Raw genomic sequence first — 114,073 nt, forward strand, 5'->3', positions numbered from 1 at the left:
GCATCCCAGAGGTGCCCTTCCGGGTTGAGGTGTGTGGAACCGTCGCAAGTCCCAGACTCCCAGCCCGTAAGGGCATCCTCGCGTTACGCCACGCTCACCCCACCACTCTCATCGGTGGATCGAGGCTAAGCCGGAGGCCTCGGCGGTTGTCTGCTGGAACTCGGTGAACAGCACATTCGAGGCGGTTGCGGATCCGGTGACGAACGTCCCCAGCACTCCGACGGCGGGCGCCAGGAGCGGCCACCACGCACCCGTGCCGGCCGCCGCCTGCGCCAGTTCGCCCGTCATGCCGGATTGCGACATCGTGAACGCGATGGTGACCATGGCCACCAGAGCCACAACCACCCATTTCAACTGGGCCGTAGCGATGAGGAACGCGCGCCGGACCTCCGGAAGAGCAGTGCGCTGGGCAAGTGCGCCGACGACGAATGCCAGGGTAAGCAGCACGGCCGGGTGATAGAGCGGACGAACGCTCCCGGAGAAGTCTCCGAGCATCTGCCAGCGCAGTTCGACATCGAACAAGGCATCGCGCACCGGCGGCACCAAACGGGTGACCAGCACGAGGCCCACCAGCGCCAGATATGGCGCTCCCGCACGCAGCATGCTCATCGGAGCATCGTCGAGCCCCTGGGCGTGACTGCTTGATGTGCTGGGTGAGCCGACGGGGGTGCGACGGCGGATCGCGACGACCAAGACGACGAATCCGATCGCCCCGAGCAGCGCCCCACCCAGGGTGGGCAGCTCAGGGCCGACAAAGCGTGCGATCAGCCCGTACGGCACGAAGAACAGCACGGCCGCCGCGGCACCCCATAGCCATGGCGGCGACGCTGTGGGCACGGCGCGGTCGATGATCACCACGAGGACGGCGACGAGGACGGCTCCGAGGATCACGTGATACGGCGCGGTGGCCCGGGCAAGTTCCAGGCCGGTCAGATCGACGATGGCGACCTGGGCGAGCACAGGTGTCCCGACCGCCCCGAACGACACGCCTACGGCGTGCCCGACCATCGCGGCACACACAGCCGCGACCGGCCGGAATCCGGCGGCTACCAGGAACGGAGCGGCGAGCGCGACCGGCGTCCCGAAGCCGGCCGCGCCTTCGAGGAACAGGGTGAAGAACCAGGCGATCAGCAAGGCGGCGACGCGTGGATCGGGCGTGATCCGGGCGAGGCCGGAACGCAGCCGATCCGTGGCGCCCGTGCGTTGCTGCAGGTGATGAATGCCGAGTGCGGGCCCGATGATGGCGACGACCGTCAACGCGACGAACCCGGCCTCCGCCAGCACACCCATGATCCCTGCGGGAACCGTATAGGCGGTGTTGGATCCGCCGAAGCCGAACGCGGCCACGGCAAGAATCAGGGTGCCGATCGCGGCGACGACACCCGCGTGGGCCGCCGACCAGCCCAGTGCCAGCATCAGGACCAGCACGGCCAGAATCGGCAGCGCCGCGAGCAACGCCTGCACGGCTACCCGCGGGCGTCGGCGGTGACGTGATGAACCGCTTCTTCGCCACGCTCGAAACCGGTGAGATTGCCGATGGTGGTGGACGCGATGTTCCGGAGCGCTTCTTCGGTGAAAAAGGCCTGGTGGCCGGTGATCAACACGTTCGGGAACGTGAGTAGCCGGGAGAACACGTCGTCGTTGAGCAGCTTGTCGGACAGATCCTCGAAGAACAGGTCGGCTTCCTCTTCATACACGTCTAGGCCGAGGTAGCCGATCTTGCCGTTCTTGAGGCCGCCGATGACGGCGGTGGTGTCGACGAGTGCCCCGCGACTGGTATTGATCAGCATCACGCCGGTTCGCATCCGGGCGATGCGATCAGCGTCTATCAGATGATGCGTCTCCGGGGTGAGGGGGCAATGCAACGTGATGATGTGCGACTCGGCCAGCAGCACGTCGAGTGGGACGTATTCCGCCCCTGCCTGGCGGGCGTCGTCGCTGGGGTACGGGTCGGTGGCCAGGATCCGGCAGCCGAAGCCGGCCATGATCCGGGCGAAGCGCACCCCGATCTGGCCGGTGCCGATGATGCCGATCGTCTTGCCGTGCAGATCGAATCCCAGCAGGCCGGTGAGCGCGAAGTTGTTCTCGCGCACCCGGTTGTGTGCGCGGTGGATCTTCCGATTGAGGGCCAGGATCAGCCCCGCGCAGTGCTCGGCAACCGCGTGTGGAGAGTATCCGGGAACCCGTGCGACGGTGATGTCGAGGCGAGCCGCGGTGGCCAGGTCGACGTGGTTGAAGCCGGCGGAGCGAAGCGCCACCATCCGCACACCGCCCTTCGCGAGGACGGAGAGCACGTCGCCGCTGAGGTCGTCGTTGACGAATGCGCAGACCGCATCGCAGCCGGCTGCAAGCGAGGCTGTGTCGAAGGAGAGCCGTGGCTCCAGGAAGACCAGCTCATGACCTGCGGACTTGTTCGCTTCTCGAAGGAACTGCTCGTCATAGGGCTTCGTGCTGAATACGGCCACCCGCAACGACCTCACCTCCGTCTCCGAGATTACTGATCGCTCGCCGATCGACGACAGATGCGACTGGCCTGTCTCAAAGGACCAACGACTCTGGCCCGGACTGACTGCCCCGGTTCTCGTGGTGCGGGCAGGCAGCTCTCATCAACCTCGTACGTGGAGGCACCCAAAGGCCGGTGTGCTGGCAGAATCAAGACGGTGCAGATCTGGTTGCTGGGGCCGCTGGAGGTTCGTGCCGCCGATGGCGCGGAGCTTCCGGTACTTGGTACTCGCCTGCGTGCCCTCGTGATCACGTTGGCTCTAGAGCCTGGCCGTATCGTGTCCATGGAAACACTGGTGGACGCGATCTGGGGCGATGAACCGCCGGCCGGAGCCGTAAACGCGCTGCAAGCGCTGGTCTCGAGACTTCGGCGCGCGTTGCCGGGTATCGCGATCGAGGCGCATTCGGTCGGCTACCGGCTCGCAGTCGAACCAGACGCGGTGGACGTGACCAGTTTCGAGCGTCTAGTGCGGGCCGGGCGATCGGCCCTGCCCGATGACCCGGCGACCGCAGCACGGCTTTTTCGAGAAGCGCTCGGATTGTGGCGAGGCCCTGCCCTGCAGGATGTGGCGGGGACGGAGTACTTCCGCGCCCAAGTGGCGCACCTGTCCGAATTGCGGCTCACCGCGCTCGAGGCTCGGGCGGAAGCGGAGCTTCGCCTGGGTCTCGGGGCCGGGCTGACGAGCGAGCTGACCGCCTTGGTGGCCGAGTATCCGCTCCGGGAACGGCTGGTTGCGATGTTGATGCGGGCGCTGTGCGTGGCCGGCCGCTCCGCGGAGGCGCTGGCGGTATACGAGCGGGCCCGTGAGGCATTGGCGACCGAACTCGGAGCCGACCCGTCGCCGGAGCTGTCGGCACTGCACACCGCGGTGTTGCGAGGTGAGGTGGGCGGGACGGTTACGCCGGTGCCCGAGGACAGCGCAGTCGCCGCGACTGGGACGAAAGGTGTCGAGAGGGGGCCCGACGAGAAGGGTGCCGACCCGCCCGCGCGGACCAACCTGCGGGCCGGACTGACCAGCTTCGTCGGTCGTGACGGCGACGTCCTCGAGGTTCGCAAGCTGGTTGAGGACTACCGGCTCACGACACTCACCGGACCAGGTGGGTCGGGGAAAACTCGGATATCCATCGAGGTGGGACGTTCGTTGCTGGATCAGGTTCCGGACGGCGTCTGGATCGTGGAGCTGGCATCGATCACCGACGGTGCTGATGTGCCGCAGGCGGTTCTGACCGCGATGGGGTTGCGAGAGCAGGCGCTGATCGGCTGGACACAGACAGACAACCCGAAAGAGCGGCTGGCGGCCGCATTGAGTACTCGCGGTTCGCTGCTGATCCTGGACAACTGCGAGCACCTCATCGGCGAGGTCACGGACCTGACCGAGCAGTTGCTGGGCGAATGCCCGCAGCTGCGGATCCTGGCCACGAGTCGCGAGCCGCTAGGGATCATCGGTGAGGCCATCTGGCCGGTGGAACCGCTGGCGTTGCCCCCAGACGGGGCTGACTTCGCGGAAGCGACCTCGTATGACGCGGTTCGGTTGCTGACCGATCGTGCTCGCGCGGCCCGGCCCGGGTTCACCGTAGACGAGCGTACGGGGCCGGCACTGGTGCGGTTGTGCCGCGCGCTGGACGGCATGCCGCTGGCCATCGAACTGGCCGCGGCGCGGCTGCGCACCATGACCGCCGAGCAGCTGGCGGCGCGGCTCGACGATCGGTTCCGGCTGCTCACAGGCGGCGGCCGAAGGGCAATGCCCCGGCAGCAGACCCTGCGCGGTGTGGTCGACTGGAGCTGGGAGCTGCTCGACCAACGGGAGCGGGCGTTGTTGCGGCGCCTGTCCGTGTTCTCTGGAGGGGCGACCGCCGAATCCGCCGAGGGAGTGTGCGCTGACAGCCTGGTTCCTGCAGCGCAGGTCTTCGATTTGCTCAGCGCCTTGGCCGACAAATCCTTGCTGGTGTATGAGGAGGAGGAACCGCCACGTTTCCGGATGCTGGAAACCATCAAGGCGTACGGCATGCAGCGCCTTGAGGAGGCAGGGGAGCGAGAACGGTACCGCCAAGCTCACGCCGGCTACTTCGCGGAGCTGGTCGAGACCGCCGACCCGCATTTGCGCCGGGCCGACCAGCTTCGCTGGCTCGCCCGGCTGCGTAGCGAACACGACAACATCACGGCAGCCTTGAGGGGTGCGATATCTGCCGGCGACGCGCAGACAGCGGTACGGCTGGCGGCGGGCAGCGCCTGGTATTGGTGGCTGACGGGTAACCGTGCGACCAGCTCTGAGCTGACCGTGGGAGCCTTGGCGACACCGGGTCCGGTCGACGACGAGTCACTGGTGACGGCATACGCGGCGGCAGCGCTCAACGCGATGGCCGGGCTCGGCGACCAGCATCAGGCGACCGAGTGGCTCGAACGGATCGGGCAGCTCACCCGCCAGCACGGCGCTCATCACCCGCTCGTGCGGTTTGTCCAACTGATGAGCTTGCGCGGGGATGACCAAGCGTCAGACACGGACGCCGAGGGTACGCCGGAGCTTCGCGCCGACGACGATCCCTGGGTCCAGGCCATGGTTCAGCTCAGCGTTGAGAAGATGGTTCTCGCTGGTCACCGGCATGCCGAGGCGGAGGCGGCGGTGTCGTCGGCCCTCGGGGCATTACGTGAGCTCGGTGAGCGCTGGGGTATCTCGTTCGCGCTGACCGCATTGGCCGATCTGATCGTCCGGCGCGACCTGGCCGCGGCACATGGATGCTACGAGGAGGCGATCGCCGTGCTCACCGAGGTCGGCGTGGTCGAGGACATACCGTATCTTCGCAGCAAGCTGGCCCAATTGCGGTGGCTGCTGGGTGACCCGGCGGGCTGCGCCGCGGCGATGGCCGATGCCGAGCGAGATGCGCAGAATGTGGGGTCTCCCGACTCTCGCGCGATGGTGGCCTACTACAAGGCCGAGCTCGCCCGCTGGTCGGGCGATGCGAGTGAGGCTCGCATCCATCTGGCTCGGTACCAGGAGATCGCACGACACCTCAGTGTCGCGTCGGCGATTCAGGCCATGGTGTTCTCCACCCGAGGCTACGTTGACACGATGGACAACCACCTGGACGGCGCTCGCGCGCATCATGCAGAGGCACTCGCTTCAGCAATGGATTCGGGCGATGTGTACGTGGTTGGTCAGATACTCGTCGGGGTTGCGGACCTGGCGTTACACCAGGAGCGCCCGCGCGAGGCGGCTCGGTTGCTCGCGGCGAGTGACGCGATCCGTGGGATGCCTGACGTCTCGCTGCCGGACGTGGCGCGGGTAGAGGGTGCGGCCCGAGCAGCCCTAGGAGACGACGAGTTCGCCGATGCGAGCCGGCGCGGCCGGAACGCCACCGTGGCGACGGCACCAGAGGTCGCCGCCGCCACGCTGAACACTGGACGCTAGGAGCGGTTCCGGGCGTCCTTCTTACCGATTGGTCTCACCTCGACGGGTCGCGGTTGAACAGGCGCCGGGCCCACAGGAAGCACACCGCGGTGATTCCGACGCACCAGACGACCGAAATCCAGGCGTTGTTGCCGATCGGCATGTCGAAGAACAGCCCTCGCAGCGTCTCGATGACGGGAGTGAACGGCTGGTGCTCGGCGAACCATTCGAGCCACGCCGGCATCGAATCCGTCGGGACGAAGCCGCTGCCCAGGAACGGCAGCAGGAGGAGTGGCATCGGGAGGTTGCTGGCGGATTCGACGTTCTGGGCCGCCAGACCGAGCCCTACGGACAGCCAGGTGACAGCCAGGACCAGCAGCGTGAGCAGGCCGGCGATGGCGAGCCACTCAGGCAGGCCGGCGGTGGGCCGGAAGCCCACGAGCAGGGCGATGCCGATGACGACGGCCATACCCAGCAGCGTCTGGATCGCGCTGCCGACGACGTGTCCGGTCAGCATCGACGGCCGGAAGATCGACATGGTGCGGAACCGGGCGATGATGCCTTCATTCATATCCGTGGCTACGGACACCGCCGTTGCCGTGGCCGAGCCGACGACGGCGAGCAGGATGATGCCAGGAGTGACGTAGTTGACGTAGGCATCGCGGCCGCCGGACGGACCGCCGAGCCCGTCGCCGAGGGTGCCACCGAAGACGTAGACGAACAGCAGAAGAAAGACCACCGGTAGGCCGATGAGGATGAGTGTCATCGACGGATAACGCAGCATGTGCTTGAGCTTGCGGCGCAGCATGGTCGCGGTGTCGCCGACGGCGTGAGTGGTGGTGCTCATCGTCCGGTCTCCTTCTCTGCGCGCGGCTGACCGGTGAGGGCCAGGAACACGTCGTCGAGGTCGGGTGTGTGAATCGACAGCGAATCGACCTCCAGTGATTCGCGGTCGAGCCAGTCGAGCAGCTTCTTCAGTGACTCGATATCGCCGTCGCTGGGGATCTGCAGTTCGAGGGTGTCGTCGTCGCGGACGACGTCGCCGAAGACACGGGCGGCCGTCTCCAGCTGGTCGGGGTCGTTGAACCGCAGGCTGATGTGACCGCCGGCGACGAGGCGCTTCAGTTCCTCGGCGGTTCCCTCGGCCACCAGCTTGCCGTGGTCGAGCACCGCGATCCGGTCGGCCAGCTGGTCGGCTTCCTCGAGATACTGCGTGGTCAGGAAGATCGTGACGCCGTCGGCGACGAGGCCGCGGATGATCTGCCACATGGCACGGCGGCTGCGCGGGTCGAGGCCGGTGGTGGGTTCGTCGAGGAAGATGACGCGTGGATCGCCGACCAGCGTCATCGCCAGGTCCAAACGACGGCGCATGCCGCCGGAGTAGGTGCCCGCCGGCTTCTTGGCCGCTTCGACCAGGTCGAACTGTTCGAGCAGTTCTGCCGTGCGCCGTCGCCCCTCCTTCCGGCCGAGGTGGTGCAGGTCAGCCATCAGCAGGAGGTTTTCCTCGCCGGTGAACAGGTGGTCCACGGCGGAAAACTGCCCGGTGACGCCGATGACGGCGCGCACGGCGTCGGGATCCGAGGTCAGGTCGTGCCCGGCCACGCGGACGTCGCCGGCATCCGTGTTGATCAACGTGGACAGGATCTGCACCGTGGTGGTCTTGCCGGCGCCATTGGGGCCGAGGAGCGAGAAGATCGTTCCTTGGGCGACGTGCAGGTCGATGCCGTCGAGCACCGTCTTGTCTCCGAACGACTTTCGCAGCCCGGTCGCGGCTATTGCGTAGGCCATCGTGATGGCTCCCTTCGTGTGTCTGTCACGAAGACCATCTCGGCCGGTGCTGACGCCGGATTGAGGGCGCGCTGATATGGCACTGATACGCGAATCGGCACCCCGGTCGAGGGGAGACATCGAACGCCGCGTCAACAAGGAACCTTGTCAACGCGGCGTGAGAAACGGTCAGGTCAGCGGAACAGGTGTACGTGATCGTTTGCCCATTGGGCGAATGAAGTCGCCGGCCGGGCCATGACATCTTCGAATGTCGGTGAAACCGGTTGTGGTGTCTTCGCCAGGTCGGCGTAGCCGTCCACATACCACTGGGCGTACTCACCCATGGCGGGCGTGAGCTCTTCGACAGCTTCTTCGTGGCTGATCTCGACGAAGGGGATTTCGCGACCGAGGGCCTGGCCGATGCGGTGGACCTTCTGCCGGAGGGTCAGGGTCTCGGGACCGGTGAGCAGGTAGGACTGGCCGGCGTGGCCGTCTCCGAGCAGGGATTCCGCGGCGATTGCGGCCACGTCGGACATGGCGATCATCGCGTTGGCTGCCTCACCGTAGGCATCGCGGACTACGCCGGTGTTGCGGATCTGATCGGCCCAGATCTCGCTGTTCTCCATGAACTCGCCGGGCCACAGGTGAGTCCATTCGGCCCCGGACTCCTCGACACCCGATGCCACCGAATGCCACCAGCTCTCCTCGGGGCCGGAGAGGTCGACGATGTGCCGTACTCCGCTTTGCGCGGCGAGTGTGGCGGCTTCCTTGGCGGTTTCCGGGACCGGCGCCAGGTACATGCGGTCGACGTCCTTCAGCGCTTCGGGCAATGTCTGAGGGTCCCCGACATAACCCACAGCCACCTCGACACTGGGCGGGAGTGCCGCCTTGGACGGGTTGGTGGTGAGGGCGCGGACATCATCCGCCCCCGCGGCCAGGAGGTGGTCTACGACGAGCCGGCCGATGCTGCCTGTTGCTCCAGTGACAAGAATCTTCATCTATTCAGCGTACAATGTACGCGTCGATGCGTACAAGGTACGCATCGACGTGGCTGCGGAGTCGTCGAGGTGGAGGGGCCGGCTGGCCCGGGAGTGTTCCACGTGGAACCTTCACGACGTTTGCGCCGGTGACAGCCGCGGTTCGCGGACCCTGTCGGTGTCGGGAGATAACCTCGGCACGTGACGGAGGATGTGGCTACTCAGCGGATGCATGCGGTGGGATTGGCAGGGGGCCCCTGGGAGAGTGCCGAAGATGTCGTTCGCAGGCTCAGTGTCGTTCAATCCCAGGATCTCGGGCCGGCGATGTGGTCGGTCGGGCAGCGATTGGCTGACGCCTCCGAGGACGCCATCGCGGCCGCGCTGGCCGACGGGTCCATCGTGCGTACACACGTTCTCCGGCCCACCTGGCATTTTGTCCTGCCGGAAGATATTCGCTGGCTGCTCGACCTCACCGCACCCCGGGTCCACGCCTTCAACGCGTACTACTACCGCACCCACGAGCTCGACCGTCCCTTACTGGACCGGTGCGCGGACCTCATCGGCACCCACCTGAGCGGCGGCAATGCCTTGACTCGAAGAGAAGTGGCGACCGTCCTCGAACATGCGGGGGTGCCAGCCAGCAGCCTCCGCCTGGGGCTGATTCTCATGTATGCCGAACTGCAACAGATCATCTGCAACGGCCCTCGCCGGGGCAAACAGTCCACATACGCGCTGTTCGACGAGCGCGTGCCAGCTGCCCGTAGGCTCGACCACGACGAAGCACTCGCCGAACTAACCCGGCGCTACTTCACCAGCCACGGACCGGCTACTGCGAAGGATTTCCAGTGGTGGTCGAGTCTCACCATGGCCGACATCAGCAAGGGCCTCGACGTCGTCGCCGGTGGTCTCGAGAGCCGCCACATCGGCGGTCGCACCTACTACTGGGCTCCGTCCGCCCAACCGGTCCCCGGCCCGGCTCCGCACGTTGCCCAGCTGCTGCAGCCTTACGACGAGTATGTCGTCGCCTACACCGAGAGCAAGGTCGTTCTCGATCGCGCCGGACTCGACGCCAGCAAGCGTCCGGAGCGGGGCGCGTACAACGGCATCATCCTGCTCGGAACGCAGATGGTCGGCAACTGGAAACGGGCCGTCAAACGTCACGAAATCACGGTCGACGTGCAGCTCTACCGTCCGTTGGACGCCACGGAGACGGAGTCGTTGCATGTTGCTGCCCACGCTCATGCTGCCTTCCTCGGCAAGGCTGCCGCCAGCGTGAATCCGCCCCAGCAGCTCTGACTCTGCCGGGGCGGATCCGCCGCGCGTGCTTGTCCGCCGCGGACACTCGGACCTGGACGAAGGTCGTGGCCGGGGTCAGTACCATTCGTCGTCGATGGGCAGCCAGCTCTGGAAGTCGAGGTCATCCAGGGTGTTGACCTGGAGCCCGTCGTTCCAGAGCGTGTAGAGCGAGTCGCCGATCACCAGCGAACGCGTGATGGTCGTCCAGTGATACTCGGGGTTCAACTCCGGTCCGCCATGGGTGATGATTCCCTGTTCGGTGAGGGAATCCTCGTCGACGACGAGTACCAGCGCGCCCGATTCCGGCGCGGCGTCGAACGCGTCGTCGCTGTCGGCTTCCACGATTCCCATCCCGGCCACCGGAACCACCAGCTGACCGGTCTCCGGCCAGAACAGGAAGGCGTGCGGGTTGGTCTCTGCGTCGCTCCACGCGCCCTCGAGCACATGCCCGTCGAGTTTCCGCGGACTGGTGCGCTGGCTCACGTCGAAGAGAGAGACCTGCGACCCGATCATGTTGCCGGTCTCGGTTGCCTCCTGACCAACACCCACCAGCCGGCCGTCGCCCACGCCATGCAGGTAGGACGAGTACCCGGTGATCTTCAGTTCGCCGTCGACGGACGGTGCCGCGGGGTCGGACAGGTCGAGCACGTACAGAGGGTCGACTTCGCGGAAGGTCACCACATACCCCATGTCGCCGAAGTAGCGCACGGCGTAGATACGTTCACCCTTGCCGAGCCCGCCCACGTGTCCGAGCTGTTTCAGCTCGCCGTCGCGCAAGGCAAGGGTGATCAGGTGGCTTTCGCTGGAGCTGGCGTCGTTGGCCTCGGTGGTCGTGGCCACCCGAAGCACGCCGTCGTACTCGGACATCGCGTAGCGGCCGATGATCTGACCGTCCACCTCTCCCGAGGCGAGGTACTCGGCGGCGGCGTCGCCGCGGATGTCGAACGCGTGGATCCCGGTGCTGCGCACCCCGTGCGACGGAGCGAATGCCATGTCGACAGCGGCATCCGCCGTGTCCGTGGCCGGCGTGTCGTTGTACTCACCCCAGACGGGCGTGGCCACATAGAGCTGGTCGGTGCTGGCGTAAACGGTGTCGCCGTCGGTCAGCACCCCGACCGCGTCCCCGGCTGACAACCCGTCCATGTCGAGCGTCAGGACACTGATCGTGGACAGTCCCCCGAACTCGGTCGGCCGGTTGAGCCGGTCGCAGTCCACCAGTTGTCCGCTCGTTTCCGGGCCGTCCGCCGTGACGAGGTTGTACGCCGGCAGCCAGTCCTCGATGCTCGACTCGTCGACTGCCTTGCGCATGTGTTCGAGGAGCTCATCGGGGCTCTCGGCGTTGTCGATCACCGGGAAACGCAGCGTCGGCGGGGAGCTGACGACCACCCGGACCGTGTCTCCGATGAGCCGGGCGTCCAGATAGTCGCCGTCTACACGAAGCGACGACTCGATGACCGGATTCGACGGATCGCGCAGGTCGATGAGATGCATCGTCGTCGTCATCGAATCCCACCACGACGGGTAAGAGTCGAAGGTTTCGTAGTGGACCGTGGAGTGCTCGCGAACGAAGACCAGCGCGCGATCTCCGGAGAGGAACAGCGACGACTCTGCCCAGCCCTTGCTCAGGCTCAGTTCACCCACCTCGGACGGCTCCGAGCCCGTGACGTCCACGATCCGAAGTGTGGGGCCAGTAGCAGTCACGATGAGCCGGCCGTCGGTTTTCACGATGTCTGGCTCATCCACCCCCGCCTCCTGCACGTTGGTGGTGGAGTACGAGCTCGCGCCGTCGCTCGTCCCGGCAGACGTGTCGTCTGCCGCCGAGGCCTCCTCGGCGAACTCGAGGATGTCGCCTGGATATCCGACGTTGAGCCCCCACGGGCTGACCCGCTCCCGAGCCTCTTCTTTGAGATGGCTGAGCACCTCGGAACAGCTGCCGAACGAGACGAGGCCGGTGGCCGCGGCCTCATTGGCGGGAAGGACGCTGACGACGCCCAACGTACCTACGGCGATCCCACACCCGAGAACAAAACCCAATCGCTTCTGCATGCAACTTCGACGCCGCCGGGTGCCGGCCGGTTCCCACGGCAGGGCCGTGCCCTGCGAATTCGCGGCTCAGTGTGGCAGCGTGGGACTGGGCCGCATGGCAACGGTGTAGCGGACCGGGATGACCATATGCAGTGTTCCGTCAGCGGTGCGCATACTTTCGAGCACTGCTGTTGCCTCGTTTCGCGCGGTCTCGAGCTCGTCAGCCGGGATGGCGTCCCAGAATGCGATGGCGCCGTGTGAACGACTCCATCGCAGCCACTGCTCGGGGTCGTCGTAGACGATGTCGTAGGTGATGGTCTCGTGCTCGATGCTGGCGAAACCGGCGGACTCGAGCAGCTCGGAGATCGTGTCGTCGGACTTGAACGTTCCTCCCGACGGCGTGAGCTTGGGCATACTCCCTTCTGGGATGTGGCTGAACAGTGCTCGGTGGACGGGCGCCCAGTCTGGGTTGTCCGGACCCCAGGACGAGAAAGCGAGAACTCCGCCGGGCTTCAGACGCCGGTGATACTGGGTCACGGCCTGTGCTGGGTCGGGCAGGAAGAACAGAACCTGAGCTGCCAGAATGCGATCCCACCCGGCAGGATCAGCGGGCGGGTCCTCGGCATCACCCTGTTTGGCCTCGGCATGCGTCCAACCTCGCTCGGCAATGGCTTGTTCAACGCGTTCCACCATGCCGGCTGCCAGATCGATGCCCAGGACTCTGCCAGTGTTGCCAACGGCCTCAGCCGCGGGCAGCAGGGCCGCGCCGGTCCCACACCCGACGTCCAAGACGCGCATGCCGGGCTCGACCATCGCCTTTTCCACGAGCGTGCGTCCGAACAGGGCGAAGAACTCGGGCCCGACCTGTTCGTATTCGGCCGACGCGGCGTGGAAAGCGTCCGCTACGACGGTCTTGGTGTCCGGCTCGGACATGGGGCAACCTCTCGATAGTGCTGTTCGCTTGGAGATCGGCCTCGGCCAGGCCACTCGTAACAGTTGAGCTGGCAACGATACGGCCGTTCACGATAATGATAACCGCTACTGTCGCGTCGCCCGTCCGGCGCCGACCGTGGGGTGCCGTACGGCGTGAGCGTCAGTGAACCGCTGTGATCACCAGTTTCGGGACGGGCGGAGACCGCTGTTGATTCAACTCGTTCGCAATGGGTAATGCCATCTCGTGACCGTTTTGTTTGGATTGCCGGAACACACAGTGGAGGCGGCATCATGATCGTGCTAGGCGTAATACTGCTGGTCATAGGATTGGTGGCGAATATCGGCCTGCTCGTCACCATTGGCGTGATCCTCGCCGCGATCGGAGCCCTGCTCTTTGTCCTCGGAGCAGTCGGCCGCCCGGTGGGTGGTCGGAAGTTCTATTGGTAGCTGGCTGAGCACAGGTTGAATCCATCAGTAGATGGATCCTCTCTCATCAGTGCGGGATCGGTGTGGCCCTGGCTGCGCCGATCCCGCGCCCTTGGCGCGCATGATCAGGTTGCAAGATGGGGTCATGAATGTCGGAGACGAAGTACCGGATTTCGAACTTCCCGACCAGAAGGGTGAGACGCGGCGACTGAGCACCATGCTGGAGACGGGGCCAGTGGTGCTGTTCTTCTACCCAGCCGCAATGACCAAGGGATGCACCGCCGAGGTGCGTCACTTCCGTGATCTCATGGGTGAGTTCCGCGAGGTAGGTGCCCAGCCTGTTGGTGTGAGTGCCGACGAGGTGGACCGCCAGGCTGAGTTCGCGGCGCAGAACGACGTTCCGTACCCGCTGTTGAGCGACCCTGAGCGCATACTGGCGAAACAGTTCAGCGTGCAGCGACGACTGGGAATGGCGCCGCTCAAGCGGCACACCTTCGTCATCGGGACCAACCGCCGGGTCCTCGAGGTCATCCGCAGCGAGCTGAACATGGAAGCTCACGCCGACCGCGCTCTCGAAGTGCTGCGCACCACGTAACCGCCGACGATCACCGGGAAAGGCGGGGCACGATACGGCCGGCGACGACGATTCCCGCCGCGGCGAGACTGCTGGACAGAGCGAAGCCGGCCAGGTACGGCCAGGTGTTCGAGTAGGTCAGCAGCGCAGCGAACACCGTGCCGCTCAGGGCCAGGGCGAGAGTGGTGAACAGGGCGTCGGCAATCTGCATGGACGAGGAGTTGCGGCCTTGCTCCTCCGGCGTGGAAAGGGAGAGAACCAGCACGGACAGCGTCGGATACACCAACCCCATGCCGAGTCCGCCGAAGGCCCACAGGGCGATGCCCAGTGGGATGGGCACGGCGGCCACCACCAGCAGACCTGTACCGAATATTCCTACGGTCAGCAGCGTCATACCGATCCGGAGCCGCTGCCGCCGGTCGGGCAAGAAGCCGCGTCCTTGCAGCCACGAGGCGAACGACCACGTCACCGCGCTGATGGTGAGAACCAAACCGGCCAGCGCCGGGGAAAGTCCATGCTCCCGGACCAGGAGCAGCGGAATGAACACCTCGGCGCCGAGAAAGGCAGCTGCTGCCAGGCCTCGGAGCATCACGAGCGCGGGCAGGCCATGGGCGGCGCGGAAGGTGCCCGAAGGCAGTAGCCGGGCCACTGACATCGCGACCCCGATGCCGCCGATCCCGAGCAGAAGTGCGGCGACGACGATGGACGACTGGCCGGCCATGTGCAGGGTGCATGCGCTGAGGCCGGCCACTGTGGCCCAGGCCAGGCGCCCTGTAAGCAGGGCCGAGCGCAAGCTGCCTGATCCTCCTCCATCGAGCTGCCGGAGGCCGGGCCGCAACGACATTGTCGCCAGGGGCACGAGTCCGGCCACGCTGAGAAAGACCCACCGCCAGCCGATGTGTTCAACGATGAGCCCGCTGATCGTCGGCCCGATGAGCGCGGGAAGCACCCAGGCGGCGGCGAACGCGGCGAAGATCCGCGGGCGCAGGTGCTCCGGATACACACGCGCGACGAGCACGTAGAGGGCCACGAGCATCTGGCCGGAGCCGAGACCTTGGATGCCGCGTCCCACGGCGACCATGGCCATGGACGGTGCCAGCCCGGCGATCACGATCCCAGCGGCGAACAACGCCGAGCCTGCCAGGAGCGGTCGAGCCGGTCCGCGAGCATCTGTCCAGCCACCGGAGAAGGCCATCCCGATCAAGGAGGTGGCCAGTGGTGCTCCGAACGCAAGGCCATACAGGTTGAGACCACCGATCGCTTCCGCGACGGCCGGCATCGCCGTGGTGACCGCGAGCGACTGGTACGCCATCAGGGTGACCAGCGACACCGCTCCGACAGTGACCGCGGCATGCGCGCGATCGAAGATGCGTTCCGGTCCCGATGCGGGTTGTGCGGGTTCTACGACCGTTCGCGCGGGCCGGTCCGTCGTCGTCATCGGCCAGACACTAGGACCTCAACTTAACTTGAGGTCAAGGGGTGTGCTCAGGCGAGCAGCGCGGCGATGATCAGGATCGAGATGCCGGAGAGGAGAGTGGTGACGAAGATCGCGTCGCGCGCCAGGGCTACTCCGGTCTGGTAACGGACCGCGTACACGTACACGTTCTGGGCGCTGGGCAGCGCTGCGGCTATGGTCACGGCCAGCAGCCAGATGTCGTCGAGCCCGAGCAGGAACCGACCGACCAAGAACGCGACCACCGGCTGGACCACCAGCTTGAGAACGCTGATGAGCGCGACGTCCCGTGCCGAGCCGCCTGCCCCCGGCCGGGGAGCGCCGTGCAGTGAAGCGCCATACACGATCAGCGCCGCCGGAATTGCCAACCCGGCGACCAGTTCGGTGGGACGTTCGATGACGACCGGCAGCTCAGCGCCGACGGCCGACACCGCGATGCCCAGGAACGACGCGATGGTCACCGGATTGCGAAAGGGCAATGCCAGCACCGATCTCCACGTGGGCCGGCGTCCGGATTGGACGGTGTCGAGTACTGCGAACGAGATCGGCGCCATGACGACGAGCTGGAGCAGCATCACCGGTGCCACATACGAGCCGTCACCGAGCACATAGACCGCGATCGGGATGCCCAGATTGCCGGCGTTCACGTACGAGCTGGCCAGCGCTCCAACAGCGAGGGGCCCGGTAGGCCTGCGCCACAGAAACCGGGCGAGGAGAACGTACCCCGACGCCGCGATCACCACGCCAGATCCGATCGCCAGCAGAGCCGACGAGAAGAGCGTCGTCACATCGGCGGTCGAGAGGGTGACGAACAACAGCGCCGGGATGCCGACGGTGAAGACCACCCGGGACAGGACCACCTGGGCTTCCGTGTCGAGGACGCGCACACGCCCGAGGACGTAACCCAGAGCGATGACGATGGCGATGACGCCGAAACCCTCGAAGACGCCCTGCACCGTGTCCTTCTCTGCGTTTGCCTGCGGCCGCCCTGCTGGCGGCTGGCCATGTCACCAGCGTCAGCAGTCTATGGCGGCCGCGGGTCAGAAGGGTCAGCTGGGGCCGGGCCACCGCCAATCGCGCACCTCGGGGATGTCGGTGCCGTGTTCACGGGTGTAGTCACGGGCCCGCAACCGGGCGTCGACCATCTGCTGCCGTACTCCCGCGGCATTTCGGCCGAGCCGGGGCACCCGGTCGATGACATCGATCACCAGGTGATAGCGGTCCAGATCGTTCAGCATCACCATGTCGAACGGGGTGGTGGTTGTGCCCTCTTCCTTGTAGCCGCGGACATGCAGGTTGCCGTGGTTCGTGCGGCGATATGTCAGCCGGTGGATGAGCCACGGATAGCCGTGATACGCGAAGATGATCGGCCGGTCAGGGGTAAACAGGGCGTCGAACTCGGCGTCGGGCAGTCCGTGCGGGTGTTCACGGGCATCCTGCAGCCGCATCAGGTCGACGACGTTCACTACGCGGATCTTCAAGTCCGGGAAGTGTTCGCGGAGCAAGTCCACGGCGGCGAGAGTCTCGATGGTGGGCACGTCGCCCGCGCTGGCGAGAACGACGTCAGGATCAACGTTGCCTCCGCCGGTGCTGGCCCATTCCCAGATGCCGATGCCGCGTGTGCAATGGGCGACCGCCTCATCCATGGTCAACCATTGGGCCTGCTCTTGTTTGCCGGCGACGACGACGTTGACCAGATCATGACTACGCAGGCATTGGTCGTAGGTCGCCAGCAGGGTGTTCGCGTCCGGTGGCAGATAGACCCGGATGACGTCGGCCTTCTTGTTGACGACGTGGTCGATGAAACCGGGATCCTGGTGCGTGAAGCCGTTGTGATCCTGCCGCCACACGTGGGACGAAAGCAGGTAGTTGAGCGAAGGGATCGGCGCTCGCCATGGCAGTTGCCGGGTGACCTTCAGCCACTTGGCGTGCTGATTGAACATGGCATCGACGATGTGGATGAACGCCTCGTAGCTGTTGAAGATGCCGTGCCGGCCCGTCAGCACGTACCCCTCGAGCCAGCCCTGACACTGATGCTCCGACAGCATCTCGGTGACCCGGCCGGTGCGGGACAGATGCTGATCGGTGGGGAGTATCTCGGCGTTCCACGTCTTCCCGCCGGTCTCGACCGCACCGTTGAGCCGGTTGGAGAGCGTCTCGTCGGGTCCGAAGACGCGGAAGTTGTCCGGGTTCGCTTCGACGACCGCGCCGAGCCAGTCGCCGAGCACTCGGGTTGCCTCGGCATTGACGGCGCCAGGAGCGGGTACGTCGACCGCGTGGTGGCGGAAGTCGCCGAGTCTCAGGTCCCGGCTGAGCAGTCCGCCGTTGGCGTGCGGGTTGGCACTCATGCGCCGCTGCCCCGCGGGATTGAGCTGCGCCACGTCGGCACTGAGCATGCCCTGCTCGTCGAACAGCTCTTCCGGCCGGTAGGACCGCATCCATGCCTCGAGCATGTGCCGGTACTCTTCGTTGTCCCGGACACCGGACATCGGCACCTGATGGGAGCGCCAGCTATTGGCTACCGGCTGGCCGTCGACCTCTTGTGGCCCGGTCCACCCTTTTGGTGTCCGGAAGACGATGGCGGGCCACTGCACGGCGGTTGTGCTGCCCTTGCGGGCGTCTTCCTGAATCCCGGCGATCTCGTCCAGCACGGTGTCGAGCATTGTGGCGAAGCGCCGGTGGATGTCGGCCGGCTTCTCGTCATCGAATCCGGCTTCGAACCAGTACGGCTTGTGACCGTAGCCCTTGAGCAGCGACTTCAGCTCGTCCTGCGGAATGCGGTCGAAAAGCGTCGGGTTGGCGATCTTGTAGCCGTTGAGGTGCAGGATCGGTAGGACGGCACCGTCCTGAGCGGGATTGATGAACTTGTTGCTGTGCCACGACGTCGCCAGCGGCCCGGTCTCGGCTTCGCCGTCGCCGATGACGGCCGCGACGACCAGTCCAGGATTGTCGAAGGCGGCGCCGTAGGCGTGGGACAGCGCGTACCCGAGCTCGCCTCCTTCATGGATGGAGCCCGGTGTCTCAGGTGCAACGTGGCTGGGCACGCCGCCGGGGTAGGAGAACTGGTGGAACAGCGCGCGCAGCCCGTCCGCGTCGGGACCCACGTGAGAGTAGACCTCGCTATAGGTGCCCTCCAGCCACGACGCCGCGACGAGCGCGGGCCCGCCGTGACCGGGCCCACAGATGTAGATCATGTCGGCGTCGCGTTCGATGATGGTCCGGTTCAGGTGGGCGTAGAGAAAACTCAGCCCTGGGCAGGTGCCCCAATGGCCAAGGAGCCGCGGCTTGATGTGTTCGACCTCGAGGGGCTCCCGGAGCAGCGGATTGTCCAGCAGATAGATCTGCCCGACCGACAGATAGTTGGCCGCCCGCCACCAGGCGTCGATCCGTGCCAATGTGTCGTCATCGGGGGACCGGTTCTTGGATGCGTTCTTCCTCAGCATCGATCGAGGCTCCTTAGCGCTGTTGTGTGATCTCTACACAGCCTTGTATCGCCGCTTCCCACCGTCTACCCCCAAAGGTCCCTTCTTAGTCGGGTACCTTGGCGTGCCGATTCGGTCCTTAACGGACATATGTTTGTGTGTGCGCGTGCTTGTTAGGCAACCGATGCGGTTCCGGCATGGTGAGAACCCGGGCCGTATGACAAGCTGCGCTCATGAAGCGAACACGGACGCTGCGAGCGATCGGTGCGGCAGGCCTGGTGCTGGCGCTGACCGGTTGTATCAAGATGGATATGGACCTGACAGTCAACGCTGACGACACCGTCGACGGCACGATGATCTTCGGGTTCAACAAAGAGATGTCCGACATGATGGGCGAAGAAGCCGACATGTTCGACGGCATGATGGACGAGCTTCTCGATATGGATCTCGGGGAGGACGCACCCGACGACGTCACTGTCGAGCCCTATGACGATGGCACCTTCATCGGCCAGGAGATGACCTTCCAGGGAGTGGCGCTCGACGAGTTCGGCGGCGACGACGCCACGTCCGAGTTGCGTCTGACCCGCGAGGGCGACGAGTTCGTCTTCGAGGGCGACATGGATATGTCGGACACCGGAGAGATGGGTGACATTCCGCCGGGCATGCTCGAAGGCATGATGGAGTTCGACATGCGCGTGAGCATCACGTTCCCGGGTGAGGTGCTCGAGCACAACGGCGACTTGAGTGGCACCACCGTCACGTGGGTGCCCGAGATGGGTGAGACCAACGACATGTACGCCCGGGCCAGCGAGTCTGGTGGTGGCGGCGGCATGCCGGTCTGGTTGTGGATCGTGATCGGCGTAGTTGTGGTGGCCGGGCTGGTGGCCTTGCTCTTCCTGTTCTCGCGCGGCAAAACTGAGCCGGCGGTAGCGGGTGACGCGCCGGCACCGCCCCCGTCGCCGGAGGGTGCTGGTCCGGTACCGCCCGCCCCCGGTGGAGCGGGTGCCGCGGCGGCCGCCGCTCCACCGGCCGCGCCGGTCGGGGAGCCAGCGGTCGACGAAGCGCCGGCTCCGCAGGCAGCCGAGCCCGTGGACGAGCCTCCGGCCCCAGCCGACGACGTGCCGTTGGCCGCGCCCGGGCCCGACCCGTCGGCGGCGCGGGAACCTGAGGCCGCACCGGCGCCGGATGCTGAGCCGGAGGGCTCGGCCGAACCGGCCCCGGACGCAGACGAGGCCGCCGGCACCGGCGAGCAGGAGGAAGATCGCTAGGGACGCGGACCGGAAGTCCATACGGGCTCTCCGTGGCCCCTGCTGAGGATCGATGGACTCTCCAGTCAGATCGCCGCAGCCGTAGGTCCTGATCGGGTGTCGTTCGCCCACCTTGCCGGTGGGTGAGCGGCACCCGATTCTTTTGTTGAGCGGCGGTGCTGTTCGGCGGTCCTCTGTCGCTGCCGACGCCTGGCACCGGTGGGGTCACACGACGATCTTCACGGCAGATGTGTCACGCGTCGTGTGAGTCCCAGGCGGATCTGAGCGGCGCTCCTTGCCACGACCGCTCGCACAACCTGCCGAACCGTCCTCTGGGCCGGAGTCAATCACACGGCTGTTCACACACGTAGGCGCGCGATGCCGCCGTACCGGAGGTATGCCGACTTTGAGGTCAGCACGAACTCGAAGTCTGTCGGCCGCACGACGGACGTCCAGTGTCGAGCACCAGCCCGAGTCCGCATCGCCTACCAGGGAATCCAGGATCTGTAACGTCCAAGGCAGCAAGGTGGCCCGGCAGGCCGCAAATGCAGCCCCGTCGGTTATCCACAAGCGTGGCCTAGGACAGCGCCAAGTTGTCCACATCGCGCGGCAGTAGTCTGGCGGTTTGGTACGCAGTGTGACGTGATGAGGGTATGGATGTATCGACCGGAGCTGAGACATACCCGGATTGCTCCCACACCGGGACCCCTGATCTTGCTCTGGTAGAAACCGCCCGCGATCAGTTCGGGACGTTCAGCCGACACCAGGCGTTGGAATGCGGATTCACCCGGCACCAGATCGAGTCGCGCCTGGCGAAGGGCTATTGGGTGGTTGTCCATCCGAAGGTATACCGAGTCGCCGCAGCTCCACCGACGCGAGCGTCCCTGGCTGTCGCAGCGCTTCTGTACGCCGGCGATCAAGCATGGTTCAGCCATGCCACAGCAGCCCGGCTGCAGAATGTCGATCCACTGATCCCTTTGGATCGGACGTGGCTCACGGTTCCGGCGCGTGTGCAGCGCACGCCCCGACCAGGACTTGTCATCATCAGGTCCCGGCGAATCGACGGTTTCACCGGTGTGGCACATGGCCAACCGGTGCTCAAGATTCCGCGCACCGTCGTCGACCTTGCGGGCATTCTCGACGACACGGCATTTCGGCGTCTCCTATATGACGTGCTGAACAGGGACGTTGCCAGTATTGACGAACTGCTGGCGGCTGCCGAGGATTTCGGCGGCAAGTCAGGGATAGCTCTTGTCCGCCGTACCGTTGACGAGTTCGATCCCGCCTTCGAATCCGGTGCTGAGTATGAAGCGGACGAGTTGTTCAGCGGCGCCGGGTTGAGTTTCGAGCGGCAGTACGAAGTTCACGACAACGGGATTTTGCTGGCCCGCCTGGACTTTGCTGATGCTGTGATCAAGCTTGGCGTCGAGATCGACGGTGCCCGGTTCCACTCCTCACCGGGAGCGCGCTTCTACGATCGGGAACGCGATCGGATGCTGGCGCGCCTGGGGTGGCACATCGAGCGCTTTAGCGTGGACGACATCCGCCGGCGCCCGCAGTCCAGTCTTGGACACCTGCGAGCGATCTACCAGCACAGACTGAGCTCCGTCCAAGCAGCTGCTTGACAGGCATCCGCAAACGGCTCCGTGCAATGAGGCGCATCGTCGGTCCGTGGGGCCGGCGACAACAACATGCCCGCCCCCGTCCGGTCGTGTGATCGGTCGTGTGACGTATCGCCCCTGGACGGCCGCCTCGCTCGGTCGTGTTGCCGGTCGTGGGCCATGTTGCCGCTCGGAGCGGTCGGAACTCACACGACTTGTCGCACACCGGTCGTGAAGATCGTTGTGTGACCAGGCAAGGGCGGTTAGCTGGTCCGGGCCGGTTGTGAAGGCTGCCCTGTTGAGGCGCCCGGGATCAGTCGCGCGTCAGCGTGAGGAGGAACTCGACGAGGCCCTCGTCCTCCACCCGGACGAACGCAAGATTTGGCGGGTCCACCTCGAACTCGGCGAATGTGATGGGGACTGAGCCGGCTACCTGTACGGCATCACCGGATTGTTGCAGGTCGAGCCGGGCCTCCACCTCCCGGGTGACATCCCTGATGGTCAGCTCGCCGCTGGCGGTCAACGTGATTGGCTCGGCAGCGCCTGCGAGATCGCCGACGGGAACCGGCTCGGTCAGCGTGAACGTCGAGGTGGGGTACTCGTCTGTGTTCATGATCGACCCTTGGAACTGGCCGTCGCGGCTGTTGCTGTCCGTGGTGACCGTCGTCATGTCCACGACGACCTCTCCGGACGTGGCGGCGCCGTCGGCCACGACTATCTCGCCCGTCACGTCGGGGGTGCGGCCGACGACGGTGTTGTCGAGGCCGTTGAGGACTTCGTCGACGCGGTAGCCGGCCTCCGATCCGTCGGCGACAGCCCACGTGCCGTCCAGGATCAGCTCACCGTTGCCGGAGTCATCGTTGGCCTCGCCCGGCGTCGCCGAGTCCAGCACGAACGGGTCGGGTGCGTCCGCACTGAAGACGTTGACATAGAGCCAGGTGCCCCCAAGGACGAGCGCCGCGGCACCAGCCAAGCCGGCAAGAGCGATGAGCAGCCTACGTCGGGTCTTCGTGGGCAAAGCCATGGAAACGCTCCCTGGTCTGTGTGGATGTCCTGGCTGTTCTACGGTGAGTCTGGCTCACGGGATTGCGTGCCGGGTGACCGGTGCCGTCGACGCTGCTGCTTCCGATCAAGGCGGCGGTCCGGAGATTCGGGAAGAAATCCCGCCAGTCTGATGCGCGGCGAAACTCTCGCTCCCTTCATCCCGCCAAGTCGTGAAAATTTTCTGCACGGAGACCGCGACAAGACGTCAATCTCCTGTCATGCTGTCGCCAGATTCACCCGGGCATTCCAACCCCCTGGAGGCCCCAGCCTTATCGGAGGTGCAGTGATGTGTGAACCAACAGACGGCCGCTCGATCACCCGGCGCGGAGCCATCGGCGGCGTAGCGGCCGCCATCGGAGCCGTAGCTGTCGGCTCGGTAGTGACAGCCGCGCCCGCTCACGCCTACAACTGGACGCGCACCATGCGCCGGGGCGACAGCGGCAACGACGTCCGTGAGCTCCAGATCAGGGTCGCCGGCTGGGCGGCAGCCAGCGCTTCGCGCACGTTCATCGCCATCGACGGGCAGTTCGGCCCGGCCACTGAGGGCGCCGTGCGCCGGTTCCAGTCCGCCTACGGGCTGACTTCCGACGGGATCGCCGGTCCGCAAACACATACCCAACTGAATTGGCTCGAGTCCTCTGACGGCTCCACCCGGCACTTCGCCTGGAGCGAGTTCCATTCCCGCGACGGTAGCGGCTTCGGCGGAGGCAGGGTTGGCACGTCAACCGTGCGGGAGAACGTCCGGCGTCTCATGTACAAGCTCGAGGCGGTTCGCCGCAAGGGCGGAAACAACGCCTGCATCATCAACTCCGGGTTCCGCAGCGTCTCACACAACAGCAATGTCGGCGGGAGCTCGAACAGCCAGCACATGTACGGCATAGCCGCGGACTTCCGCATCAGCAACAGGTCCGTTTCGCAAGCTATCTCCTACTGCCAGACCAGCGGCTTCAGCGGAATTATCCGCTACAGCAGCCACACCCATGCCGACAGCCGGGTCGAGTACGCCTACGGCGCGCAGTCCTGGTACTGGGCCACCTGACCAGAGGTTCTAGGCTCGCAGGAGGAGCAATCCGGCTAGCACGGTGAGGTAGCCCACGACCAGTGCCGCGAGTGCGACGACATGCGCCGTCTCGCGCTTCTGCGGTGGGTGCTTGAACATGGGCTCACCTCCGTGCTCAGGTGAGTTCGGAAGGCCGAACTTTTCTCTTTAGGCCTCCATAATGGCACACGTTTGCCGTCAACACACGGGGCGCGCCTCCCGGAAATGATCCGGGAGGCGCGCCCCGTGAGCTGTCGCGCCTGACCTTGTCGAGTTCAGGCAGGTGTGATGAGGCCGTTGGTCTTGCTCTTGGCCGTGGTGAACCTGTCGGTGACGTCGGCCCAGTTGATGATGTTCCAGAAAGCCGCGACGTAGTCCGGCTTGACGTTCTTGTACTGCAGGTAGAACGCGTGCTCCCACATGTCGAGCATGAGCAACGGCACGGTGCCTACGGCGAGGTTGCCCTGGTGATCGTAGAGCTGCTCGATCACGAGGCGCTCCCCGATGCTCTCCCACGCCAGGATGGACCAGCCCGAACCCTGGATACCGAGTGCTGCAGCGGTGAAGTGGGCGCGGAAACCGTCGAACGAGCCGAAGAACTCGTCGATGGCCGCACCGAGCTCCCCGTCGGGCTTGTCGCCACCTTCGGGAGACATGTTGTTCCAGAACACGGTGTGATTGACGTGCCCCGCGAGGTTGAACGCGAGGTTCTTCTGAAGCTGGTTGACGGTGTCGAGCTTGTTGTTGGCCCGAGCCTCTTCCATCTGCTCCAGAGCGGTGTTGGTGCCGTTCACGTACGTCTGATGATGCTTGGAGTGATGAAGCTCCATGATCTGGCCGGCGATATGCGGCTCGAGCGCACCATAGTCGTACGGAAGGTCGGGCAGCGAGTAGGTAGCCATGCGTCAAGTCCTCTCATCGATGAGCTGCACGTACAACATGCTCATTGCCAAACCTACGCCTGACTATTCCCGTTCGATGAGGGTGGGCGTCACATGTGTACAGGATCACTAGTCTTCCGCTGCCGGCACGGGGGTGTCCCCAACCGGGTCCGCCTCAGTGAGCGTGATCTGGATCGCGCGGAATGTGTCCGGGGTTTTGCGCAACACCATCAGCTTGGGAACCGGCACGGGAAGATGTGGGGGAACGACCAGGTTGCGCACTGGCTGCAGGCGGGAATCGGCCAGCACCTGGCTGACCGCGGCGCGGTCACCGCCGCACACCACGGCGTCCAGTGAAGCGAGGTGCGGAAGCAGAATCCGGGCGGCGACGTCGGCGGCCGCACCGAACGCCTCGCGGGCCTGCTTGTCCCTGCGCCGAGCGAAACGTTGCTGGGACTGCCCGCCGGCAGCTGTTCTGCCTTGGACATGCCGAGACCCCACCTTGGAATCGAGCAAGGTCCGGCCGTCGAAGACACCGGCCGCGTAACCGCCACGCCGGACGAGCACTACACCCACGGTGCGATCACGGCACGCGTGTTCGATCAACCCGGCGTACGGCACGCCCTCATGGCGCGCGAGCGGGGCGAACGGCACCCGGCAGCGCGCCTGTGAGCCGTCTGCGGCGCGTACTGTCACGGTGTCCGGCGTGACACTGTGGTCAGCTGGGCCGTGCCTGTCGATGAAGCCGGCCAGCCAGCGTTCCAGCCGTTCCGGCGGCACCGAGATGTGTTTCGTCGGCATCCCATGAGCATGCCTGATTCCGCACGTCCGGCACGACACCTGGAGCGGCGAATGCCAGCAGTCGGCCAGGATTCACCCTGCGGGACGTTGCGGACAGCTGGCGTTCGGCGGAATCTGGGAACGACAGCCGGGCAGCTGGCGAGGATGCCTCAGAGACGGGTCACTTTGGCGTTCGGCAAAGTGATGGTTTGAATACCTGCGCCGAAGTCGACATGAACCTTGTTGTGCGTGCCGAGTCCGATCACCCGTCCGACACCGTGGCGGTCGTGGGTAAGGAGATCGTTGACACTGAACTGCTCCACGGGCTCTGGAGCGACCGGTTGGAAGGGACTCGAAGGCAAGACTCGTCGATTGGTCGTGCTAGAGGTCATTCTCATAGTGTGCGCCACGACACACCCGTATGTGTAGCCCTCACCGGTAAGAATCTTGATGAGCTGGGCTTTTGCCCCCCAACCTGTCCGGACCAGGTCGCGTTGCGAACTGATGCATGACAAGTATCAATGCGAAGAGAACTGCCGTCGTGGCCACGACGCCGAACGCGCCGCCGGTGTAGGCGCGGATCAGATCACCGCGGTCGGGTGATCCTCCTCCAGCCAGAACGTCCCCGGTGCTCGACAGCGCCGAGGCGGCCAAGAGGCCGGTCACGAAAGCGACGATCAGCATCAGTCCGCTGACGATGGTCGTGGGGACAATCGCGGAGTCCGGCGGGCGTACCCGCTCGGAGCTGCCGATCGCGGTGATAATGATGGTCAGGCCCGCCCAGGCCATCACGACGGTCATGGCGGCCACCACGTCGGACGGCCGGTGCCACTGGCCGATCATGGTCGCTACGCCGGTGGTGGCGGCGTAGGTCGCGGCCAGAATCGCGACCAGTGGCCGCGCCGGCCGTGGAACCACGAGCACAAGAGCGGCTGCCACACTGGCGGCCACGGTGGTGTGCCCGCTCGGCAGGGAGTTGCTGACGGCCCCTGCGGTATCGGCGAGATCGGGGCGGTCCAGGATCACATGCTTCAGCGCCTGGGTGGTGACGTTGGCGCCCCCGACCAGAACCGCCACCTCGAGAGCTAGCAGCCAGCGGCGCCGGATGACGGCGATCAGCGCGGCCGCGCCGAGGACGACGACGATGAAAGGCACGGAGACCACGTCGAGCACCGGTTCGGCGGCATTCCACAGAGTGCTCTGGCCGATCTCCGCGCCGCGGAAGGCGACGTTGTCCAATCGCTGCCCGGTGCGCGTATTGACGAAATACTGCCAGGTCAGAACGGTTCCGGCGACACCGGCGGCGAACATGAAGAAACCAAGGACGGCGGTGCCGACACGTGGGGAGAATCCGTGCACGTCAGCGGCCCCGTGTGGAGACTGTCACCGTCAACTCGCGGAGCTGGTTGGTGATGAGGCGTGGTGTGGTGAATGCTCTGTGGCCTCGCATCGACTTCCTCCCCGTGCGTGCGTCGGGAGCTACCGACGCGTTGTCCCGATGGCGGGACCACTCACGAGAGTATGTAACTACGCCCGAAATACCAGCCGACGCGCGGCTTTGATGTATCGGCGGATGGCGGCGAGCTGGACCGCCCGGTTGAGCGGCCCCGCGAGCTTGGTGTACCACTGCGCCGGCCGGCTGAACGCGGTGACGGTGAACCAGACGGCTTCCGCGTCGTCGATCTCGACGATGAACGACTCTTCTCCACTCTCGGGATGCCCCGGCAGTGTGCCGTAGGCGAATCCGATCCGGTTGTCCTCCTCCACTGTCCAGACGACGCGGCAGGGGAAGCGCAGCCGTACCGGGCCGACACCTACACCGCAGATCACCTCGACGCCGCTGGCAGCGCGGTCGGCCGTCGCGTCGACACTCAAGCCGGAGCCGCGGTGTACACCCCATGTCATGGCTCCATCGGCGGCTGCGTGGAAGGCGGGCCGGCCGTGCCCGATCCGCTCCCGGAGGCGGACATGGTGGTAGCCGCCGGGAAGGGTGTCGTCGTCGGTGGAGCCGACCTCGGGATAGGTGAATTCGCGCGTCACAGCACCCCACGCTACCCGGTGCTCGTCAGTGGGTTGTGGTCGTTGATGCGCGACCACAACGCCCTGACGATCACCAAAATACAGCCACATCGCACTGACGATCACCGGGCTGCAGGGTTATGGAGAAGGGGTGTACGACGAGGGCTTGGAGGTTGAGGAAGGGGTGGGCGATGAGGGGTTGGAGGGGGAGGAAGCCGGGGTGGAGCTGGGGTTGGAAGCGGGGGCGGAGCTGGCGGTGGAGCTGGGGGGAGATCGGCGGAGGAGTGGGCTGGCTGTGACCGCCAGGCCGGCCAGCGCGACGACCGTCACCAGGACCAGGCCCGGGCGGAACTGGCTGAGCGACTGTTCCATGGACTCGTTCACGCCGTGTGCGTCAACGGACATCAGCGCTGTGCTCAGGGCCAGGACGAGCGCCGCACCGACTTGTCCGGAGGTCTGGACCAGTCCGGCCGCGAGTCCTTGCTCGGAGTCTTTGACCCCGGCTGTGGCCTGAACGTTGATGGACGGGAATCCGAGCGCGAAACCCACCCCGAGCAGCACGACGCTGGGCAGGATCACGGTGAGGTAGTTCGGGTCGGTGTCGATCCGGAAGAAGAACAGCACGTACCCGACGCTGAGCGCGCTGAGCCCGGCAATGATCAGCTTGGGTGTCCCCACCCGGTCGATCATCCGGCCCGCATACGGCGCGGTCAGAACAACGAGCACACCAGCGGGCAGCAGCGCGAGCGCCATCTGAATCGGTGACCACCCGAGCACGTTCTGCAGGTACAGCGTCATGATGAATTGGAAGCTCAGGAACGAACCGAACAGGGCGACCAACCCCACATTGGCGCGTACGATCGAGCCGACGCGTAGGATGCCGAGCCGCACTAGAGGGTGCGCCACCCGCCGCTCGATCATGAAGAACGCTGTCAGCAGCGCAATCGCCAGGATGAACGACGCGATGATGCCGGGGTGGGTGAACCCGGTTTCCGGCGCGGACACCACGGTGTAGACGAGCAGCAACATGCCACCGGTCAGAGTGGTGGCGCCGCCGACATCGTAGCCGCCGGTGGCGGCCGGGCGGTCGCGCGGGATGAGCATCAGACCGGCGATCAGCGCGGCGGTGGCGATCGGCACTGGGAAGAGGAAGGTCCACCGCCAGCCGATACCCGTCATCAAACCGCCGACGATCAAGCCTGAGGAGAAGCCGCTGGCGCCGAACAGCGTGTAGATCGACAACGCCTTGTTGCGGTCCCGGCCTTCGGCGAATGTCGTGGTGATGATCGATAGGCCGGTGGGGGCGGTGAACGCGGCGGCGACGCCCTTGATCAGTCGCGTCGCGATGAGCAGGCCGCCGTCGTCGACGATCCCGCCGAGCAGCGACGCGACCGCGAAAACGCCCAGGGCGATCAGGAAGACCTTGCGCCGGCCGAGCAGGTCGGCGGTGCGCCCGCCGAGAAGCAGGAGGCCGCCGAAGCCTAGTACGTAGCCGCTGACGATCCATTGCAGGGCGGTGGTCGACAACCCGAGTTCGGCGCCGATGGACGGCAGCGCCACTCCCACCATGGATACGTCGAGGCCGTCCAGGAAGAGAGCGAGGCAGAGGACGGCGAGTATCCCCCACAGACGCGGGGTCCATTGCTGTTGTTGAGGGCTCGATGGAGCCGTGCGGATAGCCGTGTCAGTCACGAGGAGGAACATTACATGCACGTGCATTGAATGCACAAGCATTAAATGTATGTGCAACGAGTCGTCATCCGGTGTTAGAATCCTCGCTGTGGTCCAGACGCGGGAGCACCAATTGGTGGAGCAGTGGCGTGAGCTGCTGGCCTCCTATAACGAGATTGCCATTGCCTTGGATCGCGACCTTCAGGATCGGCATGGCATCGGGCTGAGTGAATTCGAAGCGCTGGACCGGCTGGTGGATTCCGGCGACGAAAAGCTGCGCATGCTGGACCTGGCGTCGGGCATGTATCTGAGTCAGAGCGCGCTGTCGCGGGCCGTTGCCCGCCTGGAGCGGGCCGGCCTCGTGGAGCGAGCGATGTGCGCGGACGACCGTCGCGGCATTTTCGTCAAGCTCACCGTCGCGGGCCGGGCGAAGCACGCTGAGGCATCGGCTACGCATCGTCAGGTACTCGCCGCACACCTTCGCTGAAGGCCACGGCTCACCCCGGGTGTACCGACCACGCTGGGACCCGGGCCGGGCGGCCGCCTCCCAACCCTCGCCGGTGATCGTCAGGGCGTTGGGGTCGAATTTGGGGGATGGTCAGTGGGTTGTGGTCGCGATGGCGCGACCACAACCCACTGACGATCACCGAACGGGGGACCCGAGGGTTCAAGGCCCGGAGTGCCAGGCGGGGGCGGTGCTGGATTCGCGGAACATGGCGTTGCAGGAGGTCTGCAGCTGCTCGTCGGCCCACATCAGATGGTGCGGGGCGGCGTTCGAGCACACCACCGTGCCCCAGGCGCCGACCCGGGCGGCGGTATGCACCGCCAGCCGGCACATCTGCGCGCCTACCGGGCCTTCCTCGAAGGAGCCGTGAGCAGGTGTGTAGCCGATCCAGCCCTCGCCCAGCACCAGGGGAATGCCGCGGGACAGCGCGAAGTCGGCGCCGGCCTCGATCCACTCCACGAGCTTGTCTTCCATGCCCACTTTGTGTGTGGCGTAGCGCTCGTAGAGCCAGCGGTCGTAGGCCTCGACGTCACACCAGTCGTGCAGGTAGATCTCGGGCTTGCCGACAATGGTCGCCCGTAGCTTCCAACGTTTGTCCGCCGGCGGCAGCCAGTCGGCCAGGTCCGGCGCACCGTCGCGCAGGAACGTCGTGCGCACGTCGTCCTGGGGGAAGTCCGCGCCGTCGCCGCGCAACCGGTAACGCTCGACCATCTCTCCGAGCACCCCGTAGATGTACGGGTGGAAGACGGCGACGTCAACGTTGCGGGCAACTCCGCGCAGTTCGGTCAGGGGCACGCGGGCGTAGTTGACCGTGACCGGGACGGTCGGGTGCCGGGTTTTGAACGTATCGAGCCCCCGCTCGAGCCGGTCGCGCAGGGCGACGACGGCCGACTGCTCGCTGGGCAAGCCATCGGTGAGGTATCCGGCCTGGACCTCGTTGTGGAGCTCGACGAAGGCGACCCGGTCGGCGAGCTCATGACTGTTGAGCAGGTCCATCAGGTCGGCGTGCGCCTCGGCGAGGACGGCCGCCCGGGCGTCGGGCTCGACCGCCATCAACGCGTCGAACCAGGCTGGGTCGGCCGCGAAGGAGGAGCTCTGCTGGTACTCCCAGCTCGAGACGATCACATAGCAGTTGTGCCGTTTGGCGGCGCGGAAGAACTCCAGCAGGTGCTCACGGGCGTCAATGGTGGTGGTCGCCTTGACGTCGTACCAGCGGGTGCGCTGCGCGTAATCGCCGCCCAGCGGTTCCAGCGTCAACGCCGACGTGTCCACGCCGGAGCGGAAGAGCAGGAACGGCATCGCGCAGATCCGCACGGTGTTGTAGCCGAGCTCCACGGCCCGGGCGAAGGCCGCGTCGAGATCCTCGAACGGCTCACCCGGGCCGGTGCGTGTGTACCAGGTGAAATCCCATAGCGAGACGGTCAGGCGCTCGGGGAGGTGCGGGGGCAGTGGAACGGGGGTGTACACGGCGTGAGCTCCTTGACGACGGTGGGCCGCGACTCGGTGGTGGCGTGGCCGTTCATTTGTTGGCCCCGACCAGGAGGCCGGAGACGAAGTGTTTCTGGAACATGAAGAAGACGATGGCTGTCGGCACGGCCGCGAGCACGGCACCCGAGGCGACGACATTCCAGTTGCTGACGAACCCGCCCTGAAGGTTGAGCAGGGCGGCGGTCACCGGGAACTTCGCCTCGCTGCGCAGCACCGTGATTGCCCAGATGAGATCGTTGAAGATCCACGTTGTCGCGAGCGCGGCCAGCGCGGCCAGCGCCGGGCGGCACAACGGCACCATGATGCGTGCGTAGATGCGACCCGCGCCCGCGCCGTCGACCCGGGCCGCTTCGAGTATCTCGCCGGGGATGCCGCGCATGAACCCGTAGAGCACGAACGTGTAGAAGCCGAGCCCGAAGCCCACCTGGACGACGATCAGCGCCAGCAGCGAGTCGTAGATCCCCATCGACTCGGTGATCCGGGCGACCGGGATCAGCAGCACCTGCGGCGGCAGCAGGTTGCCCGCCAGCATCGCCAGCAGGATGGTGCGGCGGAACGGGATGGCGAACCGGCTCAGCGCGAAGGCGGCGAGCGAGGCGAGGAACAGTGAGGCGACGACGGCGACCACGGTGACCACGGCACTGTTGACCAGGGCCCGGCCGATCCCGCTCTGCAGCGCCGTGGTGAATCCGTCGAAAGAGAACGACGCCGGCAACGAGCCCAGCCCGCGCCGTGTGATGTCGTCGAATGAGCGGAACGCGACGGTCAGAACGAACACCAGTGGTGCGATCCACAGCAGGGTGAACGGCGCCATCACCGCGTGGAAGACCCATCCGCGACGGCGCGAAGGGGCTGCTTCCGGCCGCGCGACGCCGGGCGAGGCGGTGGAGGTCTGTACGGCCATTGCTCAGTCCTCCCTGGTCGCACGGACGAGATAGGTGATGATGAACCCAATGGCCAGCAGGAAGATGGTGACCGCGATCGCCGAGCCGTAGCCGAGGTTCACCAGGGTGAAGCCCTGCTGGAACATGTAGGTGCTCAGCAGTTGCGAGCTGTCGTAGGGGCCACCGCGGGTCATCGCCCAGACGATGTCGAACGTACGCAGCGAGTCGATCACCGTTACGGCGAAGATCACGGTGTTCACGCCGCGCAGCTGGGGGAAGACGACGTAGCGAAAGCGTTGCCAGCGGTTCGCGCCGTCGACGGCGGCCGCTTCCTCGAGGCTGGGGTCCACACCTTTCAGCCCGGCCAGGTACAACACCATGATGTAGCCGACCTGCCGCCATACGGCGGCGATGAGCACCGCGTACAGGGCGGTGTCGGGATCGGCGAGCCACTGCCGGGCCACCCCGTCCAGGCCGATGAGCTCGAAGGTCGAGTTGATGGCGCCGTCCGGTTGGTACAACACCCGCCAGAACAGGCCGGTGACCACCAGGGAGAAGACCATCGGCAGGTAGATGGCGCTGCGATACAGCCCGACGCCGCGCCGCGGGCGGTTGAGCACCACGGCCAGGGTCAGCCCCATGATCACCGAAAGGCCACCGAAGCCGATGGTCCAGATCACGGTGTTGCTGGCGGCTGTGCGGAAGACGGGGTCATCGAGGAGGTTGGCGTAGTTGTCGAACCCGACGAACTCCGCCGCCCCGACCCCGCTCCACCGGGTGAGTGACAGCCAGAAGCTGTTCATCGCCGGCCAGAAGACCCACGCCAGTTCCACGGCGAGCGGGATCAGCAGGAACAGCCAGACGATCCGCGGTACCCGTCCGCTGGAAGCCCGCCGGCGACGGCTCACCGGCGGGGCTTGCTGGTCAGGCGTGGTGGCCAGGTCAGGCTGACTCACGCGTCGAACACCCGCTCTGCTGCTGCCTGCCAGTCGGCGAGGATGGCGTCCACGTCGTCGGGGTCGTCGAGGAAGCGGGTGAGTGCGGTGTCGGCGGTGGCCTGCAGCTCGTCGCTGGAGTCGCGGTTGAAGAACTGGGTGATCTCGTCGGTCTCTTCCAGGTGTGTGATGCCCTTCTGCACCAGCGGGGAGAAGCCCGAAGTGTCGACGTCGGGCGACGTGGGCAGGTTGGACGAACCAGCTAGCTCGATGAACTGCTGCTGGTACTCCGGGGCGGCCAGGTGTGAGAGCAGCGCCTTGGCGCCGTCCGGGTTCTGCGAGCCGGACGCCGCGAAGTAGCCGTCCGTCGGCGCTTCCTCGCCGACCGGCAGCGACGGGTCGATGATCGGTACCCGGAAGAAGTCGACGTCGTCGACGTCCTCCTCGGGGAAGGCCTGCGTGATGAACGCGCCGATCAGGTACATCGCGGCGCGCTTCTGAACCAGCGGGGTGACGGCGTCCTGCCACGAGTAGGAGCGGCCGTTCGGATCGATGAACGGCAGGAGCTTGGCGTACTCATCCATGACGGCGCGCACTTCGGCGCTGTCGAAGGAATGTTGTCCGGCCAGCAGTTCGCGGTGGTATTCCGGGCCGTTGACCCGCAGATTGAGGTAGTCGAACCAGCCGGCGGCGACCCACGGCGTGCCGCCGGTGCCCATGGTGAGCGGGGAGACGCCCTGTGCGTTGAGCGTCTCACAGAGCGCGAGGAAGTCGTCCCAGGTCTCGGCCGGTTCGACACCCCATTCCTCGAACGCCGACGGGCGGTAGAAGACGCCCCACCAGTAGTAGTTGGTCGGCACGAAGATGGGGGTTCCGTCCTCGGTGCTGGACAGGCTGCGCAACGCATCCGAGAAGCCGGCACACGCGCCGTCGCCGGTCCAGAGATCCGACAGGTCCAGCAGCAGACCGCGGGCGGCATAGTCACGCGCGACCGAACCCGCGTACCAGGTCAGTACGTCCGGCGGGTTCGAGGACGAGAGGTACGTCGGCAGCTGCGCCCGGTAGTTCTCGATGGCGACGGTGTTGAGGGTGACATCGCCGTCGTAGGCGTCGATCAGGGATTCGAGCGCGGCCCTGGGCTGGGGGTCGGAGAGGCTCGACTGCAGTGTGACCGGCCCGGTGCTCTCGGGCGTGCCGTTGCCCTCAGGGCTGCTAGCGGCATCGCCTTCGTCGTCGGAACCGCCAGCGCCGACGCAGCCGGTGAGCAGACCGGAGACCCCCAGCGCCGCCGAACCGGCTAGGAAGCCGCGCCGAGACATACGAGACGTGGTCATCGTGCCCTCCTCATGCGCCGGCTTGGCGCGTCCTGGTTACGTTGCGGACATCTTGGTGTCACTCAGCCCGCGCTGTCAAGAAATAGTCATACAAAATGCTTAATGCTAGATTCCTCCTATGCTCCGAACAACGCAGCGTTCCGTGTACCGCGGAATCCACGGATCTGTCGTCGCTCATATCGGCGAGCAGATCATCCGGGGCGACATCTCCCCAGGTGATTCGCTTGATCCAGCACAGATTGAGCAGGACCTCGGCGTGAGTCGCACCGTTGTGCGCGAAGCCCTCCGGGTGCTGACCGCCAAGGGGATGGTTGAGGCCCGGCCCAAGAGAGGCACCCACGTTCTGCCCCGCGATCACTGGTCCCTGCTCGACGGCGATGTCCTGCAGTGGCAGCTGGCGAACCGGAACGACGAGACGTTCATGCAGAACCTGTCCGAGGTCCGCGCCATGGTCGAGCCGGCGGGAGCGCGGCTGGCCGCCGAGCGTCGTACGGACGCCGACCTGCAAGCCCTGAGGGACGCCTTCGACGCGCTCGCCGACCCGCATGCCGGTGGCGACGAAGTGGTCGAGGCTGACCTCGCCTTTCACCGGCTGCTGCTTTTCGCCGCACACAATGAGCTGCTACAGCGTATGGAGATCGTCATCGAAGCCGGTCTTCGGGTGAGGGACCTCCTGGTACACGGTCACGGGACGTGGGCGGACAGTGTCCCCGCCCACGCGGCGGTGCTCGAGGCGGTGGCCGCCCAGGACGGCCCGGCGGCGGAGCGTGCCGTGCACCACCTGCTCGACCAGGCGGACCGTGACGTCCGGGCGTTGCTCGACGACCCGGCCGACGGCGGCCCGGATCAGCCCGGTAATGGCGAGAAGGCGACCATGAAGGAGCCCGATGAAGATCACCGACATTGAAACGTTCGCCGTCGCCCCACGCTGGCTGTTCTGCCGCATCGCGACCGACGAGGGCATCGTGGGCTGGGGCGAGCCGATCGTGGAAGGACGTGCCGAGACCGTCCGGGCCGCCGTACACGAGCTGGCGGACTATTTGATCGGGCAGGATCCGCTGCGGATCGAGGATCACTGGCAAGTGCTGTCAAAGGGCGGCTTCTATCGCGGTGGGCCCGTCCTCTCCAGCGCGCTGGCCGGACTCGATCAGGCGCTCTGGGACATCGCCGGGCAGGCATATGACGCGCCGGTGCACGCGCTGCTGGGCGGTCCGGTGCGGGACCGGGTGCGGATGTACACGTGGATCGGCGGGGACGAGCCGGCGGAGATCGGCGAGGCTGTGGCCGAGAAAATCTCGCAAGGATTCACCGCGGTCAAGATGAACGGCTGTGCGGTGATGTCCAGGCTGGCCACGGTCCGAGAGACCGACGCCATGCTGGCCCGGTTGCAGGCCGCGCGGGAAGCGCTGGGGCCCGACCGCGACGTCGCCGTCGACTTCCACGGCCGGGTCAGCACGGCCAATGCCCGGCGGGTGCTGCCACTGCTCGAGCCGTTCCACCCGCTGTTCATCGAGGAACCCGTGTTGCCCGAACACGCTGGCAAGCTCGCGGCGATCGTCGCCGCCAGTTCCACACCTATCGCGATGGGTGAGCGCTGTTACCACCGCAGTGAGTTCGCCGGTCCGCTCCAGGCCGGCGTGAGCGTGGTGCAGCCGGACATCTCGCACGCGGGCGGGATCTCGGAGGTACGACGGGTCGCGGCGCTGGCCGAGATCTACGACGCCGTGCTCGCGCCGCATTGCCCACTCGGGCCGATCGCACTGGCGGCCAGCCTGCAGGTGGCCTTCGCCACGCCGAACTTCCTCATCCAGGAGCAAAGCCTCGGCATCCACTACAACGTGGGCAACGATCTGCTGGATTACCTCATCGATCCGTCGGTGTTCCAGTTCTTCGACGGGTATGTGCAGCGGCCCATGGCGCCCGGGCTGGGCATCCAGGTGGACGAGGCCGCGGTGCGACGGGCCGACGAGACCGGGCATCAGTGGCGCTCGCCGGTGTGGCGGCACTCTGACGGCAGCTTTGCCGAGTGGTGAGCCATGCGGCCGTATGAGGGCAAACTGGCGGTCGTGACCGGCGCCGCGGCCGGCATCGGAGCGGCCACGGCAGAGTTGCTGGTTGCTCAGGGTGCGCACGTCATCGCCGTCGACGTGGACGCGGCCGGTCTGAATCGCATCACCGGCGATGGGTACACACCCGTGCGCGCGGACGTTGCCACCGAGGACGGCTGGGCCCGGATCGTCGCTGCCGTACACAGCGCCGGTGAACGCGTCGATCTGCTGGTCAGCAACGCGGTCCGGCAGCTTCCGGCTCCGGTGCAAGACACGAGCCTGCGGCAATGGTCGGCACAACTCGATGTCAACCTCACCGGTGCGTTTCTGGGCGTGCGTGAGCTGCGTGCAGCGTTGATCGAGACCGGGGGAAGCGTCGTTCTCATCTCGTCGGTGCATGCCGTGGTGGGTCTGCCGAATCATGCGGCGTACGCGGCATCCAAGGCGGGCCTCGCCGGATTGACCCGGCAGCTGGCTGCGGAGCTCGGACCCGATGTGCGGGTCAACTGCGTCCTGCCCGGCCCGATCCTCACCCAGGCGTGGGACCACATCGACGACGCGGCCCGCGAAGCCAGCGTCCGTGAGACCATCGCCGACCGGTTCGGACGGCCCGACGAAGTAGCCTCGGTGATCGCCTTTCTCGGCTCGTCCGGGGCCAGCTACGTCACCGGCGCCAGTATCGTCGTCGATGGGGGATGGAGCGTGTTTAAACGCTCGTCATGACGCCGGGCCGCGAGTAGCGTGATCGATGTGACACGTATCCTCGTTCCGTACCACCTCGACGAGCACCTGCCCGACCTCGACGTGCCGTTCCGGCCGGACGCCACCATCACCGCTGAGCTGCCCGCCGGAGACACCTGGGAGCGGATGGCCGAGCTGTACCGGCACGTAGCGGAGGCGGTCGCCACCGACGTCCGCACCGGGACCGCCCCCGTCGTCCAGTCCGGAGACTGCATGGTCTCGCTCGGCACCGTCGCCGGTGTGCAGCAAGCCGGCGTTTCGCCGAGTGTCGTCTGGTTCGACGCACACGGCGACGTGCAGACCCTGGAGACGACCACATCCGGCTACCTCGGCGGCATGCCGATCAGGGTCCTCACCGGGTACCGGCCCGAGCTGATCGCCGAGCCCCTGGGTTTGCAGGCGTTAGCCGAGGAGCAAGTGCTGCTGGTCGACGCCCGCGACCTCGACCCGCCGGAAGCCGAGTTCCTGGCGTCGTCACCGATGACCCGGTGCCCGGTGGACGACGTGTCGGAAGCGGTGATTCCGGCCGGGCCGCTGGTGCTTCATGTCGACTTCGACGTCGTCAATCCGGACCAGTTGCCCGGAACCCTGTTCCCCACGCCCGGCGGGCCGGGGATCGATGCCGTCATGGCCGCGGTCGCCAGAGTGCTGGATACCGGCCGGGTCGTCGCGCTCAGTCTCGGCTGCACGTGGCACCCTGGCCAGGGTACTGCCGACCAGATAAGTCCACATCTCGAATCAGCTCTCGCTCCGGGGCGCTGAGCCCTTGCGGCGTGGGTGCCCGGCGCCCGCCGGAGCAACCACGCCGAGGCCGAACTCGGCGGCGATCCGGCGCAGTTTGTTCGGATTCATGATGCCGTAGATGGCCTGCACATGTCGTCCGTCGTCGTCGATCTCTACCATCCCCACCGCATACAGATGATTGGCGTCGTCGTACAGCAGTGCGGCCGGATCCCCGTTGACGGTGACATAGCGCGCTCGGAGGGTGAGCAGATCACGCTGGATCGTGTCTGAGGTCAACAGCCTGGTGACCTTGTCACGGCCGGTGATCACCCTCCGCGCGGCCGGCACCTGGCCACCGGCATCCGTCCACATCTCGACGTCGGGTGCGAGCACCTCCATCAACGCATTCAGGTCGCCCCCGACCGCGGCGGCGAGGAAACGTTCCGTGACGGCCTTGCGGACCTCCTGCTCGACGGCGACCCGAGGCCGGCGCGCCTGCACGTGTTCTCTAGCCCGGTGCGCGAGCTGGCGGACGGCCGACGGGGTGCGGCCCAGGATGGTGCCGATCTCACCATGGCTGTAGCCAAAGGCCTCCCGCAGGACGAAGACGGCTCGCTCCAGGGGCGTGAGTGTCTCCAGCACCACCATCAGCCCGAGCGACACCGATTCCGCCTGCAGCGCGCTGTCTTCGGCATCGGACTCGGTGACCAGCGGTTCGGGCAGCCATGGGCCGACGTAGGACTCACGGCTGCGCTGCAGGCGCCGGAGCCTGGACAGCGACTCGTTGACCGCGATGCGCACCAGGTAGGCGCGCGGGTTGTCGATCAGCTCGGATTCAGCACGTGTCCAGGAGAGCCAGGCCTCTTGCAGCACATCCTCGGTGTCAGCTACATCGCCCAGGATGTTGTAGGCGATGGAGAACAGCAGTTCCCGGTGTTCGGAGAAGATTGCCGTCGCCTGCTCCATGGCCGTGCGGTCCATCGTCGTCCCCTATGCAGCTCGTCGTGTCAATCTCATCACAAGGACGCTTGCCGGGCGGGAAATGTGACATCGACCGCACGGCAGGCAGCCGATGTCACATCCCGGCCGCCTGATGCATCTCGGATGCATGGTGACGATGCTGCACAACAAGGAACGGACTACACCTGGGCCACAGGGCAGGGGCATGCTCGCCCGGCTGGCGGCCCTGGTGATGCGGCGCCGCAGGGCGGTGCTGGTCACGGTGGTGATGCTGGCGTTGATCGGCGGAGCGTCAGGGTCGACGCTGTTCGACCGGCTGTCCGCCGGAGGCTGGAACGATCCCAACGCCGAATCCGGCCAGGCCGCGGACATCCTCGAAGACGTCTTCGGGCAAGGCCAGCCGAATCTGGTGCTGCTGGTCAGCTCCCCGGACGGCGTGGACGAACCGGCCGCCGCCTCAGCCGGTACCCGGCTGAGCGAGCGGCTGGCCGCCGAGCCGGGCGTCGGGGATGTCGCGTCGTACTGGTTGTCCGGTCAGGCACCCCAGATGCGCAACGCCGACGGCGACAAGGCGCTGATCCTGGCGAATATCGAGGGTGATGCGACAACGGTCGACAATCGGCTCGTGGATCTGATCGCTGACTACGGGGGCGACTGGGACGGGCTGCACATCCAGATCGGCGGCTACGCGATGTTCGAACACGAGCTGACCGAGCAGAGCGAACGCGACATCATCAAGGCGGAACTGTTGGTGTTCCCGGTGACGATGCTGGCCCTGGTGCTGATCTTCGGAAGTGTTGTCGCGGCTACCCTGCCACTGGCCGTGGCCATGGTGACGGTCCTGCTCGGCATGGGTGTGATGTGGGTACTAGCGGATGTCACCAGCCTGTCCGTGCTGGCGGTCAACGTCGTCACCCTGCTCGGACTGGGTCTTGCCATCGACTACAGCCTGCTGATGGTCAACCGCTACCGCGAAGAGCTGCGCGGTGGGCGCGGAGTCGCCGAGGCGATCAGCATGACGATGCGCACCGCCGGGCGCACCGTCGTCTTCTCGGCGGTCACGGTCGCGATCGCGCTGTCGGTGCTGGCGTGGTTCCCGCTGGCGGCGCTGCGGTCGGTCAGCTACGCCGGCATCGCCACCGCCTTGCTCGCCGGCTTCGCTTCGTTGACGGTCCTGCCGGCGCTGTTCGCGGTGCTCGGTCACCGGGTGGATCGCGGCCGGGTATTCCGGCGCCGGGCGCGTCGTCGTGGCGAGCCGGACGGTGAGCAGGCTGTCGAGAACGGCTTCTGGCACCGGCTGGCGACCGTCGTGATGCGCCGGCCGCTACCGATCGCCAGCATCGTCGCGGTCTTCCTGCTCCTGCTCGGCGCGCCGTTCCTCAACCTGAAGTTGGGCGAGGTCGACGAGCGCACCATGCCCGAGTCGGCGGAGTCCCGACAGGTGGCCACGGCCATCCGTACCGAGTTCGGCTCCGGGGAGCAGAACGCGCTGCAGGTGGTGATGCCGGAGGCGACCTCGGATGCCGGCGTCATCGCCGGCTATGGCGCGGAGTTGTCGGGCTTCGACGGCGTCGCCCGTGTCGATACGGCCACCGGCAGCTACGTGGGCGGAGGCGAGGCAGTTCCAGCCGGCCCTATGCACGAACAGTTCGCTCGAGGCGACGCGGTCTACTTCTCGGTGGTGCCGGCAGCCGGTGAGCCAGAAGACGCCCAGCGCCTCGTCGACGAGATCCGGGCCGCCCCTGCGCCGTTCCAGACGTTGGTCGGTGGTCAGCCAGCGATCACCGTCGACGGCAACGACGCATTGACCACCTGGTTGCCGTACAGCCTGGCCACACTGGCCGTGGTGATGGTGATCCTGTTGTTCTTGCTGACCGGCAGCGTGGTGTTGCCGTTCCTCGCGATGGCGCTCAGCCTGCTGAGCCTGACCGCCACGTTCGGCGCGCTCGTATGGATCTTCCAGGAGGGCAACCTGTCCGGGCTCCTCGGCTTCACCGTGACCGGCAGCCTGCCCGGGACGGTACCCGTCATGCTGTTCGCCGTGGCGTTCGGCCTGGCTATGGACTACCAGGTGTTCATGCTGTCGCGTATCCGCGAGGAGTATGAGCGAACCGGGGAGAACACGCGCGCGGTTGCGCTGGGGCTGGAACGGATCGGCCGGATCGTCACGGCGGCGGCGGTGCTGATCTCGATTGTGTTCCTCGCCTTCCTGATCTCCGACATCACCTTGATGAAGGCCTTCGGGCTCGGACTGCCGCTGGCAGTGCTGCTCGACGCCACCCTGGTGCGCGGTGCGTTGCTGCCTGCGTCGATGAAGTTGCTGGGGCGAGCGACGTGGTGGGCGCCGGCGCCGCTGCGGCGGTTCCACGCGCGGTTCGGTCTCCGTGAAGGCGACCCAGTGACGTCGTCGCCGCTGCGCCGAACAGGGTGAGCTCGCTCAAACGCCACCGCGGATTACTCTGCGTGCCGCGGATACCAGCTTCTCGGCCGCCCGCATGACCCGTGTGACCTGCTCTGCGGTGAGCATCCGCGTTCCGTAGTGAGACTCGTCCTTGATGTCGAGCGCAGTCGCCAGCGCTTGACTGAGTTCGCGGGTTCGTCGTTGCTGCGCGGCCGGGTTTCCTTCGCCATAGCGGATCTCCTCGAGCACCTCGATAGCTTGGCGGTGGTCCTGGCCGCGGGCCCGTTCGCCCAAGAGCTTGCAGCACAGGGCATCACTCGCGGCAATGGCGGCGAGGACTGCGACACCTGCTGCTACGTGGTTGTAGTCATAGTCAGTCGGCTTGCCTTCCTCTGAGGCCACCAATTGCGCCGTCGCGAAGAAGGCTTCGGCATGTCTCAAGCGCGTGCTCGCCTCTGCCGGGGTGCACGCGCGACGGCGCCCTCTCGCGTTCATCCGAGCTCCATAAGTAGGTCCCGTAGGTCTCGGCCATGAACCGTTACGGCGTCGCGCTGCCATTCGGCAACGATCTTCTCGTCGGCATGTACGAGGTCGACCAGCCCGCTCCAGCTCCGGTCAAGTACCTGCAAATGGTTGCCAGTCCATCGATGGATCTGCCCACGCACGTCGTGGAGCTGTTGCATCCACTCCGGCTCGTCGCCGGCCAGGCCGGTAGGCCGGATGACCAGGAGGTCGATGTCGCTATGCAGGCCGCCGTCCCGTCGGGCGGCCGAGCCGAACAGCGAGGCGTTCACTGGTATTAAACGCCACTGGCTGATCGATTCGCCGAGAAGCCGGGGAAGTGCTTCGCGCGCGGCGAGCAATGCCTGCACCGCCGGGTAAAGTACGTGGTCGCGGTTCAGTTCGTACAGCGCCGGCCGGGTTGCCGGCCCGGTATCGGTCACCAAGCCATGCTCGATCAGTTTTTCGAGTACACGACGCACCCCTGCCGCGGTGCCGATGCCGGCGGTTCGACGTACCTGCTCGGTCGTTGCGCTACCGCGCCGCGAAGCAAGTGAACGCAAGACGGCAATGGTCAGTCGCGACGTGAGGGCGGTGGGAGGTTCAGTGAGATCCACGTCGACTCCAATGATACGGATGTATCTTTACAGATACTCTAGTATCTCTATTGATACTCGAGTATCTCAACCATGAAGTTGTGATACCCCCGTGAACCCGCTCACGTGACACTAGAGACGCGAGACGTGGTCAACGAAGCGGCGCATGGTGGACTCGTCGCGCACGGCGATCCGGATCCAGCCGGGACTCAAACCGGGAAACGTGTCGCCGCGGCGCACAGCCCAGCCGGCGTCCCGCAGCCGCATCCGCAACTCCTCGCCCTCCGGGAATCTCACCAGCAGGAACGGTGCCCGCGGGGAGGGGACGACGTCGCCGCCGAGCCGCCGCAGCTCATCGGCCAGCCATTGCCGCACCGGCTCGTCGGCGCGCGCCAGCCGGTCCGCTTCATCGAGGGCGGAAGGATGCACACAAGCGCGCATCGCCTCGGCGGCCGGGCTCGAGACCGACCACGGCGGCTGGACATCGCGCAGCCGGTCGATGATGTCCGCTGGTCCGAGTACGTAACCGGCGCGGATACCGGCCAGCCCCCAGGTCTTGGTAAGGCTGCGGAGCACGAGGAGGCCAGGTAGGTCGGTGCGCTCGGCCAGCGACTCCGGCTCGCCGGGTACGGCGTCCATGAACGCCTCGTCAATGACGACGATCCGCCCCGGCCGGGTGAGCCGCTCGATAGCCGCGGCGGGATGCAGCACGGAGGTGGGATTGGTGGGGTTCCCGACGACGACCAGATCGGCGTCGTCGGGAATCCTGTCCGGATCAAGGACGAACCCGTCCGTCGGGCTGAGCAGGACTCGATCCACCACGTGCCCGGCAGCGGCGAGCGCCACCTCTGGTTCGGTGAATTGCGGATGTACGACGACGGCGTGCCGCACGTCGATCCCCGGCCGCAACGCACGCGCGATCAGCGTGAACGCCTCGGCGCCGCCTGCTGTCGGGAGCACGTCGGCGACCCGCCGGCCATGCCGGGCAGCGATCGCGTCTCTGGCCGGGCCGGCATCGGGGTAGGCGGCAATGTCGTCCAGGGTGGCGATCAGCCGCTCGCGCAACCAGGGCGGTGGCATACCAGCACGAACGTTGACGGCGAGGTCGATCAGGCCGGGGCCGACCTCGGCATCGCCGTGGTGGGTCAGGTCGGGAACCGGTGCCGGGCTTGCGTCCTGCACACCGTGCGTCATGGCGCTCGCCGCGCAGGACGCAACGGGGCCAGGGGTGCGGGTCGCCTCACCACTCGATCCCCCGTTGCCCTTTCTGGCCGGCATCCATCGGGTGCTTGACCTTCGAGGTCTCCATGACCAGGTCAGCGGCCTCGATCAGGCGGGGGTGCGCGTATCGCCCGGTGATGATCACATGCTGCTGGCCCGGGCGGTTGGTGAGGACGTCGACCACTTCCTCGACGTCGACCCAGCCCCAGTGGATCGGGTAGGTGAACTCATCGAGCACGTAGAGCGTGTGCCGCTCCGCCGCGATGCGGGCCGCGATCTCCCGCCAGCCCTCAGCCGCCGCGGCCGCGTGGTCCTCCTCGGAGCCCTTCTTCCGCGACCACGACCATCCCTCGCCCATCTTGTGCCACTCGACCGGACCGCCCTCACCGGTCTCGTCGTGCAGTCGGCCCAGGACTCGGAAGGCGCCCTCCTCGCCGACCCGCCACTTGGCGGACTTGACGAACTGGAACACACCGATGTCCCATCCCTGGTTCCATCCGCGCAGCGCCAGCCCGAAAGCAGCCGTCGACTTCCCCTTCATCTCACCCGTATGCAGGATGACCAGCGGACGGTTGCGGCGCTGCCGAGTGGTGAGCCCGTCAGCGGGAACAGTGGTGGGTTGACCTTGAGGCATGTCTAAGCCGCCTTCCGTTGGACCGAATGTGCACGAACGGCCGAGGTGAGAGTGGACGCAGTACTGCCGGCCGCGACACCGTCGAGGACCAGATGCTCGGCACCGAGATGCGTCGCCAGCGTCGCCGCCAGCCCCAGCCGCACCACACCGGTTTCGCAATCGACGACGACGGCGCCGCCGCGGGCCCGATGCAGCTCGCGCGCCAGCATGCCCGCCGCGGCCCGAGATCGCTGGACCGCGTCCTCTCCCGACGTGGCGCGCCCGTCGGTGACGACGACCACGAGTGGGCGCCGACGGGGATCGCGTACGCCTTCGAGGCTGACCACCCGCGCTGCCTCGGTCAGCCCTTCGGCCAGGGGCGTGCGCCCGCCCGTCGGCAGGGACTCCAAGCGGGATGCGGCGGCTTCCACACTGGTGGTGGGTGGGAGGGCCAGGGTGGCTTCGCCGGCGCGGAAGAGCACCAGCCCTACTTTGTCCCGGCGCTGGTAGGCGTCGAGCAGCAGGGAAATCACTGCGGTTTTGACCTCGCGCATCCGCTGCCTCGCGCCCATCGAGCCGGAGGCGTCGACGCAGAAGAGCACCAGATTTCCTTCGCGGCCCTCCCGGACGGCCAGGCGCAGGTCTTCACGGCGCAGCTGCACGATGGTGCTCGAAGGCCTCTGCCGGGAATCGGCGCGTTCGTCGCTCGCCGCCAGGGCCTTGCGGGCTGGTTGGTGAGCAGCGGCTGCGCTCAGCGTCGCGAACAGGTGGATCCCGCCGGTTTCCTGCTCGACCGGACGTCTGGAACCGACTGTGCGGCCGTTGGGTGTGATCGCTCGGGAACGGCGTCCCTCGGCGCCGGAGCCATGTCCGGGAACGGTCAGCAGGCGCGCGCGAAAGGGCTTCTCGGCCGCCTGGACGTCACCGCCGGGAATGCTCCCCGGGATGCCGGAGCGTTGCGGTTCGGCATCCGCTGTGGCCTCGGACTGGGGCGAGGTTTCGCCGGGTCGGCCCGGATGACCAGGCTGGTCGCCGTGCTCCTGGCGGTCAGGGCCATCTCCAAGGTCGCTGTTCTCGCGGCCAGGGCCACCGGGATCGTCCGGCCCTGGATCGTCCGGCCCTGGATCGTCCGGGTTCGAGTCGTCTGGGCCGGGATCATCCGGATCGTCCGGTGCGGCATCGCGTAGAGCCTGGTCGAGTTGCTCGTCATCGATGCCGGGAGCATCGAAGGGGTTACGCCGGCGCCGGTGTGGCAGCGCGAGGCGCGCCGCGGCTCGCACATCCTCGGTCTCGACGACGGTCCGGCCGGACCATGCCGCATGTGCGATCGCCGTCTGCGCCGTGACCAGGTCGGCCCGCAGCCCGTCGACCTCGAAGGCGGCACACACCTCGGTGATCTGGCGCAGGGCGGCATCGGTCAGCACAACATCGGGGAGCCGTTGCTGGGCGGCGGCGATGCGCTGAGACAGCCGGCGCTCGTCGTCGGCGTACCTGGCGGCGAAGCCGTCGGGGTCAGCTTCGTAGGCCAGCCGCGCACGGACCACATCCGCCCGTAACGCAGGGTCGCGGGTCGCGGCTACCTCCACGGTCAGGCCGAACCGGTCCAGCAACTGCGGCCGAAGTTCGCCTTCCTCCGGGTTCATCGTGCCGACCATCACGAACCGGGCGGCGTGCGAAACCGATACGTTCTCCCGCTCTACTTTGGCGCGGCCCATAGCCGCGGCATCCAGAAGGACGTCGACCAGGTGATCGTGCAGCAGGTTGACCTCGTCCACATAGAGCACGCCCCGGTTGGCGCCGGCGAGTAGACCGGGCTCGTAGGCGGTCACCCCCTCGGTCAGGGCACGTTCCAGGTGGATGGAACCGAGCACCCGGTCTTCCGAGGCCCCTACTGGCAGTTCGACCAACCGTGCGGGCCGGTTGAGCGTGTCCGCGGCGTCGGTGTGCGGGCCGTCCGGGCAGTCCGGGTCCGGGTCTTTCGGAGCGCACGAGAACCGGCACCCAGCCACGGCATCGACCGGTGGCAACAGGCTCGCGAGCGCGCGCACCATGGTGGACTTCGCGGTGCCTTTCTCACCGCGGACGAGCACGCCGCCGGTGGCCGGCGACACCGCCGACAGCACGAGCGCGAGTCGCAGATCGTCCATGCCGACGATCGCGGTGAACGGGTAGCCGGAACTCATATGCCCTCCGGGGTAGAAGCCGTAGGTGGTGTTTCTGATGGACCGTTGTTCCCGTGGCGCAACGGGCGCGCTGTGCGCAACTCGTCGACGACCTGTCCTTCACACAGATGGTCGTCCACGATTCGCTGAACCGCATCCGGGTCGAGATTGGTGTACCAGACGTCCTCGGGATGGACGACGACGATCGGACCGAGATTGCACGGCACCAGGCAACTCGTCTGAGTCACCAACACCGCGTCGTCGTCCTGCTCGCGGGAACGCAACGCCGTGGCCAATGCCTTCGCGACTCCGGCACTGCCGTGGGCCGAACACCGAGGACCTCGGCACACAAGAACATGCCGGCGATGCGCGGTGATCTCGGACCAGTTCGGGCTGCGGAAGGCGTCCGGCGACTCCGTCACCGGACGCGATGGCCCCGAGGCCGCCGCGGCCAGGGCCGCCACCATCTCGGCAGCCTCACTCACTCCGGCGCCGAACCGCACCCGCATCTGCTCGCCCGGATCCTGCGCACCCGGCTCCATGTCTGTGGTCGCGCTCGGCTCCATCCAATGGGCGACCGCCTTCCGTGCCCACGTCTCGAGATAACGGTCCCGGGGAACTTGGGCCGGCAGCACCACGACATCGCTCGCGCCGTCGGCCCGGCACTCGTCGAGGGCGCTGTGGATCGAACGTTCGCCATGGTCGAGCAGCGCTGGTCGCACCGACATGTCCAGATGGTGACTCAGGCGGGTGGCCAGATCGGCGAGTGTCTGTTCAGCCGTCGGAGCGCCTAGCGCCCGCCCGACCAGGACGATCTGGCGGCTCACGCGATCACCCCCTGACGGGCTGCTTGTCGTGCTCTGCGTGCCGCGCTGTCCGCGGGTTCGGGTGGGTGGAACGTCAGCAGCGGACGGCCGGTTCGCGGGTGTGTGCCGATGTCGGCCTCGACGTCGTAGACCTCGCGCAGGAGTTGCGGCGTAAGTACGTCATGTGGAGCGCCGCTGGCGACGACGCGGCCCCGTTGCAGGACCACGAGGTGGTCGCAGAACATCGCCGCCAGGTTGAGGTCGTGTAAGGCAGCGATCGTGGTCAGCCCGGCATGGCGCACGAGCGCCAGCAGCGAGAGAGCGTGGGCGATGTCGAGGTGGTTCGTCGGTTCGTCCAGCACCAGGAGCTCGGGTTGCTGGGTGAGTGCGCGGGCCAGATGGACACGCTGCTGCTCGCCCCCGGACAAAGTAGCCCATTTGCGGGTCGCGAACTCCACCATGTCGACTTGCTGAAGCGCATCGAGTGCCAGCGCCCGGTCCTGCTCGGAGTCGCCCTGCAACGCGGAGCGGTAGGGAGTGCGCCCGAGCAGTACGACGTCCAGGACCGTCACGTCGAGATCGGTGCCGGCGTGCTGCTGAACAACGGCCAATTGCCGGGCCAGGTCACGGCGGCGGAGGGTCGCAAGGTCAGTGCCGCCGAGGTGGACAACGCCCCGGTCCGGTTTCGACAGCCGGGCGATGGCACGCAGCAAGGTGGTTTTCCCGGATCCGTTGGGTCCGAGCAAACCGGTGATCTCGCCCCGGCCGCCGTGCATGTGGATGCCGTCGACGATGACGGTTCCTTTGACGGACCAGCTCAGGTCGCGAGCGGTCAGCCCATCGGCAGCTGCTGCGGTCACGGTTGTGTCGCTCATCCCCGCACCTGCCTCTTGCGCAGAACCCAGATGAAGGCGGGCACCCCGATGATGGCGGTGACGACACCGACGGGGAGTTCGCGTGGGTCGAAGATTGTGCGAGCCATGGTGTCGACCCAGAGCAGGAACACACCACCGAGCAAGGCGGAGAGTGGGAGAACCAGGCGGTGATCCGGACCCACGAGGAATCGGACGGCATGCGGCAGGAGTAGGCCGACGAAGCCGATCGAGCCGCTGACAGAGACCAGCACGCCGGTCAGCAGTGCGCAGGCGACGAGCAGTGTCCAGCGGATCCGGTTGACGTCGATACCCAGGGACGCCGCCGCGTCGTCGCCGAAGGCGAACGCATTCAGGGTACGGGCATGCCACAAGCAGAGCATGAGTGCCGCAACGAACACCACGGAAGCGATCTGCAGCGACGACCACCGGGAAGCGGCCAGCGAGCCGGAAAGCCAGAACTGGACATCCTGAGTTGCGTGCGGATCAGCCACCCAGAGGATGACGAACGAGGTGAGCGCGCTGCACAGGGCACCGATGGCGACCCCAGCCAGGATCATCCGGACTGGGGTGAGCACGCCTGAACTCTGTCCGATCAGCAGAACCAGCACGAATGCGCCCAACGCGCCGCCGAACGCGCCGAGCGACACTCCGAACAACCCACTGCCGAAGCCGGCCACGATGACGAGGACAGCGCCGAACGACGCGCCGGATGAGATCCCGAGCAGGTACGGGTCGGCCATGGGGTTGCGGGTGAGGGTCTGCATGATCGCACCGACAACGGCGAGCCCGGCGCCGATCAGAGCCGCGCTCAAAGTCCTCGGCAACCGCATGTTCCAGATGACGTCGGCGCGGATGTCGGACGGATGCTGAGCGCCGAGCCCGAAAGCCTCCACCTGCAGGAACGACACGCCGAGCCGATCGGTGAGTACGGTCCATACCTCACGGACCGAGATGCCGGCCTGGCCGAGCGTCACGGCGACCAGAACCGAGCCGACCAGCGCTGCCACCGACACCGCGACGATCACACCGTTCCCGACGCTGCGGCCCCGGGATGCGGCCGGCTGTTGTGACGGTCGTCCCTTGATGGATGGCTCAGCGCCGCGGCCTTCCGTGGCTTCCGGCGCCGGAGCCGCGCTCATCGTCCGGCGGCCGATTCCCGGGCGGCGTCGGCCAGCGTCCCCACCGTGGTCACGGTCTGGATACCGGGGGTGGTGGCGGCAAACGGCAGCGTCACTATCGCCTCGTCTTGCACGGCGCGGAGCTGGCTCAGCGTCGGGTCCGAATGCAGGAAGTCGAGTTTGGTGTCGATGTCGCCGTCACCGAAGTCGGCGATGACGATCAGGTCCGGATCGCGCTCGATGACCTGTTCCCAGCTGGTGTCCGCCCAGTGGCCGCCCAGATCGTCGAAGATGTTCTCGAATCCGAGTGTCTCGATGATCATGGCTGGTGCGCCGCAGCATGCACCGGCGAACGGTGCGTCGGTGTTCATGTCCCACCAGAACACCGACTGCCGGGGGAGTTCCCCGATCGATTCGAGGGTGTCTTCCAGCTGTTGCCGCTGCTCGGTGACCAAGTCCGCGGCCGCGTCTTCGACGCCGAAGACGGCACCTATCTGCTCGATCTCGAACCAGATGTCCTCGATGTCCATCGCTTCGTCGTCTGGTTCGTTCTCGCAGCGCCCCACCGAGAGGTACGTCGGGATGCCGAGCTCGGTGAAGTTGTCCCGGCTGCCCAGGGCATCGTCCCGGTATGCGCTGGGGTAGGACGCGTAGACGAAGTCCGGTTCGAGGTCGAGCAAGGCCTCGAGACTCGGGTAGTCGCGGTCTACGAGAATCTCTACGGCGGCGAAATCGTCAGCTACCTGCGGCGCGACGTACTCGTCGGGCTCGCCGGCCACGGCCGCGATCCGGTCCTTGAGGCCCAGCGCCAGCAGGATCTCGGTGACCGGTTTGTTCAAGGTCACTGCTCGTTCCGGCGGGTTGTCGACCGTGACGTCGATGCCGCAGTTCTCGATGGTGAGGGGACCGTCGTCCGCGGCGGCCGGGGGATTCTCCGCGGTGGCGGTGGGCGCGGCGCCGTCGTCGCCGCCGCACGCGGCGAGGAGCAGAAGACTGATGGCGCCACCGGTCGCGATACCGAGCTTGCTGGACCGCCTCATCGGATGGCCTCCAATCCGTCAACGAGATCCAGAACCGCGCTGACGTTTCGAATCCCGGGTGTTGTCGCGGAGAAGGGGATCACGACGAACCGCTCCTCCTGGACGGCGGGCAGTGCTTCTACCGCCGGCGTCGACTCGATCGCGGCACGTTTGTCGTCGGCTGTGCTCCAGTCCGCGTCCACCAGGACGATCACGTCCGGCTCCCGTTCGACGACTTGCTCCCAGCTGACCTCGGCCCAGGACCCGGACTCGTCGGGGAAAGCGTTCTCGACCCCGGCCGCATCCATGATCATGCCGGGAGCCCCGCAGCACACCCCGACGCTGGGCGCGTCGAAGCCGTTGTCCCACCACATGACCGTGATGTCCGACACGTCGCCTACTGCGCCGAGCGCGGCTTCCAGGTCTGCACGCTGGGCCTCGACCAGCTCCTGGGCGGCTTGGCCGGCACCGAACAATGCTCCGACGTCGTGGATCTCCTGCCAGACCGTCTCGATACTCAAGGGCTCGTCGCCCGGCCGGTCGGGACAGGCGCTGGGCGAGAGATAGCTGGTGACGCCGAGCTGGGCCAGCTCCGATCGCTCACCCCCGTTCTCCGGCTGAAAAGTGCTGGGATAGGACGCGTACACGATGTCCGGCTCCGCATCGAGCAGCCGCTCGGCTGACGGATAGGAGTCCGCCAGCACCGGGATCTCGCCGTACGCGGCGGCGAGCTCAGGAAGGATCTCGTCGTCCATGTATGCCGTACCGGCCATCCGGTCCTGTAGTCCGAGGGCGAGCATCACCTCGGTGGCGGCCTGGTTCATGGTGACCGCCCGCTCGGGCGGATCTTGGACGGCTACGCTGAGGCCGCAATTCTCGAGGGCCGACGGCGATTCGCCGGCTGCGTCGTTGATGTCGGCGGGCTCGGCGGCATCCTCGGTGCCGTTGGTGCCGGGTGCGGACCCGTCCGCCGAATCATCATCACTGCCGCAGGCGGTCAGTAGCAGTGCGCTGAGAGCGACGCCGGAGAGTATTGAGGCCGGGGATCGACGCCTAGCGCGTCGGGTTGATGCGGACAGGTACGTGCTTACGGCCATGGGGACCGCCTTCCATCACCTCGTGGAATCTGGCTTCCTATGCCGTGGCCGGTCTCCTGGCTGACGGGATGACGCCGTCCGGCCTACCTTCCCAGGCAGCAAGCTGCCCAGTGGCTCCCCACGAGGGGACGGCCGGGGACTACCCGATCACAGTGGCGAGGGCCGCGCCGGTACTTCACCGGCTTCCCGAACACCACGGCGGGTCTACCCTACCGCGCGCCAGTGGGATGGAAGATGCCGTCCCCGCCCGCGAAGGGCTCCTTCGTCGCCCTTCGATGCCCGTCCGCACCCTGGACGGCATCTTCCATCCCACCGGCGCGCTCCGCCGGTACCTCCGTGCCAGGCGGTCGTCCGGTGGTGCACCGGAGCTAGGACGCAGGATCGCTTTTGCGGGTCGCGGCGGCGAAGCTCAGAGCCAGGTGCGGATGCCCGGCCCAGTGCACATGCAGGTACGACGCGTGCAGCAGCGGCCCGGCGAACCCGTCGCTGGACGACGCCCATTGCCACGCCGGCTGTGGGCCATGGCCAGGCGTCACCTGGGTCCGGTGGAATTCGTGCGCGGTGACCTGTTCGCCATCGCGGGCGAGCAGATTGTCGCCGACCGCCGTCGCCGTCCGGTAGCCGAGCGTACGGCGTCCGGTCATCCGCGCCGTGGCGTCCAGAACCCCGGTCATCGGCAAATCGTCCAGCTCACGGCACAGGTACGTCAGACCAGCGCACTCGGCGACGATCGGCACCGCCCCGGCGAGTTCAGCCACCGCATTGCGCAGCGGCGCGTTCGCACTCAACGCTTCGGCATGCACTTCGGGAAACCCGCCACCGAAGTACAAGCCGGCACAGCCGTCGGGCAGGGCCTCGTCGGTCAGCGGGTCGATATCGACGACGTCCACGCCGGCGGCTTCGAGCAGTTCGACGTTCTCCCGGTACCGGAACGTGAACGCCCGCCCACCCGCCGCGGCGACGACAGGCCGTGCCGAGTCCTGAGTCGTGAGGTGGGGGGGCTTGATGCCATCCTCGCCCGCGAAAGGCTCGTCCCTCGCCTTTCGATGCCCATCCGCACCATGGATGGCATCAAGTCCCCCCACCTCACGGCCGGTGCCGATGGCGAGTCGCAGGGCGTCAGCCGGGTTCCAGGCCGCAGCGGTGAGGTCTGGTGCGGCGCGAGCCACCCGCACGACGGCATCGAGGTCGAGGCCGGTGGTGATCCACGAGCGCAGCGCGTCCAGGACGGCGGCGGACTCCGCGTGGCGCTCATCAGCGGGCACGAGGCCGAGGTGCCGGCTCGGCACCTCGACGTGCTCGGAACGGTGCAGGGCACCCAGGACCGGCACGCCGATGCCGTCCAGGGCGGAGCGCAGTTCAGCCTCATGTCGCGGTGACCCGATCTTGTTCAGGATCACTCCGGCGAGTGTGACCTGGGGGTCGTATGTGGCGAACCCGTGCACCATCGCGGCGACGCTGCGGCCGGCCGCACTGGCATCGACCACCAGGATCACCGGCGTAGCCGTCAGCCTGGCGACGTGCGCGGTCGAGGCGAAACCGGCTGTGCCCAGCGCGCCGTCGAACAGTCCCATGACACCTTCGATGACCGCGATGTCGGCGTTGCGTGCGCCGGTCGTGGCGCCGTGGCGCAGCAGCGGGACGATCCGGTGCTCACCCTGCAGGTGCGGGTCGAGGTTACGACCTGGCCGGCCGGTGGCCAGCGCGTGATAGCTCGGATCTATGTAGTCAGGGCCGACTTTGTGGCCGGACACCGTGTGACCACGTCCGGCGAGCGCCGCCATGAGGCCGGTGGCGACCGTCGTCTTCCCGTGGCCGGACGCGGGCGCGGCGATGACCATCCGGGGAAGGGCGAGCGTGCCGGACGGCGTGGGGTCATCAACCTTTTGCATGGTCTCCTCCTTCCGCTCGGTTGGCCGGCGGCATCGTCTCACGCTCGGCTGGGCTACGGTGAAAAGCGTGAACCAACCGCCTGCCGCCGCCTCACCTGCCATGATCACCGTTGTCGGCATCGGTGCGGACGGGCTGAGCGGGCTGAGCGAGCAGGCGAGAGAGGCCGTAGCCGAGGCCGACGTGTTGATCGGGGGACAACGCCACCTGGATCTGGTGCCCCTCGACGGTGTGACAAAACTCTCCTGGCCGTCGCCGTTCCGTCCCGGCCTGCAGCGGCTGTTCGACGAACATCGCGGACGCAAGATCACGGTGCTCGCGAGTGGCGACCCGATGGTCAGTGGCGTCGGGAGCATCCTGGCGAAACTCTTCGGGATGGACGCGGTGCGCATCTTGCCGACGGTGTCGTCGGTGTCGCTGGCCCGGGCCCGGCTCGGGTGGTCCAGCCACGGCGTCGACGTGGTCAGGCTGGTTGACGAAAACGCCGATCGGGTCGCCCGGTTCTTGACCCCGCGGCGGCGGTTGCTGGTGCTCAGCGCGGACGCGTCCACGCCGGGTGTGGTGGCCGAAGCGCTCACGGAACGAGGCTACGGCCCGAGCCGGATGATCGTGCTGGAGAACCTCGGCGGTCCCGGCGAGCGACGCTTCGACGGCGTGGCCCGCGAGTGGAACCACCCACCTGGCGCAGCGCTGAACGTGGTCGCCGTCGAGTGTGAATCCGATCACGGCACCGTGCCGTTGCCCACCGTGCCCGGGCTGCCCGACGAGGCTTTCGAGCACGACAGGCAGCTGACCAAACGCGACCTACGCGCCAGCTGTCTGGCCAGGCTGATGCCGGTTCCGGGACACCATCTGTGGGATGTCGGAGCGGGCTCGGGCAGCGTGGCGATCGAATGGATGCGGGCACATCCGGACAACTCCGCCGCCGCCATTGAAGCCGACCCGGAACGAGCCGAGCGGATCGGCCGGAACGCGCGCCGCCTGGGTGTTCCGGACCTCTTCGTTGTTCAAGGACGAGCACCGAAGGCTTTACGAGATCTCCAGCCGCCGGATGCCGTGTTCCTCGGCGGAGGCGTCAGCACACCCGGGTTGATCGAGACGTGTGTGAAGGCGCTGCGTCCCGGCGGGCGGCTGGTGGCGCACGCGGTGACGCTGGAAGCTGAGGCCGTGCTCGGCACCGCCTACGCAGCTCACGGCGGTGAGCTGAACCGGCACTCGGTCGAGCATGCGGCCCCTCTCGGTCGGTATACCGGCTGGCAGCCGGCCCGGACGCTGACCCAGTGGCATTTCATCAAGGAGGAATAGTTGACCGTCTACTTCATTGGTGCCGGCCCCGGAGCGGCTGACCTGATCACCGTTCGTGGCCAGGGGTTGCTCGCTCGCTGCCAGGTGTGCCTGTACCCGGGGAGCCTCACGCCCACCGAGCTGCTCGCGCATTGTCCCGACGACGCTCTGCTGGTGGACACGGCCGACCGCACCCTCGATCAGATCATCGACGAGATGGTCGCCGCGCACGGCCGAGGCCATGACGTGGCCCGCCTCTGCTCCGGCGACCCGTCGATCTACAGCGCTGTTGCCGAACAGATGCGCCGTCTTGATGCCGCTGGGGTCCCCTATGAGGTGGTACCAGGGGTGCCGGCGTTCGCCGCAGCCGCTGCGGTGCTGGGCCGCGAGCTCACGGTTCCGACGGTGGGCCAGAGCGTCGTCCTCACCCGCACCCAGGCCAGGTCCACGTCCATGCCCGACGGCGAAAGTCTGGCCACGTTCGGCGCCAGCGGCGCGACCCTCGCTCTGCATCTGGCCGCGAACCGGATCGAGCAGGTGGTCGACGAGCTTCTGCCCCACTACGGTGCCGAGTGCCCCGCGGCGGCCGTGGCTCATGCGAGTCAGCCGGGCGAGCAGGTGGTGCGCGGCACTCTCGGCACCATCGCTGGTCAAGTGCGTGATGCCGGTATCAACCGGGCGGCGATGATCTTCGTCGGCCGGGTGCTGGCGGCAGAGAATTTCCCGGACAGTTTTCTCTACTCGGCGGGCCGGGACCGATCGAAGCAGCCCGCATCGCTGTGAGCCCGGTGGACGTCCGTTATGAGAGGTTCGGCGGGGAGACTCTTCCTCCGCGGAACCTCTCAGCTGCGGCCGACGATGGTGCCGGAGCGGTTCACGACCACGACGTCCGTGCTCACGGGGGCACCGCGCAGCACGTCGTCGGCGGCCTGCCTAGCCCGCTCCGCAACCATCGCCCCCAGGTCCAGGCCGGTGTCCTGCGCCATCTCGAGGGCGTGGATCGCGGTGTTCGCCTCGACGATCCGGCCGGCCAGCTCCGGGTGACCGGCGTCGGCCGCCATCCGCGCGAGCAGCCCGAAGTCCACCTGCGAGCGCTTGGAATGCAGGTCGAGGAAGCCCGCGGCCAGCTTCGACATCTTGGCGAAACCGCCGGCGATGGTGAGTCGCGCAACCGGGTGCCGGCGCAGGTACTTCAGCACCGCACCGGCGAAGTCACCCATGTCCAGCAGCGCGCTGTCCGGCAGGTTGTACATCTGCTGCACGACCCGCTCAGAGGTGCTGCCGACGGCGGCCGCGACGTGCTGATGCCCCATGGCGCGCGCGACGTCCACGCCACGCCGGATGCTGTCGATCCACGCCGAACAGGAGTACGGCACCACGACTCCGGTGGTGCCGAGCACGGAAAGCCCGCCGACAATTCCGAGCCGGGGATTCCATGTGTGCCGGGCCATCTCCTCGCCACCCGGAATCGATATCTCGACGGCCACGTCACTGCTGCCGCCGTGGGTACGCGCGACCCGCTCGACCGCCTCCGTCATCATCTGGCGGGGGATCGGATTGATAGCCGGCTCGCCGATCGGCAGCGGAAGCCCGGGCCGGGTGATGGTCCCGACGCCGTGACCGGCCCGGAAGGTCACGCCGCTGCCGGGTTCGCCGGCTCGCACCGTGGACACGATCAGCGCGCCGTGGGTGACATCGGGATCGTCGCCGGCGTCTTTGACCACGCCCGCGCTGGCGCCGTCGTCGTTGAGATTCTCCGTGGCCAGCGCGAAACTCGGCCGCTTGCCTTTGGGCAGCGGCACCTCGACCGGATCGGGAAACTCGCCGGTCAGCAGCGCGGTGTAGGCAGCCGTGGTGGCCGCGGTGGCGCAGGCTCCGGTGGTCCAGCCATAGCGCAGCCCTTCGCTGGTCCGTTCCGTCGTCATCGTGCCCCCGTCAATGCCGTCAGGCAGCTTCTCCAAGCCCACCACACGATGGAGTGGTTCCATGTGCCGGAGCTTCTGAGGAGTATGCCGTGAACGGGGTGGGTGGCGCGTCCGGTGGTCCGGTTCTGGTGCTCGGTGGCACCACTGAGGGCCGGGAAGTAGCGGCCGAACTAGTGGTCCTGGGCATCCGGGTCGTTTCTTCATTGGCCGGCCGGGTGTCCAAGCCGCGGATGCCGGAGGGTGAGGTCCGGGTGGGCGGGTTCGGTGGTGTCGACGGCCTGGCCGAATGGCTGCGTGCCGAACGTGCCGTCGGCCTCATCGATGCGACTCATCCGTTCGCCGAGCGGATCAGCGCATCGGCCGTGGCGGCAGCTAAGCAGGTTGGGGTGCCTCACCTGCGGCTGGAACGGCCCGGCTGGAAGGAAGGACCGGGGGATATCTGGCGCTGGGCCGATTCGGTCGAACACGCCGCGCAGATCGTGTCCGGGCTGGGCGAGCGTGTTTTCCTGACGACGGGCCGGCAAGGGCTGGCGGCCTTCGCCGATCTCACCGAGCAGTGGTTTCTCATCCGCTGCGTGGACATGCCGGCGCCGCCGATGCCCCCACACGCCGTGGTGCTCCTCGACCGGGGGCCTTACACGGTCGACGGAGAGCTGACACTGATGCGCCGCAATCGCATCGATGTGCTGGTCACGAAGGACAGCGGCGGGACGATGACCACGGCGAAGCTGACGGCCGCCCGCCACCTCGGGCGCCCGGTTGTCGTCGTGCGACGTCCTCCGCGCCCCGACGTCCACACGGTGACGACGCCGGCCGAGGCCGTGCGTTGGGCCCTCGCCCTCTTCCCCCGTTGATCATGGGCAGATGGCACCTTTTGGGCCTCGAAAACACGGCAGCCGCCCATGATCAACGGGGGTATGGCCACAAATGATCAACGCTGGTACCGACAGAAATAGATGAACGAGGAGACGACACGTGACAACACCCGGGATCGAGCCGGACCTGGAAGCGTTCTACACCGTGATCCAGCGCCGACGCGACGTGCGGGGCGAGTTCAACGGCGAACCCATCCCAGCCGACGTGCTGGAACGTGTTCTCGGTGCGGCGCACTCCGCCCCCAGCGTCGGGCTCAGCCAGCCGTGGGATTTCGTGCTCGTCGAAGACGAGACCACCCGCAAGACGTTCCGCGAGCATGTGTTGACCGAACGCGAGGTGTTCGCGGAGACGTTGAACTCGGAACAGGGCGGCGCATTCAGCAAGATCAAGATCGAGGGCATCATGGAGTCCAGCCTGGGCGTCGTGGTCACCTACGATCCAGGCCGCGGCTCCCCTGCAGTGCTGGGCCGGCATGCCATCGCCGACGCCGGGCTGTACTCGGTGTGCCTCGCCATTCAGAATCTGTGGCTGGCGGCAACCGCTGAAGACCTGGGTGTGGGATGGGTCAGTTTCTACCGCGAGCCGTTCCTCGCCTCGCTGATCGGTCTGCCGGAAGGCATCCGCCCGGTGGCCTGGCTCTGCGTGGGGCCGGTGACCGAACTCGCCACTGTCCCCGACCTCGAACGACACGGCTGGCGCAAGCGGCGCCCACTCGCCGAGGCGGTTCACCGGGAGCGTTACGGAACGACGCCCTGACCCACTTCAATACCGCGCGGTGGTGTTATCGGCCGTCGAGTGGCCGTTTCGCGCCCTGGCGGTATTGAAGTCGGGTTTGGTTCCTGACGGCGCCTACCCAGGGATGGCGGCGACCAGGCCGCCATCGATGATCAGGTCCTGTCCGTTGATATACGACGCTTCGTCGGAGGCGAGGAACGCCACGGCGTCGGCCACGTCGTCGGAGGTGCCGAACCGGCCGGCGGCCACCTGGGCGATCACGGACGCATGTTCTTCGGGCGGGATCGCGTCGTGGAACATCGGGGTCTCGATGTAGCCGGGGCTCACGGAGTTGACGCGTATGCCCTTGGGGCCGAGCTCGGCCGCGAGGGTATGCGCGAGATTGTGCACCGCTGCTTTGGTTGCCGCGTAAAGGGAAGCCCCGGGTAGCCCTCGGTGCAGGGTCCACGAGGCGTTGATCACAATCGCGGCGTGTGGGGATAGGAGCGGCAGTGTCTTCTGGATGGTGAAGAACGCACCCTTGAAGTTGATGTCTACGACGCGGTCGAACTCAGCCTCGGTGACGGCGCCGTTGGGCTGGAAGGAAGCGACGCCGGCATTGGCGAAGACCACGTCCAGCCGCCCGAATCGACGCCGGATCGTCTCCGTCAGCGAATCGAGATCGGCGAGGCTCACTACGTCGCCGCGTATCGCGAGGACGTGGTCCCCGGAGTCCAGCTCCTCGACCGCGGCGTCGAGGCGAGTTTTGTCTCGGCCGGTGATGACCACCTGTGCGCCCTCCGCCAGGAGCCGTCGCGCGGTCGCGAGACCCATGCCGCTCGTGCCGCCGGTGATGAGCGCGATCTTGTCGTCGAATCTGTAGTCACGTGGTGTCATAGCGCCCAGCGTGTCAGCGGGTGCGGGACACAAACAGTGCGTGTTTATCCTGGTGGTTATACCACCACGCTCGGCGGATGATCAGGCCGGAGTGGCGAACCGGGCCCGCACCAGGCGGTCGAGCCGATCCCCAGTACCGGTGCCGGGTTGCGGGTTGTACAGCACCAGGTGCCAGTCCGGGTGATCGGCCACCGTGAGGGTGGTGGTGTCGAAGAGGAGGTCGCCGGCTTCGGGATGGTGCACGGCTTTCACGGCCTGGGCAGGAACACCGACGTCATGGCGGGCCCAGAGCTCGGTGAACTCGGGGCTGATGGCGCTGAGATCCTCGATGACCCGGGTGAGTTCGGGATCGTCGGGTGCGTGCGCCGCGTCGGCCCGGAAGGCCGCGACGACGGCCGGCGCGACGGTCGTCCACTGGACATGCATGCCGCGATAGCGGGCATTCGTGAAGAACGCGATCAAGCAGTTGTGGTCCGTGTCGCCGAAACCGAACACTGTCCGCGCGGCATCATTGACCGCGAGCAGGTTCCAATACCGGTCCCGCAGCACCGCGGGCCGCGGCGTCCACGCGTCGAGCAGATTCCGCAGCTGCTGGCTCACAGCTGCCTCACGTGATCCGGCTGCCTGCGGACGGTTGTGACCGGCGAGCAGGTACAGGTGTGCACGCTCTGGTTCGCTCAGGCGCAGTACTCTGCTGATGGCGTCGAGCACGTCGGCCGACACGGTGATGTCGCGGCCCTGCTCGAGCCAGGTGTACCAGGACACGCCCACGCCGGCGAGCACCGCGACCTCTTCGCGCCGCAGGCCTGGTGTCCGCCGCCTGCCCACTGCCGCCATTCCGACGTCGCCGGGGGTCAGCCGTGCCCGGCGATTGCGCAGAAAGTCACTGAGCTGCTCGCGCCGCGTCACGGCAGAGGCTTCGCTGGTCATAGTTCACGGTAACAACGACGCGTCGGCATCAATCGGTCGTCTTGCCGAGTCCCGCCAGAGAGGTCGGCCGGACGGCTTGGTTACGAGCGGGCTGGGACGGTGGGAACTTCGTCATCAGGACCTGTCTCGCTCATATCGGTCGACAGGGCGTCGACCAGCGCATCGGAGTCGGCATCGTGCCACGGCTTGAGCACGCCAATCAGGACGTAGACGATGATCGACACGACGACGGGTCCGCCCACTTGCGCCGCCGTCATCTGGTCCGGTGCCAACCGCTCGATCTGACCGTCGAAGATGTACCGGGTGAGGACGAAGACCACCAGGCCGGCAGCCCAGGAGCTGATCGCGGCGACCGGACCACACCGCTTGAAGGTGGGAAGCAGGCCCAGGAGCATCGGAATGGCGATCGGGCCCACCAGCCCGCCGAACCAGAGGATGATCAGGCCGATGACGCCGCCGAAGTTCTCCGCGGTCAAGGCGATCACCAGGCTGACGGAGATGAATGTGAAGACGGTGATGCGTCCTACCGTCAACTCGGTCCTCACGTCTATGCCTCGCATCCGCCGCCAGACCGTCGGCAGAATGTCGCGGGTGACTACGGCGGATACGGCGTTGGCGTCCGAGCCGCTCATCGCCATCGTGTGCGCGAAGAGCCCAGCGAGCACCAGCCCGACCAGGCCGGCTGGGAGCAGCTCCTGGGTGAGCAGCGCGTAGGACTGCTCGGTGTTCTCGAGGTTCGGAAGGATCAGCGGGGCAGCCCACATGGGGAAGAACATGACCAGCGGCCACACCATGTACAGCAGGGCGGAAAGCCCTGCCGCACGGCGGGCGGCGCTGCCGTTGGGCGCGGCGACGAACCGCTGAGCCAGATTCCATGTGCCGCCGTTGTACGAGACGGTGTAGATGAGGAAATACACCATGACGAACAGAAGGGTGTACTGGCCGGAGAATAGCGAGGAGTTGCCCGCGGGAAGGTCGTCCCACATCGTCCAAATGGATTCGACGCCATTGAGGGTTGCGAGCACAGTGACGAACATGACGATGCCGGCGACGAACTGGATGAGGAATTGCCCCAGGTCGGTGAGGGCGTCGGCCCAAAGTCCACCGATCGTCGAGTAGACGAGGGTGACGCCGCCGGTGAGAAGGATGCCGATCGGGAGGGGCACGCCGGCGAAGACCTCGAGCAGCACGGCGGTAGCAACCCACTTTGCGCCGACGTCGAAGACCTTGAGCGCGGTGCCGCTCCAGGCGAGGAGTTGCTGGGTCGCAACCCCGTAGCGCACCCGCAGGTATTCCAGTGGTGAGATGATGCCGAGCTGCTGGCGCAGCCGTGGCCACCGTGGCGCGAAGATGAACATGCCGACCGTCATCGCGAAGGTGATCCCGAGCGCCCACCACACATACAGCACCAGCCCTTCGTCATAGGCGATGGCGGCATAACCGACGAAGACCGCGGCGCTGTAACCGGACATGTGGTGCGAGATGCCGGAGAGCCACCACGGCATTTTGCCGCCAGCGGTGAAGAAGTCCTCCGACGTCCGGTTGCGGGACTTCGCCCACAGGCCGATCGCCACCATGACGACGAAATATCCGCCGACCACCAACCAGTCGAGCGCGCTCATCGAGTTCCTCCACATCATGGGAAGGCGCTTGTCCTCGTTGGCAAGAGAGCTTGGCCTGCAACCGCTTGCATGTCAATACCTGCAACCGGTTGTTCTGGCCCCGTGGTGGTGCGGCCGGCCAGTTCGTCTGGCTATGAATGAGAGCGACGCGTGTCCTAGTGCAACAGCGTCAGGGCGCGCTCCAGTCGACCATGGTCAGGTGGCCGACGCGATCGAACTCGCGACCGTTGGCGGTAACGAGCGTGTATTTGTTTCTGACAGCATGGGCCGCGATGAGCAGATCGTAGGGCCCAATCGGCGTCCCTTGAGCGCTGAGCTCTGCCCGGATGTGTCCAGCTCGCGCGGCTTCGAGTTCGCCGAACTCCGCGATGTGGATCGGGCCGCTCAGGAAATCGAGGAGTCGTTCGGTATTGGTATGGACGCGGCGGCTGTTCGATACGCCGTACCAGAGTTCGAAAAGGCTGACCGACGAGAGGAAGATCTCTTCGCCGGCCTTGACGGCTGCTTGGAAGTGCTGCCGGACCGAGGCGGGCTCACCACGAATCAGCGCGATGGCCGCGTTCGTATCGATCAGTATGGTCATTCCGGCAGATCCCACGACGGTGGATCCGCGGGTGGCGCGGGCTGTTCGCGGCCGCGCGCCATGAACTCGGTGTCCAGGTGCCGATCCATAGCCGCGAACCATTGGTCGACATCGGTGACCATCGGCTCCAGGAGAACCCCACGACCCACCCGGCGCACACGTACTTCGGTGGTGTCGAAGCGAAATGCCTTTGGCAGCCGTACCGCCTGGCTGCGGCCATGCATAAAAACCTTGGCGACGGCGGAGTTCGAGCCAGCGGGCGTCTGGCGAGCCATGAGTCACCGCTCCCCTCGTGATAGATACCAAGAGTGTATACCAAGTGCCGGGAGTTGACCGGTGCTGCTGCTCATCCGGCTCGTCGGCTGAAGGCGGGATGCGATGATCGAGTGAGGAGGGTGATCCGGCCAGTTGGGCTACGTCGCGTAGGTTCGTGGGGTCCACACCGTGGCCGAGCCGTCCGGCCGGGTGCTGATCCGGGTCTGCGAAGAACCGATGAGCAGCAGACACCGCATGTCGACATCGTCGGCCTCGAATCCGGCCAGAGTGGTCACCGTGATCGACTCATCCGGCCCGCCGACGTCGCGAGCGATGACCAGGGGCGTCTCGGGTGTACGGTGACGCAGCAGCACAGCCCGGACCTGTTCGAGGTGGTCGCGGCGGCTGCGCGACGCCGGGTTGTAGAGCGCTAGTGCGAGGTCGGCCGCTCCGGCCGCGTCGAGGCGTCGTTCGATGATCTCCCACGGCTTGAGCCGGTCGGACAGCGAGAGTACGCAGTAGTCATGGCCGAGCGGGGCACCGACCCGGGACGCCGCGGCCTGGGCGGCGGTGAGGCCGGGCACCACCCGGACCGCGACATCGGCCCAGCGTGAGTCCTCCGCTTGTTCCAGCACCGCCGAAGCCATCGCGAAGACGCCCGGGTCGCCGGACGACACCACGGCGACCCGGCCGCCAGCCGACGCCAGCTCCAGCGCCTGGACGGCTCGGTCAGCCTCCACCCGGTTGCCTGAGCTGTGCCGCTGCTGACCAGGCCGGACCGGGACCCGGGAAACGTATGGACCATAGCCGACAACATGATCCGCGGCGGCGAGTTCCACGCTGGCCTCGGGTGTCAGCCAATCCGGGCCGGCCGGCCCGAGTCCGACAACCACGACCTCGCCGCCGTGTGGCCCACTGCTATGGGTGGTACCGGTGCGCGCGTCATCATCGGACACCGTCCGCGCGCCTGACGTCCGTGACGTGTACGCGGGGCTCGGCACCACGGCAAGGGAGAAATAGGGGACGCTGTCCGGATCGACCTCGGCCAGCGGCTGAACACGCTGCTCGCCCCAGGTGGCCCGCTCGATGTAGTACGCCTCGTCCAGCCGGCCGGCCTCTTCCAGAGCGTCCCGCACGGACGGGAAGGTGCGGCCGAGCTTGAGGATCGCGGCCGCGTCCGTCTCTGCTAGGCGCATCGCGAGCTGGGGGGCGGGCATGGTGCCGGGCAGGACGGTGAGTGCTTCCTCGTGCTGGACGAGCGGACGCCCGAGCTCGGCAGCGGCCGCCGTCATTGACGTGACACCGGGTACCGCGTGCGCCTCGTACCGGTGGCAGAGCCGCTCATGCATGTGCATGTAAGAGCCATAGAAGAACGGATCGCCGGCACACAGCACGGCGACGTCGCGCCCCGCGTCGAGGTGTTCGGCGAGCCGCTTCGCGGCGTGCTCATAGAACTCCGCCATCGCGCCGTCGTAGCCGCCAGGATGCTGGGTGCCCTCGGTGGTGACCGGATAGACCAGCGCTTCCTCGATCTGGTCGGCACGCAGATACGGTTCGGCGATCGAGCGCGCGATGCTGCGGCCGTGCCGGGCGCTGTGATAGGCGACGACGTCGGCCGCACCGATGAGCCGGGCAGCCTTGACGGTCACCAGTTCAGGATCGCCTGGACCGAGGCCGATGCCCCAGAGCGTTCCGGGCTTAGACCCCGTTCCTAAACCCCGGCTGGGCTCGCCGGCCCCCGCATCCCGACCGGCGGCGTTCTCGTCAGTCATCGCACAACCCCAGTGCGATTCCTTCCTCGGCCTTGCCGGATCGCGCGCGGATGACCCGCTCGCTCATCCAGCCGGGGTTTAGGAACAGGGTCTTAGGTTCGGCTGGGTCGGTCATTCCGCCTCCTGGGCGATGGCATTGACGGCGGCGGTGGCGATCGCGCTGCCACCCCGCCTCCCGTGCACGGTCAAGTAGGGCGCCGGGGCACGCTTGGCCAGTTCTTCCTTGGACTCGACCGCGCCGACGAAACCGACCGGTACACCGATGATGGCAGCCGGGGCGCCGACGCCCTCATCCAGCAACTCGAAGAGCCGGAACAGCGCGGTGGGGGCGTTGCCGATCGCGACGACGGAGCCGGGCAGCCGATCTCGCCACAGGTCCAGAGCCGCGGCGCTGCGGGTGGTGCCCAGCTCAGCCGCCAGGCTCGGCACCTGCGGGTCGTCGAGCGTGCAGATCACTTCGTTGCCGGCTGGCAACCGGGAACGGGTCACCCCGCTGGCGATCATTTTGGCGTCGGTGAGGATCGGAGCGCCGTCGCGCAACGCGGCCCGGCCGGCGGAGACGACGTCGTCGGTGAAGGCCAGATCGTCGACGAGATCGACCATGCCGCAGGCGTGAATCATGCGCACCGCGACCGTTGACATCTCTGGCGGGAGATCTGTCAGGCGGGCCTCGGCGCGAATAGTCGCGAAGGACCGGCGATAGATCTCCGCGCCGTCGCGGATGTAGTCGTGCATGTTATTCCCTTCTTGCCCTGGTGCCCGGCCCCGGAGGCTCCGGAGTGGTCCACGCCGCTTTGGCGACAGTGGAGGCCAGCGCGTCGAGCGGAACCGGGTCGCCGTCCACGGTGTAGCCGCTACCGGTGGCCACGGCATCGACATGGTCGGATCGTGGCCGCCCGCATCGCCGTTCACATCCGGAGACGTGCACCGCGCTACCGGGCGGAAGCACCGGTAGGAACCGCCGGACGTCAGCCCGCACATCCGCGGCCGACGCGGCGCACCCAGGACTTCCGATGCAGGCCGTGACCCCGAGCGACGCATCGGTGGGATCGAGCAGGAAACCGGCCGCTGTCAGTTCTTCGGCAGCTTTGTCCGCGAGCGTCGCGGACAGCCCTGGCAGGACCGCTGACCGCCACGGCGTGAAGACGACGATGTGCGGCGCGATCTCGGCCAGCAGTTCGACCTGTGCGGCATCCAATGTGCCGAGACTCACGCCGGCGACGATCGCGCGGGCATGACCGGTGTCGTGGGGATGCACGCCCACCGGAGCTGGTTCGGACGAGCCGAAGCGTTTCGGATCGATCCATCCGACGTCGTCGGCGAGCGTCTCGGTCACGGCAGCGGCAAGATGGGTGGTGCCGCCGAGTTCGCGGACGTGCCACGCGCCACTGCCGGCGTCGGCCCGTTGGTCGAGGAACGTGAGCGCGGCGGTCACCATCGCCGGCACAGCGCGGTGCGGAGGCACCCGCAACCCGGTATCGGAACCCGCGAGCAACAACGCGCCGGCCTGATCGTCGAGTGCGCGCCAGCCGACGTCGAGCGCATCTCCGGGCAGGTCGCCACGGCCGTCGTCGAGCCCGAACTGGAAACGGCCGGGCAACTCCGCGAGTCTCGGCTCGGCACGGATCGCCTCGTCGAGGGTGTTCACCATCAACCGGACATCCACGAAACCGCCGCTGATGCCACTCAGCGGCGATGCCAGGATGTTGCGGACTCGTTCATGCGACGACGACGGCAGCAGCCCGACGTCGGCGAGGCGCCGGGCGAGTTCATCCGGGTCGGACAGGCCACGAAGCTGGATGTTGGCGCGTGATGTCAGGTGGAGACGACCGTCTCCCAGCTCGGCGGCGCACTGGCCGAGCGCACGTACCTGGGGAGTGGTCAGCCGGCCACCGGGAACCCGGATCCGGGCCAGCGGGCCGTCCGCGGCAGCATGGGTGGCGAGAGTCCCAGGACAGGCGTCCGCGCGGTTGCGCACCGTCCGGGTCATCACCGACCGCCTTCCATCACCTCGTGGAGTGGTCTTTCCTGTGCCGTGGCCGGTCTCCTGGCTAACGGGGTCTGGCGCCGTCCGGCCTGCCTTCCCAGGCAAACGTGCTGCCCAGTGGCTCCCTCCGCTGAGGGTACGGCCGGGGACTTCCCCGATCACAGTGGCGAGGGCCGCTCCGGTTTAGTACCGGATTCCCGTACACCACGGCAGGCACCACTGTACGGTACGCCCGGTTACCTACCGCCGGAGTGGGCGTGGCGCCGGGGTGGGGCAGGCACACCTATACGAACTGAATGACGCAAATGCCAAGTGTTGGCATCTTCGTCAACCACTTTAGCCAGGTGTGGATCAGGGCGTGCCGGTTGGCGGTGATGCGCCCCCGAGAGCCGGGCGGGGTGATCCTCTCCATGGTGTGGGCAATCCCTCGGCAGGGTTCGGCCCGTACAACGTCTGTCCGAACGATTCCCGGGCGGACGTCACGCTGCGGCCGGCCCGGGCGACCCATGGAGGAACCATGAACAGCCACTTGCGGCGTTCCTTTGCGCTGGCGGGCGTGGCGGCGTTGTTGTCGCTGAGCGCCTGCGGCACCGACGACGATGCGGCGGACACCGAGGCCAACGATGACGTCGCGGCTGAAGGCAACGGCGATGTCGTCGCTGTGACCGAGTCCTCGCTGGGAGAGATTCTCGTTGACGGCGACGGGATGACTTTGTACCTGTTCACCGTCGACGAGCCGGGGGTGAGCAACTGCGACGAGGACTGCCTCGAGGTGTGGCCGCCGATGGAAGGTGAGCCGGAGGCCGGGTCCGGTGTGAACGCGGATCTGCTCGGCAGCACCGAGCACGACGACGGCACCGTCCAGGCCACCTACGGCGACTGGCCGCTGTACTACTACGCGGGCGATGCCGCTCCTGGCGATCTAGATGGTCAAGGGCTGAACGACGTCTGGTTCGTGCTCGACGCGGACGGCAACGCGGTGGAAGGCACCCCGGCCGACGACGCGGAAGACGCGGACGACGATGACGACGACGGCGGCTCTGTCTACTGACTCCTGTGCCGGACGTAACCTAGCGTCCTGCGACTTGAGCCCAATAGCGCTCGCCCTGCAGGACGCAACGTAGCGTCCTGCAGGGAATCGGCTTCAGCGGACGGCGAGGTTCAGAGCGAGCCAGTATGCGTCGAAGTTGCGTAGCCGGTGCCCGTGATGGCCTGCACGCCGCCCTCGTCCCGGATCCGCATGGTCCCGTAGCGGTTGTTGCCCGGGGTGCCGGGGCCGGTGTCGTACCCGGTGTGCGGCTTGTCGGTCCAGCGCGAGTCCAGCGAAGCGAACTGGAACACCGGGAAGCCGCCGCATTCGTTGCCGCCACCGGTGTCGATGTTGAGTTCGTGCCGGTCGCCGGAGATGATGCACATCCGGTCCAGCCAGCCGAGGTCGCCGAACATCTGGACCAGCTCGTCACGTTCGTGAGTGAACCTGGACCACGAGTCGTTCGAGATGCCCATCCACTGCGACGGGTTGAGCCAGATCATGAACTCCGCCTCGGATGTGGCCAGCTCTTCCTCCATCCAGGCCTTCTGTGCGCTGCCGAGCATGGTCTTGGATGGGGTAGTGGAGATCACCGAGATGGGCGAAGAACAGCGGATCGAGCTGTCGGATGGTGTCGAATACCTCGTGGTTCGAGACGCGGCTGGCGTCGAGATTTCCTGCGCAGCTGGCCGCGGCGAACATGTACGACGCCGGCTCGCCCACAGCCGGATGTGTGTGGAAGCGGCCGGTCACGCTGGTGTCGATGGAACCGTCCGTCTCGAGCGCGAACCAGTACTGCGTGTTCGGAGCAAGACCGGTTGCTTCGATCGAGGCGACCTGCTGGGGAGTGGGCGAGACCGGACCGTAGAACTCGGGCCCGGCGAGGCCGGGGTTGTCCGCTACCGCCAGCCGGACACTCGACGCCGCCACCTTGCTGCGCACCCATGCCGTGGCTGGTGTTACCGCCCCCACCCACGTATTGATCACCGACATCGGCTGCTCCTCCGGGATTCGTTGGCGTACTTCAGGCATCGGTGATGGTGGTGAACTCCGTGGGGTGGGTGGTCCACGGCGCGCCACCAGGGGTGATCACCTCGAAGGTCGACTGACTCGAATCGATCGGGTCGGCGAGTACGGTCTCGGTGGTCGCCAGCTTCGCCTGCGGCGGGTGATCGAGGACGATCGCGGTAGACGTGGAACCGGGGGCGGGAAATTCTCCGGCCGAAGAATTCTGCAGGGCCGGCGAAACGGTCGAGCCGGCCACCTGCTTGCCAACAAATACCGCGCCCGCCGCGGCACCAGTACTACTCAGAAAGACTCGTCGGGTCACGGTCTTGCGGTGATTCAATGCGGCCTCCTCGTTCAACCGTGTACCCACGAAAAGCAGCATCAACCCAGGTCAAACTTGCAAACGGTGGGTCCTCGCGGTGCCCGAAGTGACCCTCGCGCTGCCGCTTTCCGCCCTTGAGCGCGACGCTAAATGGCTGAGAAGAACCGGTCAATGCGCGATCGCTAATGCGCGGATAACTGTTCGTTGATAACTCTTTGTTGGCTCCCGCGTACACGAATTCTCCCGGCCTCGGCGGACGGACGCGCAGAAATATGGGAGTCGGTGGGTGGCAGGTCGGCTCGGGCCGGCGAGGGACGCTGGGGCAGTATGGGTGAGTGATCGATGTATCCGATGTGAAAGCCGCTCGCGCCCGGCTCCGTGGCCACATCCGCACCACGCCGGTGTTCGAGATCGACCCGGCGCATGTCGCGCCCGCCGCGCGTGTGTGGTTCAAGCTAGAGCAGCTGCAGCACACCGGGTCGTTCAAGGTCCGGGGCGCGTTCAACCGGATCCGGACGGCTATCGAAGAAGGACAGCTCGTCGTCGGCGGGACCGGTGTCATCGCGGCTTCTGGAGGCAATGCGGGTTTGGCCGTGGCTTATGCCGCCGCCGAGCACGGCGTGACGGCGCAGGTCTACGTGCCGGAGACCGCGCCGCCGGTGAAGGTGAAGAAGCTGCGAGCACTGGGTGCGGATGTACGGCAGGTGGGCACTAAGTACGCCGACGCGTACGAGACCGCTATCCAGCGCGCCGAAGAAACGGATGCGCTGTTCTGCCATGCCTACGACCAGCCCGAAATCTGCGCCGGTCAGGGCACTATCGGCCTCGAGATTGCCGAGCAGACCGGCGGCGCTGCCGACACCGTCCTGGTCGCCGTGGGAGGGGGCGGTCTGCTGGCCGGCATCGCCGCGGCACTCGAAGGCCAGGCCCGCGTCGTTGGTGTCGAGCCTTCCACCGCTCCCACACTGAACACCGCACTCGCCTCCGGAGGTCCGGTGGACGTCGGCGTCTCCGGCGTTGCCGCCGACTCGCTCGGCGCGTCGCGGCTCGGCGGCATCGCGTACGACGTCGCGGTGCGAACCGGGGTGGGTTCGGTGCTCGTGGACGACGCCCACATCGTCGAGGCGCGGCGCCGCCTCTGGACCGACTACCGTATCGTCGTCGAGCACGGTCCGGCGACGGCGGCGGCCGCGTTGTTCAGCGGCGCTTATCAGCCCACAGAGGGCGAGCGGATCGTCGTCGTGCTCTCCGGCGCCAACACTGACCCGTCGGATCTGGTCTGACGCCCGTCGGCCACCGCCGATAGGGCATTCGAGAAGCTGGAGGAACACCAATGTCGGCAAGCCACCAATACGAACTCGTCGTCGAATGGACCGGCAACCGAGGAATCGGGACGTCGGACTACCGCGCGTACGGGCGAGAGCACGACGTGCGCGCCGAAGGAAACGCGACGACGATCTCCGGTTCGGCGGACCCTGCGTTCCGGGGCGACCCGGAACGGTGGAACCCGGAAGAGCTGCTGGTGGCTTCGCTTTCGCAGTGCCACATGTTGTGGTTCCTGCACCTGGCCGCGGTAGCCGGCGTCGTCGTGACGGAGTATGTCGACTCGCCGGTCGGCACCCTGGAAATGGACAAGAAAGGGGGCGGCTCCGGCCAGTTCACCGAGGTGATCCTGAGGCCGTCGGTGACCGTGGCCGACGGATCAATGATCGAGAAGGTCGCCGGCGCGCACGAGAAGGCCGCCGAGAAGTGTTTCATCGCCCGCTCGGTGAACTTCCCGGTCAAGCACGAACCCTCCACCCGTCCCGCCCCATGATCATTGGCTTCTGACCACCTGAAAGCGGGGGAAAGCGCCAATGATCACCGGGAGGGCGCGGGTTACTCCTCCAGGTCGCCCTCGGTTTCGAGTACAGCCTGCTGGAGGGCCTCGAGTGCGTCGGGCGACGGCTCGGCCCACAGGCCACGCTGGGCGGCTTCGAGCAGCCGTTCGGCCATACCCTTGCGCGCCCACGGGTTGGACTGCCGGAAGAAGTCGGCGACCTCGGGGTTGTTGATGTACTCCTTGGTCAGGGTCTCGTACATCCAGTCTTCGACGACGCCGGCCGTGGCGTCGTATCCGAAGAGGTAGTCAACCGTCGCCGCCATCTCGAAGGCGCCCTTGTAGCCATGCCGCTGCATGGCGGCGATCCATTTCGGGTTCACTACCCGGGCCCGGAAGACGCGGGCGGTCTCCTCGGACAGCGACCTGGTGCGCACGTGTTCGGTGACCGCGGAGTCGCCGACGTAGGCCGCCGGCGCGTCGCCGGTGAGATGCCGGACCATGGCGACCATGCCGCCGTGGTACTGGTAGTAGTCGTCCGAGTCGACGATGTCGTGCTCGCGGGTGTCCTGGTTCTTCACCGCGACCTGGATGCGCGAGTACGCCTTCTCCATGTCCTGCCGGGCCTCCACGCCGTCCAGTCCGCGGCCGTAGGCGTAGCCGCCCCAGACGGCGTACACCTCGGCGAGGTCAGCGTTGGTGCGCCAGTTCCGCGCGTCCACCAGCGGCAGCAGACCGGCGCCGTAGGCTCCCGGCTTGGAGCCGAAGATGCGTGCGGTGGCCCGGCGTGGATCGGTTCCAGCCGCGACGTCTTCGGCGACGTGCGTCCGCAGGTGGTTCGCGTCGGGTTCCTCATCCAGTTCGGCCACGGTCCGGATCGCGTCGTCGATCAACCCGACGACGTGCGGGAACGCGTCCCGGAAGAAGCCGGAGATCCGGATCGTGACATCCACGCGCGGCCGCGGCTCGCCGTCGAGCAGCAGTTCGTCGGCCGGGATGACCTCGAACCCGGTCACTCGGCGCGACGCCTCGTCCCACACCGGGCGCACGCCGATCAGCCAGAGCACTTCTGCGAGGTCGTCGCCCTGGGTGCGCATCGCGGCCGTGCCCCAGATGGTGAGCCCCACCGACGTGGGCACAGCCCCGGTATCGGCTTTGTGCCGGCGCAGCAGCGAGTCGCCGAGCGCGACGCCGACGTCCCACGCGTTGCGCGACGGGATCGCCTTGGGGTCGACGGAGTACATGTTGCGACCGGTGGGCAACACATTGACCAGGCCGCGCGTCGGTGAACCGGAGGGGCCCGGCGGGACGTAGCGGTTGTCCAGCGCCCCGATGGTGTTGGTGATCTCGTCCGTGGTGCGGGCCAGCCGTGGGACCAACTGCTCGGCGCCGAAGCGCAGCACCTCGGCAACATTGTCCACGTCGGCGCCGAGTACATCGGCGACGACACTCTTGGCTTCCTGTGGTTGCCAGTCGCGGCGGGCCAGCTCCTCGACCAGCGCCCGAGCGGTGGTTTCGAGCAGGTCGACGACGTCCGACCCGGTCCGCGACGCCAGCGCGGGCGCGGTGGGGGCGTCGTCATTGTTGTGTCCTGCAGAGTGAGGGTCCTGGCGCTCGCTCTGCAGGACGCTGGCGATGCCGAACAGGGACCGGACACCGACGCTCTGCTCCACGGCAGCGCCCGGTTCGGCCAGGAGCACCTGCTCGTCCAGCCCGGCCCAGTCGGCGATGGCGCCACGCAGCCCACGATGCGCCGTCTCGCCGCCGAACACCTGTCGCGCCCGCAACACCGCGAGCACGTCGTTGACCAGTTCGTCGCCTTCCGGCGCGCGGCCGAGCACGTGCAAGCCGTCGCGGATCTGCACGTCCTTGATCTCGCATAGGTACCCGTCGATGTGCAGAACGAAATCGTCGAAGTCGTCCTCGCCGGGCATGTGTTCGGTGTGGAGGTCCCGGTGCAATTCGGCCTGGGTGACCAGCTCCCAGATCTGGTTCCGGACGGTGGGCGCCTTCGCCGGGTCCAGCTCGGCAACCGTCGCATACTCATCCAGGAGCTGCTCCAGCTTCGCCAGGTCGCCGTAGGTGTCGGCGCGGGCCATCGGCGGGATCATGTGGTCGATCAGGACGGCATGGGCTCGCCGCTTGGCCTGGGTGCCCTCGCCGGGATCGTTGACGATGAACGGGTAGATCAGCGGCAGATCGCCCAGGACGGCGTCCGGCGCGGAATCGTCGGACAGGCCGAGCCCCTTGCCGGGCAGCCACTCCAGTGTGCCGTGTTTGCCGAGGTGGACAACCGCGTGCGCGCCGAACCCGCCGTCGGTCACCGATTCCTGTAGCCACCGGTACGCGGCGACGTAGTGGTGGGAAGGCGCGAGGTTGGGGTCGTGGTAGATCGCCACCGGGTTCTCGCCGAAGCCGCGTGGCGGCTGGATCATCAGAACGACGTTGCCGAAGATCAGGCCCGCCAGCGCGATGGACGGCTCGTCGCCGCTGGTGTCGACGTAGAGCTCGCCGGGCGCCTCCCCCCAGGCCGCCACGATGTCCTCGCGCAGTGCCTCCGGGAGGGTCGCGAACCACTGTCGGTACTGCGAGGCGGGGATGCTGGCGGCCGCGCTGGCCAGCTGCTCTTCGGTCAGCCACTCGACGTCGTGCCCGCCCGCCGCGATCAGCTGATGGACCAGTGCGTCGCCTGGCGGAAGGTCCGCGCCGTCCTCACCCGCGCCGCGCCCGAGCGCGTCGAGGTCCAGATCTCCGATGTCGTAGCCGGCCGCGCGCAGGCTGCGTAGCACTTCGACGGCGCTGGCCGGTGTGTCGAGCCCAACGGCGTTTCCGACGCGGGCGTGTTTGGTTGGATAGCTGGACAGCACCAGCGCGATCCGCTTCTGTGCATTGGGGGTGTGCCGGAGCCGGGCGGTGCGCACCGCGATGCCGGCCAGGCGCCGGGCGCGTTCGGGATCGGCGACGTAGTGCGGGACGCCGTCCGCGCCGACCTCCTTGAAAGAGAACGGGACGCCGATGATCCGGCCGTCGAACTCCGGGAGCGCGACCTGAGTGGCCGCATCCATCGGGTTCATGGCGCCGTCGCTTTCGCTCCAGGCTTCCCGGGTGCTGGTCAGGGTGAGGCCCTGCAGCACCGTGACGCCGAGCTCGGTGAAGATGGCCGTGCTCCAGGCGTCGTCGTCCTCACCCGCCGCGGCCTTGCCGGCGACGAGCCCCCCGCTTGCCAGCACCGTGGTGATGACGACGTCGGCGCGGCCGAGCTGTTCGCGAAGACCCGCGTACTCTTCGCGGTCGGCGCCGCGCAGGGTGTCGGTGAAGATCGGTAGCGGGATGCCGCCGACGGCTTCGATCTGTTCGCACAGCGCGTCGATGAAGGCGGTGTTCCCGGAGAGTTCGTGTGAGCGGTAGAACACCACGCCGATCACTGGCTTGCCCGGCTGGACGGGTTCACTGTCCAGGTCAGCGGCCTGTGCGCCGGGTGGCACGTGAATGCCGAAGCGCGGCTGCTCGGCGGGCGGCTCGAAGCCTTCACCGTTGAGCAGGATGGTGTCGCACAGGAACGCCGCCAGCTGCGCGAGGTTGACCGGCCCGCCCGCCACGAGGTAGCGCTGGGTCTCCGTCGCGACGCCGGACGGCACGGTGGACAACGCGTGCAACTGGGCGTCGGGGCTGGATTCGCCGCTGACGACGACGGTGGGGATGCCGGAGGCCCGGACCGCGTCGAGTCCTTCGGGCCAGGCCTCGCGTCCGCCCAGAAGCCGGACCACGGCGACATCGACGTCCTCGAGCAGCGTGGAGACCTGCCCGGCAGGTGTACGCGCTGGGTTGGCGACCATCCAGCGATCGTCCGCGCGGATCGCGGTCAGCAGATCTGTGTCGGCGGTGGACAGCAGCAGAAGGCGGGGCTGGCTCATAGCGTCCTCTCTCGGGCGTTTCCCGCACCCGGATCGGTGGCGACGTCGGGCAGTGTCCTGGCTCCCGGATCGGCGCCGGTTCTTCGGCCTTCCCAGGCGCCCTGTCTTGGACGGAGCACCCAGTGGCCTCATGGTGAGAGCCGACTCCCCGGTCACAGTGGCGGGACCGCCCCGGATTCAGGCGCGAGCGCCCTCACCGGTGTTCCTGCCGTGACGTCGGATGGTCGGTGCCGATCCTATCTGCCGGACGTCGCGGTGCGTCCTGCAGGTTGAGGCCTGGGGCGCTCGGGGCGCAGGACGTTGCGCGGGAGTCGCGGGACGAGTGCTTCTTGCGTCCTGCCGGCTGATGCCCAGGGCACTCGGTCTGCAGGACGCCACACCGCGGGGGAGCTGGGGCGCAGGACGTTGGGCGCGGGTTGTCCACAGATGGGTCGCCGCATCTTGAACGGGCTTGGGCCTGCGGGAAGGGTCACACCCATGCGCTATCCAGACGTTGAACGGCTCGCCGCCGACCAGAGCGGTGTCATCTCCCGACGCCAGCTCTACTCGCTTGGCCTGACGCGGTGGCAGGTCAAGGCCCAGCTGCGGGCTGGCAGGTGGCGCTCACACGGCCGGCAGACCATCGCCGTGCACACCGGAACCCTTGATCAGTCCGCATTGTGGTGGCGTGCCGTCTGGGAGGTTGGCGCCGATGCGGCGCTAGATGGAGTGAGCGCCCTGCAAGCAGCCGGGCTGCGCGGATTCGAGGCACCGGTCCTGCAGGTGTCGGTATCTCGTGGCAGCCGGTACCGCAAGCTGCCGGGCGTGCGGGTCTACGAGACGCGGCGCAGGAAGCCGGACGATGTGCTCGGCCACGGCCTGCCGCGTGTCCGCCCGGAGATCGCTGCCGTGCGAGCGGCACTCTGGGCGGTGACGAACCGCCAGGCTGCTTTGTTGTGGCTGATGCCGATCCAGCAGCGGATCTTTGGTGCAGAAGCGTTGAGTGAAGCGTTCTCGTCGGTCAAACGGCACCGCCGCCGTGCCTTCCTCCGTACGGTCCTGGCTGATCTCGTGAATGGCGTCCAGTCCATGGGCGAGCTGGACTTCGCCCGCATGTGCCGTGCCCGCGGCTTGCCCGAACCGACCCGTCAGGTAGTCCGGCGTGGCCCGAATGGGCGGATCTACCTGGACGTCTACTGGGATCAATGGGGGATTGTCGTGGAGATAGAGGGAGCACAGCACCTGGATCCGGGCATGGCGATCAGCGATGCGCTACGGCAGAACCATCTCTTCGTCCATGGTGACGGGGTGCTGCGCATCCCGGTGATTGGGCTTCGGCTGGAGCCAGACGCGTTCATGAATCAGGTTGCGCGACTGCTGGCTCGCTGCCGGCGTGCCGCTGCCGCCTGAACCCCGCGGGACGCGACTCAACGTCCTGCAGGAGGAGGCCTGGGGTGCACCCTCTGCAGGACGCAACCTGACGTTCTGCAACGCGAGTCAATCGGACAGACGCGAAGTCGGCTCCGGTCGACGCTCCGCGCGCTCCATGTACCTGTTGTGCTCGGGTGCGGTGAAGCCGAACTTGGCGTAGAGATCGTGCCCGTCGGCGGTGTGCAGCATCCATCGCAAGTCGGCGCCGGCACCGTCCTCGATCATCGCCGCCACCAGCGATGCCCCCACGCCCCTGCCGCGGTGGGCGAAGTCGACGAATACGTCGGCCAGGTAGGCGATGGACACGCCGTCGGACAGCGCGCGCGCAAAGCCGACCATTTCCCCGGCTTCCGCGCCGTCCCCGGCCGGCTCGTACGCACCTACGACGCGCCACGCACCATCGATCTGTGCATCGACGATCTCGCGACTGCGCCAACGCCCCCAATACGCGTGTTCGGAGAGGAAACTCCAGACCACCTCGCGGTCGACTCGCGAGGCGTCATCGTCGAACTCGTACCCGGCAAACTTCCGCGTGACTGTCACGACCTGATTTTCTCATTCGCCACCTGCAGGACGTCACGGTAAGTCCTGCACGGCGAGGTCTGGAGCGCACGCCCCGCAGGACGCAAGATAACGTCCTGCAGCGCCGTCAACGCTGGCCGCCGCCGGATGGCTTCAGGCAGCCTGTAGCCGCGCGAACGCCTCCAGGCTGTCCGGCGTCCACGGCCAGACATCGAGTTTTGCCTGGATTTCGCCGACGGTCAGGAACGAGTACCAGTCAACCTCTTCGGCCTGCGGATTGACCAGGGCGTCGCAGCGCACCTCGTAGACCGCGGCCCACCAGGTGAAGTCCGCATCCTCATACAGGAATCGGAGCAGCGGGGTGGGTGCGGGCAGTCCCGAGACCCCGAGTTCCTCCTCGGCTTCGCGATGCGCCGCATCGTCATACGTCTCTCCCGCACGCACAACGCCGCCGACGAACATGTCATACCGTGACGGGAAGATCAGCTTGGACGCGGTCCGGCGGTGCACGAAGATCGCGCCGCCGGCGTTGCGTACCAGGACGAATGTCGACCGATGCCGCAGCCGGTGTGCGTAGGCGTCGGCCCGCCGTGCCTGGCTGACGACGCGGTCGGACTTGTCGACGATGTCGAGTAGCTCGTCCTCGGGGCGTTCTTGCACCACATCGTCATCCAACCAGAGCTACGCCCAGCGGTGCTTCCGTAGGTTCACGTGCAGGACAAGCCCGCCGTCGAACAGGATCGTTGTCGGATCCCGGCATCTTTGGGAGCCCGGGGCGTCGGCTGCCGCGGCCGATGGAGATAGCCTGTGCGGCGTGAAACCGATGATCGTGTGGCTGAACGGAACGTTCGGCGCGGGAAAGACCACGGCAGCCGAGGAGCTCGTCGAGGTGATGCCTGATGCCAGGACGTTCGATCCGGAGTGTGTCGGCTTCATGCTCCGGCGGTTCATCACCGAGCCGGTCGGAGATTTCCAGGATTGGCCGGCGTGGCGCGCGCTGGTGACCGAGACAGCCCATCAGATCCTCCAGCATTATGGCGGGACGCTGGTGGTGCCTATGACGTTGCTGCGGCGCGAATATGCAAACGAGATATTCGCCGGATTACGCGAGCACGGTATCGATGTGCGGCATGTGCTGCTGCACGTCGACGACGACGAGCTGGTGCGGCGCATCGAATCCGACCAGGTCGAATCCGGGGCGCGGGACTGGCGGCTGGAGCATATTTCGCCTTACCGAGACGCGTTGGCCTGGCTGCGAGACGATGCCGCGGTCGTCGACACGACACACATGGCGCCGGTAGACGTGGCGCAGAAGGTCGTCGGCCTGCTCTGATCCCGTCAGGTCTCGGCGCGGCAGTCGGAGGTCAGCGCCGTCAGGTCCGAGTCCGCCAAGGCGGTTTGAGCCGCATCAACCGCGGCCGATGCGGTGGCCCACTCGGACTCGATGACTTCGGCCAGGCTTTCCGCCGCGCGCAGGGCCTGTTCACAGGATTCGGGAAGCGACGTGTCCGTCCCGCCCGCAGTGGCTCCGATGAGCAAGCCGATCGCCAGGCTGAGTATGACCGCCGCGACGGCAAACAGCAGGTTGCGGGGTCGGCTGGTGTGGTCCGAGTCGTTCATAGCGACCTCGTTCCTTCCGGACGCTGACCGGAGTCCTACCAGTTTCCCCCTGATACGCGCGTGTTTGATGGCATTTTCACAACAAACGGTCAGTCTGCCGGGACGCTGGCGGCGGTACGGCCCTGGCGGGGAGTCAAGTCGCTGAAGGTTGCCGACGTCGCGTTGGACCGGGCGCCATCGGCCGCTACCCGTTTGTCGACCAGCACGACCTGACCGATGAACGGTTCGAGGATCCCGGACATCCGGATCGGGGCGGCAATGATCATCTGGAATCCGAACTCGTCGAACGCGGCCAGCGCCTGCTGGGAGAACGCCTCGTCGGACTTGCTGAACGCCTCGTCCAGCATCAACGGAGCGAAATGCGGCCGGCCCTCGGAGTCCGGGTCTGCGAGGTTGTAACTCAGCGCCGCAGCCAGACAGAACGCCACCAGCTTTTCCTGCTCGCCGCCGGAACTCGACGCGGTGTTCCGATACGTCGACACGATGTCGTGATCGGCACCTTTTTCGATGCCGTAGAAGAAGTAGCTGGTCCGGACGTCCAGCACGGCATCCCGCCACCGCCGGGACTCGGCGTCGTCGTCGGTGAAGCGTGTCATCAAGGCACGCACCCGGCGGAATTGCCCCAGCAGCTTCTCCGGGTCACGTCGTGCGGCGGGCGCGTCGCGCAGCAAGGCATCGACGTTGCCCCGGAACTCCTTGACCTCGGCGGGTGGCGTCGCCTGGTAGGCGATTTGGAGGTGGGTTCCCGGATTGAACTCGACGCGGGAAAGCCCCGAGTTGACCATGTCGATCCGGCTCTGGATCTCGTTGGCCGCGTTCTCGATCGCGCGTTGCAAGACGCTGATCGACGGCACCATGTCTTCACTGATCATTTGCTGGAAACGGCCCATCGCATTGGGCAGGCGACGGCGCACGATATCGGCGTGCAAAGCGGCGAAGTCCGCGCCGGAGCGGTCGACGTCTCCGCTGGCGTCGGGCGCGGAATCGGGCCATTCCTCGACGAACCGCTCGATGGCTGACTTCAGCCGCGCGTGTGCGTAGCGGCGGTCGGCTTCGGCCGCGTCTCGTCGTCGTTCGAGCTCTTTGCGGAACGCGACCCGGACCTGGGCGAGGTTGTCGGGCGTGACCGCGAGCTCGAGATCGGCGAACACCTGGTCGAGGTAGGAGCGGTGAGCGTCGTTGCTGGTGCCGTGTGGTTCGGCGGTCTCGTTCTCAAGCATGTTGAGCCAGCTGGTCTGCCGGGCGCGCAGGGCGCTGAGCTTGTTCCGCAGGTCTGAGCGGGCATCGGCAACGGATTGCCACCGTGCCTCGGCTGCGCCGCGGTCGTCTTCGAGCCGCTGCAGGTCGACGTTGTCCGCTCTGAGCTGCTCGATGCGCTCGGCGTAGCCCTGTGCGCTAGCCGTGGCCGACCAGTGGTCGAGCTGCATCCAGCTCGTGAACCCTTCGAGTTGCGTGGCGGCCTCGATGGTGGACTCCACCTGGCGGTAGCGCTGGTCCAGCTCGTCGGCCTCCGCTCGAGCCTGCTTCTCGGCCTCGGCCAGGCGGGCGACCTCGGCTTCCAGGGCCGCAACTTTTGCTCGGATGTCGCCACCGAGGATGTATGACGCCGGATCGGTGAGCGCCCGGCGATCGTCCTTGCGGTAGTGGCTCCCGGGCAGTTTCACGGTGCCGTTCAGGGTGACCGCTGTGCGGTGCTGATCGAGTTCTTCCGAGGTCTGGACGCAGACGTGGTCGAACCTGCCGGCCAGCTGGCCGGCCAGCCACGGGCCGGCGGTGTGGGTCTCGTCGACAGTGAGCTTGCTGGCCAGCGTGCCTGGCTCGGCCCGGTCAGCCGCCGTGCTCTCGGCGGGTACGACGCTGTACTCGACCACGCCGCGCATGTCGTGGTTGTCGATGAACTGCTGAACCGCCCGTTGATGCGCGGCAGGGACCAGCAGCCGCAATCCGAAGGCCCGGAGCACCTTCTCAGCCGCCGGACGCCATTGTTCCTCGGCTTCGTCCACGTCGATGAGTTCCGCCGCGTACGGCAGTTCGGTGACGGCCACGCCCGCGCCGTCGGCGATCATCTCCCGGCGGTCGGCTTCGCGGCGGGGTATCAATGAACGGGATGCCTGTAGCGTCGCAAGCTCGGTGGCCTTGGTCTCATGCTGCTTGCGGGCCTGGCCCGAGGCGGCGAACACGGCATGCCGCCGCGGCTCGATCTCTGCCTTGTCCTGGTGGGCCCGCTCCAGAATGCGGGGGAGCTTCTGCCGCAGCGCGACGAAGGTCTGCTCGTCCTCGGGGCACGGCTCACCGATGCGCTCGACCAGCGTGCGGTACGTGCGGTGGGTCCGCTCGCGCGCCTCCACCTCGCGATTGGCGGCGTCGAGGCGCAGTTTCACTTCCTCCAGGGCTTGACCTTCGCGCCGCAGCTGCTCGTCCAAGGACACGTAGGCCGACTTCGCTTCCTCATAGCGGCGCTCCTGCTCGCCGAGGTCGGCGTCGAGGGACTTGATCTCGTGGTCGAGCGCATCCAGTGCTTCTCGGATCGCCTGCACATGGACGCCGCGCACGTAGTGCTCCATTGGGGCACCCAGCAGAGTCTCGGCGAGGTTGTGGGTCTGCCCTGACTCCCGGTAGGCCGTCCAGCTCTCGGGCACCTCGCGCAGTACCTTCTCCTGTGCGTGCGCCCGGCGGGCCGTTTCGTATGCCTCGTTCAGCGGGGTGAACGCATCCAGCATCTTCTGTGCCGCGTCGAAGGTGCCTGGTTCGTCGAGCATGTTGCCGCGGATGAAGAGGTTCAGGTCACCGACGTTCTTCATCGCCTTCGCCTTGCCCAGAAGGGACAACGCGGTCTTCGAGTTGCCGAGGCCGATGCGTTTGCCGAGTTCTCGCACGTAGGCAGCCTGGCTGTCCGGATAGTGCGCAGGGTGGGTCTGCTTGAACCAGCGGGTATCGAAGTTGCGCTGCGCCCACTCCTCCAGCACGGTGAGGTCGAGGTGGCCGTGGTGCAGCTGGTACATCGTTTTCAGCGATGCGCCGTCGGTTTCGGCACCGGTGAACCACTTGACGACGACGGCGGTGGTGATGGCGTCCACCCCGTCGGCGTAGGTGGCCGCGATCGCCGACCAGGTGGGTTTGCCGCCGCGCAGGTAGCGCACTTTGGACCGGTTGTGCTCGTCGTTGGTCTCCGACCACGCACCTCGCACGTAGTCCGCGACGCTGCGGGTGCCCTGCTTCGCCCCTCGCACGTTCAGGTCGGCCGATGCGTTGAAACGCTGGTCATGGGTCGGTAGGAGCACGGCCGAATGGGCGTCCATCAGAGACGATTTCCCTGACCCGGACGGGCCGGTGAACAACACACCGCGTTCTTCGACGGGAAGGTCCTTGTACCCGTTGAACGTGCCCCAGTTGATCACCTGCAGTCGCACCAGCCGGAACTGGCCGAGGAAGATGGTGCGCTTGCCGATGTCGTCAGTCATTGTTGTCGATCCCATCTGCGACGAGGCCTTCCGGGATCGCCTCGCCACGGGCGATAGCGCGGTACCTCTGTGTCAGGGCTTCCACGCGATCCGCGGTCAGGATCGAGGTGATGGCCCCGTGGATGACATAGCGGTCGGTGCCTTTGACCGGCTTGATGATGGCGGCGTCGTCGAGCGACTTGATGGCGGCGAGGATCTTCTTGTGGAACGACGCTTCGTCGGTGTCGTCGGCGCGCTTGTACGCCATCATGTAGTCGATCATGTCGGTGGATTCGACGACCGGGCTGTCCGGCGCGGCCAGGTACTGCTGGTACAGGTACAACGCAAGGGTGCTGGCGGCGAGGCTGAGCGTCTTGGTGCGCAGCACGGCGCGGCTGTGTGGGCTCGGGTCGTCGGCCTGACGGGTGAAGGCATACCGGTGCTCATGGTTGATCTCGAGGATCAGGCCGAGCTCACACAGGCGGCTGCGCAGCACCTCCTCGTGCTGCAGGATGATCGCCCAGTGCCGGTTGTCCTTCCCGCCCACGTGCGGAGCGGCGACGAGCTCCTGCAACGTCCAGCACACCTCTGGCGGCAGCTGGCTCGTGTCTCCGTCGAAGCGCGGCCCGTGCGTGGTGCTGCCGACCCGGGCGCCCGGTGGACGAGCGGAGTCGTCGAACACGTCTGTGGGATCGAGTGTCGCCGGTGGGACGGCAGTGGCCTCAGCGAACAGGCCGTCGTCGTCAACGTCAGGCATCCATCGCCTCTTCCAGAAGGAACGCTTGTTTCCGCAGGATCCGGTGGCGGGTCATCGGCGCCGCGGGGTCGGCCACCGGCTCGGCGAACACGGCGGAGGGAAGGAAGATGTCGCGCCGGCCCTGCCGGGTGTGGACGCTGGCGCGTACCCGCACCTGAGGATCCACTTCACCCCAGCGCGCGGCGAGCGACCACAAGCCGATGACGTCTCCGGTGCGGGGGCGTTCGAGCTGGTCCAGCACCTCGGACAGGGTGGCCGGACCAGCGCCGGCGCTCAATGTGGTGTTGACCGCCGAGCGCAGGGAGGCCCAGTCGATGGACTCCTGCCCGGTGAGTGTGGCTGGATCGACCGGGAACTCGTCGGCGGGCGAGGTGAGCGGGTCGGGTGGGTCACCGATGCCTTCGTGCATCCGGAGGCGCCCCACTGACGACGTGTCGGCGCTGCTCATCGGGATGGCGAAGCCGGTGTCGCGACCGCCGTGGGTGTGTTGGAACGCCTCTGCGGCCGCCGCCTGGGCCTCGTTGACCAGCACCCGCATGCTGCGGTAGTGCAGAGCGTCTCCTCCGCGCACGAAGTTGTTCATCCGCCGGAACGCCACGGCGCGCGCTTCTTCGACCTCGCGAACCCGGTCCCACATCGCGTCGATGAAACCGGTCAGCGAATCAGCGATGTCGGGTCTGAGGCCCTCGACGTGGGAGACGATCTCGGCGATGTCCGTCTCGAGCTGGGCACGTTGCGACGGTGTGGCGATGAGCGTGGCGAAAGCGCGGAACGCCTGCCCTTCAGCGGCCTCGGAGATGACGTCGTGGCCTTCGAACATCCGGTCCAGCGAATCGGCGAAGGCAGCCGGATCGTCGGCGAGACTTTGGCGGATGAGCGCCGTGGTGTTGGCTTGCATCTGCTCGCCGTAGCGGGCGATGTCGGCGGGGATCCGCTCGATCAGCTGGGTGAGCGCGGTGACCTTGTCGACGAGATCACGCTGGTCCACGTCCTGGGTGGTGTCGTCGTCGAGTGCCTCGCGCTGTGCGGTGAGCATGGCGATCTGATCGTCGAGCGCCTGCCGGCGGGCGGCGGGATCGGGGCTGGCCTCGATGGCGATCTGCCGGATCTCGGCCATGACCATGGAGAGCGCGGATTCGGTCGCGAGGGAGGTGTGCCGCTGCAGGTTGGACATCTGGCGGACGGCCTGGCTCGCGCCGGAGGTCAGCTGGTAGCGCTCGGTGCGGGTGTCAGGATCGATACTGCGCCGGACCCAGCCCTTCTTCGTCCACCGGGTCAGCAGGGTGTCGGCATCCGGGGCGGGGGTGAGGCCGGGTTCGTCGTCCGCGGGCAGGTAACCGCGCATCGGACCAGCCAGGTCAGCGTCGATCTTGGCGGTGAGAGATTCTCCGTCGACGATCCGGCCGTCGCCGAGGTGCGCCGCCATCAGCGCGAGGTGCAGCAGCGCGTCGTTGGAGCGGAGCAGCGACATGGTGACGTCAGCTGCGGCGTTGGCGCGAAACTCCAGCCATAGTTGCTCGGCGCTTCGCTCCTTCCCCCTCACGCTTCGACACCATAATCGATGCCCGGCCAGGACGACGACTCGTGCTGGACACTCTGGTGTTTGCTAGGAGTTGACCTGTGATGACGCGATGAACGGGAGGTCTTTGGGCGGGCCATCCTCGATCAGCTGGAGGAGTGCCTGGGTATCGAGGTGTTCGGTCACGGCGTCGGCGAGCCGGTCGAGCATCAGCTCGCGTTGTTCGGTGAATCCGGGACCACCGGTGGGTCGCCAGGACCGGCCGGCTTCGCCGGCGATTTCGGTGAGCCAGGCGCGGCGGAAGGCGTCGTTCTCGAACGCGCCGTGCCACATCGTGCCCCAGACGCTGCCGGCGCGGTAGCCGTCGAGAAACCGTTCGCTAGGGCGGTGCGTGCCGGTGGCGACGCCGTGGTGGATCTCGTAGGCCTGGACGGGGTGGCCGCGCCATGATCCCTGCGGGCGGCCCAGCTGCTTCTCGGTGCTGAACATCACCTCGGCCGGAAGCAGCCCGAGCCCGTCCACGGACTGCCCGGACTCGACCGGATCGACGATCTTCTCGGTGAGCATCTGGTAGCCGCCGCAGACACCGAGCACGGGGCGGCCAGACCGGGCGCGAGCGACGACGGCCGTGTCCAGCCCGCGTTCCCGCAGCCAGGCCAGGTCGGACACGGTCGCCCGGCTGCCGGGGAGAACCGCAAGATCGGCGCCGGCGACGACGTCGGGGTCGGCGGTCAGGGTCACGGTCACGCCCGGCTCCGACGCGAGGGCGTCGACGTCGGTGGCATTCGACACCCGCGGGAAACGCACGACGGCGACCGTCAGCGGCCGTTCGCTGCGTCCTGCCAACCGAGCGTCCGGGCCCTCACTCTGCAGGACGCTGGCGCGTTGCCAGCCGCCGGCGGCGAGGGCGTCCTCGGAGTCGATCCACACGCCATCGAGCCACGGCAGTACCCCGTACACCGGCCGGCCGGTGAGTTCGGTGATCCGTTCCAGTCCTGGTCGCAGCACGTCGACGTCTCCGCGGAACTTGTTGACGACGAAACCGGCCAGCTGCCGTTGATCGGCAGCGTCCAACAGCGCCAGCGTGCCGAACATGGCAGCCAGCGACCCACCGCGGTCGACGTCGGCCACGACCAGCACCGGCAGATCGGCATGACGGGCGAGACCCATGTTGACGTAGTCACCGGCCCGCAGATTGATCTCGGCCGGGCTGCCCGCTCCTTCGCAGATGACGACGTCGAACCGGCTGCGCAGATCGGCCAGCGCCTCGAAGGCGGCTTGGGCCAGCTTCTGCCGGCCGGTCGTGTACTCACCGCTGCGCAATGTGCCGTGCGCGCGGCCCATCAGCACGATGTGGGACGTCCGGTCACTGCCGGGTTTCAGCAGCACCGGATTCATGGCGGCCTCGGGTGTCACCCGGGCGGCCATCGCCTGCACCCACTGCGCCCGCCCGATCTCTGAGCCATCGGGGCAGACCATGGAATTGTTGGACATGTTCTGTGCCTTGAATGGCGCCACCCGTATTCCTTGGCGGGACAGCCACCGGCAGAGGCCGGAGGCCACCAGGCTCTTGCCGGCATCCGACGTGGTCCCCGCCACCAGCAGCCCGGCGCCGTGTGTGCTGGTCATCGGGCCCTCCGCCGGCGGGTCAGCGTCGTGACGGCGATCCGACCGGCGACGACGGTGGCCAGCGCGCCCACCGAGACAGCTCGGGACAGGCGCACCGCACGTGGGATGTCGGCTGCCTTGACATCAGGCCCGGAGCCGAGGACGGGTCGCTCATCGACGCCGTAGGGATAAACCGTGCGTCCACCCAGCTGCCGGCCGAGCGCCCCGGCGAATGCCGATTCCACGACCCCCGCGTTGGGGCTCGGGTGACGCCCCGCGTCCGCGCTCCAGGCGCGCAGCGCATCCCCTGTCCGGCCACCTACCAGCGGTGCGGCAACGGCCGTCAACACCCCGGCGAGGCGTGCCGGGATGACGTTGGCGGCGTCGTCAAGCCGGGCCGACGCCCACCCGAAGTTGCGGTACCGGTCGCTTTTGTGTCCCACCATGGCGTCGAGTGTGTTGACCGCGCGGTAGCCGATCAGGCCTGGCAATCCGGCGACCGCGCCCCAGAACAGCGGCGCCACCACCGCGTCAGAGGTGTTCTCGGCCACCGACTCGACGGTGGCGCGGGCCAGACTGTCGGCGTCGAGTACGGCAGGGTCCCGGCCACACAGATGCGGCAGGCGGCGCCGGGCAGCCTCGAGGTCTCCGGCTTCGAGTGAGCGGGCGAGCAGATCGGCCTCGCGGGTCAGGCTGCGCCCGCCCAGCACGGCCCACGTCGCCAGCGCAGTGGCCGCTACCTGGACGTTCCCGGAGCGACGGCGGGCCGCTTCGGCCGCGGCGACCGGCACCCCGACGGCGACCGCGGTGTACAACGCCCCGCGTGGCTTCGAGTCGGCCCACCATGCGCGCTCGAGACGCCCCGCCGCTTGGCCGAATCCGGCGACGGGATGCCCGCGCCGTGGGTCGCCGAACACCGCGTCGGCGATGGCTCCGGCCACCAGGCCGGTTGTGGTGGTCCAGGTCACCGGGACATCCTTGCTCATACCTCGCCGCTTCGCTCCCTTTGGTGGAATGTGGCATTCTTCCATGTTGGGAGAACGGCCTCGGCGGGCACCAGTGCTCGTCGGCGCCTGGAACCCGTTCTCTTGTGTCCAAGGGAAGCCGGTCGGAATCCGGCGCTGACCCGCAACCGTAGGCCACCTCCGTTGCTGGAGCCTCGTGGCGAGCCGGACTGCTTGGATGCGGGAGCGGCCGTAGTTACTCGTCGAGGTTTGCGGGTGGGCCGGGATCTTGGCCGTGTCGCACCATAGTGGCCCTCTCCCGGACTCATCCCGGGGAAGGAACGGGACACGTGCGCATCACCTCTGCGCCGGACGGCGTCGCTGGCACATCTGTGGAGAAGATCCTCGTGCTCGGAGGAGCGCGTTCGGGAAAGTCGGTCTACGCCGAGAAGTGGGCCCATGAGAGCGCCCGCCCGGGACCCGTCACATACCTGGCGACGGCTCCGCCCAGGCCCGGCGACACCGAATGGGCCGAGCGCGTAGAGCGGCACCGGGAACGTCGCCCGGCAGCATGGGAAACACTCGAGACCACCGAGGTTGTCTCAGTGCTACGGCGCGCTTCGGGCACGGTGATCGTCGAATGTCTCTCGCTGTGGCTGTCGTCGGTGCTCGACGATGCGGGTGTGTGGGGTGACGCCGGCGATGGTGCGGGTGTCGGGCCGGGGGACGAGAGCGCCCCATCCACCCCCATCGACATCGTCGAGGCGGCGGTATCCGACCTGATCGACGCGTGGCGCTCATCGCGGGCGGCGATCGTCGCGGTGAGCAACGAGGTCGGCTCCGGTGTCGTGCCCGCTACCCGGTCCGGACGGCTCTACCGCGACCTGCTCGGCAACCTCAACCGGCGCGTCGCCGATGTAGCGGACCGTGCGGTGCTCTGTGTCGCCGGCCGGGCGCTGGACCTTCCCGCCCCGCTTTCCGCACCAGGTGACGTTCAGGACAACAGTTGTCACCAGCGTCACCCGGTTCAGCACCATGTACGTGCCGCCGAACTGGGTGTGCCGGCTCCTGTGGACGAGACTGTCGAAGCCCGCGCGCGGGAGCTGATCGACGGGCTGGCCAAGCCGGTCGGCTCGCTCGGGCGCCTCGAGGAGATCGCCGTCTGGCTCGCCGGCCGCCAGGGGGAATATCCGCCGCGGATGCCTTCGCGGGCCGGCGTCACCGTCTTCGCCGGCGACCACGGGGTGGCCGCGGAGGTCTCCGCGTATCCCCCGGCCGTGACCGCCGCGATGGTCCGCACTGTCGTGTCCGGCCAGGCGGCGATCAACGCGCTGGCCGCTCAGCACGGCGCCACGGTCCGGATACGTGATCTCGCCGTCGACGCCGACCTGCCCGATGTCCCACAGGAGGTGGGCGAGCACAAGGTGCGCCGGGGCAGCGGCCGGATCGACGTCGAGGACGCCCTGACGCCTGAGCAGGTGCGCATCGCGGTTTCCGCCGGTCGCAGGCTGGTGGTCGACGAGCCGGTTGACGTGCTGATCGCCGGTGACCTGGGCATCGGCAATACGACCACGGCGGCCGCGATCATCGGTGCTGTCCTGGGGCTCGACGCGCGGAAGGTCACCGGCCGGGGTACGGGCATCGACGACGCCACGCTGGAGCACAAGAGCACGGTTGTCGCCGCCGCGATCGAGCGGGCGCGGCCGGTGCGCGACGATCCGCTGGCACTGCTGAGCACGATCGGCGGAGCGGATTTCGCCGCGATGGCTGGATTCCTTGCCGGCGCTGCCGAGCACGGAATTCCGGTGCTGCTCGACGGCGTCGTCGTCACCGCCGCCGCGCTGGTCGCGGAGCTGCTCACGCCCGGTGCCTCGGCGTGGTGGCTGGCCGGCCACCTGTCCGTCGAGCCGGCGCATGCCGCCGCTCTCGACTACCTGGGACTGGAGCCGATCGTGGACCTGCGGATGCGTCTCGGGGAGGGAACCGGCGCGCTGGCGGCGTTGCCGACGCTGCGCTCGGCGGTGGCCATGAGCACGCGGATGGCCGCGCTGGCTGACCTGGAACTCTGACCCGATGCGTGATGCGTGGCGGCTGGCCGTCGGAACCCTCACCACCGTCCAGGTGCGTCCGCCGGCGCAGGTGACAGGGGCGACGGCGGGTGCGGCGATGCTGCTCGCTCCGGTGGCGGGCGGCGTGCTGGCCGTGCTCGCCGGGGTGGTGTTCTGGGTGGGGCTATGGCTGGGCCTCGGCTCGCTGGTGGCCGCCGCGTTGGCGATCGCCGCGCTGCGGCTGGGTGATCGGGGGTTCCATCTCGACGGGCTCGCAGACACGGCGGACGGGCTGGCCGCCTCCTACGACCGGGAACGGGCGCTCGCGGTGATGCGCACCGGAGACACCGGTCCTGCCGGAGCCAGCGCCGTGGTTCTCGTGCTCCTGGTCCAGGTGGCAGCAGCCGCGCAGCTTGGCCGGTTGGAGCCAGTGGCCGCGGCGGTCGGGCTGGCGGGTTGTGTGGTGGTCTCGCGGGCGATGCTCATGGCCGCCTGCCTGCGTGGCGTGCCGTCGGCCCGGACGGAGGGACTCGGGGCCGTCGTCGCCGGATCGGTGGGCCGGGTGGCCGCCGTGGGAGCGACGGCCGTGGTCACCGCTACATTGGCGGGCGCCTTCGCGATCGCTGGCTGGCCGGGGAACGAAGCCGCCGGGGCGGTGCCCTGGTGGAGCGCGCCCGTTGTCGTCGCGCTCGCGCTGATGACCACCGGTGTTGTCCTGTGGCGCTGCACCCGGCGGCTGGGTGGTGTCACCGGCGACGTCCTTGGCGCGGTGGTCGAGGTGTCGCTCGCTGCCGGGTTGGTGGCGCTGGTCGCCACGGCCGGCTGATCCGGGCCGCCGTCTCGCGTCGGTCCGCCGCGAGCACGTTACGGCCAAACGGGTGTCGTGATCGTGGCTTCGAGCGCGTCGAGCAAAGCCTGCACGGGCCGCGGTGGTGGCGGCTTGCCATACGTCACCGCGAGCACCCGCCGGTGGTCGCCCGGTATGCAGTCGATACGTACACCCGGGTGGCGGTTCGCGACGAGCGCCAGGCCGGGCAGCGTCGTGACGCCGATGCCGGCCGCCACCAGCGCCTGTGCCGCTACGTAGTCGTCGGTCTCGAACTCGATCGTGGGCACGAAGCCGGCGTTTTCACAGACGAACAGCAGATGCGCGCGGCAGCGTTCACATCCGGCGATCCATTGTTCGCCGGCGTAGGTGGCCAGCGCCGAGCGGGCGCCGGACCATTCGCGTGCCCTGGGCGTCACCATGTAGAGCGGCTCGTCGAGCAGTGCCGTGGCGGTTACGTGCGCCAGGTGGGCCGGCGGGGTGTCGTGTTCGAAGGTGAGTGCGACGTCGACGTCGCCGTTGCGCAGGGCGGACAGCGCTTCCGGTGGCTCGCATTCGGTCAGGCCGAGCTCGAGTTGCGGATGGTCGGCCGCGAATCGGGCGGCGGCCGGTGGTACGAGCGTGGCCAGCGCGGATGGGAATGCCGCGAGCCGGACCCGGCCGGTCTGCAGGCCCGCGTGCGCGGCGAGCTCGGTCTGCGCCGCGTCCACCCGGCCGAGGATCTCTTCGGCCCGGGAGGCGAGCAGGCGGCCGGCGTCGGTGAGCCGGATACCGCGACCGGCGCGCTGGACGAGCGGCGTTCCGATCTCGGTCTCGAGACGGGCCAGGTGGTGGCTGACGGAGGGCTGGGCGTAGTGCAGTGACTCCGCGGCTGCGGTGACCGATCCTTCCCGGGCCACAGCGACCAGGACTCGCAGGCGGTTCAGGTCCACAGGTAAAGCATAGATGAAATTGATGGATCTCAAGAAAAATGGCATTGGACCTATTAATCGAAGCTTGCGATGGTAGGAAACATGCGCACTCCATCGATCAGCGACGTACTGCACGCCCGGCGCGTGCTCGATTCTCTACTACCGCCCACACCCTTGCGGTCGTATTCGGCGCTGAACTCGACGGTGGGCATCGACGTGCTGGTCAAGCACGAGAACATCCAGCCCACCGGCGCGTTCAAAGTGCGCGGTGGGCTGAACCTCCTCGCCGGGATGCCCGCCGACGAGCAACGGCGGGGAATCATCGGGTACTCGACCGGTAACCACGCGCAGTCGCTGGCCTACGCCGCGGCCCGGGTTGGGGCGGCTTGCACCATCGTCATGCCGGAAAACCCGAACCCCTGTAAAGCGGCCGCGGTCCGCGCACTCGGCGCGGAGGTCATCGAGGCCGGTGCGGCGCTGGGTGAAGCCTGCGAGTACGCCGGAAAGCTCGCCGCCGAGCGCGGTGCCCGGCTGGTCAGCGCCGCCAACGAGCCCGCCCTCATCGCCGGTGTGGGCACGTCGTACCTCGAAGTCTTCGAGCAAGCCCCGGACGTCGACGTCGTCGTCGTGCCCGTCGGCGGGGGCAGTGGCGCGGCCGCGGCGTGTCTCGTGGCCTCCGCGGTGGCGCCGGACTGTGAGGTTGTCGCTGTGCAAGCCGCGGCGTCGCCAGCGGCACACGACTCGTGGCGATCCGGTGAGATCGTCACGCGGCCCAACCAGACCGCGGCCGAAGGGCTGGCCACCGGCTCGGGCTTCGAGTTGACCCAGGGCATCATGCGCCAGCACCTGTCCGACTTCCTGCTGGTCGACGACGACGTCATCGCCGCCGCGCAATGGGTTTTGCTGCGCGACGCACACACGGTGGCCGAGCGCGCCGGCGCCGCGTCGATGGCCGCGTTGCTTGCTTACCCGCAGCGGTTCGCCGGCCGGCGGGTAGCGGTGATGTGCACCGGCTCGAATGCCAGCGAGGACGAGCTCCGCGGAATCGCCCAGCCGCCGGTTGCCGCGGCCGCCTGAACGGTCGTGGCCGATGGCGCGTCGTCAGTCCGGCTTCGCCTCACGGGCGTAGCGCTGCGCTAGCTCGACGTACTCTCTCGCGTTCTCGCGGACCTTCGCGGCTTCGTCGTCCGTGAGGCCGCGCCGCACCTTGCCCGGCACACCGGCCACCAGCGAACGTGGCGGGATCTCGGTGCCCTCGAGGATCACCGTGCCGGCTGCTACCAGCGACTCCGCCCCGATCCGCGCTCCGTTCAGGACGGTCGCTCCCATCCCGACCAGGACGTCGTCGTCGATGGTGCAGCCATGCAGCACCGCGCGATGCCCGGTAGAGACGCCGCTTCCGATCGTGAGCGGGAACCCCGGGTCGGTGTGCAGGACACAGCCGTCCTGAATATTGGTGCGCGCGCCGATGGTGATCCGGTTGAAATCGGCTCGGGCGACCGCCCCGAACCAGACGCTGGCCTGCTCTCCGAGAGTGACGTCACCGATCAACGTCGCGGTGTCGGCCAGCCAGGTGTCGGTGCCGAGCGTCGGGCGGACGCCGCCCAGTTCGATGATGTTCACGACCCACAGTGTGGTGCTTGATCGTGGTGACGTTCAACTGGCTTGGAGGGAGCCGGTCGTGGTCATGGTTTTATATCGGAGTGACACTCCACGGGCGAAACGCCGGCTCAAACACAAGTGCCCTGGTAGAGCGTGTTCGATGGGCGCTGACGGCTCATGGCTGGCGCCCCGGCGAGTTGCCGGAACCACCGCCGGACGCCGCGCTCGAACCGGTCGTGGGCGTAGATGTCGGCGGCACGAAGATCCATGCCGCGCTGGTCCCGCCGGCCGGACCACCCTTGATCGACGCAACCGTCGCGACGGATCCACGTGGCAACCGAGAGGTCGTCGGACAGATCGCCGCGCTTGTCGAGAAGCTCACGGATCAGACCGAGCACGCGGAGCAGCCCCGGCGGATCGGCATCGGCACCCCCGGCGCGCCGGACCCGGTGACCGGGACCGTCGCCCACGCGCCGAACATTCCCGGCTGGGACCAGCTCGACGTGGCAGCTGAGCTCGAGAGCCGGTTGGGAGCACGTCCGGTGCTTCACAACGACGTCAACCTGGCCGCTTGGGGAGAGCGCTTCTGGAACGCCGAGCACAGCGGCGGTGACCTTGCCTTCGTCGCGGTCGGCACGGGCATCGGGCTCGGCCTGATCCTCGCCGACCAGCTGCACCGCGGTGGCCACGGGCTGGCGGGCGAGATCGGTGACCTGCCGTTCGGGGCCGATCCGTTCGAGGCCGAGAATCTGGTGCACGGCCCGCTCGAGACCGAGGTCAGCGGCCGCGGCATCGAACGTGCCTATGTCCGGGCCGGCGGCTCGGCGCGGCTGAGCGTTCCCGAGATCTTCGAAGCGGCCACGGCGGGCGATGTGATCGCTGAGCGGGTGATCGACGACATCGGCCGGCTGCTCGCCATGACGTTGCGGTCCGTGCGGGCGATCGTCGACCCCGATACGTACGTGCTCGGTGGAGGTATCGGATCTCGCCCGGAGACACTGGCCGCGACGCTGCGCTGGCTGGAGCCGGTCCCGGGGCCGGACTGGCGGGTGCACCTGAGCACCCTGGGTCCGCGGGCCACGGTCGCCGGCGCGTTGGCGATCGCCTGTTCCGATATGGGGTAGAGGGCCCGGCATGCGGTTGAACGAAGCGGAATGCCGTCGCCGGCTGGGTGCGGCCCGGGTCGCGCGGCTGGCGACCACCGGCGCCGACATGCGTCCGCACCTGGTGCCGGTGACGTTCGCCGTGTCCGGGGATCTTCTCGTCGTCGGCGTGGATCAGAAGCCCAAGACGACGACGAAACTCCGGCGGATGCGCAACATCGAGGAGAACCCACGGGTCACGGTGCTGTGCGACCACTATGACGACGACTGGACGCAGCTCTGGTGGGTGCGCGCCGACGGCGAAGCGTCGATCGTCGAGCGCGGCGAGATACGCGACCACGCCATCGAGCTGCTGGTCGCAAAGTATGAGCAATACGCCGTTGACCCACCCGCAGGGCCGGTCATCGTCCTCGCGATCGGTGCTTGGTCCGGCTGGGCATACTCATCCGCCGACCCCGCCGGTACCTGAAGGCGGCATCCGTGCGCGGCGCCTAAGCTGCACACGTCAGATGCACGATCGTGCATCAAGTAGTGAGTGACTGGTGCGTAAGTGCAAGAGCTAAGCCGTCGGCAAAGCGCACCTGCACGTTCGTGCATATTCACGTGGCATGTGGCACCATAATTCCAGGTGCAGGTACGGGCGATGCACGATCATGCGGATACGTAGGTGATTTTGATGGCTGATCGAGAAGATGCCCCTCATCTGCATGATCGTGCAGACGTTGCGGTCCTTGGTCGGCAGGTGCGTTGGCGGCGCAAGCAGCTGGACCTGCGACAGGAAGAACTGGCCGACCTCGCTGGCTGCTCGGAGCGGTTCGTCCACATGCTGGAGGCGGGAAAGCCGACCGTCCGGCTGGACAAGGTGCTCGATGTCCTGCGAGTCCTCGGTCTCCACCTCGAAGTGCGACGCGGCGTCGCCGACGGAATCACGGTGGCCGACACATGAGCTCGCAGCCCGAGTATGCCCTCGACGAGTTGGTCGACGTCGGCCGTGCTGATGTGTACAAGCAGGATTCGCTGGCTGGACATCTGGAACGGGAGGGCGACGACGTGCTCTTCCGCTACACGGATACATGGCTGGAGCGACCGAACACACCCATCGCGACCACTTTGCCGCTCACCGACGTGCCGCATCGCACAACGGGCGGCGCCGTCCCGGCGTTCTTCGCAGGGCTGCTCCCGGAGGGGCGCAGGCTGTCCGCACTACGCCGCGCTACCAAGACGTCTCCGGACGATGAGCTGACTCTTTTGCTCGGTGTCGGACAGGACGTCGTGGGTGATGTCCAGGTGGTTCCGGAAGGCTGCGTGCCGGGCCAAGTCAGTCCGCTGTTGGAAGTCGGCGACGAGCAACACTGGGGCCGCATCCGCTTCGCCGATATCGTCAGCAAGCTCGACACTCAGGTTGATCGCGTCGGCCTCGCTGGGGTGCAGGACAAGGTCAGTGCAGCCATGGTGAACCTCCCCATCATCCGAGCCGGGCACCGCTTCATCCTCAAGCTAGAACCGCCTGAGTACCGGCACCTTGTCGACAACGAGAATTTCTTTATCGACGCGGCCCGCAAGTCCGGATTGGATGTCGTGGACGCGACGATGTTGACCGACGCGGATGGCGCTCACGGGCTCCTCATCCGCCGGTTCGACCGCTACGCCGCTGACGGCATCGAGAGGTCGTTGGCGGTCGAGGACGGCTGCCAGGTTCTCGGCCGTCACCCGGCAGCGAAGTACCGGATGTCGACCGAGGATGTGTTCACCGCGCTCAGCCGCGTCTGCGGGGCGCCCGTCGTCGCCGCGCGGACATTCCTGGCCCAGCTGGCCTTCGCCTACGTCACCGGCAATGGTGATGCGCACGCGAAGAATTTTTCCGTCATGCAGGTCGATGACGACGAATGGCGGCCCACTCCTCTGTACGACGTGCCCAACTCGCAGCCCTACGGCGACAACACACTCGCGATGCCGATAGGCGGGCGGCGTGATGCCGGGTTGCCGGACTCGGCCTTCGTCGACCTGGGCCGGGCCATAGGTGTGCCTGAGCGAGCCTCTCGTAAGGTGCTCGCGGATATCGCGGCGAAGGTCGATGTCTGGCTGCCCGACCTCGAACGGTTGCCTTTCGATACCGGGGTGCTCAAGAAGCTGCGTCGGGTCATCGAGCGCCGACGTGCCACGCTGGAGCGCAATGCGGCTGCCGGCGGTGCGCCGCGTCGTGGCCGATAGGACCTGTTCCCGTTGTGGCCCCACTGATGGCGGACCGCTCAGCGGCTCCTCCGGGCGGGCTCCGGCCGCGCGGCGTCGTGCCTGGGTTGTTCGTTCAGGTGGCGCATCGCCCGGTAGAGCATGCTTTTCACCACGCGTGGATGCAGGCGCGACACGATGGCCATGTAGAGCCGGCCGCGCCGGTTGTGGATCTGGACGATGGTCGTCAGGGTCACCGCATCGGTCTGAACCAGTACCGATGCGCGGAAGTCGAGATGCCCGGCGTTGGTGCCCAGCAGCACCTCGTGCGTGTCCCGTTCGATGGTGTCGAAGGCGCGATTGCTCTCCGGCCTGATCCCGACGAGGCGAACCAGCCGGTTGCGCAGCAGAAGCAGCGCGCCCACCCACCGCGGCGGTGACCGGAAGATGGCATCGGCCCACACCTGCGGGTCGGTGGTCGCGCCCGGTTGGAGTGTGACCTCGAAGGCGTCGGCGTAATCGACCCGGTCCAGCGCGTCCCTGATGAGGAGGCTTTGGTCCGGAATCGGTACCGCGCGCGGTTTAGGGAACTCGGTCAGCCGTCGCCATAGGCGCACCCACGGTGACCACCGCGCCGGCTGGGCGACCCGGCCGGTGGCGGCCAGTTCGGCGTTGTCGAGGAGGTCTTCGAGTACGGCGTCGTGTAGCCAGCGGACCACTAGTGGCACGAGCACTCGCATCACGCCCCGCGGACGTGCCTCGAGGACGTGACGGACCACGCACCGGCCGTCGGCGATCGGCTCGACGCTGAGCTCATGGCGGCCGGTGATGCCGGTCTCGGGGTGGAACGTGAACTCGATCCGGCGTCCGGGCTCGTAGGCGCTCACCCAATACCGGACCTCGCCGTGGCCGCCGTCGGCGCCGACCTGCAGCGGGCGGTCGAACCTCATCGGGACCCAGGCCGGAGACGGCCACAGCGGATCATCGTCCGATGCCAGCCTGTCGAGTAGGGCGCCCACCTCTTCGGCGGGGGCGTTGATCGTGCGTGCGTGCACGTTTCGCATGGAACTCTCCCTCCATACGGTCGCGTATGGTAACCATACGGTACCGTACGGTTGGTGAGATCGAAACATCAGGGTCAGGGCGCCTCTGGAGCGCGCCTGACCGCATCGGATTGGGCGCAGGCGGCTTTGACGGCCATTGGGGAGGGCGGGCTCGCGGCCGTGGCGGTCGAGCCGCTCGCGACCCGGCTCGGAGCGACCAAGGGCAGTTTCTACTGGCATTTCCAGAACCGCAAAGCATTGATCGAAGCCGCGTTGCGGTTGTGGGAGCGGGAGCACACCGAGATGATCATCTCGGCCATGGAAGCCGACCCGGATCCGGCCGCACGGCTACGGAGGCTGTTCACCCTGGTGGTCGGGTATAGCCGCCATGACCGGATCGAGATCGCGCTGATGGCTACCGCCGACGACCCTATGGTCGCGCCGGTCGTGCAAGGTGTGACGGAGCGCAGGGTGGCCTATGTGGCGGCACAGTTCGAACAGCTCGGATTGCCGGTGGGTGAGGCGCGCGGCCGTGCCCTGCTGGCAGTGAGTGTCTATCTGGGCCACATCCAGCTGGCCCATGCCGCGCCCGAAACGCTCCCGCGTGACTCGGGGGAGTGGGAGCGGCACCTGAGCGGCATGGTCGACACCTTCCTTCCGTGACGGTCCGGACCGCTCCGGTGATGTAGCGCCGGAGTGTGAGCTGAGTCACTGCCGTTCATGAAGTGGTGGGTTGTCTCGTCTGTAGTTCGTGAGCACGACGGACGGAGACATCATGACTGCTGCTATCGCTACATCTGGGCTGGTGAAGGGGTTCGGCTCGACCCGCGCGCTGAGCGGCCTCGACCTGGTTGTCGAGACCGGGGAGGTGCATGGATTCCTCGGGCCGAATGGCGCCGGCAAATCCACCACCATCCGGGTGCTGCTCGGGCTCCTGCGGGCCGACTCCGGCCGCGCGGAAGTTCTCGGCGAAGATCCCTGGTACAACGCGGTCTCCCTGCACCGGCGGATGGCCTATGTGCCGGGGGATGTCGAGCTGTGGCCGAACCTCACCGGCGGTGAGGCGATCGATCTGCTCGGCCGGCTCCGGGGTGGGCTCGACCCGGCCCGGCGGGCGGAGCTGATCGAGCGCTTCGACCTCGATCCGACGAAGAAGGGCCGCACCTACTCCAAGGGAAACCGGCAGAAGGTCGCGATCGTGGCGGCGCTCGCCTCCGACGCGGAGTTGCTGCTACTCGACGAGCCGACCGCCGGGCTGGACCCGCTGATGGAAGTGGTGTTCCAGGACGTGATCAACCAGGTGAAGTCGGAGGGGCGAACGGTGCTGCTCTCCAGCCACATCCTGGCTCAGGTCGAAGAGCTCGCCGACAAGGTCAGCATCATCCGGCAGGGCGAGATCGTCCAGTCCGGCACTCTCACCGAGATGCGGCACCTCACCCGCACCACCATCGAGGCGGATACCGGCAAGCCAGTCAGCGGCCTGGAGGGGATGCCCGGCATCCACGACTTGGAGTCCACCGACGACCGGGTGCGGTTCGCGGTCGACGGTGACCATCTCGCCAGAGCGGTCCGGGCCTTGAGCCAATTCGAGATCCGCAGTCTGACCAGCCATCCGCCCACGCTGGAGGAGCTCATGTTGCGTCACTACGGCGACGAACTCGCCGTGGCTGGCAACGGAAACCGGGAGGAGCGATGACGGTAACCGCCGTTCGGCAGCCGTCCCGGGCGCCCGCCGGGAACTCTCCCGGTGACGTTCTCGCTGGTACCGGCCCACTGATCCGGTTCGTGCTGCGCCGTGATCGGATCAAGCTGCCCGCGTGGCTGCTGGGCATCAGCGTTCTGCTGGTTCAACTGACGACGGCGGCCTCCGGTCTCATGGAGACCGAACAGCAGCGAGAAGACGTCAGGCGGTTCATGGAAGGAGCGGTCGGTGCCGTGTTCGGCCCCGGCTATGGGCGCGACGCGATCTCGCCCGACTTGTACGTTGCCGGCGTCTACGGCCTCGTCTTCTTCGTGCTGGCGGCTTTGATGAGCATTCAGCTGGTCGCCCGGCACACTCGGGTCGATGAGCAGAGCGGGCGGGCCGAACTCCTCCGGGCCGCCGTCGTCGGGCGCTACGCCCAGCTCACAGCGGCGCTGACCGTCGCGGCCGGCGCGAACGTGTTGCTCGCGCTGATGCTCGGCGGTGTGATGGCCGCCAAAGGCTACAACGGCGCCGACGGTTTGCTGTTCGGCGCCAGCGTAGCGGCGGTGGGGCTGGTATTCGCCGGGATCACCGCGCTCACCGTCCAGGTCACCGAATATTCGCGGGCCGCAACCGGAATGGCGGGCGCGGTGCTCGGGGCGGCATGGGCGGTCCGGGCGGCAGGCGACATGGCTGACGACTACGGCAGCCCACTGTCATGGTTTTCGCCACTGGCCTGGTCGAACCAGACTCGCCCGTATGTGGACGGCCGGTGGTGGCCGCTGTTGCTCTCGGTTGCTCTCGCCGCGGCTGCCGCCGCGGCCGGATATGCGTTGTCGAGCCGGCGGGATGTCGGAGCGGGACTGGTCGCGGCCCGCGCCGGGGTACCCGTGGCCGCGGCCTGGCTCGGGTCGCCGCTGGCGGCAGCGTTCCGGCTGCAGCGGGCCAGCCTGATCTGGTGGACGGTAGCGCTGGCGATATTCGGTTTCATGTTCGGCGGGTTCGCAGATCAGATCACCGACACCGACGGCATCAGCGAGGACCGTATCGAGATGTTCGGCGGCTCTGTCGAGACATTGGCCGACGGCTATCTCGGTGTGATCACGCTGTTCACCGCTTCTCTCGCGGGCATCATGGTTGTCCTCGGCGTGCAGGCGGTCCGGCTGGAGGAGACCAAGGGCCGGGCCGAGCCGTTGCTGGCGACCGCGACCAGCCGCTGGGCCTGGTTCGGCAGCTACCTGGTGGTGTTGTCGGCCGGGCTGGTCGGGCTGCTGCTCGTCGTCGGGCTGGTAGCCGGAGCGGGCGCTGCCGTCTCGGTGGGCGACAGCGCGTACATCTGGGATGTGACCGCGGCACACCTGGCGCACGCTCCGGGCGTCTTGGTCCTGCTCGGGCTCGCCGCGCTGCTGTTCGGTGTGCTGCCCAGGGTGATCGGGGCGACCTGGGTGGTGCTCGGCCTCGGCGTGTTCGTCGGGATCTTCGGGCCGCTGATGGAGGTTCCTCAGGGGCTGCGCAACGTGCTTCCCACGGAGCACACCGGCCAGCCGCCTCTGGACAGCGTCTCCTGGCCGGCGATGGTGATTCTTCTGGTGATCGCCGCCGGGCTGATGGCGGCAGGCCTCGCCGCCTTTCGCCGCCGGGACCTGGAGACCAAGTGAACCGGTGGTGACGACATGAGGATCTTCATCGCCGGCGCGTCCGGCGCGATCGGCAGGCAGCTTGTTCCTTTGCTGGTGGCAGGTGGCCACGAGGTGGTCGGCTCGACCCGCTCAGCCGCCAAAGCCGGCACGCTGCGTGTACTGGGTGCCGAGCCGGTCGTGGTCGACGCGCTGGACCCGGACTCGGTCGCTGACGTGGTCGCGAAGGCAGAGCCAGAGGTGATCGTCCATCAACTGACCGCGTTGAGCGGCCGGCCGCGGTTTCGGCAGGTGAAGGCGATGATGGCCGCCGCCAACCGGTTGCGTACCGAAGGCACCGACCATCTGCTCGCCGCGGGTCATGCCGTCGGCGTCCGCAAGTTCGTCGCACAGAGCAACGCCATGTGGATGGAACGCGTCGGCGGGCCGGTCGCCGGCGAGGACGGACGGATCGAGCCGCACCCGCCTGCCGATGTGGCCGAGGCCGTGGCCGCCTTGCGCCACGTGGAGGACTCGGTGACCCGGATTACCTGGGCCGACGGCATCGTGCTCCGCTACGGTGGCTTCTACGGCGCGGGTACCGGCCTCACCGGCGACGTCATAGCCGACCAGGTCCGCAAACGAAGGTTTCCGATCGTCGGTGGAGGTGGCGGGGTGTGGTCGCTGGTGCACATCGCCGATGCCGCGGCGGCCACCGTGGCGGCGGTCGAACGAGGCAAGTCAGGCATCTACCACGTCGCCGATGACGAGCCGGCGCAAGTATGCGACTGGCTGCCCCACTTGGCCCGCGCACTCGGAGCCAAACCGCCGCTGCGTGTACCGGCCTGGTGTGTGCGCTTGCTGACGGGCGCGGGGGCGGTGAACATGATGACGCAGGCGCGCGGGATCTCCACTGAGACGACCAAGCGGGAACTGGACTGGACGCCGCGGTACCCGGACTGGCGTAAAGGTTTCACCGAGGAATTGGGGTAGCTGGATATGTCTGTCTCGGAACTGTACGGCGGGCTGCGGCCGCGAGCGTTCGCCATTGCGTATCAGATGCTCGGCAGTGTCGGCGAAGCCGAGGACCTGGTGCAGGAAGCGTTTCTGCGGATGCATCAGGTTGAGCAGCGCGGCGAGACGATCAACTCGCCCCGGGCGTACATCGCCACGATGGTCACCCGGCTGGCCATCGATCAGCTCCGCTCAGCGCGGGCGCAGCGGGAGCAGTACATCGGCGAGTGGCTGCCGGAGCCACTGGCCACCGAGCCGACACCGGCTGAGAAGGCCGAGACCGCCGACTCGTTGTCACTCGCATTCCTGGTGCTGCTGGAAAGCTTGACGCCGCAGCAGCGGGCCGCGTTCCTGCTACGTGAGGTGTTCGAGTATCCGTACCCGGAGGTCGCCGAGATCATCGGCACCGATGTGGACAGTGCCCGGCACCTGGTGGCACGGGCCCGAAACCATGTACGGGAGCGCAGGCCACGCCATTACGCCTCCCGGCGGCAGCGAGAAGAGCTGGCTCAGCGCTTCTTCGCCGCCGCCCAGCAGGGCGATATGTCCGCGTTGGAAGAGATGTTGGCGCAGGATGTGGCCTTGCACGCCGACGGTGGCGGGAAGGCGCCGGTACACAAGCAGCCGATCTTCGGCCGGACCCGGGTGGCACGGGCCTTGTCGAAGGGGATCCCTATCCTGCTACGCAGGGGCGGGCGTATCGAGCTCACGGAGGTCAACGGCCAGCCCGGCGCGGTGGCGTTCGACGAGCACGACCAGCTGATCGGAGTCATGGAGCTCGACGTCGCCGACGGCCAGATCCAGGCGATCAACTCCGTGGCCAATCCTGACAAGCTGCAACACCTCGCCAAGGTCGGGCCCCTCGGCGTCCTGCTGCTCGCGGGCCTCCGATCAGGCGACGAGACCTGAGCTCTGGGTCAGGTACCGGCCGCATCCAGAGCGGTGAGCTGCTCGGCGGTGAGCTTGACGTCGAGTGCCGGCATGGCGGCGTCGTAATGGTCCAACGTGCGCGGGCCCATCAGCGCCACCCGCTCCGGCTCGGTTTGGTGCAACATCCAGGCGAGCACCACCTGGCTCGGGGTGACGTCCAGCTCAGCGGCCAGCTGGTCGACCGCGGCCAGCCGGGCGTCGGTGTCCGGTCCCGCGTAGCCGGCCAGCATCCGATGTCCGGTGCGGCGCTCGGGCTCGTAGGCGCCTTGCAGTATCGGTGAGTAGGCGACCAGCGTGAGGTCGTCGTGCGTCTGCAAGTAGTCCATGTGTTCGTCGCCGACGACCGACGCGTACTGCCGGCCGGCCGGCGGCCGCAGGTAGGAGTGTTGCTGTTGGACGGCGACCGGCGCGGGCCAGCCGTGCTGCGCGCATAGTTGCCGGATTCGCTCGAGCCGCCAGGCGCGTACATTGGACCAGCCGATGTAGCGCACCTTCCCGGATTGCACGATGCCGGCTAGCGCCTCCAGCGTCTCCTCGAGTGGCGTGTTGTGGTCATCCACGTGAACGTAGTAGAGGTCGATGTGGTCGGTGCGCAGCCTTCTCAGACTGCCGTCGACCGCGGCGCGCAACGTGTCGGCTCCAGCCCCGACGAAACGCACCCGGCTCCAGTCCGTGCTGCCGTCCGCCATGCGCGCGTCGTCGGGATTCTGCACGACGCCGCTGCCCTTTGTCGCCAGGAAGACCTGGTCCCGGCGGCTGCCCTCGGACATCCAGCGGCCTAGCAGTTCCTCACTCTCCCCGCCGTTGCCGGCCGGCATATGCCACCAGCAGTAACAGTCCGCGGTGTCGAGGAACGTCCCGCCCGCCCCGACATAGCGGTCCAGCATCTGTCGCGACGTGGCCTCATCGGTTCGCGTGCCCATCAGCATGCAACCCAGCGCCAGCTGGCTGACCTGCTCACCTGTGCGCCCTAGTTCAACAGTCTTCACCTGTTGCTCCTTCGTCTCGTTGTCAACGCTTTGAACGCTACGAACTGGAGCGCGCTCCAGGTCAACTCCCATGTTCGTGAACACTCTTCCGTGCCAAGACCCGGCAAACGTATTCGTTATCACCGGTGGGGTGCGTTGGAGCGGCCGAATTGACCCGGAGGGGTAACGCGCCGACCCGGGCATCGCTCATAGCGTCTCTGACAAGCCTGTTCGGCCCCGGTGCGGGGCAGGTTTCGATGAGGCCCTTTCCGCGACCCGAGGTGGTGCGATGCAACTCCAGCATGAGTTCACGCTTCCGATCCCGCCCGATCAGGCGTGGTCGACGCTGCTCGACGTGGAGCGCATCGCGCCGTGTATGCCAGGCGCAGCCCTGGATCGGATCGACGGTGACGACTTCTCCGGCCGGGTGACCCTCAAGGTCGGACCGCTTCGGCTGAACTACCGGGGTGATGCCCGGCTGGAGGAGAAGGACCCACAAGCGCGCCGGCTGGTGATCGCCGCTGAGGGTCAGGAAGCTCGCGGATCCGGCACGGCGAAAGCGGCGGTTACCGCGTCGTTGTCGGCCGTTCCGGACGGGACACGCGTCGCGCTGCAAACGGACCTGGCCCTCACCGGCCGGCCGGCCCAGTTCGGCCGGGGCCTGGTGAACGAGGTCGCGGGGACGATCATCGGCCAGTTCGCCGAACGGCTCTCCGCTGAGATGAGCAACGGCGGGCTACCCCAGCAAGCGCTGCCGGACGCGGGTGCCGATGCGCCAGGGGCTGGCAACGGCCGGCCCTCGTCGTCGCCCGGATCGTCGTCGGCGGTGACCGACACCGACGAGAACTCGCTGGACGTGCTGACCCTGCTGCGTACGACGGTCGGCACCCGGGGCCTGATCGCGCTCGGCGGGATCGCGGCCGTGGTCGCTGCCTTCCTGCTGGGCCGCCGTCGTTCCCGATCCTGGCCCGCCGCTGACGGCCGACCGCCCGGATGGCCGGCCGTGTATGTCATCGACGCAGGGGAGAAGTGATCGCGGTGTACGACCTGCAGAAACTGCTCTGGGATGTCCGCAAGGACCTGGATCTGGCCAACCGTTTCCGGTCCGAGCCGGACGCGGTGCTCGACGAGTACGGCATCGATGGAGAGGAGCGTGCCGCGATGAAGGCGCTGGACTTCAAGACGTTGTACGAACGTGGCGCCAATCCGTACCTGCTCTATTTCTGCGCGCTGCAGATCGGCGTCGACCGCGCCGAGTACTACGCAAAACTCCGCGGGGAGGTCAGCTGATGGGACAGATAGTCGGAGCGTTCACGGCATCACACTCACCCGGCATCACCGGATTCCCCGAACGCGCCGAGCCGGCTCAACGAGAGGCCGTCGAGGGCGCGTTCGGTGAGGTCCGACGCCGGATCGAGGAGCTGGCGCCGGATGCGGTGGTCGCAGTCTCTGTCGAGCATTTCACCAACTTCTTCCTGGGCAACCTGCCGGCGTTCGCCATCGGCACGGCCGGTTCGTACCTCGGCCCGGTGACGAAGGAGATGGGCGAGTTCCTGGGTGTCGAGCAGCATGATTACCCTGGCGACGCGGTGCTGGGCGCACACCTGTACCGGTTCGCGCTGGAGTCGGACTTCGACCCGGCGCTGGTTGAGGGCGGCTTGGCGTTCGACGAGAACTTCTGCGTGCCGCTAAAGCACCTCGACCCCGGCTCGGCGCTGCCGCTCGTGCCCGTCATCGTCAACGGTGTTAATCCGCCGTGGCCGACAGCCCGGCGCTGCTACGACTTCGGCCGGATGATTCGCGCTGCCGTGGAAGCGCAGGACGACGCGCGGCGAGTCGTCGTTCTCGGAACCGGCGGTCTCTCCCACTGGGTGGGTATGCCGGAGGCAGGCTCGGTGAACGAGGAGTTCGACCGTGATTTCCTCGACCGGCTGGAGAGCGGCGACCCGGCCAGGCTCACCGACTACACGCAGGAGCAGATCGACGCCGCCGGCAACGGCGCGCACGAGATCCGCACCTGGCTGGTCACCGCCGGCGCGGCCGGAGTGCCCTTCGACACCCTCGTCTACGAACCCGTTCCCGCCTGGCTCACCGGAACCGCGCTGGCCGCGGCCCGGATCTAAACCGACCCGGATCTGAACCAACTTTGGAGGACCACTTATGAGCAAGCTGCCCGACGTCACCGGCCGGGACATGCGTGGTGTCATGGCCTACCCACCCACCCCCGCCCTCCCTGGCGCGGAGCGCGTGGACGCCACCGACACCGTCGACCTCGCAGAGACCGAGCGGATGATCCGCACCCTGGTCAACGACGGGGTCGACGCGATCGCGCTCAACGGCACCCTGGGCGAATGCGCCACGCTGACGCTGGACGAGTGGAAGGCGTATGCCGCCTGCGCGCAGGAGACCGCCGAGGCCACCCGGTCCGGGTTCCCACTGTTCATCGGGACAACGACACTCAACACGCGGGACACCGTGTCGCGGATGCGCTACCTGGCCGACCTCGGCGTCACGGGCACGCTGCTGGGGCGGCCGATGTGGGGCGAGATGACCGGACCGGTGATGGAGCGTTTCTACCGCGACGTCGCCGAAGCGGTGCCGGAGCTGGCCATCACGGTGTACGACAACACGGCAGCCTTCCGCGGCATCATCCCGCGCAGCGTGTACCGGACCCTTGTCGAGCTGCCGCAGGTGGTGGCCGTCAAGTACGCGGGTGGCGCGTCCGTCGGCTTCCGCTACCACAACGACATGGCGCACACCCAGACGTCGTTCCCGCTGATGCCGATCGAGACCGACTGGTTCCCGGCCTGGGAGATGTACGGCGAAGAGCTGGTGGGTATGGCGTGGTCGTCGACGACGGCGTGTGGCCCGGCTCCGGTGCTGGCACTGCGGGACGCGCTGCGTGAGAACCGGTACGACGAAGCGCGCTGGCTCACCGAGCGGCTGCGCTGGGCGCACGAGCCGTTCCTGGTCGGGCAGGACTTCATGGAGTTCGCCAAGTACAACGTCCCGCTGGAGAAGATCCGGGTGAACGAGGCCGGCTACATCGACGTCGGCAAATCCCGCCCGCCCTACACCGAAGACTTCGTCCCCGAGAAACACGTCCAGGACACCAAGGACCACATCGCCCGCTACAAGCAGGTCGTGAAAGAGGTCGCGGAACGTCTGGGCAGGACACACACAGAGAAGGTGTGACAGATGACCGCGACCGGAACCAGCGAGGGCGTCCAGCGGATGCTGGCTGACATGCGGGAAGGTGTCCTGCAGGGACGGGTTCCCGCGCGGATTTTCAACGACCAGGAGATCTTCGACCTGGAGCGGGACAAGCTCTTCTCCACGGCGTGGTGTTTCCTCGCACACGAGTCGGAGATCCCCAAGAACGGCGACTACGTGGTGCGCTACATCGCGAACAACAGCATCATCGTGGTGCGCGATGAGCACGGGAACATCAACGCCAACCTCAACATGTGCCGGCATCGCGGCAACATGATGTGTAAGTCGGAGATGGGTAACGCCTCGCATTTCCGGTGCTCGTACCACGGCTGGGTGTACAAGAACTCCGGTGAGCTGATCGGTGTGCCCTACTTCAAGGAGGGCTACGAAGGGCAGCTGGACAAGAAGCAGTGGGGCATGATCAAGATCCGCATCGACACGTATGCGGGCCTGATCTTCGGCACGCTTGACCCACAGGCGCCGAGCCTGGACGAGTACCTGGGCGGGTTCCAGTTCTATCTGGACATCTATCTCAGGCAGGGCGCGGGTGGCAGCGAGGTACACGGCCCCCCGGACCACTGGGTGGCCGAGACGGATTGGAAGATCTGCGCGGAGAACTTCTCCGGCGACGGCTACCACACCCCGGTGGCGCACCAGTTCGGGTTCCACCTCGGGTACTTCCCGTCGTCCGGAGCGACGCACAGCGAAGGCTGGGCGGTGCACATCCCGGACAAGGGCCACGGCATCGGGCTCGGCCACACACCGGGGATGCCGCCGTTCTTCGGTTACCCGGACGAGCTGGTCGAGCAGATGCGTGGCAGCCTGTCGGCCGAGCAGATAGAGGTGTTCTCGAAAACCCGTACCGCCGTGGGCTCGGTGTTCCCGAACCTCTCCTTCCTGATCCAGCCGTTCAGCCTGGTGCCGGGTGAGCCGGGGGTGCGCTTCTGCACCATGCGGCTGTGGCATCCGATCGGTCCCGGCCGGATGGAGATGTGGTCCTGGTGCCTCGTGCCGAAGGACGCCTCGGACGAATACAAGGAGGCGGCGTACAAGGCGTACACGCTGACCTTCGGTCAGGCGGGCACGTTCGAGCAGGACGACTTCGAGAACTGGACCAGGGTCACCAAGGCGGCGGGCGCCACGGCGGTGCGGGACGTGGACTTCCCCTACGTCATGGGCCTGGAGCGCCCGCGGTTGGCGGATTTCCCTGGTCCTGGGTACGCGGTCTCGCCCTATGTCACGGACACCAACTTCCGCAACCTGTGGTCCACCTGGCTGGACTACCTGACCCGGGAGGCCTGACATGGCGCTGAACGTGACCGGTGTGGACCGGGAGACCCGAGAGTCGATCCGCGAGTTCCTGTACCTGGAGTCGCTGGCGCTCGACGAGCGGCGGTTCCGGGACTGGCTCGAGGCGTTCGCCGACGACGCTCACTACGAGATCCCGGTGCGGGTGACCCGGGAGAAGCTCTCCGAGTGGGAACTGTCGCCCACATCCCGGATCTTCGACGACACCAAGGAAACCCTGGATGTGCGGGTGAAACGGCTGGAGACCGACTTCGCATGGTCCGAGCAGCCGCCCTCACGCACGCGGCATTTCATCACGAACATCATTGTCCAGCCGACAGAGAAGGCCGACGAGTATCTGGCCTTGTCCAGCTGTCTCGTCTACCGAAGCCGCGGCGAGGAGATCACGCCCAGCCTCTTCTCCGCCCAGCGCAGGGACCTGCTGCGCCGCGACGGTGATAGCTGGCTGATCGTGCATCGCTGGGCCGCGCTCGACCAGGCCGTCGTGAACGCCCACAACATGTCGATCTTCATCTGAACAAGAGCCCCCACTCGTGTTGATCATGGCCACGTGACGCCTCTTCGAGGTCGAATAGGTGCCATCTGCCCATGATCAACGCAGGAGGGGGCGGAGGAGGGAACGTGGACGAGGACTCTAGCGAGCACGGAACCGCAGAACAGTGGCCCGCGGGCGGCGCGCTGCTCGATGAGGTCCCGCGTGACGGCGGTGTCGAAGGGCCTATCGTGATCGCGAACGAGTTCGCCGACGTGGTCGTCACCCGCGTGCACACCCGCAACGGGGTGCGGCTGGACATCTGGTCGCCGCGACGCGGGACCCGCGTCCAGCTGGACGCCGTCGAGCTGGATTGCCTCAGCTACCAGGAACCCGAGACGTTCACCGAGATGCTCGAACGGAAACCCGGGGGATGACAGGCCCCGGCCCCGCGGCGCAATCAGCTCCACCCGGACGACTGGCCGGTCGGACCGTGCTGGTCACGGGCGGCGGTTCGGGGATCGGGCGCGGCGTCGTGGACGCGTACCTCGCCGAGGGCGCTCGGGTGACGGTGCTGGAGCGATCCGACGAGTACATCGCCAAGCTGGCCAGCGACGTCGGCGACGCGGTCAGCATTGTGCGCGGCGACGCGACCGACCCAGCCGCCATCGTGAAGGCTGTCAGCACGGCTGCCGACGACGCCCGTCTCGACCACCTGACCTGCTGCGCCGGCGTCTTCGACTACTACGCCTCGGTGCGCGATCTCACGGCTGCAGAGTTGCGAGCCGCAGCGGAGGAGATCTGGCGGGTCAACGTCCTCGGCGGACTGCTCGCGGTCAATATCGCCTACCCGAGGCTGCGGGCGGCGCGTGGTTCGGTCACCTTGACGCTGTCCGCGTCCGCGTTCTATCCGGAAGGCGGCGGTGTGCTGTACGGCAGCTCGAAGTGGGCGCTACGCGGCGTCGTCGCTCATCTGGCCAAGGATCTGGCCCCGGATGTGCGGGCGAACGGCGTGGCGCCCGGCGGAACGTCGGGAACCCGGCTGGGCGGACTGGATGCGCTGGATCAGGACATGACCGCCGACCGGGTCGACGGCCGCGACCAGCGAATTCAGGCGGGCAACGCGCTTGACGTCATTCCGCGGCCCGAGGATCACGCGGGCGCATACGTGTATCTGGCGGATCCCGTGGCGGCGCGCATCGTCACCGGCGTCGTGGTGAACACCGACGGAGGCAGGACGTGACACAGACTCAAGGACAGCCCCAAGCCCCGGCCCGAGCGGCGGCGGACGCGCCTCCACCAGGCACCGAGCGCTTTGTGGGCCAGGCGGTCCGGCGGCGTGAGGATCCGCGATTCCTGACCGGACGGGGGCGCTTCCTCGAGGACCGGACTTTGCCGGGGCAGCTCTACGCGCATTTCGTGCGCAGTTCGGTGGCCCACGCGCGGCTACTCGGGATCGACACCGCCGCCACTCTGGCCACACCGGGTGTCGTCGCCGTCATCACCGCAGACGACCTGCGCGACGTGCACCCGATCCCGCTGATCCGGCAGCCGCCCAGCCTCGGTGTGCCGTTGCCCGAGCTGCCGGTGCTGTCGTCGGGAACCGTCCGCTGGGTGGGTGACCCGGTGGCCGTCGTCATCGCCGAATCGCCCGCGGCCGCCGCCGACGGCGCGGAGGCGGTGCACGTGTCCTACGAAACCCTTCCTGCGGTGTGCCTTGTTGAAGACGCCGTGGCCGGCGATGCACCCGTGCTCCATGAGGGGTTCGACGACAACTGCTGCTTCCGCACCTCGTACACCGGCGGCGACACCGCTGCGGCCTTCGACGCCGCGCCACACCGCCTGCGCCGCCGCCTGGTGAACCACCGGGTCGCGCCGTTCGTGATGGAGCCACGCGGCATGATCGCAGCGTATGACCAGCACGAGCAGGTCATGGATGTCTGGATCACTACTCAGCGTCCGCATCACACCAGGTGGTTCATCGGCCAGGTGCTGGGGATGCCAGAACATCTGATCCGGGTCGACGCGGGCGACGTCGGCGGCGCGTTCGGGGCCAAGGAGCCGATGTATCCCGACGAGGCCGCGATCGCCTACGCCGCGAAGCACCTGGGCCGGCCGGTGAAGTGGGTGGAGGAGCGAACCGAGAGTTTCCTCGCAACGACGCACGGCCGCGATCACGTCGCCGACCTGGAAGTGGCCTTCGACGACGACGGCGTCATCACCGCCATGCGCGGGCGCGTGCTGGGCAACATGGGGGCGTACCTGTACCCGAACTCGTCGGGAACCATCATCGGCCGTACGGGCCCGTTGCTGCCGCAGAGCTACGCCTTCGACTCGATCGACGTCGAGATCGTCGGCGTGTTCACCAACACGACCCCCACCGGGCCATATCGAGGCGCCGGCCGGCCGGAGGCCACCTACTACACCGAGCGCCTGATCGACGAGGTCGCCGCGGATCTCGGACTGGATCCGGCGGAGGTGCGTCGTCGTAACTATGTTCCCGCCGACGCGTTCCCATGGCACACCCCGACCGGCTTGGACTACGACAGCGGCGACTACGCGGCAGCCCTGCAGACGGCGCTGGACGAGATCGGGTACGACGACGTGCGGGCCATGCAGCGCGCGGGCACGGACGACGGCCGGCTGATCGGGCTGGGTATGGCGTCGTACGTCGAGATCGGCGGCGTGACGCCGTCGGCGGTGGCGGCGATGGAAGGCTCACCCGGTCTGTGGGAGAGCGCGTCCGTGCGGGTTCACCCGTCCGGCAAGGTGGCCATCTCGATGGGGACGTGCGGGCACGGTCAAGGCCATGAGACGACGTTCGCGCAGGTGGCCGCCGATGCGCTGCAGATCCCGTACGACGACATCTCGATCATCTACGGCAACACCGAGACCTCGCCGTTCGGCTTCGGCACGTTCGGATCGCGCAGCGCGGCGGTTGGCGGCACCGCTGTGCTGCTTGCCTGCCGGAAGGTGGTGGCCAAAGCGCGACGATGGGCTGGCGAGCTGCTGGAGGCCGACGAGAAGGACATCGAGCAGGTTCCCGGCGGTTACCAGGTCAGGGGTGTGCCCGCGAGCCGGATCGGCTTCGCCGCTATCGCGACCAAGGCGCTGATGCTGATGAAACCGCTGCCCGAAGGTGAAGAGCCAGGGCTGGACGCGACCGGCTACTTCGACCCGCCCAACTACACGTTCTCCTCCGGGACACACGCGTGTGTGGTGGAGGTGGACCGCGACACCGGCCACATCGAGGTCACCGACTTCGTCGCCGTGGACGACTGTGGCACCGTGATCAACCCGCTTGTGGCCGACGGACAGGTGCATGGCGGCGTCGCCCAGGGTGTCGCGCAAGCGCTGTTCGAGCGGGTGGTCTACGACGATGACGGTCAGCCGCTGACGTCGTCGTTGATGGACTACGCCGTCCCAACGGCGCGGCAGACCCCGGTGATCCGTACGGCCCGCGCGACGTCGCCCACGCCCGTGAACCCGATGGGTGTGAAGGGCATCGGGGAGAGCGGCGCGATCGGGTCGACGCCGGCCATCGCGAATGCGGTACTGGATGCGCTGCGCCCGGCGGGTGTGTGGGACCTGGACATGCCGTTCACGCCGGAGCGGGTGTGGGCGGCCCTGCGGACCGCGCCGGGCCGAATCGACCGACCCATCCCGCGTTGATCATGGCCACGTGACACCTATCGGACGCCGAACACGCGTCACGTGCCCATGATCAACGCGAAAATGTGGAGGAGTGAATATGACGACGGTGTCGGCCGGTCAGGCAGTGGGGGAGACGCTATGGCAGCTCGGCGTCCGGCAGGTGTTCGGTGTGGTGGGCAGTGGAAACTTCGTGCCCACGGCAGCCCTGGTTGAGGCTGGTGCCAGATACGTGGCGGCCCGGCATGAGGGTGCGGCGGTCACGATGGCGGACAGCTACGCACGGGTGTCTGGAGAGCTGGCCTTGTGCAGTGTGCACCAGGGGCCGGGGTTGACCAACACGATCACCGGCCTGGTGGACGCGGTGAAGAGCCGGACGCCGTTGCTCGTCATCACTGGTCAGACGTCCGCCGGATCGACCAGATCGAATTTCTATGTCGACCAGATCGGGCTTATCGACCGCACTGGCGCAATCGCGGAGCAGGTGTACCGAGGGGAGACGGTGGTCGAGGACACGGTCCGGGCGTTCCGCCGGGCGTGGGTGGAGCGCCGGCCGGTGGTGCTCAACCTGCCGCTGGACATCCAGGCTGCCGGTGTACCCGCGCCCGAACAGCTCGCGACCGACGGGGGCGGCACGGTGCGCGTACCTGCGCCCACCCCGGAATCCGTTGCGGGCGTGGCGAGCCTGCTAGCCACCGCGAGGCGGCCGCTGATTATCGCCGGGCGCGGCGCGGTGGTGTCAGACACGCGGGATGCACTGCTCCTGCTCGGAGAACGGACTGGAGCGCTGCTGGCCAATACGGCCGTCGCCAACGGGTTCTTCACCGACGATCCGTGGACGCTGGGTATCGCCGGTGGGTTCGCGTCCGACGGCGCGGCGGAGTTGATGCGCGAGGCCGACGTCGTGGTTGGCTTCGGCTGCTCCTTCACCACGTGGACCACGCGGCACGGGCGGCTGCTCGGGCCGGACGCGGCGGTCGTGCAGGTCGACGTCGACGCACGTGCACTCGGGCAGACCGAGCGGGTTGATGTGGGTGTGCTCGGTGATTCGGGTGAGACCGCCCGGGCACTCCTCGACGAGCTGGCGGCGCGGGACAGCCGGCAGGAAGACAGTCCATATGCGGGCAAACCCGGCTGGCGGACCGAGACCGTCGCGGCCCGGATCCACCGCTACGGCCGAGCACAATCCGCGGAGTCGCAAGCGGGGCAGCCAGGCCTGATTCACCCGAGGGTGCTGTCCCTTGAGCTGGAGACGATGCTGCCCGCGGCGCGGACCGTCGTCGTCGACGGCGGGCATTTCCTCGGCTGGCCGGTGACCTGCTGGACAGTGCCGGATCCGGAGGGGTTCGTGTTCACCAGTTCCGGGTTCCAGTCGATCGGGCTCGGCCTCGCGGCAGCGGTCGGCGCGCAGACCGCCCGGCCGGACCGGCTGACCGTCCTAGCAGCAGGCGACGGCGGATTCCTGATGAGCGTCTCCGAGCTGGAGACGCTGGTGCGGCTCCGGCTACCGGTGCTGGTCGTCGTGTACAACGACGCCGCGTACGGTGCGGAGGTGCACCATTTCAGCGGTGGCCGCACCAGGCTGGAACTGGTGCGATTCCCCCCGACGGACATCGCGGCGCTTGCCCGCGGGGCGGGGGCAGCAGGTGTCACGGTGCGCGGCGTCTCGGATCTTACGCCGGTGGCCGAGTGGCTGGAGAACCCCGAGGGGCCCATGATCGTCGATGCGAAAATCGACCCTGACGTGGTCGGATACTGGGCCGAGCAAGACTTCCAAGGCCACTGATCCCTGCGGCTCGCGCGGGCTCGCCGGTGCGCCTGGGAGTCACCCGGCGGCGCTGCCTGCCTGGCCGGTGCCGCGGCTGCCGGAGGACCAGATGAGCTGGATCAACTCGGCCCGGTTGCGGACGTCGGTCTTGGCGAAGACCCGCTTGAGGTGCTGTTTGACGGTGTTCTCCGTGACGTACGCCCGCTCCGCGATCTGCTTGGTGGTCAGCCCTTGGCTCACCAGCTCGGCGATCTCTTGTTCCCGCCTGGACAACACGTCCCACAGGGGCAGCCGCTCCACGGTCTCCTGTCCGCAGTTGAAGATCAGCGTGACCGCAGCGTCGTCGTTGTCGGCCAGCCGGTAGGACTTGACGATCACCTGGCGGCCGGAGCGCTGGTCCCGCAGGCTGCGCGTGTGTACGCGTTTGCCATCGCGGCGGAACTCCTCCATCGCCTCGGCGATGCTCTCGTCCACCGGGCCGAGCCGCCCGGACACGTCCGGCGACACTGTCAGCCAGGGTTCGTCGCGGGCGGTGCGGTTGCGGTACAGCACCTGGGCGTCGAGATCGGTGACGACGACGGCCTGCGGCACCCGGTCCAGCACGTGCTCGAGCATGCTGGCGCGATGACCGGTGCTCTCAAAGCGCAACGCGCGCTCGGTAGCGAGGCTGAGCTGTTCGCTGGCGAAGCGGGCGGCGATCAGATCGTCGTCGTCGAAGCCCGGTTGTGCCTCGGTGCGGGCGAAGTTGATTGTCCCGAAGAACGTGCCGGACACCACTACCGGCGCCTCGAGTGAGTGCGCGTAGCCGCCGACGCCAAGCGCGGAGCGGGCGCCGCACGCCGTCCACCGCTCGACCGGCGCCACGCGGGACGAGTCGATCGGACGGCGCTGCTCCAGCACGAAGTCCAGCACAGGGTCGTCGTCGCGGCCGTACTCCTCGTAGTCGTCGAGGAAGTCCGAGCCCACCTCGGCGCGGACACTGACCACGCCGCCCGAATCGGTATCCAGACGATACAGGCCGAATCCGCCGGCCGGGATCACTTCTTGAACGACGTCGAAGAACGCGTTCTCGACCTCGCCCAGGGTCAAAGCCGACTGGAGTGCGCCGGCGAACCGGCTCCGTGCGTCTTGCTCGTGTATTGCCCGAGGTTTCATCCACGACCACCTAGTGCCGTTGGTTGGATCAGTGGTGCTGTGCGGACGGACGACCTGCGCGAGGCTCCCCACGCACGGGAGTCCGTCCCGTCGGCCGACCCCTCGTTCGGGTGCAGAGGTTCCAGGCAGCATGCATGGCCGGGATATGGCTGGTCAATGCTCTTGTGCCGGTCCCGTGCCGAACGTCAGCGAAACGTCAGCGCGCCCTGGCCGCCCCGCGCGGCACCGGTACGCGGTGAGGTTCGTGGATGTACCCGATTGGGTGAAACCCCCGCACCGATGCAGCCGGTAGCGTCTCTCGAATCTGGCAGCGGTTTGCACGACGAGCTCCCCGGACAACGTGAGCCCACCCAGGAGGCGGCCACGCCTCCTGTATCAGCTGAACCGAAGAGCCACGGAGGTTAAGAGCTATGAAACGTTCGACGCTTGTCCGAGGCCGGCTGGTTGCCGGCCTGGCCGCAGTTGCCATGCTCGCGGCATGCGGGGACGGAGCCATCGCCAGCGGCGGCGACGGCGACGGCGAGAGTGAATCGGTCGGGGATGAGGACACCGCCGAGATCTCCCTGCGGTACGCGTTCTTCGCTCCTGCCGCGTCGTTCCCGGCCGTTCAGATGGAGGAGTGGGCCGAGCGCCTCAATGAGCGCACCGACGGCCAGATATCCGTCGAGCTGTTCCCCGGCGGCACGCTCCTGGGTGCCGGCGACATCTACGACGGCGTCAGCGGCGGTATCGCCGATGTCGGGCTTGATTCACCCGCGTACGACGTCGGCCGCTTCCCGCTGAGCTCGGTTGTGTCGCTGCCGGTCGGCTTCGCCAATGCCAAGGTGGCCAGCCGGACTCTACTGGACCTGCTCGACGAGTTCGAACCGCAGGA

At 67.3% G+C, this 114,073-nt stretch carries 104 protein-coding genes and 3 riboswitches (1 of these 107 cut by a window edge); of the genes, 45 read left to right on the top strand and 59 right to left on the bottom strand.

From position 1 onward, the window contains the following. Positions 1–108: 108 nt before the first annotated feature. A complete protein-coding gene (locus F7O44_RS24625; protein ID WP_343073917.1) occupies positions 109–1,464 on the bottom strand; it encodes an L-lactate permease in 1,356 nt (451 codons plus the stop codon). A 2-nt stretch (positions 1,465–1,466) separates the two neighbouring features. Continuing rightward, complete coding sequence (locus tag F7O44_RS24630) at positions 1,467–2,471, bottom strand: 2-hydroxyacid dehydrogenase (protein ID WP_162453115.1); 1,005 nt, start codon at positions 2,469–2,471, stop codon at positions 1,467–1,469. A 189-nt stretch (positions 2,472–2,660) separates the two neighbouring features. On the opposite strand from F7O44_RS24630, the gene F7O44_RS24635 reads away from it, so the two are divergent. Further along, positions 2,661–5,909, top strand: a complete 3,249-nt coding sequence (locus F7O44_RS24635; RefSeq protein WP_162452978.1) for a BTAD domain-containing putative transcriptional regulator — start codon at positions 2,661–2,663, stop codon at positions 5,907–5,909. Positions 5,910–5,943: 34 nt separating this feature from the next. On the opposite strand, the gene F7O44_RS24640 is transcribed toward F7O44_RS24635, so the two are convergent. The 3 genes from F7O44_RS24640 to F7O44_RS24650 form a co-directional block, all read right to left on the bottom strand. Continuing rightward, complete coding sequence (locus F7O44_RS24640) at positions 5,944–6,735, bottom strand: ABC transporter permease (RefSeq protein ID WP_162452979.1); 792 nt, start codon at positions 6,733–6,735, stop codon at positions 5,944–5,946. Beyond that, on the bottom strand, positions 6,732–7,676 hold the full coding sequence (locus F7O44_RS24645; protein ID WP_162452980.1) for an ATP-binding cassette domain-containing protein: 945 nt from the start codon (positions 7,674–7,676) through the stop codon (positions 6,732–6,734). Before F7O44_RS24645 ends, F7O44_RS24640 begins: the two co-directional genes overlap by 4 nt. 173 nt (positions 7,677–7,849) lie before the next feature. Further along, positions 7,850–8,653 carry an NAD(P)H-binding protein gene (locus tag F7O44_RS24650; protein WP_162452981.1) on the bottom strand — a complete coding sequence of 268 codons (804 nt, stop codon included), beginning with the start codon at positions 8,651–8,653 and terminating at the stop codon, positions 7,850–7,852. Positions 8,654–8,833: 180 nt separating this feature from the next. On the opposite strand from F7O44_RS24650, the gene F7O44_RS24655 reads away from it, so the two are divergent. After that, the gene (locus F7O44_RS24655; protein WP_162452982.1) at positions 8,834–9,928 is read left to right on the top strand and encodes a DNA glycosylase AlkZ-like family protein; all 1,095 of its coding nucleotides are present in this window, start codon (positions 8,834–8,836) and stop codon (positions 9,926–9,928) included. 75 nt (positions 9,929–10,003) lie between these two features. Here the strand turns inward: F7O44_RS24655 and F7O44_RS24660 are convergent, their stop codons facing one another. Continuing rightward, positions 10,004–11,974 carry a beta-propeller domain-containing protein gene (locus F7O44_RS24660; protein ID WP_162452983.1) on the bottom strand — a complete coding sequence of 657 codons (1,971 nt, stop codon included), beginning with the start codon at positions 11,972–11,974 and terminating at the stop codon, positions 10,004–10,006. 66 nt (positions 11,975–12,040) lie between these two features. After that, on the bottom strand, positions 12,041–12,886 hold the full coding sequence (locus tag F7O44_RS24665; protein ID WP_162452984.1) for a class I SAM-dependent methyltransferase: 846 nt from the start codon (positions 12,884–12,886) through the stop codon (positions 12,041–12,043). A gap of 291 nt (positions 12,887–13,177) precedes the next feature. Between F7O44_RS24665 and F7O44_RS29385 the strand changes: the two genes are divergently transcribed. Further along, complete coding sequence (locus tag F7O44_RS29385; protein ID WP_174255982.1) at positions 13,178–13,333, top strand: DUF6131 family protein; 156 nt, start codon at positions 13,178–13,180, stop codon at positions 13,331–13,333. A 124-nt stretch (positions 13,334–13,457) separates the two neighbouring features. Continuing rightward, positions 13,458–13,907 (top strand): peroxiredoxin, encoded by a 450-nt coding sequence (locus F7O44_RS24670; protein WP_162452985.1) that lies wholly within the window; start codon positions 13,458–13,460, stop codon positions 13,905–13,907. A gap of 10 nt (positions 13,908–13,917) precedes the next feature. Here the strand turns inward: F7O44_RS24670 and F7O44_RS24675 are convergent, their stop codons facing one another. The 3 genes from F7O44_RS24675 to F7O44_RS24685 form a co-directional block, all read right to left on the bottom strand. Further along, entirely contained in the window at positions 13,918–15,324 is a 1,407-nt protein-coding gene (locus F7O44_RS24675) for an MFS transporter (RefSeq protein WP_162452986.1), read from the bottom strand. Positions 15,325–15,371: 47 nt separating this feature from the next. Next, positions 15,372–16,295 (bottom strand): AEC family transporter, encoded by a 924-nt coding sequence (locus F7O44_RS32095; protein ID WP_162452987.1) that lies wholly within the window; start codon positions 16,293–16,295, stop codon positions 15,372–15,374. A gap of 93 nt (positions 16,296–16,388) precedes the next feature. After that, on the bottom strand, positions 16,389–18,782 hold the full coding sequence (locus tag F7O44_RS24685; protein ID WP_162452988.1) for a phosphoketolase family protein: 2,394 nt from the start codon (positions 18,780–18,782) through the stop codon (positions 16,389–16,391). Between the two features lie 212 nt (positions 18,783–18,994). Here F7O44_RS24685 and F7O44_RS24690 point away from each other — a divergent pair, with 212 nt between their 5' ends. Further along, entirely contained in the window at positions 18,995–20,029 is a 1,035-nt protein-coding gene (locus F7O44_RS24690) for an LppM family (lipo)protein (RefSeq protein WP_162452989.1), read from the top strand. A gap of 632 nt (positions 20,030–20,661) precedes the next feature. Next, positions 20,662–21,633, top strand: a complete 972-nt coding sequence (locus tag F7O44_RS24695; protein WP_162452990.1) for a DUF559 domain-containing protein — start codon at positions 20,662–20,664, stop codon at positions 21,631–21,633. Between the two features lie 289 nt (positions 21,634–21,922). On the opposite strand, the gene F7O44_RS24700 is transcribed toward F7O44_RS24695, so the two are convergent. Further along, complete coding sequence (locus F7O44_RS24700) at positions 21,923–22,633, bottom strand: YceI family protein (RefSeq protein ID WP_162452991.1); 711 nt, start codon at positions 22,631–22,633, stop codon at positions 21,923–21,925. Positions 22,634–22,939: 306 nt separating this feature from the next. Here F7O44_RS24700 and F7O44_RS31360 point away from each other — a divergent pair, with 306 nt between their 5' ends. Continuing rightward, entirely contained in the window at positions 22,940–23,692 is a 753-nt protein-coding gene (locus F7O44_RS31360) for a D-Ala-D-Ala carboxypeptidase family metallohydrolase (protein WP_162452992.1), read from the top strand. Positions 23,693–23,967: 275 nt separating this feature from the next. On the opposite strand, the gene F7O44_RS24710 is transcribed toward F7O44_RS31360, so the two are convergent. The 5 genes from F7O44_RS24710 to F7O44_RS24735 all read right to left on the bottom strand — a co-directional run bounded on the left by F7O44_RS24710 (position 23,968) and on the right by F7O44_RS24735 (position 29,091). Beyond that, a complete protein-coding gene (locus F7O44_RS24710; RefSeq protein WP_162452993.1) occupies positions 23,968–24,594 on the bottom strand; it encodes a superoxide dismutase in 627 nt (208 codons plus the stop codon). 108 nt (positions 24,595–24,702) lie between these two features. Beyond that, entirely contained in the window at positions 24,703–25,374 is a 672-nt protein-coding gene (locus F7O44_RS24715; protein ID WP_162452994.1) for an acVLRF1 family peptidyl-tRNA hydrolase, read from the bottom strand. Between the two features lie 411 nt (positions 25,375–25,785). Further along, positions 25,786–26,712 (bottom strand): phosphatase PAP2 family protein, encoded by a 927-nt coding sequence (locus tag F7O44_RS24725; protein WP_222851663.1) that lies wholly within the window; start codon positions 26,710–26,712, stop codon positions 25,786–25,788. A 168-nt stretch (positions 26,713–26,880) separates the two neighbouring features. Next, the gene (locus F7O44_RS24730) at positions 26,881–27,393 is read right to left on the bottom strand and encodes a DUF1990 domain-containing protein (RefSeq protein WP_222851664.1); all 513 of its coding nucleotides are present in this window, start codon (positions 27,391–27,393) and stop codon (positions 26,881–26,883) included. A 117-nt stretch (positions 27,394–27,510) separates the two neighbouring features. Continuing rightward, complete coding sequence (locus F7O44_RS24735; protein WP_162452997.1) at positions 27,511–29,091, bottom strand: MFS transporter; 1,581 nt, start codon at positions 29,089–29,091, stop codon at positions 27,511–27,513. 22 nt (positions 29,092–29,113) lie between these two features. Between F7O44_RS24735 and F7O44_RS24740 the strand changes: the two genes are divergently transcribed. Next, the gene (locus F7O44_RS24740; RefSeq protein ID WP_162452998.1) at positions 29,114–29,530 is read left to right on the top strand and encodes a MarR family winged helix-turn-helix transcriptional regulator; all 417 of its coding nucleotides are present in this window, start codon (positions 29,114–29,116) and stop codon (positions 29,528–29,530) included. A gap of 180 nt (positions 29,531–29,710) precedes the next feature. Here F7O44_RS24740 and F7O44_RS24745 read toward each other — a convergent pair whose 3' ends face one another. From F7O44_RS24745 to F7O44_RS24760, 4 genes are read right to left on the bottom strand one after another with little or no spacing between them, the layout of a single operon-like run. Continuing rightward, the gene (locus F7O44_RS24745; RefSeq protein WP_222851667.1) at positions 29,711–31,015 is read right to left on the bottom strand and encodes a cellulase-like family protein; all 1,305 of its coding nucleotides are present in this window, start codon (positions 31,013–31,015) and stop codon (positions 29,711–29,713) included. A gap of 52 nt (positions 31,016–31,067) precedes the next feature. Next, a complete protein-coding gene (locus tag F7O44_RS24750) occupies positions 31,068–31,940 on the bottom strand; it encodes a carbohydrate ABC transporter permease (protein ID WP_174255983.1) in 873 nt (290 codons plus the stop codon). A 3-nt stretch (positions 31,941–31,943) separates the two neighbouring features. After that, the gene (locus F7O44_RS24755) at positions 31,944–32,876 is read right to left on the bottom strand and encodes a carbohydrate ABC transporter permease (RefSeq protein ID WP_222851668.1); all 933 of its coding nucleotides are present in this window, start codon (positions 32,874–32,876) and stop codon (positions 31,944–31,946) included. Further along, positions 32,873–34,189, bottom strand: a complete 1,317-nt coding sequence (locus tag F7O44_RS24760; RefSeq protein ID WP_162453000.1) for an ABC transporter substrate-binding protein — start codon at positions 34,187–34,189, stop codon at positions 32,873–32,875. The genes F7O44_RS24755 and F7O44_RS24760 overlap by 4 nt, the downstream gene beginning before the upstream one ends. Before the next feature lie 118 nt (positions 34,190–34,307). On the opposite strand from F7O44_RS24760, the gene F7O44_RS24765 reads away from it, so the two are divergent. Genes F7O44_RS24765 through F7O44_RS24780 form a run of 4 tightly spaced genes read left to right on the top strand, consistent with a single transcriptional unit; the run spans position 34,308 to position 37,740 of the window. Beyond that, the gene (locus F7O44_RS24765) at positions 34,308–35,096 is read left to right on the top strand and encodes a FadR/GntR family transcriptional regulator (protein WP_162453001.1); all 789 of its coding nucleotides are present in this window, start codon (positions 34,308–34,310) and stop codon (positions 35,094–35,096) included. Next, positions 35,077–36,222 (top strand): galactonate dehydratase, encoded by a 1,146-nt coding sequence (dgoD, locus tag F7O44_RS24770; protein ID WP_162453002.1) that lies wholly within the window; start codon positions 35,077–35,079, stop codon positions 36,220–36,222. Before F7O44_RS24765 ends, dgoD begins: the two co-directional genes overlap by 20 nt. Before the next feature lie 3 nt (positions 36,223–36,225). Then, positions 36,226–36,960 carry an SDR family NAD(P)-dependent oxidoreductase gene (locus F7O44_RS24775; protein ID WP_162453003.1) on the top strand — a complete coding sequence of 245 codons (735 nt, stop codon included), beginning with the start codon at positions 36,226–36,228 and terminating at the stop codon, positions 36,958–36,960. A gap of 27 nt (positions 36,961–36,987) precedes the next feature. Continuing rightward, a complete protein-coding gene (locus F7O44_RS24780) occupies positions 36,988–37,740 on the top strand; it encodes an arginase family protein (protein ID WP_162453004.1) in 753 nt (250 codons plus the stop codon). Here F7O44_RS24780 and sigJ read toward each other — a convergent pair. Continuing rightward, the gene (gene sigJ, locus F7O44_RS24785; RefSeq protein ID WP_162453005.1) at positions 37,717–38,682 is read right to left on the bottom strand and encodes an RNA polymerase sigma factor SigJ; all 966 of its coding nucleotides are present in this window, start codon (positions 38,680–38,682) and stop codon (positions 37,717–37,719) included. The genes F7O44_RS24780 and sigJ overlap by 24 nt on opposite strands. Positions 38,683–38,818: 136 nt before the next feature. Here sigJ and F7O44_RS24790 point away from each other — a divergent pair, with 136 nt between their 5' ends. Further along, positions 38,819–41,092, top strand: coding sequence for an MMPL family transporter (locus tag F7O44_RS24790; RefSeq protein ID WP_246221437.1), 2,274 nt, complete (start codon positions 38,819–38,821; stop codon positions 41,090–41,092). 6 nt (positions 41,093–41,098) lie between these two features. On the opposite strand, the gene F7O44_RS24795 is transcribed toward F7O44_RS24790, so the two are convergent. The 11 genes from F7O44_RS24795 to F7O44_RS24845 all read right to left on the bottom strand — a co-directional run bounded on the left by F7O44_RS24795 (position 41,099) and on the right by F7O44_RS24845 (position 52,962). Continuing rightward, positions 41,099–41,557, bottom strand: a complete 459-nt coding sequence (locus F7O44_RS24795; RefSeq protein WP_162453006.1) for a hypothetical protein — start codon at positions 41,555–41,557, stop codon at positions 41,099–41,101. Next, positions 41,554–42,180 carry a nucleotidyltransferase domain-containing protein gene (locus tag F7O44_RS24800; RefSeq protein ID WP_162453007.1) on the bottom strand — a complete coding sequence of 209 codons (627 nt, stop codon included), beginning with the start codon at positions 42,178–42,180 and terminating at the stop codon, positions 41,554–41,556. Before F7O44_RS24800 ends, F7O44_RS24795 begins: the two co-directional genes overlap by 4 nt. Before the next feature lie 111 nt (positions 42,181–42,291). Further along, the gene (gene cobC, locus F7O44_RS24805; RefSeq protein WP_162453008.1) at positions 42,292–43,353 is read right to left on the bottom strand and encodes an Rv2231c family histidinol phosphate aminotransferase CobC; all 1,062 of its coding nucleotides are present in this window, start codon (positions 43,351–43,353) and stop codon (positions 42,292–42,294) included. Between the two features lie 46 nt (positions 43,354–43,399). Next, on the bottom strand, positions 43,400–44,014 hold the full coding sequence (gene cobO, locus F7O44_RS24810) for a cob(I)yrinic acid a,c-diamide adenosyltransferase (protein ID WP_162453009.1): 615 nt from the start codon (positions 44,012–44,014) through the stop codon (positions 43,400–43,402). Between the two features lie 2 nt (positions 44,015–44,016). Next, positions 44,017–46,176, bottom strand: coding sequence for a magnesium chelatase subunit D family protein (locus tag F7O44_RS24815; RefSeq protein WP_162453010.1), 2,160 nt, complete (start codon positions 46,174–46,176; stop codon positions 44,017–44,019). Beyond that, positions 46,173–46,982: an NAD(P)H-dependent oxidoreductase subunit E gene (locus tag F7O44_RS24820; RefSeq protein ID WP_162453011.1), complete on the bottom strand. Its 810-nt coding sequence runs from the start codon at positions 46,980–46,982 to the stop codon at positions 46,173–46,175. The genes F7O44_RS24815 and F7O44_RS24820 overlap by 4 nt, the downstream gene beginning before the upstream one ends. Then, a complete protein-coding gene (locus F7O44_RS24825; RefSeq protein ID WP_162453012.1) occupies positions 46,979–47,836 on the bottom strand; it encodes an ABC transporter ATP-binding protein in 858 nt (285 codons plus the stop codon). Before F7O44_RS24825 ends, F7O44_RS24820 begins: the two co-directional genes overlap by 4 nt. Beyond that, entirely contained in the window at positions 47,833–48,975 is a 1,143-nt protein-coding gene (locus tag F7O44_RS24830) for a FecCD family ABC transporter permease (protein WP_162453013.1), read from the bottom strand. The genes F7O44_RS24825 and F7O44_RS24830 overlap by 4 nt, the downstream gene beginning before the upstream one ends. Continuing rightward, positions 48,972–49,994, bottom strand: a complete 1,023-nt coding sequence (locus F7O44_RS24835; RefSeq protein ID WP_162453014.1) for an ABC transporter substrate-binding protein — start codon at positions 49,992–49,994, stop codon at positions 48,972–48,974. The genes F7O44_RS24830 and F7O44_RS24835 overlap by 4 nt, the downstream gene beginning before the upstream one ends. Beyond that, on the bottom strand, positions 49,991–51,070 hold the full coding sequence (locus F7O44_RS24840; protein WP_162453015.1) for an ABC transporter substrate-binding protein: 1,080 nt from the start codon (positions 51,068–51,070) through the stop codon (positions 49,991–49,993). Before F7O44_RS24840 ends, F7O44_RS24835 begins: the two co-directional genes overlap by 4 nt. Before the next feature lie 29 nt (positions 51,071–51,099). Further along, positions 51,100–51,283: riboswitch (cobalamin riboswitch) on the bottom strand. Between the two features lie 155 nt (positions 51,284–51,438). Then, positions 51,439–52,962, bottom strand: coding sequence for a cobyrinic acid a,c-diamide synthase CobB (locus tag F7O44_RS24845; protein ID WP_222851670.1), 1,524 nt, complete (start codon positions 52,960–52,962; stop codon positions 51,439–51,441). 67 nt (positions 52,963–53,029) lie between these two features. Here F7O44_RS24845 and cbiE point away from each other — a divergent pair, with 67 nt between their 5' ends. Next, positions 53,030–54,265 (top strand): precorrin-6y C5,15-methyltransferase (decarboxylating) subunit CbiE, encoded by a 1,236-nt coding sequence (gene cbiE / locus F7O44_RS24850; protein ID WP_222851671.1) that lies wholly within the window; start codon positions 53,030–53,032, stop codon positions 54,263–54,265. Further along, on the top strand, positions 54,266–55,027 hold the full coding sequence (gene cobM, locus F7O44_RS24855) for a precorrin-4 C(11)-methyltransferase (RefSeq protein WP_162453017.1): 762 nt from the start codon (positions 54,266–54,268) through the stop codon (positions 55,025–55,027). It abuts the gene before it with no gap. Between the two features lie 59 nt (positions 55,028–55,086). Here cobM and F7O44_RS24860 read toward each other — a convergent pair whose 3' ends face one another. Next, a complete protein-coding gene (locus F7O44_RS24860; protein WP_162453121.1) occupies positions 55,087–56,169 on the bottom strand; it encodes a cobalt-precorrin-5B (C(1))-methyltransferase in 1,083 nt (360 codons plus the stop codon). 89 nt (positions 56,170–56,258) lie between these two features. Between F7O44_RS24860 and F7O44_RS24865 the strand changes: the two genes are divergently transcribed. Continuing rightward, the gene (locus tag F7O44_RS24865; RefSeq protein WP_222851673.1) at positions 56,259–57,023 is read left to right on the top strand and encodes a cobalt-precorrin-6A reductase; all 765 of its coding nucleotides are present in this window, start codon (positions 56,259–56,261) and stop codon (positions 57,021–57,023) included. Positions 57,024–57,144: 121 nt separating this feature from the next. Then, on the top strand, positions 57,145–57,801 hold the full coding sequence (gene bluB / locus F7O44_RS24870; RefSeq protein WP_222851674.1) for a 5,6-dimethylbenzimidazole synthase: 657 nt from the start codon (positions 57,145–57,147) through the stop codon (positions 57,799–57,801). A gap of 93 nt (positions 57,802–57,894) precedes the next feature. Here bluB and F7O44_RS24875 read toward each other — a convergent pair whose 3' ends face one another. The 9 genes from F7O44_RS24875 to cobG all read right to left on the bottom strand — a co-directional run bounded on the left by F7O44_RS24875 (position 57,895) and on the right by cobG (position 65,808). Further along, positions 57,895–58,656, bottom strand: coding sequence for a glucose 1-dehydrogenase (locus tag F7O44_RS24875; protein ID WP_162453018.1), 762 nt, complete (start codon positions 58,654–58,656; stop codon positions 57,895–57,897). Between the two features lie 81 nt (positions 58,657–58,737). Next, positions 58,738–59,586: a helix-turn-helix transcriptional regulator gene (locus F7O44_RS24880; RefSeq protein WP_162453019.1), complete on the bottom strand. Its 849-nt coding sequence runs from the start codon at positions 59,584–59,586 to the stop codon at positions 58,738–58,740. 80 nt (positions 59,587–59,666) lie between these two features. Continuing rightward, positions 59,667–61,208, bottom strand: coding sequence for a sodium:solute symporter family protein (locus tag F7O44_RS24885; RefSeq protein WP_162453020.1), 1,542 nt, complete (start codon positions 61,206–61,208; stop codon positions 59,667–59,669). A gap of 169 nt (positions 61,209–61,377) precedes the next feature. Further along, positions 61,378–61,791 (bottom strand): type II toxin-antitoxin system VapC family toxin, encoded by a 414-nt coding sequence (locus F7O44_RS24890; protein ID WP_162453021.1) that lies wholly within the window; start codon positions 61,789–61,791, stop codon positions 61,378–61,380. Next, complete coding sequence (locus tag F7O44_RS24895) at positions 61,788–62,066, bottom strand: antitoxin (protein WP_162453022.1); 279 nt, start codon at positions 62,064–62,066, stop codon at positions 61,788–61,790. Before F7O44_RS24895 ends, F7O44_RS24890 begins: the two co-directional genes overlap by 4 nt. Before the next feature lie 138 nt (positions 62,067–62,204). Next, a complete protein-coding gene (locus F7O44_RS24900; protein WP_162453023.1) occupies positions 62,205–63,818 on the bottom strand; it encodes a precorrin-2 C(20)-methyltransferase in 1,614 nt (537 codons plus the stop codon). After that, positions 63,811–63,933: a hypothetical protein gene (locus tag F7O44_RS31365; RefSeq protein ID WP_281353676.1), complete on the bottom strand. Its 123-nt coding sequence runs from the start codon at positions 63,931–63,933 to the stop codon at positions 63,811–63,813. The genes F7O44_RS24900 and F7O44_RS31365 overlap by 8 nt, the downstream gene beginning before the upstream one ends. Beyond that, entirely contained in the window at positions 63,930–64,553 is a 624-nt protein-coding gene (locus F7O44_RS24905; protein ID WP_162453024.1) for a precorrin-8X methylmutase, read from the bottom strand. The genes F7O44_RS31365 and F7O44_RS24905 overlap by 4 nt, the downstream gene beginning before the upstream one ends. 1 nt (position 64,554) lies before the next feature. Then, positions 64,555–65,808 (bottom strand): precorrin-3B synthase, encoded by a 1,254-nt coding sequence (gene cobG / locus F7O44_RS24910; protein WP_162453025.1) that lies wholly within the window; start codon positions 65,806–65,808, stop codon positions 64,555–64,557. Positions 65,809–65,838: 30 nt separating this feature from the next. Continuing rightward, a riboswitch (cobalamin riboswitch) is annotated at positions 65,839–66,029 on the bottom strand. Between the two features lie 293 nt (positions 66,030–66,322). Here cobG and F7O44_RS24915 point away from each other — a divergent pair. Then, positions 66,323–66,856 (top strand): COG4315 family predicted lipoprotein, encoded by a 534-nt coding sequence (locus F7O44_RS24915; protein ID WP_162453026.1) that lies wholly within the window; start codon positions 66,323–66,325, stop codon positions 66,854–66,856. A gap of 110 nt (positions 66,857–66,966) precedes the next feature. Here the strand turns inward: F7O44_RS24915 and F7O44_RS24920 are convergent, their stop codons facing one another. Genes F7O44_RS24920 through F7O44_RS24930 form a run of 3 tightly spaced genes read right to left on the bottom strand, consistent with a single transcriptional unit; the run spans position 66,967 to position 68,213 of the window. Continuing rightward, entirely contained in the window at positions 66,967–67,338 is a 372-nt protein-coding gene (locus F7O44_RS24920; protein ID WP_425501438.1) for a hypothetical protein, read from the bottom strand. Beyond that, complete coding sequence (locus F7O44_RS30675) at positions 67,265–67,828, bottom strand: alkaline phosphatase D family protein (protein ID WP_246221461.1); 564 nt, start codon at positions 67,826–67,828, stop codon at positions 67,265–67,267. The genes F7O44_RS24920 and F7O44_RS30675 overlap by 74 nt, the downstream gene beginning before the upstream one ends. 31 nt (positions 67,829–67,859) lie before the next feature. Further along, the gene (locus F7O44_RS24930; protein WP_162453029.1) at positions 67,860–68,213 is read right to left on the bottom strand and encodes a hypothetical protein; all 354 of its coding nucleotides are present in this window, start codon (positions 68,211–68,213) and stop codon (positions 67,860–67,862) included. 287 nt (positions 68,214–68,500) lie between these two features. Here F7O44_RS24930 and F7O44_RS24935 point away from each other — a divergent pair, with 287 nt between their 5' ends. Then, positions 68,501–69,448 (top strand): serine/threonine dehydratase, encoded by a 948-nt coding sequence (locus tag F7O44_RS24935; protein ID WP_162453030.1) that lies wholly within the window; start codon positions 68,501–68,503, stop codon positions 69,446–69,448. 50 nt (positions 69,449–69,498) lie between these two features. Continuing rightward, on the top strand, positions 69,499–69,981 hold the full coding sequence (locus F7O44_RS24940) for an OsmC family protein (protein WP_162453031.1): 483 nt from the start codon (positions 69,499–69,501) through the stop codon (positions 69,979–69,981). A gap of 62 nt (positions 69,982–70,043) precedes the next feature. Here F7O44_RS24940 and cobN read toward each other — a convergent pair whose 3' ends face one another. Then, positions 70,044–73,898 (bottom strand): cobaltochelatase subunit CobN, encoded by a 3,855-nt coding sequence (cobN, locus tag F7O44_RS24945; RefSeq protein ID WP_162453032.1) that lies wholly within the window; start codon positions 73,896–73,898, stop codon positions 70,044–70,046. 50 nt (positions 73,899–73,948) lie between these two features. Then, a riboswitch (cobalamin riboswitch) is annotated at positions 73,949–74,106 on the bottom strand. 269 nt (positions 74,107–74,375) lie between these two features. Between cobN and F7O44_RS24950 the strand changes: the two genes are divergently transcribed. Next, entirely contained in the window at positions 74,376–75,287 is a 912-nt protein-coding gene (locus tag F7O44_RS24950; protein ID WP_162453033.1) for a hypothetical protein, read from the top strand. Positions 75,288–75,374: 87 nt separating this feature from the next. Here the strand turns inward: F7O44_RS24950 and F7O44_RS32100 are convergent, their stop codons facing one another. Further along, positions 75,375–75,851 carry a GNAT family N-acetyltransferase gene (locus F7O44_RS32100; protein WP_162453034.1) on the bottom strand — a complete coding sequence of 159 codons (477 nt, stop codon included), beginning with the start codon at positions 75,849–75,851 and terminating at the stop codon, positions 75,375–75,377. 132 nt (positions 75,852–75,983) lie between these two features. After that, entirely contained in the window at positions 75,984–76,493 is a 510-nt protein-coding gene (locus tag F7O44_RS24960; protein ID WP_162453035.1) for an NUDIX domain-containing protein, read from the bottom strand. A 160-nt stretch (positions 76,494–76,653) separates the two neighbouring features. On the opposite strand from F7O44_RS24960, the gene F7O44_RS24965 reads away from it, so the two are divergent. Then, entirely contained in the window at positions 76,654–77,163 is a 510-nt protein-coding gene (locus F7O44_RS24965) for a P-loop nucleotide/nucleoside kinase family protein (RefSeq protein WP_162453124.1), read from the top strand. Positions 77,164–77,168: 5 nt separating this feature from the next. Here F7O44_RS24965 and F7O44_RS24970 read toward each other — a convergent pair whose 3' ends face one another. The 6 genes from F7O44_RS24970 to F7O44_RS24995 all read right to left on the bottom strand — a co-directional run bounded on the left by F7O44_RS24970 (position 77,169) and on the right by F7O44_RS24995 (position 85,760). Continuing rightward, positions 77,169–77,450, bottom strand: coding sequence for a hypothetical protein (locus F7O44_RS24970; RefSeq protein WP_162453036.1), 282 nt, complete (start codon positions 77,448–77,450; stop codon positions 77,169–77,171). A gap of 89 nt (positions 77,451–77,539) precedes the next feature. Next, the gene (locus tag F7O44_RS24975; protein ID WP_162453037.1) at positions 77,540–80,911 is read right to left on the bottom strand and encodes an ATP-binding protein; all 3,372 of its coding nucleotides are present in this window, start codon (positions 80,909–80,911) and stop codon (positions 77,540–77,542) included. Continuing rightward, complete coding sequence (locus tag F7O44_RS24980; RefSeq protein WP_162453038.1) at positions 80,904–81,647, bottom strand: DUF4194 domain-containing protein; 744 nt, start codon at positions 81,645–81,647, stop codon at positions 80,904–80,906. Before F7O44_RS24980 ends, F7O44_RS24975 begins: the two co-directional genes overlap by 8 nt. Continuing rightward, a complete protein-coding gene (locus F7O44_RS24985; protein ID WP_162453039.1) occupies positions 81,640–83,190 on the bottom strand; it encodes a DUF3375 family protein in 1,551 nt (516 codons plus the stop codon). Before F7O44_RS24985 ends, F7O44_RS24980 begins: the two co-directional genes overlap by 8 nt. A gap of 63 nt (positions 83,191–83,253) precedes the next feature. Further along, complete coding sequence (locus F7O44_RS24990) at positions 83,254–84,795, bottom strand: cobyric acid synthase (RefSeq protein WP_162453040.1); 1,542 nt, start codon at positions 84,793–84,795, stop codon at positions 83,254–83,256. Continuing rightward, the gene (locus F7O44_RS24995; RefSeq protein WP_162453041.1) at positions 84,792–85,760 is read right to left on the bottom strand and encodes a cobalamin biosynthesis protein; all 969 of its coding nucleotides are present in this window, start codon (positions 85,758–85,760) and stop codon (positions 84,792–84,794) included. Before F7O44_RS24995 ends, F7O44_RS24990 begins: the two co-directional genes overlap by 4 nt. 308 nt (positions 85,761–86,068) lie before the next feature. Here F7O44_RS24995 and cobT point away from each other — a divergent pair, with 308 nt between their 5' ends. Both cobT and F7O44_RS25005 read left to right on the top strand, forming a co-directional pair. Further along, positions 86,069–87,787 carry a nicotinate-nucleotide--dimethylbenzimidazole phosphoribosyltransferase gene (cobT, locus tag F7O44_RS25000; protein WP_222851676.1) on the top strand — a complete coding sequence of 573 codons (1,719 nt, stop codon included), beginning with the start codon at positions 86,069–86,071 and terminating at the stop codon, positions 87,785–87,787. A 4-nt stretch (positions 87,788–87,791) separates the two neighbouring features. Continuing rightward, on the top strand, positions 87,792–88,592 hold the full coding sequence (locus F7O44_RS25005) for an adenosylcobinamide-GDP ribazoletransferase (RefSeq protein ID WP_174255984.1): 801 nt from the start codon (positions 87,792–87,794) through the stop codon (positions 88,590–88,592). A 38-nt stretch (positions 88,593–88,630) separates the two neighbouring features. On the opposite strand, the gene F7O44_RS25010 is transcribed toward F7O44_RS25005, so the two are convergent. Beyond that, on the bottom strand, positions 88,631–89,569 hold the full coding sequence (locus tag F7O44_RS25010) for a LysR substrate-binding domain-containing protein (protein WP_162453042.1): 939 nt from the start codon (positions 89,567–89,569) through the stop codon (positions 88,631–88,633). Positions 89,570–89,605: 36 nt separating this feature from the next. Between F7O44_RS25010 and F7O44_RS25015 the strand changes: the two genes are divergently transcribed. Beyond that, on the top strand, positions 89,606–90,580 hold the full coding sequence (locus F7O44_RS25015; protein ID WP_162453043.1) for a threonine ammonia-lyase: 975 nt from the start codon (positions 89,606–89,608) through the stop codon (positions 90,578–90,580). A 24-nt stretch (positions 90,581–90,604) separates the two neighbouring features. On the opposite strand, the gene F7O44_RS25020 is transcribed toward F7O44_RS25015, so the two are convergent. Further along, complete coding sequence (locus F7O44_RS25020) at positions 90,605–91,126, bottom strand: gamma carbonic anhydrase family protein (RefSeq protein ID WP_162453044.1); 522 nt, start codon at positions 91,124–91,126, stop codon at positions 90,605–90,607. An 80-nt stretch (positions 91,127–91,206) separates the two neighbouring features. Between F7O44_RS25020 and F7O44_RS25025 the strand changes: the two genes are divergently transcribed. The 4 genes from F7O44_RS25025 (at position 91,207) to F7O44_RS25040 (ending at position 94,419) form a co-directional block, all read left to right on the top strand. Then, positions 91,207–92,229 carry an ROK family protein gene (locus tag F7O44_RS25025; RefSeq protein WP_162453045.1) on the top strand — a complete coding sequence of 341 codons (1,023 nt, stop codon included), beginning with the start codon at positions 91,207–91,209 and terminating at the stop codon, positions 92,227–92,229. A gap of 10 nt (positions 92,230–92,239) precedes the next feature. Further along, a complete protein-coding gene (locus F7O44_RS25030; protein WP_162453046.1) occupies positions 92,240–92,677 on the top strand; it encodes a TIGR03668 family PPOX class F420-dependent oxidoreductase in 438 nt (145 codons plus the stop codon). A gap of 207 nt (positions 92,678–92,884) precedes the next feature. Continuing rightward, complete coding sequence (locus F7O44_RS25035) at positions 92,885–93,154, top strand: type II toxin-antitoxin system Y4mF family antitoxin (RefSeq protein WP_162453047.1); 270 nt, start codon at positions 92,885–92,887, stop codon at positions 93,152–93,154. Continuing rightward, the gene (locus F7O44_RS25040) at positions 93,151–94,419 is read left to right on the top strand and encodes a type II toxin-antitoxin system HipA family toxin (protein WP_162453048.1); all 1,269 of its coding nucleotides are present in this window, start codon (positions 93,151–93,153) and stop codon (positions 94,417–94,419) included. Before F7O44_RS25035 ends, F7O44_RS25040 begins: the two co-directional genes overlap by 4 nt. A gap of 38 nt (positions 94,420–94,457) precedes the next feature. Here the strand turns inward: F7O44_RS25040 and F7O44_RS25045 are convergent, their stop codons facing one another. After that, the gene (locus tag F7O44_RS25045) at positions 94,458–95,441 is read right to left on the bottom strand and encodes a DUF2867 domain-containing protein (RefSeq protein WP_222851678.1); all 984 of its coding nucleotides are present in this window, start codon (positions 95,439–95,441) and stop codon (positions 94,458–94,460) included. A gap of 54 nt (positions 95,442–95,495) precedes the next feature. On the opposite strand from F7O44_RS25045, the gene F7O44_RS25050 reads away from it, so the two are divergent. From F7O44_RS25050 to F7O44_RS25070, 5 genes are all read left to right on the top strand, one after another. Further along, complete coding sequence (locus tag F7O44_RS25050; RefSeq protein ID WP_222851679.1) at positions 95,496–96,083, top strand: TetR/AcrR family transcriptional regulator; 588 nt, start codon at positions 95,496–95,498, stop codon at positions 96,081–96,083. A 112-nt stretch (positions 96,084–96,195) separates the two neighbouring features. Beyond that, positions 96,196–97,116 (top strand): ABC transporter ATP-binding protein, encoded by a 921-nt coding sequence (locus F7O44_RS25055; protein WP_162453051.1) that lies wholly within the window; start codon positions 96,196–96,198, stop codon positions 97,114–97,116. Beyond that, positions 97,113–98,762, top strand: a complete 1,650-nt coding sequence (locus F7O44_RS25060; RefSeq protein ID WP_174255985.1) for an ABC transporter permease — start codon at positions 97,113–97,115, stop codon at positions 98,760–98,762. Before F7O44_RS25055 ends, F7O44_RS25060 begins: the two co-directional genes overlap by 4 nt. A 15-nt stretch (positions 98,763–98,777) precedes the next feature. Then, positions 98,778–99,713, top strand: coding sequence for an NAD-dependent epimerase/dehydratase family protein (locus F7O44_RS25065; RefSeq protein ID WP_162453052.1), 936 nt, complete (start codon positions 98,778–98,780; stop codon positions 99,711–99,713). Between the two features lie 6 nt (positions 99,714–99,719). Further along, positions 99,720–100,643: an RNA polymerase sigma-70 factor gene (locus F7O44_RS25070; RefSeq protein ID WP_162453053.1), complete on the top strand. Its 924-nt coding sequence runs from the start codon at positions 99,720–99,722 to the stop codon at positions 100,641–100,643. Between the two features lie 8 nt (positions 100,644–100,651). On the opposite strand, the gene F7O44_RS25075 is transcribed toward F7O44_RS25070, so the two are convergent. Then, positions 100,652–101,653: an aldo/keto reductase gene (locus F7O44_RS25075; protein WP_174255986.1), complete on the bottom strand. Its 1,002-nt coding sequence runs from the start codon at positions 101,651–101,653 to the stop codon at positions 100,652–100,654. Positions 101,654–101,921: 268 nt separating this feature from the next. On the opposite strand from F7O44_RS25075, the gene F7O44_RS25080 reads away from it, so the two are divergent. The 10 genes from F7O44_RS25080 (at position 101,922) to F7O44_RS25125 (ending at position 112,062) form a co-directional block, all read left to right on the top strand. Continuing rightward, positions 101,922–102,665, top strand: a complete 744-nt coding sequence (locus tag F7O44_RS25080) for an SRPBCC family protein (protein WP_162453055.1) — start codon at positions 101,922–101,924, stop codon at positions 102,663–102,665. After that, positions 102,662–102,922, top strand: coding sequence for a hypothetical protein (locus tag F7O44_RS25085; RefSeq protein WP_162453056.1), 261 nt, complete (start codon positions 102,662–102,664; stop codon positions 102,920–102,922). Before F7O44_RS25080 ends, F7O44_RS25085 begins: the two co-directional genes overlap by 4 nt. After that, on the top strand, positions 102,922–103,755 hold the full coding sequence (locus F7O44_RS25090) for a DODA-type extradiol aromatic ring-opening family dioxygenase (RefSeq protein WP_162453057.1): 834 nt from the start codon (positions 102,922–102,924) through the stop codon (positions 103,753–103,755). Before F7O44_RS25085 ends, F7O44_RS25090 begins: the two co-directional genes overlap by 1 nt. A 37-nt stretch (positions 103,756–103,792) precedes the next feature. Beyond that, positions 103,793–104,827 (top strand): dihydrodipicolinate synthase family protein, encoded by a 1,035-nt coding sequence (locus F7O44_RS25095; RefSeq protein ID WP_162453058.1) that lies wholly within the window; start codon positions 103,793–103,795, stop codon positions 104,825–104,827. A gap of 3 nt (positions 104,828–104,830) precedes the next feature. After that, positions 104,831–106,147, top strand: a complete 1,317-nt coding sequence (locus tag F7O44_RS25100; RefSeq protein ID WP_222851680.1) for an aromatic ring-hydroxylating oxygenase subunit alpha — start codon at positions 104,831–104,833, stop codon at positions 106,145–106,147. Position 106,148: 1 nt separating this feature from the next. Beyond that, positions 106,149–106,670, top strand: a complete 522-nt coding sequence (locus F7O44_RS25105; RefSeq protein ID WP_162453059.1) for an aromatic-ring-hydroxylating dioxygenase subunit beta — start codon at positions 106,149–106,151, stop codon at positions 106,668–106,670. Between the two features lie 104 nt (positions 106,671–106,774). After that, positions 106,775–107,062: a hypothetical protein gene (locus tag F7O44_RS25110; RefSeq protein ID WP_222851681.1), complete on the top strand. Its 288-nt coding sequence runs from the start codon at positions 106,775–106,777 to the stop codon at positions 107,060–107,062. Continuing rightward, positions 107,059–107,868, top strand: a complete 810-nt coding sequence (locus tag F7O44_RS25115; RefSeq protein WP_162453060.1) for an SDR family NAD(P)-dependent oxidoreductase — start codon at positions 107,059–107,061, stop codon at positions 107,866–107,868. The genes F7O44_RS25110 and F7O44_RS25115 overlap by 4 nt, the downstream gene beginning before the upstream one ends. Next, positions 107,865–110,297, top strand: coding sequence for a xanthine dehydrogenase family protein molybdopterin-binding subunit (locus F7O44_RS25120; RefSeq protein WP_222851682.1), 2,433 nt, complete (start codon positions 107,865–107,867; stop codon positions 110,295–110,297). The genes F7O44_RS25115 and F7O44_RS25120 overlap by 4 nt, the downstream gene beginning before the upstream one ends. Before the next feature lie 79 nt (positions 110,298–110,376). Then, a complete protein-coding gene (locus F7O44_RS25125; RefSeq protein ID WP_187361621.1) occupies positions 110,377–112,062 on the top strand; it encodes a thiamine pyrophosphate-binding protein in 1,686 nt (561 codons plus the stop codon). Between the two features lie 39 nt (positions 112,063–112,101). Here F7O44_RS25125 and F7O44_RS25130 read toward each other — a convergent pair whose 3' ends face one another. Then, on the bottom strand, positions 112,102–113,199 hold the full coding sequence (locus tag F7O44_RS25130) for a LuxR C-terminal-related transcriptional regulator (RefSeq protein WP_162453061.1): 1,098 nt from the start codon (positions 113,197–113,199) through the stop codon (positions 112,102–112,104). 410 nt (positions 113,200–113,609) lie between these two features. Here F7O44_RS25130 and F7O44_RS25135 point away from each other — a divergent pair, with 410 nt between their 5' ends. Then, positions 113,610–114,073, top strand: the start of a protein-coding gene (locus tag F7O44_RS25135; RefSeq protein ID WP_162453062.1) for a TRAP transporter substrate-binding protein. Its footprint extends 631 nt past the window's final position; 464 of the gene's 1,095 nt are visible here — the first part of the coding sequence; it begins with the start codon at positions 113,610–113,612; its stop codon lies beyond the right edge, outside the window.

Source organism: Phytoactinopolyspora mesophila, assembly GCF_010122465.1.
GTDB classification, from domain to species: domain Bacteria; phylum Actinomycetota; class Actinomycetes; order Jiangellales; family Jiangellaceae; genus Phytoactinopolyspora; species Phytoactinopolyspora mesophila.

Excerpts from the sequence above, each read along its gene's own strand:
- F7O44_RS24875 (WP_162453018.1), bottom strand. The coding sequence starts at position 58,656 with ATGACACCACGTGACTACAGATTCGACGACAAGATCGCGCTCATCACC.
- F7O44_RS25010 (WP_162453042.1), bottom strand. The coding sequence starts at position 89,569 with ATGCCATTTTTCTTGAGATCCATCAATTTCATCTATGCTTTACCTGTG.
- F7O44_RS24685 (WP_162452988.1), bottom strand. The coding sequence starts at position 18,782 with ATGCTGAGGAAGAACGCATCCAAGAACCGGTCCCCCGATGACGACACA.
- F7O44_RS24905 (WP_162453024.1), bottom strand. The coding sequence starts at position 64,553 with ATGCACGACTACATCCGCGACGGCGCGGAGATCTATCGCCGGTCCTTC.
- F7O44_RS25115 (WP_162453060.1), top strand. The coding sequence starts at position 107,059 with ATGACAGGCCCCGGCCCCGCGGCGCAATCAGCTCCACCCGGACGACTG.
- F7O44_RS24970 (WP_162453036.1), bottom strand. The coding sequence starts at position 77,450 with ATGAACGACTCGGACCACACCAGCCGACCCCGCAACCTGCTGTTTGCC.
- F7O44_RS25100 (WP_222851680.1), top strand. The coding sequence starts at position 104,831 with ATGACCGCGACCGGAACCAGCGAGGGCGTCCAGCGGATGCTGGCTGAC.
- F7O44_RS31360 (WP_162452992.1), top strand. The coding sequence starts at position 22,940 with ATGTGTGAACCAACAGACGGCCGCTCGATCACCCGGCGCGGAGCCATC.
- F7O44_RS24795 (WP_162453006.1), bottom strand. The coding sequence starts at position 41,557 with ATGAACGCGAGAGGGCGCCGTCGCGCGTGCACCCCGGCAGAGGCGAGC.
- F7O44_RS25130 (WP_162453061.1), bottom strand. The coding sequence starts at position 113,199 with ATGAAACCTCGGGCAATACACGAGCAAGACGCACGGAGCCGGTTCGCC.
- F7O44_RS30675 (WP_246221461.1), bottom strand. The coding sequence starts at position 67,828 with ATGTCGGTGATCAATACGTGGGTGGGGGCGGTAACACCAGCCACGGCA.
- F7O44_RS25045 (WP_222851678.1), bottom strand. The coding sequence starts at position 95,441 with ATGCGAAACGTGCACGCACGCACGATCAACGCCCCCGCCGAAGAGGTG.
- F7O44_RS24675 (WP_162452986.1), bottom strand. The coding sequence starts at position 15,324 with ATGACGACGACGGACCGGCCCGCGCGAACGGTCGTAGAACCCGCACAA.
- F7O44_RS24815 (WP_162453010.1), bottom strand. The coding sequence starts at position 46,176 with ATGAGTTCCGGCTACCCGTTCACCGCGATCGTCGGCATGGACGATCTG.
- F7O44_RS24735 (WP_162452997.1), bottom strand. The coding sequence starts at position 29,091 with ATGCACGTGCATGTAATGTTCCTCCTCGTGACTGACACGGCTATCCGC.
- F7O44_RS24660 (WP_162452983.1), bottom strand. The coding sequence starts at position 11,974 with ATGCAGAAGCGATTGGGTTTTGTTCTCGGGTGTGGGATCGCCGTAGGT.
- F7O44_RS24900 (WP_162453023.1), bottom strand. The coding sequence starts at position 63,818 with ATGACTGACGAGAACGCCGCCGGTCGGGATGCGGGGGCCGGCGAGCCC.
- F7O44_RS24645 (WP_162452980.1), bottom strand. The coding sequence starts at position 7,676 with ATGGCCTACGCAATAGCCGCGACCGGGCTGCGAAAGTCGTTCGGAGAC.
- F7O44_RS24710 (WP_162452993.1), bottom strand. The coding sequence starts at position 24,594 with ATGGCTACCTACTCGCTGCCCGACCTTCCGTACGACTATGGTGCGCTC.
- F7O44_RS24920 (WP_425501438.1), bottom strand. The coding sequence starts at position 67,338 with ATGATCTGGCTCAACCCGTCGCAGTGGATGGGCATCTCGAACGACTCG.
- cobN (WP_162453032.1), bottom strand. The coding sequence starts at position 73,898 with ATGAGCCAGCCCCGCCTTCTGCTGCTGTCCACCGCCGACACAGATCTG.
- F7O44_RS24760 (WP_162453000.1), bottom strand. The coding sequence starts at position 34,189 with ATGACCACGTCTCGTATGTCTCGGCGCGGCTTCCTAGCCGGTTCGGCG.
- F7O44_RS24885 (WP_162453020.1), bottom strand. The coding sequence starts at position 61,208 with ATGAGCGCGCTCGACTGGTTGGTGGTCGGCGGATATTTCGTCGTCATG.
- F7O44_RS24665 (WP_162452984.1), bottom strand. The coding sequence starts at position 12,886 with ATGTCCGAGCCGGACACCAAGACCGTCGTAGCGGACGCTTTCCACGCC.
- F7O44_RS24860 (WP_162453121.1), bottom strand. The coding sequence starts at position 56,169 with ATGACGACGGAACGGACCAGCGAAGGGCTGCGCTATGGCTGGACCACC.
- F7O44_RS25055 (WP_162453051.1), top strand. The coding sequence starts at position 96,196 with ATGACTGCTGCTATCGCTACATCTGGGCTGGTGAAGGGGTTCGGCTCG.
- cobG (WP_162453025.1), bottom strand. The coding sequence starts at position 65,808 with ATGACCCGGACGGTGCGCAACCGCGCGGACGCCTGTCCTGGGACTCTC.
- F7O44_RS24845 (WP_222851670.1), bottom strand. The coding sequence starts at position 52,962 with ATGCAAAAGGTTGATGACCCCACGCCGTCCGGCACGCTCGCCCTTCCC.
- F7O44_RS24915 (WP_162453026.1), top strand. The coding sequence starts at position 66,323 with ATGAACAGCCACTTGCGGCGTTCCTTTGCGCTGGCGGGCGTGGCGGCG.
- F7O44_RS25125 (WP_187361621.1), top strand. The coding sequence starts at position 110,377 with ATGACGACGGTGTCGGCCGGTCAGGCAGTGGGGGAGACGCTATGGCAG.
- F7O44_RS24670 (WP_162452985.1), top strand. The coding sequence starts at position 13,458 with ATGAATGTCGGAGACGAAGTACCGGATTTCGAACTTCCCGACCAGAAG.
- F7O44_RS31365 (WP_281353676.1), bottom strand. The coding sequence starts at position 63,933 with ATGACCGACCCAGCCGAACCTAAGACCCTGTTCCTAAACCCCGGCTGG.
- F7O44_RS24990 (WP_162453040.1), bottom strand. The coding sequence starts at position 84,795 with ATGACCAGCACACACGGCGCCGGGCTGCTGGTGGCGGGGACCACGTCG.
- F7O44_RS24715 (WP_162452994.1), bottom strand. The coding sequence starts at position 25,374 with ATGCCGACGAAACACATCTCGGTGCCGCCGGAACGGCTGGAACGCTGG.
- F7O44_RS24840 (WP_162453015.1), bottom strand. The coding sequence starts at position 51,070 with ATGGCCGTAAGCACGTACCTGTCCGCATCAACCCGACGCGCTAGGCGT.
- F7O44_RS24895 (WP_162453022.1), bottom strand. The coding sequence starts at position 62,066 with ATGGCTCGCCAGACGCCCGCTGGCTCGAACTCCGCCGTCGCCAAGGTT.
- F7O44_RS24765 (WP_162453001.1), top strand. The coding sequence starts at position 34,308 with ATGCTCCGAACAACGCAGCGTTCCGTGTACCGCGGAATCCACGGATCT.
- F7O44_RS24650 (WP_162452981.1), bottom strand. The coding sequence starts at position 8,653 with ATGAAGATTCTTGTCACTGGAGCAACAGGCAGCATCGGCCGGCTCGTC.
- F7O44_RS25070 (WP_162453053.1), top strand. The coding sequence starts at position 99,720 with ATGTCTGTCTCGGAACTGTACGGCGGGCTGCGGCCGCGAGCGTTCGCC.
- F7O44_RS24775 (WP_162453003.1), top strand. The coding sequence starts at position 36,226 with ATGCGGCCGTATGAGGGCAAACTGGCGGTCGTGACCGGCGCCGCGGCC.
- F7O44_RS24690 (WP_162452989.1), top strand. The coding sequence starts at position 18,995 with ATGAAGCGAACACGGACGCTGCGAGCGATCGGTGCGGCAGGCCTGGTG.
- sigJ (WP_162453005.1), bottom strand. The coding sequence starts at position 38,682 with ATGGACCGCACGGCCATGGAGCAGGCGACGGCAATCTTCTCCGAACAC.
- F7O44_RS25060 (WP_174255985.1), top strand. The coding sequence starts at position 97,113 with ATGACGGTAACCGCCGTTCGGCAGCCGTCCCGGGCGCCCGCCGGGAAC.
- F7O44_RS24790 (WP_246221437.1), top strand. The coding sequence starts at position 38,819 with ATGCTGCACAACAAGGAACGGACTACACCTGGGCCACAGGGCAGGGGC.
- F7O44_RS24740 (WP_162452998.1), top strand. The coding sequence starts at position 29,114 with ATGTGCAACGAGTCGTCATCCGGTGTTAGAATCCTCGCTGTGGTCCAG.
- F7O44_RS25030 (WP_162453046.1), top strand. The coding sequence starts at position 92,240 with ATGCGGTTGAACGAAGCGGAATGCCGTCGCCGGCTGGGTGCGGCCCGG.
- F7O44_RS25005 (WP_174255984.1), top strand. The coding sequence starts at position 87,792 with ATGCGTGATGCGTGGCGGCTGGCCGTCGGAACCCTCACCACCGTCCAG.
- F7O44_RS25080 (WP_162453055.1), top strand. The coding sequence starts at position 101,922 with ATGCAACTCCAGCATGAGTTCACGCTTCCGATCCCGCCCGATCAGGCG.
- F7O44_RS24640 (WP_162452979.1), bottom strand. The coding sequence starts at position 6,735 with ATGAGCACCACCACTCACGCCGTCGGCGACACCGCGACCATGCTGCGC.
- F7O44_RS25035 (WP_162453047.1), top strand. The coding sequence starts at position 92,885 with ATGGCTGATCGAGAAGATGCCCCTCATCTGCATGATCGTGCAGACGTT.
- F7O44_RS24940 (WP_162453031.1), top strand. The coding sequence starts at position 69,499 with ATGTCGGCAAGCCACCAATACGAACTCGTCGTCGAATGGACCGGCAAC.
- F7O44_RS25040 (WP_162453048.1), top strand. The coding sequence starts at position 93,151 with ATGAGCTCGCAGCCCGAGTATGCCCTCGACGAGTTGGTCGACGTCGGC.
- F7O44_RS24750 (WP_174255983.1), bottom strand. The coding sequence starts at position 31,940 with ATGGCCGTACAGACCTCCACCGCCTCGCCCGGCGTCGCGCGGCCGGAA.
- F7O44_RS25065 (WP_162453052.1), top strand. The coding sequence starts at position 98,778 with ATGAGGATCTTCATCGCCGGCGCGTCCGGCGCGATCGGCAGGCAGCTT.
- F7O44_RS24950 (WP_162453033.1), top strand. The coding sequence starts at position 74,376 with ATGCGCTATCCAGACGTTGAACGGCTCGCCGCCGACCAGAGCGGTGTC.
- F7O44_RS29385 (WP_174255982.1), top strand. The coding sequence starts at position 13,178 with ATGATCGTGCTAGGCGTAATACTGCTGGTCATAGGATTGGTGGCGAAT.
- F7O44_RS24980 (WP_162453038.1), bottom strand. The coding sequence starts at position 81,647 with ATGCCTGACGTTGACGACGACGGCCTGTTCGCTGAGGCCACTGCCGTC.
- F7O44_RS24830 (WP_162453013.1), bottom strand. The coding sequence starts at position 48,975 with ATGAGCGCGGCTCCGGCGCCGGAAGCCACGGAAGGCCGCGGCGCTGAG.
- F7O44_RS24695 (WP_162452990.1), top strand. The coding sequence starts at position 20,662 with ATGGATGTATCGACCGGAGCTGAGACATACCCGGATTGCTCCCACACC.
- cobC (WP_162453008.1), bottom strand. The coding sequence starts at position 43,353 with ATGACGCACGGTGTGCAGGACGCAAGCCCGGCACCGGTTCCCGACCTG.
- cobO (WP_162453009.1), bottom strand. The coding sequence starts at position 44,014 with ATGCCTCAAGGTCAACCCACCACTGTTCCCGCTGACGGGCTCACCACT.
- F7O44_RS24880 (WP_162453019.1), bottom strand. The coding sequence starts at position 59,586 with ATGACCAGCGAAGCCTCTGCCGTGACGCGGCGCGAGCAGCTCAGTGAC.
- F7O44_RS25090 (WP_162453057.1), top strand. The coding sequence starts at position 102,922 with ATGGGACAGATAGTCGGAGCGTTCACGGCATCACACTCACCCGGCATC.
- F7O44_RS24890 (WP_162453021.1), bottom strand. The coding sequence starts at position 61,791 with ATGACCATACTGATCGATACGAACGCGGCCATCGCGCTGATTCGTGGT.
- F7O44_RS24975 (WP_162453037.1), bottom strand. The coding sequence starts at position 80,911 with ATGACTGACGACATCGGCAAGCGCACCATCTTCCTCGGCCAGTTCCGG.
- F7O44_RS24825 (WP_162453012.1), bottom strand. The coding sequence starts at position 47,836 with ATGAGCGACACAACCGTGACCGCAGCAGCTGCCGATGGGCTGACCGCT.
- dgoD (WP_162453002.1), top strand. The coding sequence starts at position 35,077 with ATGAAGATCACCGACATTGAAACGTTCGCCGTCGCCCCACGCTGGCTG.
- F7O44_RS24700 (WP_162452991.1), bottom strand. The coding sequence starts at position 22,633 with ATGGCTTTGCCCACGAAGACCCGACGTAGGCTGCTCATCGCTCTTGCC.
- F7O44_RS24835 (WP_162453014.1), bottom strand. The coding sequence starts at position 49,994 with ATGAGGCGGTCCAGCAAGCTCGGTATCGCGACCGGTGGCGCCATCAGT.
- F7O44_RS25105 (WP_162453059.1), top strand. The coding sequence starts at position 106,149 with ATGGCGCTGAACGTGACCGGTGTGGACCGGGAGACCCGAGAGTCGATC.
- F7O44_RS25095 (WP_162453058.1), top strand. The coding sequence starts at position 103,793 with ATGAGCAAGCTGCCCGACGTCACCGGCCGGGACATGCGTGGTGTCATG.
- F7O44_RS24995 (WP_162453041.1), bottom strand. The coding sequence starts at position 85,760 with ATGAGCAAGGATGTCCCGGTGACCTGGACCACCACAACCGGCCTGGTG.
- F7O44_RS24965 (WP_162453124.1), top strand. The coding sequence starts at position 76,654 with ATGATCGTGTGGCTGAACGGAACGTTCGGCGCGGGAAAGACCACGGCA.
- F7O44_RS25015 (WP_162453043.1), top strand. The coding sequence starts at position 89,606 with ATGCGCACTCCATCGATCAGCGACGTACTGCACGCCCGGCGCGTGCTC.